The organism is Aureimonas sp. AU4 (assembly GCF_001463765.1).
In the GTDB taxonomy this organism is placed as follows: Bacteria; Pseudomonadota; Alphaproteobacteria; order Rhizobiales; family Rhizobiaceae; genus Aureimonas.
The window spans coordinates 1-112,444 of record NZ_BBWK01000006.1; the positions used below are offsets into that span (position 1 = coordinate 1).

A 112,444-nucleotide genomic window follows, 5' to 3' on the forward strand; every position below is an offset into this window, starting at 1 on the left:
GGATCGGGGCAAGGCCCGGTATCCCGTCGAGCGGGCCACCCGCCACGGGCGACAGCGCGACGTCGACGCGGTCCGGCGCATCCGAGCCCGGCGCGGACGGGGCCGCCTGCGGCTCCTCAGGAGGCAGCGGCGCGTCGAGCCAGGCGAACTCGTCGTGGTCGGCTCGCGCGGGGGCCGCTGCCGGTTCGGGCTCGGGTTCGATCGCGACGCCGCCGTCGTTCTCGGCCAGCGTGCGCTCGACCTCGGTCTGCGCGGGCAGCGCGGGCGCCGCCTCGTCGGCGGGGAAGCCGTCGAAGGCCGGGGCGTCGCCCACCGGCCGGTCGTCGGCCTCGCGCTCGGGCGAAAGGCCCGGCTCGTCGAGCCAGGAGAAGTCGCCGGCCGGCTCGGCATCGGGCGGAAGCGGCTCGTCGAGAAACGCGGTGGAATCGCCCCCGTCGGAGGGCTCGACAGAGGCGACTTCCCCTAGTTCAGAGTTTTTTTTTCCGTCGTGTCGCTCGGCGACCGGGGAGCGAGCGGCGTGATGCCGCCGGTGACGGGCGCGGAGGCGTCGGCGCCCGCCTCGGCGTCGGCATTGGTGGCGGCCGCCGCCGGCTGGTGGATCTCGGGGTCGAGGGCGCCGTCGCGCTTGGCGGTCGTGTCGTTGACGCGCGGCAGGTCGCTTCCGGGCGACACGCGCTCCTCCTCCTTCGCCCCGAAGGAGAAGATGCGGCGGAAGAAGCCCTTTTGTTCGCTCATGACGTCAAGGTCCGATCAGGGGGCCGGAAGCGGCCGAGAGGGGCGCGGCGCGAAGCTCGCCGCCGCTTTGAAGGCTCAAGGTAGCGTCCACGACCGTCCCGGGGAGCCCGGCGGCGATCTGGACGCTGGTGAAGTCGGGGCAGCGCCCGCGCCCGCCGCGCTCGACGAGCACCGGCCGACAGGCGCCGTCGAGGCTGGCCGCGTGGCGCCACTCGGCCGCCGCGCCGAGCGCGCGCAGCCGCGCAGCCCGCTCGCGAATCGCCGGCCCCGGCACCGGAGGCATCCGCGCGGCCGGCGTACCGGGCCGCGCCGAATAGGGAAAGACGTGAAGTCGCGTCAGGCCCGCTTCCGTGACGAAGCGCTCGGTCGCCTCGGCCATCGCCTCGGTCTCGGTCGGGAAGCCCGCGATGAGATCGGCGCCGATCACGATCTCGGGACGCTTGGCCAGAACGTCGCGGCAGAAGCGCAGCGCGTCGTCGCGCGTGTGCCGCCGCTTCATGCGCTTCAGCACCATGTCGTCGCCGGACTGCAGCGAGAGGTGGAGGTGGGGCATCACGCGCGGCTCGCCGCAGATCAGCTCCACGAGAAGCGGATCGGCCTCGATCTGGTCGATCGAGGAGAGGCGCAGACGGGGAAGCTCCGGCACGAGGCGCAGGATCTGCCCGACGAGGGCGCCGAGCTTCGGCGCGCCCGGCAGGTCGGCGCCCCAGCTCGTCAGGTCGACGCCGGTCAGGACGATCTCGGGCGTGCCGCCCTCAGCGATGCGGCGCGCCTGACGCACGATCTCGCCTGCCGGCACCGAGCGCGAGGGTCCCCGGCCGAAGGGAATGATGCAGAAGGTGCAGCGATGGTCGCAGCCGTTCTGGATCTGGAGAATGGCGCGCGCCCGGTTTTCGATTGCCTCGACCATGTGGCCGGCGGTCTCGCGGACGCTCGCCAGATCGTCGATGCGCAACTTCTCGCTCGCGCCGAAGTCCGAGAGCCTTGCCCAGGTCTCGGCCCGCAGCTTGGCCTCGTTGCCCACCACGGCGTCGACCTCGGGCATGGCGGCGAAGCTCGCCCCTTCCGTCTGTGCCGCGCAGCCCGTCACGACGAGCCGCGCCTCGGGGTGCAGGCGACGCAGTCGGCGCACGCTCTGGCGCGCCTGTCGTACGGCCTCGGCCGTGACCGCGCAGGTGTTCACGACCACCAGCGGCTCGGCGGATGCGCCTTGCGCGGCGCGGCGGATGACCTCGCCTTCCAGCGTGTTCAAGCGGCAGCCGAAGTCGTGGACCTCGACGGGGGCGCTCTCGCTCATGCCGGCGCGTCGCGCGTGAAGGCGCCGGTCAGGGGATCGAGCCGGCCGGACCATTCCCATTGGGCGGGGCCGGTCATCAGGACGTGGTCGTCCTCGGTGCGCCAGTCGATCCGGAGATCGCCGCCCGGCACCGTGACGGTCAGCGCCCGCTCGGTGCGCCGCGTGCGGGCGGCCGAGACGGCGGCCGCGCAGGCCGCCGTGCCGCAGGCGAGCGTGAGGCCAGCGCCGCGCTCCCAGGTGCGGATGCGAAGATGCGTGCGGCTCAGCACCTGCGCGAGCGTGATGTTGGCACGGTCGGGAAAGATCGGATGGTTCTCGAGGATCGGCCCGAAGCGCTCCAGCGCGTGGGCGTCGACGTCGTCGACCCAGAACACGGCGTGCGGGTTGCCCATCGAGACGGCGGAGGGCGAGTGAAGCACCGGCGCGTCGATCGGCCCGATCTGGAGCTCGATGGCGCGCGTGTCGTGGAACGGCTCGGCAAGCGGAATGTCGGCCCAGCCGAAGCGTGGGCCTCCCATGTCCACCGTGACGAGCCCGTCGGGGCGCTCGCGCGCCTCCACGATGCCGCCGCGCGTCTCGAACACGAAGTCGGACAGGCCCGTCTCGGAGCTGAGCGCCTGCACGACGCAGCGCGTGCCGTTGCCGCAGGCGCCCGCCTCCGACCCGTCGCTGTTGAGGATGCGCACATGGGCAAAGGTGCCCTCGATGCGCGGATCGTGGATCGCCATGATCTGGTCGAAGCGCGTGGCGGGGTCGGCGTCGAGCGCCCGCGCGGCGTCGGGCGTGATGCGGTCCGCGCGCCCGCGCAGGTCCGCCACCAGGATCTGGTTGCCGAGCCCGTTCATGCGGGCGAAGGGGACGTCTGTGCTCATGGGCCGGCCGTAGGAGAAGGGTCAGAGCGCATATGGCAAAGCGGGGCGCCGGATGCCAGCGATCTCAGGCGCCGCCGTTGCGCTAGAAATAGTAGACCGCGAGCGCGAGGCCCACCGCGATCACCACGAGGCGGACGGCGGTCTGCGGCACGCGACGGGCGATCCAGACGCCGGCATAGCCGCCGAGCGCCACGCCCGGCGCCATCGCCAGAACCTCCGCCCAGGCGACGACGCCGCCCGACACGAAGACGAAGATCGCGACCAGCGCGATCACGGTCGCCAGAAGGTTCTTGAGCGCGTTGAGGCGATGGTAGTCGCCACCCTGCGTCAGGCCCAGCGTCGCCAGCATCATGATGCCCATGCCCGCCCCGAAGAAGCCGCCGTAGACGGCGGTCGGGAACTGCAGGAGGCCGGGCGCCACCCCCTTGCTTTGCATCGCCTCCGCCGCGTGGCGGGGCTTGGGCTTCAGCCACGGGCCGGCGGCAAACAGCGCGGTGGCGGCCGCCAACAGCCAGGGCACGAGCGACTGGAAGCGCGGGTTGTCGAGCGACAGGAGAAGCAGCGCGCCCCCGAACGAGCCGAGGATCGAGGCGGCACAGAGCACGAGCGCCCCGCGTCCCATGCGCCGGATGTCGCTCCAGTAGGCGAGGGTCGAGGTGATGTAGCCCGGCAACTGCACGACCGAGGAGGTGGCGTTGGCCGAGATCGGCGGAACGCCCGCGAGCGTCATCGCGCCGAAGGTCAGGAAGGTGCCGCCGCCCGCCACCGCGTTGATCGCGCCGCCGAGGAAGCCGGCCAGGAACAGGAGGATCGCGATCGATGGGGTCATGGAAGCCGTGGCCGAGGACGGGGCGGGACCCGCCCTTACGCGATGGAGAGGGGCAGCGAAAGCGAGGCCCGCGCGCCGTCTCGACAAGCCATGGGGATGCGTGTAAGGGAGCCGCCTCGAACCTCAAAACAACTTGACCGTGACTCACGGCCATGACCGGCCCCGCCGGCATGCAACGAACCGAGGCTGACGCCATGGACATCATCGCCGAACTCAATGCGCAGGAAGAAGCGCGCATCGCGGCCATCCGCACGCTGCCGACCTTCTCGCCCGGCGACACGCTGCGCGTGAACGTGCGCGTCACGGAAGGCACGCGCACCCGCGTCCAGGCCTACGAGGGCGTCTGCATCGCGCGCTCGGGCGGCGGCATCCAGGAGAACTTCACGGTTCGCAAGATCAGCTACGGCGAGGGCGTCGAGCGCGTGTTCCCGGTCTACTCGCCGATGCTGGAGTCGGTCGAGGTCGTGCGCCGCGGCCGCGTGCGCCGCGCCAAGCTCTACTACCTGCGCGACCGTCGCGGTAAGTCGGCCCGTATCGTCGAGGCGACCAACGCCCGCTCGCGCAAGCTCAACGACGACGCCCGCCAGGTGGCCGCCGAGGAGCGCGCCAAGGCCGACGCCGCCAAGGACGCCGCGAAGGCTGCGGCCAAGGAAGCCGCCGAGTAAGGTCGGCGACGACATCGTCCTGCAACGCGGGACCGTGATGACGAGGCGTTCCGAGAGATCGGGACGCCTTTTTCGTTTCAGGGAGACCGCGAATGGACCGCTACAGCCAAGCCAACCTCCTGAACTGGAACGAGCGCGCCGCGCTGCATTCCACCGATACGACCGGGTCCTACCGGATCGCGCAGGTCCTGGCCGGCGGCTCGTCGCTGCACGAGATCGAGGAGCGCGAGATCGGCGACATAGCCGGCCTCGATGCCGTCCATCTCCAGTGCCACATCGGGCTCGATACATTATCGCTGAAGCACCTGGGCGCGCGCTCGGTCGCCGGGCTCGACTTCTCGCCGGTCGCGATCGCGGCGGCCGATGATTTCGCACGGCACGCCGGGACGAGCGCCCGCTTCGTGGTGGGCCGCGTTGAAGAGGCGCCGGACCTCCTGGGGCGCGGGAGCTTCGATCTCGCCTTCGTGACCTGGGGCGCGATCAACTGGCTTGCCGACATCCGTCTATGGGCGCGCACCGTCGCCGCGCTTCTGCGGCCGGGCGGTCGTCTCTACCTGCTCGAGGGTCACCCGCAGATGAACCAGTGCGAGCTGCAGGGGGGACGGCTGGCCTTCGAGTTCCCTCATGCGGGCGCAACGGACGAGCCGCTCGCCTTCGACGAGGCGCAGACCTACACGGGCGACGAGCGCTCGCTTTCGGCGACGCGCAACTACGAGTGGATCCATCCTCTCGGCTCGGTGGTCGGCGCGGTCCTGGAGGCGGGCCTGCGGCTCGACTTCCTCCGCGAGCACGACCGCATCGCCTGGCGGGCCTTCGAGGGCATGATCGAGGACGGTGTCGATCTCTTTCGCCTGCCGCCGGGCATCGCGGCCCCGCCGCTCGCCTTCTCGATCGGCGCGACCCGCCCGGGCTAGCGATCCGCTGCGCGCGGGTCTGCCCATCGCCCGATGACAAGGCTCGCGGGTGGTCAAGGGCGCCCGGGAGGTATATCCCCCCAACCGTACCCGTCAGTCTCGCGAACCATCCGGCCGCTTTCCCATGTCGATCCGCTCCGCCATCAACCGCCTTCCCGTCGACCGCTTTCTTCTGATGATGATCGCGACGATCGCGCTCGCCGCCTTTCTTCCCGCGCGCGGGCAGGTCGCGGAGGCCTTCGACTGGGTTGTGTTCGGGGCGATCGCGCTCCTCTTCTTCCTCTACGGCGCGCGCATCTCGCCGCAGGCGGTCTGGGCGGGCCTTCTCCATTGGCGGCTGCAGGGGCTCGTCTTCCTGTCGACCTTTCTCCTGTTTCCGCTGATCGGCCTCGTCGCCGCGCCGATCGCCGATGCCGTTCTGCCAGCCGAGCTCGCCTTCGGCATTCTGTTCGTCACGCTCCTGCCCTCGACCGTGCAGTCGTCCATCGCCTTCACCTCGATCGCGGGCGGCAACGTTCCGGCGGCGCTCACCAGCGCCTCGGTCTCGAACCTTCTCGGCGTCCTCGTGACCCCGGCGCTGGTGCTCCTCCTCGCCCATGCGCAGGGCGGCGGCTTCTCGTTCGACGCCATCACCAAGATCGCCGTCCAGATCCTCGTGCCCTTCGCGCTCGGCCAGCTCTTCCGCCCGCTGATCGGCGGCTGGCTCGGCCGCCACAAGAAGCTGACGCAGGTCGTGGACCGGGGCTCGATCCTGCTCGTGGTCTACGCCGCCTTCAGCGAGGGCATGGTGGCGGGCGTCTGGTCGCAGCTCGAGTTCGGCGACCTTGCGACCGTCGTCGCCTTCGACATCGTGATCCTCGCGATCGTGCTGGCCTTCACCACGGCCGCCGCGCGCATCTTCGGCTTCTCCAAGCCGGACGAGATCGCGATCGTCTTCTGCGGCTCCAAGAAGTCGATGGCGACCGGCATTCCCATGGCCGGCATCCTGTTTCCCGGCCACGCGCTGGCGCTGATCGTGCTGCCGCTCATGCTGTTCCACCAGATCCAGCTTTTCGCCTGCGCGACGCTCGCACAGCGCTATTCGCGCCAGACCGCCGCGGTGCCCGAGACCACGGCCGCCGAGGCGATGAACAAGGAGCAGGAGGCGGTGGGCCTGAAGGTCTGAGGCAGGGCCCCGCAAACGGCGATCCATGCCTTGGCAAGCCGCCGTCCGGCGTGAGACGCTCGCCCATCTCCCATCCTCGCAGGAACGCCCCCGTCCCATGAATCGCCGCCAGACGCTCCGCCTCGCGCTCGCGCTGCCCCTTGCCGCCATGGCCGGCGCGGCCTTCGCGCAGGCGCCGCTGCCCGATCTCGGCGGGCGCGAGGTGCGGATCGTCACCGAGAACGCCTATCCGCCGCTCCAGTTCGTGGACCCGTCGAGCGGGCAGGCGATCGGCTGGGAGTACGACGCGGTGGCCGAACTGGCCAGGCGCCTCAACTTCAGGCCGGCCTACGGCAACTCCTCCTGGGACGCGATGATCGGGGCCGTGTCGGCCGGTCAGTTCGACATGGGCATGACCGGCATCACGATCCGCGACGACCGGCGCGAGAAGGTGGACTTCTCCGATCCCTACATGCGCTCGCAGATGGTCATGCTGGTGCGGGGCGACGAGACGCGCTTTCAGGACGCCGCCTCGTTCAAGGCCTTCGAGGGCGGGCTGGTCGGCGCGCAGGCGGGCACCACGCCCTTCTACACGGCGGTCTACGAGGTGCTCGACGGCAACGAGCAGAACCCGCGCATCAAGCTCTTCGAGACCTTCGGCGCGCAGGTCCAGGCCCTGCGCTCGGGCGACGTCGATCTCGTGCTGACCGACGGGACGGCGGGCGAGGGCTATGTTCGCATGTCGGACGGGGCGCTGAAGGTCGTCGGCCAGCCGCTCGGCACCGAGGACTTCGGCTTCACCTTCCCCAAGGGCTCGGATCTCGTCGCGCCCCTCAACGCGGGCATCGCCGCCCTGAAGAGCGACGGGACGCTCGCCGCGCTGACGAAGAAGTGGTTCCTCGACTACAAGCTCGGCCAGTAGCGGCTTGACCCCGTCTCCCGCCGGGCGCGCCGCCCGGGGCTTCGGCGCGCCGGACTTTCCCTGGTGGCTGGTGGCGCTCGCCGCCCTCGCGCTCGGCGTGGCGCTCGCCATCGCGTTCGACCCGGCCTACCGCCAGATCCTTTCCATCCTCTCGGCCGGCGTCGTCACGACGGTCCTCGTGACCGCCATGGCCTTCGCGGGGGCGCTGGCGCTCGGCCTTCTGGTGGCTCTCGCCGGGCGCTCGCGCAGCCGCATCGCCCGCAATGCGGCGCGTTTCTATGTGGAGGTCATCCGGGGCGTTCCGGTGCTGGTGCTCCTGTTCTGGATCGCGTTTGCCGCCATGCCGCTTCTCGTCTCGGCCTGGAACGGGATCGCCGCCCCGTTGCGGGTGATCGGGCTCGCGGGCGAGCTCCAGGTGCGCGACGTGTCGCTTCTCGCGCGCGCGGTGATCGCGCTGGTGGTCGCCTATTCCGCCTTCGTGGCCGAGATCGTGCGTGCCGGCATCGAGGCGGTGCCGCAGGGTCAGGTCGAGGCGGCCGAGGCGCTCGGCCTCAGCCGCTGGCAGCGCATGCGCCATGTCGTCCTGCCCCAGGCGATCCGCACCGTCCTGCCGCCGCTCGGAAACGACCTCGTCGCGATGGTCAAGGACTCCTCGCTGGTCTCCGTGCTCGGCGTCGCCGACATCACGCAGATGGGCAAGGTCTTCGCGGCGGGCTCCTTCCGCTTCATGGAGACCTATTCGGTGGTCGCCTACCTCTACCTCCTGATGACGGTGACGCTGTCGCTGGGCGTGCGCGCCCTGGAGAGACGTCTGCGGGCGAGGCGCTGAGGCCCAGACCGTTGCCAAGCCCGGCGGGCGGGCGTATTTTGGAACCATGCCAAGCGCCAGACAGCCTTGCCTGCTGCCGACCACGCTGGGGTTCTCCCCGGTGGAGGACCGCGCGCGCATGCCAGGCCGCTTCTTCTACCGGCAGATCTCGCGCGTCCACCTTCCGCGCTGACGACACCGGCGCCCAGCGGCGTCCGCTTCTTGCCTCCCGTCTGTCCCGTCCCCGTGCTCCGAGCCGGCGACGCTTGTTTCCGCAGGATCGTCCATGACCGATAACGCCAAGCCGCGTACCCTCTACGACAAGATCTGGGACGACCACGTCGTCTCGGTGGGCGACGGGGGAGAGAGCCTCCTCTACATCGACCGCCACCTCGTCCACGAGGTGACGAGCCCGCAGGCCTTCGAGGGTCTGCGCGTCGCCGGCCGGCGCCTGCGCTCGCCGGAGCGCACGCTGGCGGTGGTGGACCACAACGTGCCGACCTACGACCGGCGCGGCGGCATCCACAACGAGGAGAGCCGCATCCAGGTCGAGGCGCTCGCGAGGAACGCGGCCGAGTTCGGCGTCGAGTACTTCAACGAGGTGGACCGCCGCCAGGGCATCGTCCACATCATCGGACCCGAGCAGGGCTTCACGCTGCCGGGCATGACGATCGTGTGCGGCGACAGCCACACCTCGACCCACGGCGCCTTCGGCGCGCTCGCCCACGGCATCGGCACCTCGGAGGTCGAGCACGTGCTCGCCACCCAGACGCTGATCCAGCAGAAGGCCAAGAACATGCTCGTCCAGGTCGACGGGCAGCTGCCGCCGGGCGTCACCGCCAAGGACATCATCCTGGCCATCATCGGCGAGATCGGCACGGCGGGCGGCACGGGCTACGTGATCGAATACGCCGGCGAGGCGATCCGCGCCCTCTCGATGGAGGGGCGCATGACGATCTGCAACATGTCGATCGAGGGCGGCGCGCGGGCCGGCATCATCGCGCCCGACGACACGACCTTCCGCTACATCGAGGACAAGCCGCGCGCGCCCAAGGGCGAGGCCTACGACATGGCGGTGCGCTACTGGCGCACGCTCCAGACCGACGAGGGCGCCCATTTCGACAAGGTCGTGCGGCTCGACGCGGCGAACCTGCCGCCCATCGTCTCCTGGGGCTCGAGCCCGGAGGACGTCGTCTCGGTGGACGGCGTCGTGCCCGACCCGGACGCCATTCCCGACGAGGCCAAGCGCCAGACCAAGCGCCGCGCGCTGGACTACATGGGCCTGGAGCCGGGAATCAGGATCACCGACCTTGCGGTCGACCGCGTCTTCATCGGCTCCTGCACCAACGGGCGCATCGAGGATCTGCGCGCGGTCGCCGAGGTGGTGGAAGGGCGCAAGGTCGCCGACGGCGTGTCGGCCATGATCGTGCCGGGCTCGGGCCTCGTGAAGGCGCAGGCCGAGGCCGAGGGGCTCGACAAGGTGTTCCTCGAGGCGGGCTTCGACTGGCGCGAGCCGGGCTGTTCCATGTGCCTCGGAATGAACGAGGACCGGCTGAAGCCCTTCGAGCGCTGCGCCTCGACCTCGAACCGCAACTTCGAGGGCCGGCAGGGCTTCAAGGGGCGCACCCACCTCGTCTCGCCCGCCATGGCGGCGGCGGCGGCCGTGGAGGGGCGCTTCGTCGACATCCGCACCTGGCGGCGCTGATCGTGCCGGCGCGGGCGCGGCCTCAGGCCACCCGCGCCGAACGCCGGTGTGCCGCGTCGGTGGACACGTCGCGAAGGGTCGAGACGACCCGGTTCCGGCCCGACGCCTTGGCGACATAGAGATGCCGGTCGGCGCGATGGATCGCGTCGGCCAGCCGCTCGCCTTCCAGGATCTCCACGACGCCGACGCTCGCGGTCAGGGTCTGGTCCGCGAGCGGCTCGGGCCAGCGCGTCATCTCGATCGAGCGGCGCAGCCGCTCGGCCAGCGCCGTCGCCTCGCCGAGCGGCGTGTTGAAGCACAGAACCGCGAACTCCTCGCCGCCGAGGCGCGCGGCCACCATGCGCTCGCCAATCGAGCAGCGCAGGATTTCCGCCAGTCCCGCCAGCACGCCGTCGCCCGCCGCGTGCCCGAAGCGGTCGTTGACGCCCTTGAAGTGGTCGAGGTCGATCACGACCACCGCGTCGCGCGTTTCGCCCAGGAGCCGGACCGTTCCCGCCACCGCCTCCTCCAGGCCGCGTCGGTTGAGGAGCCCCGTCAGCGGGTCGCTCGCCGCATCGCGCGACAGCTTCGACACGAGGTCGAGACCTTCCGCCAGAAGGAGCGTGACCGCGAACGCGCTGCCGAGCAGCGTCGAGGCGAGCTGCAGCGCGAAGGCGGCGTCCGAGGTGCGCCAGGAGGCGAAGGTCAGCGCGCCGCGCGGCGTCACCGCGATCGAGACGGCGAGCAGCCCCATGGTGAGGGCGCTGAGCGCCATCAGGAGGAACAGGGCGATGTCGACGCCGTGCCGTCCGACGCGCCCGTCCACCCGCGTCGCGGCGAAGAGGAGAAGCAGGCCGCAGGCCAGATGGCTGACGAGGAGCTCGCCCCACACGCCGAGCGGGCCGAGAAGCGCGAGCGCCACCACGCCGAGCGCGGCGACGCAGAAGACGGCAAGGCCGAGCCCGTGGGCGGGCCGGCCGTAGCGCCGCGCCACCGCCACCGTCAGGAGGGCCGTTCCCGAGATGTAGAGCCCGTCGCCGGTCAGGGCCTTGGCGACGGGATGCTCGGGCATCTGTGGGATGTCGAGCGCGAAGGCGAGCGCCAGGACGCCGTATCCGGCGGCCGCGTGGGCCGCCGTTCCGACCCGGCGGTAGATGAAGGCGAAGAGGAGCGAAAACCCGCCCAGAACAAGCGGAACCGTCCAGGCCAGGATGTCGGCTTGCATGAAGTCCTGTTGCTTGGGATTCGGCGACACCACCCTGGCGATAAAGCTTGCGCTACGTCAAGATGCGGGAGCGGTCGGCCGGATCTTGACGACCGGAGGCATGGGGGGCAGATGGCCCGCATGAGCCTCCCCCCAGCCGCGCCCGACATCCAGATCGAGAAGCTTCGCCTGCGCGATGCGCACGATCTCGCGCCGCTTCTGTCGGCCTACAACCAGGCGATGTTCCGGGGCGCGCCCGGCGCGCCCGACGCCTTCTACGCCGAGCAGCTCCTGCAGGACCGCACCGGCGAGGTGCTGGGCGCCCGCCTCGACGGCGCCCTAGTCGGCTTCCTCCTGTTCTACGACCTGCCCGATCCCTGGACCGGAATGCGGTCGGGGCTCGCCGACCACGTCTACGTGGAGCCGGCCCATCGGCGGAAGGGTATCGCCAAGGCGATGGTCGACCTTCTGGCCGACGAGGGCGACGCGCGGGGATGGTCGCGCCTCGTGCTCCACGCGCCGCGTCACGGCGGCTCCGGCCGCCACCTCTACGAGAAGGTGGCCGAGCCGGCGGATTGGTCGAGCTACGTGATCCGTTTCGGCGACCGCTAGCGGGCGCCGGTCGGCTGCGACCTTCTCGTCTTTCAATCGGTTTGGCCCGGGATGGCCGCCGTTTCGCAGCCGCGAACGCTTGATTTCGGGGCTGGGAGGGTCTTTTAGAAGCATTCCGGCCGCAGGCCGCATCGCCCGATCCGCCCAAGCCTTCGCAGGAGCGCCCAGCTTGTCCGACGCCAAGACCGTTCGCGGAGCCGCCGCCCGGCCCATGTCGCCGCATCTGACGGTGTACCGCTTCCGCCCCACGATGGCGATGTCGATCCTGCACCGCATCACGGGCAGCGCGCTCTATGTCGGCACGATCCTGGTGGTCTGGTGGCTGGTAGCGGCCGCGAGCGGACCGGAGGCCTTCAGCTGGGCATCTTGGTTCTTCAACTCGATCCTCGGCCGCCTCGTTCTCTTCGCCTATTCCTGGACGCTCCTTCACCACATGGCCGGCGGCATCCGGCACCTCGTCTGGGACACGGGCGCGGGCCTCTCCAAGGAGGCCTCCACCAAGTTCGCCGTGGGCACGCTCGTCGCCTCGCTGGTCGGCACGGTCCTTCTCTGGCTCCTCGTCATCGTACTGTAAGGAAGACACCCATGGACATGAGAACGCCGCTCGGCCGCGTCCGGGGTCTGGGATCGGCCCGCGAGGGCACGGGACACTTCTGGCTGCAGCGCCTCACCGCCGTCGCCAACCTCTTCCTGATCTCGTTCTTCCTGGTGCTCCTGATCGCGCTGCACGACGAGCCCTACGAGGTCGTCCGCAACTCGTTCCGCAACCCGTTCGTCGGACTTTTGACCGCACTTGTCGTGGTGTCGGCCGCCGTCCACATGCGCCTGGGAATGCAGACCATCATCGAGGACTACTTCCACGGCGCCGCCCGCGTGCCGCTCGTCATCCTCAACACCTTCTTCGCGATCCTCGTCGCCGCGCTCAGCGTCTTCGCGATCGTCCAGATGAGCCTCGGAGCCTGACCATGGCCACCGCCCAGCCCCACCGCACCGCCGCCCCCGCCGCCAACGGACGCGCCTACAGCTTCGTCGACCACACGTTCGACGTCGTGGTGGTGGGCGCCGGGGGCGCGGGCCTGCGCGCCACGCTCGGCGCGGCACAGGCCGGCCTCAAGACCGCCTGCATCACCAAGGTCTTCCCGACCCGCTCGCACACCGTGGCGGCGCAAGGCGGCGTCGCCGCTTCGCTCGGCAACATGGGCAAGGACGACTGGCGCTGGCACATGTACGACACCGTGAAGGGGTCGGACTGGCTGGGCGACCAGGACGCCATCGAGTATCTCGTGCGCAACGCGCCGGCCGCCGTCTACGAACTGGAGCACTTCGGCGTGCCCTTCTCGCGCACCGAGGACGGCAAGATCTACCAGCGCCCCTTCGGCGGCATGACCACCGACTTCGGCAACGGCCCGGCCGCCCAGCGCACCTGCGCGGCCGCCGACCGCACCGGCCACGCGATCCTCCACACGCTCTACGGCCAGTCGCTGCGCCACGCCTCGGAGTTCTTCATCGAATACTTCGCGATCGACCTCATCATGGACGAGGAGGGCGCCTGCCGCGGCGTCGTCGCCCTGTGCATGGACGACGGCTCGATCCACCGCTTCCGCGCCAAGAAGACGATCCTCGCCACCGGCGGCTACGGGCGCGCCTACTTCTCGGCGACCTCGGCCCATACCTGCACGGGCGACGGCAACGCCATGGTGCTGCGCGCAGGCCTGCCGCTGCAGGACATGGAGTTCGTCCAGTTCCACCCGACCGGCATCTACGGCGCGGGCTGCCTGATCACGGAAGGGGCGCGCGGCGAGGGCGGCTACCTCACGAATTCGGAAGGGGAGCGCTTCATGGAGCGCTACGCCCCGTCCGCCAAGGACCTGGCTTCCCGCGACGTCGTCTCGCGCTCCATGACCATGGAGATCAGCGAAGGCCGGGGCGTGGGCAAGAACAAGGACCACATCTTCCTGCACCTCGACCATCTCGACCCGAAGATCCTGCACGAGCGCCTGCCGGGCATCTCGGAGTCGGCGCGCATCTTCGCGGGCGTCGACGTGACCAAGGAGCCGATCCCGGTCCTGCCGACCGTCCACTACAACATGGGCGGCATCCCGACGAACTACCACGGCGAGGTGCTGACCAAGAAGAACGGCGACCCGGACTCCGTGGTGCCGGGCCTGATGGCGGTGGGCGAGGCGGCCTGCGTGTCGGTCCACGGCGCGAACCGTCTCGGCTCGAACTCGCTGATCGATCTCGTGGTCTTCGGGCGCGCGGCGGCGCTGCGCTGCGCCGAGACGGTCTCGGCCGGCGAGAGCCAGGCGCCGCTTCCCGCCAACGCCGGCGACAACTCTCTCGCGCGCCTCGACCGCTTCCGCCACGCCTCCGGCGGCACGCCCACGGCCGAGCTTCGCGACCGCATGCAGCGCACGATGCAGTCGAACTGCGCCGTGTTCCGCACCGGCGACATCCTGGAAGAGGGCCATCGCAAGATCCACGAGGTCTGGCAGGGTTCGGAGGACATCCGCGTCACCGACCGCTCGCTGATCTGGAACACGGACCTCATCGAGTCGCTGGAATACGACAACCTGATCGGTCAGGCCGTGGTGACCATGGACTCGGCGCGCGCTCGCACCGAGTCGCGCGGCGCCCATGCCCGCGAGGACTTCCCGGACCGCAACGACCGCGACTGGATGAAGCACACGCTCTCGTTCTGCGACACGGCCGCCAAGACCGTGACGCTGGAGGACCGCCCGGTCCACACCTACACGATGTCGAACGAGATCGAGTACATCGAGCCCAAGAAGCGCGTGTACTGACGGCCACCAGACCGCGCAGACGGCGGCGCACTGGCGCCTGGTGGATCAGGAGGGCTCCCGACGGTTCGGGAGCCCTTTTTCGTGTCCACACGGTCCTCGTCCGGACGGGTCGCCCGGTATGTCGCTTCGCAGGGAATGCCTTTCCGGACGCGTGGCTTGTGCTATCTCGCAAGCGTCATGATCCTGGATGCGTCGCGCGCGCTCGGCCGCTCACTTCTCCGGCGCTCCCGCGCTTTTCGCTTCGCCGTCAAGCAGCGGCTGGGTCTTGCCGACCAGCCGACGCTCAAGGTCTATCCCGGTTATGTCGCGGACGGCCGGCTGCACCTTCTCGGCCGCGTCCTGGAGGACGAGGGCGTCTTCGACGTGCCTCATTCCAACTCGGTCTGGCGCAACCTCTGGCGCACCTTCAAGCGCTACGAGACCGACGAGATCGGCGGCGCCGTCCTGTCGTTCCGAGGGGCGGGCGTCTCGGGCACGGTGCGCTCCAAGCTCGACGGCTACTTCCGCATCGAGGCGCCGTGGCCGGGCGAGGGGCCCTGGGCCGACGTCGACGTGACGCTGGAACACGCCAAGGGATACAGCTTCGAGCCGGTCACGACGCTGGGCCGCGCGCGCCTGGTCTCGCCCCGGGCCCGCTTCGGCGTCATCTCCGACATCGACGACACGATCATCCACACCGGCGCCTTCAAGATGCTGCGCCACTGGCGCATCGCCACCGCCAACTCGCCCGAGGCGCGCCTGCCCTTTCCGGGCGTGCCGCGCTTCTACCGGGCCTTGTGCGAGGGCGCGGACGGGCCGGAAACGAACCCGGTCTTCTACGTCTCCTCCAGTCCGTGGAATCTGGCCGACATCTACGAGCGCTTCCTGCTCCTGCGCGGCATTCCGGTCGGGCCGATGTTCCTGCGCTCGCTCTCGGACGACGCGGTGGGCTGGCTCCTGCGGCGCCATCGCGGCCACAAGGACGGGATGATCGACCGGGTGATGTCGGCGTACCCTGGCCTGCCCTTCGTCCTGATCGGCGATTCCGGGCAGAAGGACGCGAGCGTCTATGCCGCCGCCGTGGAGCGCCATCCCGGGCGCGTCCTCGCCGTCCACCTCCATGACGTGCGCCCGGCCGCGATGCGCGACGGGCGGGTGGAATTGGAGCTGCGGCGCATCGAGGCGAACGGGGTTCCGACGACCCTGAGCGACACGCTGGCGCGTGCCGCCGAACATGCCGAGGCGGCGGGGCTGATCTCGCCCGGCACACGCGCGGCGGTCGAGGCGGAGATCGCGGACGAGGTCGGCAAGCCCGAACGCTTCGGCCGCTTTCCAGTGATCGTCCAGCCCTGACCCGGGTTCCACCGGGTGGCGTTCGCCCGCCTCAATCGATTTGAGCCGGGGCTGCGACCTCGCGCGTGTTGCGCCGCGTCGTGAGGTATGTTTAGCCCCATTCCAAAGAACGGCTTACCCGAAAGCAGGCAACCATGGTCGAACTCACCCTTCCCAAGAACTCGGTGATCGGCAAGGGCAAGACCTGGCCCAAGCCCGAGGGCGCCAAGAACGTCCGCGAGTTCGGCATCTACCGCTGGTCGCCCGACGACGACGCCAACCCCGTGGTGGACACGTTCTACGTCGACACCGACGATTGCGGCCCGATGGTCCTCGACGGCCTGCTCTGGATCAAGAACAACGTCGACTCGACGCTGACGCTGCGCCGCTCCTGCCGCGAGGGCATCTGCGGCTCCTGCGCCATGAACATCGACGGCTCCAACACGCTCGCCTGCACCAAGGGCATGGACGAGGTGAAGGGCGCGGTGCGCGTCTACCCGCTGCCGCACATGCCGGTGGTCAAGGACCTCGTGCCCGACCTTTCCGTGCCCTATGCGCAGCTGCGCTCGATCGAGCCCTGGCTGAAGACCGAGACGCCCGAGCCCGAGAAGGAGTGGCGCCAGAGCCATGCCGACCGCGAGAAGCTCGACGGGCTCTACGAGTGCATCCTGTGCTTCTGCTGCCAGACCTCGTGCCCGAGCTACTGGTGGAACGGCGACCGTTATCTCGGCCCGGCCGTCCTGCTCCAGGCCTATCGCTGGCTGATCGACAGCCGAGACGAGGCGACCGGCGACCGCCTCGACCAGCTCGAGGACCCGTTCCGCCTCTACCGCTGCCACACGATCATGAACTGCACGCAGGCCTGCCCCAAGGGCCTCAACCCGGCCAAGGCCATCGCCGAGATCAAGAAGATGATGGTCGAGCGCCGCGTCTGACGGCTGTGGACGACGGAGCGTCGCGCGGAACCCATCGCGCGCGGCGCGGTTGATGCGGCGATGCGGGAGGCCTGGTGCCTCCCGAACGCTGTCTTCGACCAGGAGGCCCCGATGGCCAAGAATCCCAAGCCCTTCCTGCACCCCACCAAGAACACCATGAACGAGAACCTGCGGGCCTCCATGGTGGAGCTTCTGCAGAAGCATCTCGGCACCGCGATCGACCTCTCCTACGCGGCCAAGCAGGCCCACTGGAACGTCAAGGGCTTCAACTTCATCGCCGTGCACAAGCTCTTCGACGAGCTGCACGAGCAGGCCGAGGAATATGTCGACCTCATCGCCGAGCGCCTGACGGGCCTTGGCGGCCAGGCGCGCGGCACCGTTCAGGCGGCAACCGAGATCTCGGTCCTCGAGCCCTATCCCCTGGATCTCGTCGACAGCGACGGCCACCTGAAGCGCCTCGCCGACAACTACGCCAAGTGGTCGACGGCGGTGCGCGAGGGCATCTCCGAGGCCGACGAGGCGGGCGACGACCTGACCGCCGATCTCCTGACCGAGGTGGGCCGGGGTCTTTCGACCTCGCTCTACTTCCTGGAAAGCCACTTCCAACACGCCTGAGACGGTGCGCCGCGCATGAAAAAGGGGCGTCCCTCGTGGGACGCCCCTTTTTTGATTCCGTCTCGGACTTCGCCTTACGCGATGGTCTGGCCGGTCTTTTCCCAGTCGGCGACGAAGGCTTTGAGGCCGTTGTCGGTGAGGGGGTGCTTGACCAGGGCCTTGAGCGTCGCGGGCGGCACGGTCGCGACATCGGCGCCGAGCAGGGCTGCCTCGCGCACGTGGTTGGCCGTGCGGATCGAGGCCGCCAGGATCTGCGTCTCGAAGTCGTAGTTGTCGTAGATGCGACGGATGTCGGCGATCAACTCCATGCCGTCGATGTTGGTGTCGTCGAGGCGGCCGACGAAGGGCGAGATATAGGTCGCGCCGGCCTTGGCCGCGAGCAGCGCCTGGTTCGCCGAGAAGCAGAGCGTGACGTTGGTCTTGAGACCCTGCTCGGTGAACTTTTTGCAGGCCTTCAGGCCGTCCAGCGTCAGCGGCAGCTTGATGACGATGTTGGGCGCGATCTCGGACAGGATCTTGCCCTCGCGCATCATGCCGTCGAATTCGATCGAGGCGACCTCGCCCGACACCGGGCCGTCGGTGACGTCGCAGATCTCCTTCAGGAGTTCCTTGATCGGGCGGTTGGCCTTGAGCACCAGCGAGGGGTTGGTGGTGACGCCATCGATGAGCCCGGCCTCCTGCAGCTCGCGAATCTCGGCGACGTCGGCGGTATCGACAAAGAATTTCATGCGATGGCTCCTCGGATCGAAGGGTGGAACGGCGCCAGGCGGGCCGAGGGTCGGTCGTGACTCGGTCCGCCGCCTGCCAAGCGTCCATGGGCCTTCTGATAGGTCGCCGGCGGGCGCGAAACAAGACGCGGACGCCTCGTCCGCCTGATGCAAAGGGCACCGATGGCCCTTCCATCGGGCCCCCGGAGCGACGATATGAGGGCCAGGCCCACCAGCCCGACACCCTGTTTCCGCACGACGCCGACGCCTTGCCCGACACCCGCCCGACCGAAACGCTGTTCGGCACCCTGGAGGAACGGGTGGTGCCGGTGCTCGTGCCGCTGCCGGCCGAGCGGCCCTATTCCTACCGCGTGCCGGAGGGGATGGACGTCGAGCCCGGCACCATCGTGCAGGTGCCGCTGGGGCCGCGGCAGGTGGCGGGCGTCGTATGGGACGCGCCGACCGATCCGGTGGACCCGCGCAAGCTGCGGTCGATCACCCGTCGCTTCGATTGCCCGCCGCTCAGCCCAGCCACGCGCCGCTTCGTGGACTGGGTGGCGGACTACACGCTGTCGCCGCCGGGGCTCGTCGCGCGCATGGTGCTGCGCGCGCCCGCCGCCTTCGATCCCGAGCCCGCTGCCGAGGGGTTGCGGCTGACCGATGCTCGGCCCGACCGCCCGACGCCGGCGCGCGCGCGCCTGATCGAGACCGCCGCCCATCCCGGCGAGTGGACGCGCGGCGGGCTCGCGCGCGCGGCCGGCGTGTCGCTTTCGGTGGTGGACGGGCTGGTGCGGCAGGGCGTGCTGGAGCCGGTCTGGCTGCCGTCCCATCCGGTCGTCGCGCCGCCCGATACGGGCGCTGCGCGCGCGGCCCTCAACGCCGAACAGGGCGCGGTCGCGGAGCGGCTCGCGGAACGCATCGGCCAAGGCTTCTCGGTGAGCCTTCTCGAGGGCGTCACGGGCTCCGGCAAGACCGAGGTCTATTTCGAGGCCGTCGCGCGGGCGCTCGATGCGGGCGGGCAGGTCCTGATCCTCCTGCCCGAGATCGCTCTGACCCAGAGCTTCATCGACCGCTTCCACCAGCGCTTCGGCGCCGAGCCCGCGCAGTGGCACTCGGATGTCGCGCCCCGCACGCGCGAGCGCGTCTGGCGGCAGGTGGCGGAAGGGCGCGTGCGCGTGGTCGCGGGCGCCCGCTCGGCGCTGTTCCTTCCCTTCTCGAATCTCCAGCTCATCGTCGTCGACGAGGAGCACGACCCTGCCTACAAGCAGGAGGACCGCACCTTCTACCACGCGCGCGACATGGCGGTGGTGCGTGGGCAGATCGGCGCGGCGCCCGTGGTGCTGGCTTCCGCCACGCCCTCGCTGGAAAGCCGCGTCAACGCGGAAGCCGGACGCTACACGCGCCATCTCCTGGCCAGCCGCTTCGCGGACGCCGTCCTGCCCCGGCTCGAGCTTGTCGACATGCGGCGCCATCCGCCGGCCCGTGGGCGCTTCGTCTCGCCGGTGCTGCTGACGGCGATCGAGGAGACGGTGGCGCGAGGCGAGCAGGCGCTTCTCTTCCTCAACCGGCGCGGCTACGCGCCGCTCACGCTCTGCCGCGTCTGCGGCCACCGCTTCGGCTGCCCGCAATGCTCGAGCTGGCTGGTGGAACACCGCCTGCGCGGCACACTCCAGTGCCACCATTGCGGCCATGCCGAGCGGCGGCCCGAAGCCTGCCCGGAATGCGGGACGCTGGATCACCTCGTGCCCTGCGGCCCCGGCGTCGAGCGTCTGGCCGAGGAGATGGTCGAGGCCTTTCCCGACGCGCGCACGATTCTCCTCTCCTCCGACCTGCCGGGCGGCGCGCGGCGCCTGCGCCAGGAGCTCGATGCGGTCGCCGACGGCGAGGCCGACATCGTGATCGGCACGCAGCTCGTCGCCAAGGGGCACCACTTCCCGCTGATGACCCTGGTCGGCGCGGTGGACGCCGACCTCGGGCTCGCCAACGGCGATCCGCGCGCGGCCGAGCGGACCTTCCAGCTTCTTCATCAGGTGACAGGCCGCGCGGGCCGCACAGGTCTGAAGAGCCGGGGGCTCATTCAGACCTTCGCGCCCGAGCATCCGGTGATGCAGGCGATTCAGGCGGGCGAGCCGGAAGCCTTCTACCGGCGCGAGTCGCTGGAGCGCGAGCGCGCGGGACTGCCACCGTTCGGGCGGCTGGCGGCGATCATCGTCTCGGCCGACACGCGGCGCGAGGCAGAGGAACATGGGCGCGAGCTGCGCCGCGCCGCGCCCGAGGACGATGACCTCGAGGTGCTCGGCCCCGCCGAGGCGCCGCTGGCGCTCCTGCGCGGGCGCCACCGCTTCCGCCTTCTCGTTCAGGGACCCCGGCGGGCCCCGCTCCAGGCCTATCTGCGCGAGATGACCGCCCGCGCGCCCCGGCCGCGCGGCTCGGTGCATGTGCAGATCGACATCGACCCGCAGAGCTTCCTGTGATGCGACTGGCCGCTCGCACGATTTCGTGACACAGGCTTGGCGCTCCGGCAGGAGCCGATAAGCCATCCCCGCCGCGAATCGCCGTCCCCGGAGACCCGATGCAGATCACCTTCCCACAGACCACGACCGATCTTCTGCCGTTTCTGGTCGCGTGCTTCAGCATCGGCTACGGACTCTATGCGCTGTTCGCGCCGCGTCTCTTCCTGCGGATGGCGGGCCTCGACACGCTGAACACGCGCCGCGCCGGCCTTTCCGAGATTCGGGCCACGCTCGCCGGCTTCCCGCTCGGCATGGGTCTGGCGGCGTTCTTCTTCTACGACCAACCGTTCATGCAGATGGCGCTGGGCGCGGGCTGGCTGCTGACGGCCTTCGGACGGCTGGTGTCGATTCTCTCCGACGATGCCTCGACGCTCGGCAACTGGCTCTGGCTCCTCATCAATTTGGCGCTCGCGGCCGGCTGTCTGGCCCCGGTTCTCGGCCTGATCTGACGGGTTTGGGGGAGGGGGCGCAAACGGCGGCGCAATATGGCGCTCCGCCGGGTTTGCGCCGGTTGTCGTCCTGAAAACGCTATGCTAGACGACCCCTCGATCCGGCGCGGAATGTGGGCCTAACCCCTTCTCCGCAGCCTTTTTTTTGATCTGCTCCATGTCTCGCCGTCGCCGCTTGCTGCGCGCCGGACCTGGCGCCCGAAACGAGAAGAGAAGCGGTCGTCCGTGGCAAAATCATCCTCTCCGGTTTCCGGAGTCGCAGAACGCTACGCCCAGTCCCTCTTCGAGCTGGCACGAGACGAAGGCACGATCCAGACGATTGAGGGCGAACTCGTCGCCTTCCAGAAGCTGATCGACGAGAACGCCGATTTCCGCCGTCTTGTGGAAAGCCCGGCCTTCACGTCGGACGATCAGCTGCGCGCCATCTCGGCGGTGGTGGACGAGGTGAAGCCCTCCGCGCTCACCGGCAATTTCCTGCGCGTGATCGCGGCCAATCGCCGTCTCTTCGCGCTGCCGGCCATGGTCAAGGCCTTCCGTCAGATGGCGGCGACCCATCGCGGAGAGGTCGAGGCCGAGGTCGTCACGGCCCAGCCTCTCAACGATTCCCAGCGCGCGGCGCTCCGCGACTCGCTCGGCTCCTATTCCGGCAAGACCGTCTCGATGCGCGAAAGCGTCGATCCGGCCATTCTCGGCGGTCTCGTGGTGCGCATCGGTTCGCGTCAGATCGACACCTCGCTTCGCACCAAACTCTCATCCCTTAAGCTCGCGCTGAAAGAGGTCGGCTGATGGACATCCGCGCCGCGGAAATTTCCGCAATCCTCAAGAACCAGATCAAGAACTTCGGATCCGAGGCGGAAGTCTCCGAGGTCGGCACGGTTCTCTCGGTCGGCGACGGCATCGCCCGCGTCTACGGTCTCGACAACTGCCAGGCCGGCGAGATGGTCGAGTTCCCCGGCGGCGTGCGCGGCATGGCGCTGAACCTCGAGAACGACAATGTCGGCGTCGTGCTCTTCGGCTCCGACCGCGACATCAAGGAAGGCGACACGGTTCGCCGCACCGGCGCGATCGTGGACGTTCCGGTTGGCAAAAACCTGCTCGGCCGCGTGGTCGACGGCCTCGGCAATCCGATCGACGGCAAGGGCCCGATCGAGGGCGTCGAGCGCCGCCGCGTCGACGTCAAGGCGCCCGGCATCATTCCGCGCAAGTCGGTGCACGAGCCGATGTCGACCGGCATCAAGGCCATCGACGCGCTGATCCCGGTCGGTCGCGGCCAGCGCGAGCTGGTCATCGGCGATCGCCAGACCGGCAAGACCGCGATCCTGCTCGACACCTTCCTGAACCAGAAGCCGGCGCATGATGCGGGCGCGTCCGAGAAGGACAAGCTCTACTGCATCTACGTCGCGATCGGCCAGAAGCGCTCGACCGTCGCCCAGTTCGTGCGCACGCTCGAGGAGCGCGGCGCCATGGCCTATTCGGTCGTGATCGCGGCCACCGCCTCGGACCCCGCGCCGATGCAGTACATCGCGCCCTTCGCCGGCTGCGCGATCGGCGAGTACTTCCGCGACAACGGCATGCACGCCGTGATCGCCTATGACGACCTGTCCAAGCAGGCTGTGTCCTACCGCCAGATGTCGCTCCTGCTGCGCCGCCCGCCGGGCCGCGAGGCTTACCCGGGCGACGTGTTCTACCTGCACTCGCGCCTTCTGGAGCGTGCCGCCAAGCTCAACGACGATCTCGGCGCCGGCTCGCTGACCGCGCTGCCCGTCATCGAGACGCAGGCCAACGACGTGTCGGCCTACATCCCGACCAACGTGATCTCGATCACCGACGGCCAGATCTTTCTCGAGACCAACCTGTTCTACCAGGGCATCCGCCCGGCGGTGAACGTCGGCCTGTCGGTGTCGCGCGTGGGCTCCTCGGCCCAGATCAAGGCGATGAAGCAGGTCGCCGGCTCGATCAAGGGCGAGCTCGCGCAGTACCGCGAGATGGCGGCCTTCGCCCAGTTCGGCTCGGACCTCGACGCCTCGACGCAGCGCCTCCTCAACCGCGGCGCGCGCCTTACCGAGCTCCTGAAGCAGCCGCAGTTCTCGCCGCTCAAGACGGAAGAGCAGGTCGCGGTGATCTTCGCGGGCACGCAGGGCTACCTCGACACGCTCAAGGTCTCGGATGTCGGCCGCTTCGAGGAGGGTCTCCTCCAGTCGCTGCGCACCGAGCACAAGAGCGTTCTCGACACGATCGCCACCGAGAAGCAGCTGTCGGACGACACGCGCGCCAAGCTCAAGGGCGCGATCGACAGCTACGCCAAGTCCTTCAGCTGAGCCTTAGGCCCGGCCGAAACGGAGATCGACCCGACCCATGCCGTCGCTGAAAGACCTGCGCAATCGCATCGCCTCGGTGAAGGCGACCCAGAAGATCACCAAGGCCATGCAGATGGTCGCGGCGGCCAAGCTGCGTCGCGCGCAGGAGGCCGCCGAGGCCGCCCGTCCCTATTCGGAGCGGATGGCCTCGGTGCTCGGCAACATCGCCGGGGCCATGGAGCAGGGGCAGTCGCTGCCCCTGATGTCCGGCACGGGCCGGGACGACACGCACCTCTTGGTCGTCTTCACGTCCGATCGTGGCCTGTGCGGCGGCTTCAACGGCCAGATCGTGCGTCTGGTGCGCGAGCATGTCCGCAGGCTGGAGACGGCCGGCAAGACGGTCAAGATCATCTCGGTCGGCAAGAAGGGCACCGACCTGATGCGCCGCGACCTCGGCTCGCGCATCGTCGCCCGGATGGATCTGAACGCCGGGCGCGGCATCGCCTTCTCGAATGCGGAAGGTGTCGCCGACGAGGTGATGACGCGCTTCGAGGCGGGTGAGTTCGACGTCGCGACGATCTTCTACTCGGCCTTCGAGAACGTGATCACGCAGCGCCCGACCGCGCAGCGCATCATCCCCGCCGAGGTGCCGGTGGTCGAGGCTTCCACGACGGGCGCGGCGGCAATCTACGAGTACGAGCCGGAGCCCGAGTCGATCCTCGCGGACCTGATCCCGCGCAACATCAAGATCCAGATCTTCCGCGCGCTTCTTGAGAACGGCGCGTCGGAACAAGGCGCCCGCATGAGCGCCATGGACAACGCGACGCGCAACGCGGGCGACATGATCAACAAGCTGTCGATCAGCTACAACCGCCAGCGCCAGGCGCAGATCACGACCGAGCTCATCGAGATCATCGCGGGCGCCGAGGCGCTCTGAGATTCCTGACGGGCGAGCTTTTCGCCCGGACCGCATGACGAGGCGCGGGAGGCCGTTCGGCCCGGACGCGTTGAGACCGACCCTTAAAGGAGGCCAAGATGGCTGACACATTGGACATGAACGGCCGCATGGGCCGCGTCGCGCAGGTCATCGGCGCCGTCGTCGACGTCGAGTTCGACGGCCACCTGCCCGAGATCCTGAACGCGCTGGAGACCGACAACAACGGGAACCGGCTCGTTCTCGAGGTCGCCCAGCACCTCGGCGAGAACACCGTCCGCACCATCGCCATGGACCTCACCGAGGGTCTGGTGCGCGGCCAGCGCGTGACCGACACCGGCACGCCGATCCAGGTTCCGGTCGGCGACGGCACGCTCGGCCGCATCATGAACGTCATCGGCGAGCCGATCGACGAGGTCGGGCCGATCGAGTACACGGCCAAGCGCGGCATTCACCAGCCGGCGCCTCCCTATGTCGAGCAGAACCCCGAGTCGCAGATCCTCGTGACCGGCATCAAGGTCATCGACCTTCTCGCGCCCTACGCGCGCGGCGGCAAGATCGGCTTGTTCGGCGGCGCGGGCGTCGGCAAGACCGTGCTCATCCAGGAGCTCATCAACAACGTCGCGAAGGCGCACGGCGGCTACTCCGTCTTCGCCGGCGTCGGCGAGCGCACCCGCGAGGGCAACGATCTCTACCACGAGATGATCGAGTCCGGCGTGAACAAGGACCCGCACGAGAACGGCGGCTCGACCGCCGGTTCGAAGGCCGCGCTCGTCTACGGCCAGATGAACGAGCCGCCGGGCGCGCGCGCCCGCGTCGCGCTGACCGGCCTCACGATCGCGGAGAACTTCCGCGACCAGGGCCAGGACGTGCTGTTCTTCGTGGACAACATCTTCCGCTTTACGCAGGCGGGTTCCGAGGTGTCGGCGCTTCTCGGCCGCATTCCCTCGGCCGTAGGCTACCAGCCGACGCTGGCCACCGACATGGGCGCGATGCAGGAGCGCATCACGACCACGACCAAGGGCTCGATCACCTCGGTTCAGGCCATCTACGTGCCCGCCGACGATCTGACCGACCCGGCGCCGGCCACCTCCTTCGCCCACCTCGACGCCACGACCGTGCTCAACCGCGCGATCTCGGAGAAGGGCATCTACCCGGCGGTGGATCCGCTGGACTCGACCTCGCGCATGCTCTCGCCGATGATCCTCGGCGAGGAGCATTACGACACGGCTCGCCGCGTCCAGTCGATCCTGCAGAAGTACAAGTCGCTGCAGGACATCATCGCGATCCTGGGCATGGACGAGCTCTCGGAAGAGGACAAGCTCACCGTCGCGCGCGCCCGCAAAATCGAGCGCTTCCTCAGCCAGCCCTTCTTTGTCGCCGAGGTGTTCACCGGTTCGCCGGGCCAGCTCGTGCCGCTCGAGGACACGATCAAGTCCTTCAAGGGTCTGGTCGACGGCGAGTACGACCACCTGCCGGAAGCCGCCTTCTACATGGTCGGCTCGATCGAGATGGCGATCGAGAAGGCCCAGAAGATGGCCGCGCAGGCTTAAAGATGGCGGGGGCGTCCTCAGCTCTTCGGATCGAGGACGCCGTCAACGAGACCTGTCCCTGGTCGGGCAAACCGATCTCGGCGGACTCGCTGACGACCTACCGAGACGAGGTGGTCGGGTTCTGCAATCCCGGCTGCCGCGACAAGTTCGAGTTGGCGGTCCACCATTTCGAGGCTGCCCTTCAGGCGAAGCGCCGAATCCAGGCGCAGCTAGGTGAGACGGATCGTGGCTGACGGCTTCAAGTTCGAACTGGTGTCCCCCGAGCGGCTGCTTCTCTCGGAGCGGGCGACGGCCGTGATCGTGCCGGGCACCGAGGGCTACTTCACCGTCATGGCGAACCATGTGCCGCTGATGGCCACGCTGAAGCCCGGCGTCGTGCGCGCGACGCTCGTCTCGGGCGGCGAGAAGCGGATCTTCGTCCAGGGCGGCTTCGCCGACATCAACGCCGACGGTTTCACGCTGCTCGCCGAACACGCGTCGCCGGTCGAGGAGATGAACACCGAGGCGCTCGAAGCCGAGATCCAGCGCGCGGAGGCTGCCGCCGCACAAACCGCCGAGGGACCGGCCCGCACGCGCGCCGACCAGCGGGTCGTCGATCTGCGCAGCGCCCGCGCCGAACTCGGCGCCTGAGCCGGTCGCCATTCGCATTTTCATTCAGAAGGGCCCGGCGCCGGGATGGCGCCGGGCCCTTTTTCATTCCGGAAGGGCCGAGAAGGGTTCGGGATAGACCAACGGCCCGTGCCAGCCCGTGAGCGCGCCCGGTATCAGTTCGAGCGCCTGAAAGGCCGGACCCGCCCAGGGCACGTCCGCTCCCTGCGCAAGATCGGGCCTGAAGCCGAAGCGGCCGTAATAGTGCGGGTCGCCCAGCACGAAGACGGAGCGCCAGCCCCGCTCACGCGCCAGTTCCAGCCCGAAGCCGATCAGGCGCGCGCCGATGCCGGCGCCCTGTCGGTCCGGCGCGACCGCGACGGGGCCGAGCGCCAGCGCTCGCTCCGGCCCGTCGAGCGAGCTGAAGAGCGCATGACCGATCAGGAAGCCGTCATGCGCCGCGACCACGGAGATGGTCTCGTGCCCCGACTCGATCACCGCCTTGGTCAGTTGCGCTTCGTCGATCCCGTCGAAGGCGGACGCGTGGATCGTCTCGACGAACAGAAGCTCGTCCGGCCGCATCTCGCGCACGGTCACGCCCGGTCCGTCGCTCACGACGCGGTCTCCAGGTGGCGGAACGTGTCGATCACCTGCTGGTAGACCCCGCGCTTGAACGGCACCACAAGGTGGAGAACCTCGTCCATGGGTTTCCAGGCATATTCGGTGAATTCCGCCGTGTGTCCGCCGGGCGGCGGGTCGATCGCGATCTCCTCGTCGCGGCCCGTGAAGCGGAAGGCGAACCATCGCTGCTTCTGGCCGCGGAACCGACCCTTGAGGGCGATGCCGACGAGTTCGGGCGGCAGTTCGTAGGTGAGCCAGTCCGGCGTCTCGTCGAGGAGCTCGACCGAGCGGATGCCGGTCTCTTCGAAGAGCTCGCGCCGCGCGGCCTCCAGCGCGTCCTCGCCCTCGTCGATCCCGCCTTGCGGCATCTGCCAGAGCTGGGTCGCACCGTCCATCTCGCCGCGCGGCTCGACGACCCGGCGACCGACGAAGACGCGGTTCTCGCGGTTCAGCACCATGATGCCGACGCAGGGACGATAGGGGAGGGATGCGGGGGCGGTCATGCGGCTCCAGGGACTCGGGTCTTATGCTGCGGAGCCATATGGAGGAATGACGCGGCGCGAAAAGAAAAACGTGGTGAAGAAAATGTTAGCGTCTCGCTTCGGGGTCGAGCGCCAGGGCCGAGACCGGCACGATCTCGATGCCCCGGCCCGTCGCTTTGCGGGTCCAGGCGGCGATCGTCTCGACCGAGGTCTCGAAGGCGCTGGCAACGCCCACCGCCGTTCCCCGCGCGCGCGCGACGCGCTCCAGCGCGTCGAGCTGCCGGCGGATCGCCTCAGGCGAGCGATCCTGGTCGAGAACGAGATCGGATGCCGCGAACGGCACGCGTCCCGCCACGGCCACGTCGCGGGCCAGCGAGCGCGAGGACGAGCCGTCGTCCATGTAGAGCAGGCCGCGTCGCGAGACTTCGGCGAGAAAGGGCTCCAGCGCCGTCGGCTCGGCGTTGAAGCGGGCGCCCATGTAGTTCATCACCCCGACATAGTTCGTCATGCGCCCGAGCGCGTGATGCAGCGCGTCGAAGCGGCCCGCCACGGCGTCGGCGACGGTCTGCGTATCCTCGCCCGGTGAGATCTCCGGGTAGCCGAAGGGCTCCAGCGGGGCCTGGAGCAGAAGCTCGTGGCCGTTCTGGCGTGCGTTGCGCATCCAGCGGTCGAGCGAGTTGCCGTCGGCGGCGAAGGCCAGGGTTACGCCGGCCGGAAGGCGCTCCACGGCCTGCTGCGTGCCGGTCTGGGAAATGCCAAGGCCCGCGACCACGATGGCGATGCGCGTGCCGAGCGCCCCGGAGGTCGCGCCGGCATAGACGTCGAGCGGACGTCGCCCGTCGCCGCTGCGCACCGGCAGCATTCCCATGTCGCTCGGCTCGAGCAGCGCCTCGTCGGGCGAGGCGGCGAAGGCGGCGGGCTGGCGCAGCGAGCCCGGATCGAAGACGCGGATCGAGCCGGTCGTGGTCGGGTCGGGCGCGCCGGAGACCGGCAGGATCTCGTTGCCGCGCGTCACCGTCACGCCGCCGGTCTCGGCCATGCGCACGACGTTGGGCTCCGCGGCGTCTTCCGTCGAAGGCGGGGCGGTGACGGATGCGCCGGCGACCACCGTCGGCGCCACCGGCGCGAAGTCCGGCTGCTCGAGGACGGCCAGCGTCGAGCCGCCCGCGACCGTCGCAAAGGCCGCCAAGGCGGCGAGCTTCGGCAGTCGTCGCCTGGCGCGCGGGGTGCTCCGCGTCGGTTGAAGGTCCTGGCCGAGGGGGCGGTAGAGTTCGTCGCGCATGGGACGCGACCCTAGGGAGGCAGTCTGGACCGGAGCTTTTGCTGGACGCACGAAAAAGGCCCCGGCGCAGCGCGCCGGGGCCTTTCCAACTGTCGGAGCCGATCGCTCAGTTGGCGATCGAGGCCGAATCCTGCTTGGGCGGGAAGGCGGCGTTGGTCTTGGTGCCGCGCAGAAGCTCGAAGGCGTACTGCATCTGCAGGTCGTCCTTGGCCTCGGGCGGCACGTAGTCGAGCGAGCCGGAGCCCTCGTCGCCTTCCTGGACGCCCTTGATGTGGCCGCGCAGCGAAGCTTCGCCGAACTTCGGATCCTCGCCGGGCTTGATTCCCATCTGCGCCTTGATGTCGTCGGGCAGGGGCTGATCGACCTCGATGTCGGGGATGATACCCTTGCCCTGGATCGAGGCGCCCGACGGCGTGTAGTAGAGCGCGGTCGTCAGGCGCAGTGCGCCGTTGGCACCGAGCGGGATGATGGTCTGCACCGATCCCTTGCCGAACGAACGCGAGCCGACGATCGTCGCCCGCTTCTGGTCCTGAAGCGCGCCGGCCACGATCTCGGAGGCCGAAGCCGATCCACCGTTGACGAGCACCACGACCGGCTTGCCGTCCACGTCGTCGCCCGAGCGGGCGTTGTAGCGGCGGGTCTCCTCGGCGTTGCGGCCGCGCGTCGACACGATCTCTCCGCTCTGGAGGAAGGCGTCGGACACGCTGACGGCTTCGTCGAGCAGGCCGCCCGGGTTGCGGCGCAGATCGAGGACGAAGCCCTTGAGCTTGTCGGCCGGAATCTTCGCCTTGATGTCGGCGATCGCCTCCTCCATGCCGGAGGTGGTCTGCTCGTTGAAGCGCAGGAGCTTGATGTAGCCGACGTCGTTCTCGACCGTGTGGCGGACCGACGGCACCTTGATCTCGGCGCGCTGGATCGACAGGCGCACGGGCTGGGTCGCGCCGTCGCGGATGATGGTGAGATCGACCGAGGAGCCGATCTCGCCCTTCATCTTCTCGACCGCCTCGGCCAGCGTCAGGCCGCGCACCTGCTCGCCGTTGATCTCGGCGATGAGGTCGCCGGCGAGCACGCCCGCCTTGTCGGCCGGGGTGCCGTCGAAGGGCGAGACGACCTTGACGAGCTCGTTCTCCATGGTGACCTCGATGCCGAGGCCGCCGAACTCGCCGCGCGTCTCGGTGCGCATGTCCGCCGTTTCCTTGGCGTTCATGTAGCTCGAATGCGGATCGAGCGAGGTCAGCATGCCGTTGATCGCGGTCTCGATCAGCTTCTGGTCGTCGGGAACGTCGACATACTGGGCGCGCACGCGCTCGAACACGTCGCCGAAGATGGCAAGCTGGCGGTAGGTGTCGGAACCGGCGGCGTTGGCCACGCCCGCATGCGGACCCACGAAGGCCGTCATCGCGGTGGCACCCAGAAGCGCTCCCGCGAAGAGAATGGAGAGCTTACGTATCATTCCTCGTCCTTCCAGATGATCCATCCGCCCACCAGGGGGCCGGGTCGACCGGTTTCCCGTCCTTGCGAAATTCCACGTAAAGCGATGCGCCGCCATCGCCCATCTCAGCACTCGACGCGCTGGCCACGCGGGTCGATCCCATCATCGCCAACGGCTCACCCGACAGCACGAACTGGCCAACCTCGGCGTCGATCCGGCCCATGCCGGCCAACACGATATGATAGCCATCGCCGGCATTCAGGATCAAGAGTTGGCCGTAGGAGCGAAAGGGTCCGGCGTAGAGGACCTGCGCGTCCGCCGGCGCCGTCACCACATCGCCGGGACGCGCCCGGAAGGTGGCGCCCGCCACGATGCGTCCCATCTCGTCCTTGTCGCCGAACCGCCGCTCGATACCGCCTGCAACCGGGGGCACGAGGCTCCCTTTCATTGTCGAAAATGGGGCGGAAGGGCTGAGCTCGCTCATCTCGCGCTTGAGCGCCGCGACATCGTAGGACGGCTCGGGCGTGGCCGCGTTCGGCGCATCGGGAGCGGGCGCCAGCCGAGCGGACGCCTCGGCCGCGGCCCGGCTCGCCTCCAGGCGCTCGGCCTCCTCGCGTTCGCGGGCTCGGCGGCTCGCGGCGTCGAGCTCGGCGATCAGCGTCTCGAGACTGGTCGCCTGCGAGGCGAGCTCGGCCGCGCGCCGCTTCTCCTCGCCGATACGGCTGCGGCTCTCGGCCGCGATCTTGTCCTTTTCCTCCATGAGGCGGACGATCCGCTCCTCCTCCTCGCGGGCGCGGGACAGCGCCTCGGCGAAGCGGCTCTTCTCCTGCTCGATCGAGGTCCGCACGTCGGCCAGCCGCTGGAGGTCCCGAAGAAGGGCGACCGTCTCGCCGCGGATCTCGGGCACCACGGCACCGAGCAGGATGGCGCTGCGTACCGAGCCGAGCGCGTCGCCCGGCTTCACGAGCAGCGCGGGCGGCGGCTTGCGGCCCATGCGCTCCAGGGCCGCCAGAACCTCGGCCAGCACGCCTCGGCGCTCGCGCAGCGACCCCTTGAGGCCGCCCTCCTCGTCGGCGAGGGCGCGGATGCGCGTTTCCGTCGCCGTCACGTCCGTGGAAGCCTGCTTCTGGTCGGCGGCTGCGCGGATCATCTCGCCCTGCAGGCGGCCGCGATCCGCCGCGACGCCCGCCACCAGCGCGTCGAGCCGCGTCACCGCCTCCTGCGACAGGGCGATGTCGCCCGAGATGCGGGCAAGCTCGGCTTCCGTGCGCCGGCGCTGCTCGGCGATGGCGTCGCTGGTGGAGGAGCCGGGCGCGGCCTGCGCGACGGGCGCTGCCGCCGCCTCGTCGTCTCCCGGCCGGGCGGCTGCGGGCGCTGCCGCAAGCAGCGCCGCGACGACAGCGGTCGCGGCGTGCCGCAGCGCCGTTCGCCTTTTCCGTCCCTTCGATCCGGTGGTCATGACATTCGTCGTCCGACTTCGCTCCCCGTCCGGCGAGCCTGCGGCCGCATCGCTTCAGGAAGCGTTAACCAGCCGGGCGGCCGGAAAGCTCCGGTCCAGCCTGTGCCATCGCGAGGCGACGAAAAAGGGGCGTCCCGGCGCCAGCCTTCCGATTGGCTCCAGGCTGTGACCGACCGGCATCGCGGAGGCCGTCAGGTGCGATGGTAGGGATGGCCGCTGAGAATGGTGGTCGCGCGGTAGAGCTGCTCGGCGAGGAGGATGCGCACGATCTGATGGGGAAAGGTGAGGCGGCCGAAGGCGATCAGGCCGCTCGCGCGTGCCCGCAACTCGTCGCCATGCCCGTCCGGGCCGCCGATCGCGAGCGCAAGGTCTCGCGCGCCCTCGTTGCGGTGCCGCGTGAGAAGGGTCGCGAACTCCTCGGAGGAGGGCGTACGCCCCGTCTCGTCGAGCACGAGGAGCCGAGCGCCCTCGGGCAGGAGGGCGAGAAGGCGGGCGCCCTCGTCGCGCTTTCGCTCCACGACGCCGGCCGCGCGCGATTCCGCGATCTCCGACACGCCGGAAAAGTCAAGGCCGAGCGGGGCCCCGCTCTTGCGCAGCCGGTCGAGATAGCGGGCGGCCAGCTCCTGCTCGGGGCCGGCCTTCATGCGCCCGACCGCCGCGATCGTCAGTCTCATGCCGCCAAGCTTAGTGGACCGAAGCCTCGCCGGCCTCGCCCACGCTCCACATCTTCTCGATGTTGTAGAAGGCACGGACCTCGGGGCGGAAGATATGGACGATGATGTCGCCCGTATCGATCAGCACCCAGTCACCGTTCTGCAGGCCCTCGACCTTGGCGTTGCCGTGCCCGGCTTCCTTCAGGTCGCGCAGGAGGTGGTCGGCGACCGCGGTGACGTGGCGGTGCGAACGCCCGGACACGATCACCATGTGATCGGCCAGCGCGGTCTTGCCCTTCAGGTCGATGGAAACGATGTCCTCGGCCTTGGAGTCGTCGAGACTCCCGATCACGAGGTCGATAACGGGCCGTCCGACGGAAACGTCGTTGGCGGTCGCGTCAGAAGGCACGAGGGCCTTCAGTTCGGCGATGGCGTTCAGGTTAACCGTTCCTTCCGGTTGAGACGGGCAAGAGGTTACGTGCCCTTGCAAGAGTAAAAGGTGGCAAAGGAGCATGTCGGTTTCAAGACGCGGCCTCCGCCAGCTCGCGCAGCCTTGTGGACGACTGGTGAGATCTCGGGCCGTGCAGGAAGACCCAGGCCGGCGGATCGGCCTGTGCGAGGCGGGCCGCGTCGCGCTCCAGGAGGCGGTGCGGCTTGAGGGCGCGGGCGGCCGGCGAGGAGAGCAGCGAGAGCGTCGAGCCCGGCCGGTCCACCACCGCGATCGGCATGGCGCTCGCGATGCGGCGCCAGTCCTGCCATCGGTGGAAGGTCGCGAGGCTGTCGGCGCCCATCACCCAGACGAACCGCGTGGTGGGCCGGCGCCGGCGCAGCATCATCACCGTGTCGGCGCTGTAGCGCACGCGCCAGGCGGCCTCGAACCCGGTCACCACGATGCGCGGATCGTCGCACAGGGCCTTCGAGAGCGCGAGGCGCTCGGCGAGCGGGCGCAGGCGGCCGTGGTCCTTCAGCGGGTTGCCGGGCGTCACCATCCACCAGAGCCGGTCGAGCCGCAGGCGCTGCAAAACGGTTTCGGCGACGAGGAGATGGCCCTCGTGCGGCGGATCGAACGAGCCGCCGAAGAGGCCGACGCGCCAGCCGGGGCCCGACGGCGGCAGCCGAAGCTCCTCGGCCGCGAGGGGCGCGGCCGGGGCGAGCGGGGCGAGCGGGCGTCTCACGGTCGCGTCTGGCCGTTGCCGGAAACGCGGTAGTTGAACGTCGTCAGCTGCTCCACGCCGACCGGCCCGCGCGCGTGCATCTTGCCGGTCGCGATTCCGATCTCTCCGCCGAAGCCGAACTCGCCGCCGTCGGCGAACTGCGTCGAGGCGTTGTGGAGGAGGATCGCGGAATCGACATGGCGCATGAAGCGGTCGGCCACCTGCTGATCCTGTGCGATCACCGCCTCGGTATGGTGCGACGAGTAGCGCTCGATGTGGCGGATCGCCCCGTCCACGCCGTCCACCAGCGCCACCGAGATCACCGCGTCGAGATACTCGGTGCGAAAATCCTCCTCGGTCGCGGGCAGGGCGCCGGGAAAGAGCGCCCGCGCCTCGTCGCTCGCGCGCAACTCGCAGCCGGCGGCCTGAAGGTCGGCGAGGAGGGGCGCGACGAGTTCGGGCGCCGAGCGGTCGATCAGGAGCGTCTCGGCCGCGCCGCAGATGCCCGTGCGCCGCATCTTGGCGTTGACGACGATGCGGCGCGCCATGGCGAGGTCGGCCGAGCGGTCGACATAGACGTGGCAGAGCCCCTCGAGATGGGCGAAGACCGGCACGCGCGCCTCGCGCTGCACGCGCTCCACCAGCGAGCGGCCGCCGCGCGGCACGATGACGTCGATCGAGCCGCCGAGCCCCGCGAGCATCGCGCCCACCGCCGCGCGGTCGCGGGTGGGCACGAGCTGGATCGCGTCGCGCGGCAGGCCGGCGGCTTCCAGCCCGCGCACCAGCGCGGCGTGGATCGCGGCGGACGAGCGCGAGGAGTCCGAGCCGCCGCGCAGGATCACCGCGTTGCCGGCCTTGAGGCACAGCGCGCCGGCATCGGCCGTGACGTTCGGGCGGCTCTCGTAGATCACGCCGACGACGCCGAGCGGCGTGCGCACGCGGCGGATCACGAGCCCGTTCGGCCGCGTCCATTCCGCTGCGACCGAGCCGACCGGATCGGGAAGCGACGCCACCTCGCGCAGGGCGTCCGCGATGGCCGCGACACGACCCGCGTCGAGCGTCAAACGGTCGATCATCGCCCTGGAGGCGCCCGACGCCTGCGCCGCCTCGACATCCAGGCGGTTGGCGTCGAGGATCGTCGCCGCGTCGGCGTTCACCGCGTCCGCCATCGCGCGCAGCGCCGCGCTCTTGGCTCCCGGCTCGGCGACCGCGAGGCTGCGCGCGGCAGCGCGTGCGCGCTCGCCCATGTCGCGCATCGTCGCGTCGAGGTCGACAGCGTCATCCCGCATCGCGCAACTCCTCCACGGGCATGTCGCCGAGGCTCTCGCCGCCGCGCGTGAGAACGAGGTCGTCGCGGTGGATCATGGCGCCGCGCGCGCCCTGGCCGAGCCGCGCTTGGATCTCGGCCGAGCGCAGGCCCGCCACGACAGCCGCCTCGGCCGCGTCGTAGGCGACGAGGCCGCGCGCGAGTTCCTGGCCGGCCGCATCCACCACGCGGATCGTGTCGCCGCGCCGGAAGTCGCCTTCCGAGCGCGTGACGCCGGCCGCCAGCAGGCTCTTGCCGGACAGAAGGGCCCGCACCGCGCCGTCGTCGACATGCAGCGTTCCGCTGGCGTTCAGAGAGCCCGCGATCCAGCGCTTGCGCGCGCGCACCGGGTCCTGCGCGGCCTGGAAGAGGGTGGAGCGCTCGCCCTCGCGCACGGCGCGGATCGGGTGGAGGCGCTGGCCGCTCGCGATGATCATCGCCGCGCCCGCCGCCGTCGCGATCTTGGCCGCGTCGACCTTGGTGCGCATGCCGCCGCGCGACAGGGCGCTCGCCGCGCCCCCTGCCATGGCCTCGATCTGCGGCGTGATGGCGGCGACCAGCGGGATGTGCTCGGCCGCCGGGTCGAGGGCAGGTGGCGCGGTATAGAGCCCGTCGATGTCGGAGAGAAGGATCAGGAGATCGGCCGACATCATGGTGGCGACGCGCGCGGCGAGGCGGTCGTTGTCGCCGTAGCGGATCTCGGTGGTCGCCACCGTGTCGTTCTCGTTGATGACGGGTACCGCCCCGAGCGCCAGAAGCGTGCCGACCGTCGCGCGCGCGTTGAGGTAGCGGCGACGCTCCTCGGTGTCGCCGAGCGTGAGAAGCACCTGGCCGGCCGTCAGCGCGTGCTCGCCCAGCGCCTCGCTCCACGCCTTGGCGAGCGCGATCTGCCCGACGGCGGCGGCTGCCTGGCTTTCCTCGAGCCGTAGCACGACCGGCGGGAGCTTCAGGAGGGTGCGGCCGAGCGCGATGGCGCCCGACGACACGACGATGATCTCGCGCCCCTCGGCTGAGAGGCCGACCAGATCCGCGGCGAGCGTGCGGAGCCAGTCCGCGCGAAGGCCCGATGCCGGATCGACCAGAAGCGCCGAGCCGACCTTGACGACGACCCGGCGGAAGGGGGCGAGACGATCGCTCAAGCGCGCCAGTCCTCGTCGTTGAGCTGCGCGCCGAAGCGGCGGCGGTCCTCGGCGGCCTGATCCTCGGCCGCCTCGTCGGCAAGATCGGAGATCTCGCGCTTCAGCGCGCGCAGGACGTCGTTGAGGCCGTTGCGGCTGACCGCCGAGAGGGCGAAGGGCTTGCGGCCCGCCACGCGCGCCAGCTCGTCCAGCTTGTCGCGCCGCGTCTCGTCGTCCACCGTGTCGATCTGGCTGAGCGCCACGACCTCGGGCTTGGCGGCGAGTTCCTCGTCGTAGAGCTCGAGCTCGCGACGCACCGTCTCGTACGCGCCCGCCACGTCCTCCTCCACGGCGGAGACGAGATGGAGCAGCACGCGCGTGCGCTCGACATGGCCTAGGAAGCGGTCGCCGATGCCCACGCCCTCGTGCGCGCCCTCGATCAGGCCGGGAATGTCGGCGATCACGAATTCCTGGCCGTCCACGGTCGCGACGCCGAGATTGGGGTGAAGCGTCGTGAAGGGGTAGTCCGCGATCTTCGGCCGGGCGGCGGTGCAACTGGCGAGGAAGGTGGACTTGCCAGCGTTCGGCAGGCCGACGACGCCGGCATCGGCGATCAGCTTCAGCTGGAGCCAGATCGTCAGCTCCTCGCCCTCGAGGCCCGGGTTGGCGCGATAGGGCGCACGGTTGATCGAGGACTTGAACTGCCAGTTGCCGAAGCCGCCGTTGCCGCCCTCCGCCACGCGGAAGACCTGGCCGACCTCGGTGAGGTCGCAAAGCAGCGTCTCCTCGTCCTCGGCGAAGACCTGCGTGCCGACCGGCACCTTCAGCGTCACGTCCGCGCCCTTGCCGCCAGTGCGATTGCGGCCCATGCCGTGCATCCCGGTCTTGGCCCGGAAATGCTGCTGGTAGCGGTAATCGATCAGCGTGTTGAGACCCTGCACGGCCTCGATGAACACGTCTCCGCCGCGCCCGCCGTCGCCGCCGTCCGGGCCGCCGAACTCGATGAACTTCTCGCGCCGGAACGACACGGCGCCCGCGCCGCCGTCGCCGGAGCGGACATAGACCTTGACCTTATCGAGGAACTTCATGGCGTTCCCTTCTTTGATGGCGCGCCGGGAGGGGCTGCGGCCGGTTTAACGCCCAAGCTCCCGAAGGGGAACCCAGCTATGGCGGATGGAGCGACCGCCGGCCGCTCAAGGATCGTCGTGCGCGGCGAGCGCGCCAGCGCTCTTGGCGAAGGTGACGCGCGAGCGCGCGACCGGTATGCCCCAGAGCCGCACGGTGACGCGGTTCGCAAGCGTCCCGTCGCCGTTCGGCGTGATCTCGTGCCGGAAGCCGAGCCGTCGCCCGCTGCCCGGCGCGATACCGCTATAGTCGAGCCGCACGCCGTCGCCCTCATGCGTGCCCGTGACGGGCACCGGGGCGGCCAGCCGGCCGCTCTCGTCCTCGGTCTCGACCGTGCCCCGGATCGCGCCGCCCTCGTCGCGCAGCCGCCAGCGCTGAAGGCGCGGGCCTTCGGGAAAGCGGAAGCGCTCGTCGAGGACCAGCGTGCCGTTCTCTCGCCGTCCGGTGAAGCTCGCCGAGAAGCGCTCCCGGAAGACCAGGAACGTGCGCGTCTCGCCGACACTGACGCTCGACCCCTCGAAGAAGCCGAGAAGATCGAGCGGCGCTGCCCGGGCGACGGCCGGCAGGAGGGCGAGGCACAGGGCGAGAACGGCCAGCCGTCTCATGCACAGGCTCCCCAGCTCTTCAGCGCCGACCATGTGCGCCGGTCCATCCGGTAGCGTTCGCACGACACACGGCCCGCCACCAGCGACTCCGACAGGCCGGTCCCGCTGTAGCCGAAACCGCACTTGGCGATGACGCGACGCGAGGCCGCGTTCACGGCCCGGCAGCGCGCCTCCACCACCTCGGCCTCGAGCCCAGCGAAGGCGTGGTCGATGACGGTCTGCGCGGCCTGCGTCGCATAGCCCCGGTTCCAGAAGGGCCGGCCGATCCAGTAGCCGATCTCGAGTTGGCCGCGCCGCTCCAGTGAACGCAAGCTCACGATGCCGACCAGCGCCCCGTCCTCCAGCCGGTCCACCGCCCGAACCCAGTCGTCGGGCGGCGAGGAGATGTAGGTCTCGGCGTCGCGCAGCGTGTAGGGATGCGGGATTCGGGCCGTCATCTCGGCGATGCGACGGTCCTGCAGGAGCGCGGCGATCGCGGGCGCATCGTCGAGGGAGAGGCCGCGCAGCGCGAGCGAGCGCGTGATCAGCCGGGGTGAGGAGGGTTCTTCACTGTCGGAAGGGGAGCGCATCGCCGAGAGCTTTCGCGGAGAAAAACGGAAGACGGGAGGATGGCGTCCCATCCTCCCGTCTCGATCCCGTTTTCGCGTCTCGCGAGGGTCGAAGGCCGGGTCTGGTGGGACGCCGGCACTTCGAAGGCACCGGCTGTTACTCGGCGGCCTCGGCCTGCGGCACGACGGAAATGGTGGTGCGATTCGGCGTCTTCTTGAAGACGACGGTCCCTTCCGAGGTCGCGAACAGGGTATGGTCGCGGCCGATGCCGACGTTCACGCCCGGGTGCCAGCGCGTGCCGCGCTGGCGCACGAGGATGTTGCCCGGAATGACGCGCTCGCCGCCGAACTTCTTGACGCCGAGGCGCTTGGACTCGGAGTCGCGACCGTTGCGGGAAGAACCGCCTGCCTTTTTGTGTGCCATGGGAGTGCTCCTTGCATTCTGTCTTGGGCGACCCCGGGGCCCGGGGAACGGGCCGCGCGCGGGGCGCTCGGTGATCTCGATGGGAACGAGGCGGAGCCGCTAACCGGTTCCGCCCCGCAGAAACTTACGCCTCGTCGGCGACGGTCTCGGTCTTCTTGCGCGACGCGCGGGGCTTCTTCGCGGCCTCGCCCGCCTCGTCGGCGGTGGCGACGGCCTCGGCGGCCGGGGCGGCGGCCTTCGCCTTCGCGGGCTTTTCGCTGGCCTTCGCCGAGGGCTGCTGGCCTTCGGTCAGGATCTCGGAGATGCGGATCATCGTCAGGTCCTGACGGTGGCCGCGCGTGCGCTTGGAGTTCTGGCGACGGCGCTTCTTGAAGGAGATGACCTTCGTGCCGCGCGTCTGCTCGACGATCTCGGCCACCACCGTGGCGCCGGCCACGAAGGGCGCGCCGATCGTGGTGCCGACCATCAGCACCTCGGTGAAGGAAACGGTGTCGCCCGCCTCGCCGGCGAGGCGCTCGATCTCGAAACGGTCGTTGGCGGCGACGCGGTACTGCTTGCCGCCGGTCTTGATCACTGCAAACATCAGGGTCTTCCTTGGGATCGGCGCTCGGATCGGATCGCTCCGCTCAGGGCCGTCTTCTTGTGGTTCTTTCAGGATCCGGGCGTTCGGGCACGGCAAGGCGCGCGCCGGACAGGGTCCCGGACAGCGGCTGCATAAAGGCCGCCGGCCGCCGGGTCAAGCCTCGGGCGACCCTGCCGCGCCGGGAACTCCCGCGATCCGGCGCATGGCGTCGCGCGCGGCGACCTCCGCGGCCTGCAGCGCGCGATAGGCCTCGTGCTTGGCGTCGTGGAAGCGGCCCATCTCGCCGCCGGCCGGAACGATCGTCTCTTCGACGCGGCACATGCGGGCGGCGGCCTCGCCGAGGTCGCCCCTCGCCCCGGAGGCGACCGCACCCAGCATCGCGCTGCCGAGAAGCACGGGCTCTGCGGTCTCGGGAAGGGCGACCGCGAGCTTCGTCGCGTCCGCCAGGATGCGCCGCAGCAGCGCCGAGCGCGCGGCCCCGCCCGACACGACGATGCGCTCCAGCGCCACGCCCTTGCGCCCCATCGCCTCGACGATGTCGCGCGTTCCGTAGCAGAGGCCGCAGAGCGTCGCGACGAAGAGGCGGACGAGATCGTCCTCGCCCGACGCGAGCGTCAGGCCGCTGACCACGGCTGTGGCGTGCGGGTCGGCGCGCGGGGCGCGGTTGCCGAGATGGTCGGGCACGACATGCAGCGCGCCCGCAAGCCGCGCCGCTTCCTCGACCGAGCCGGCCATCTCGACGGCCCGCATCTCCAGGTGGTCGAGGACGCCGCGCCCCGCCTGCTCGGCCGCCTCGCGCATGGCGGGAAAGGCCGGGTGCGAGGCGACGACATGGTCGAGCGCCGCGCCATAGGCGGACTGGCCGCCTTCCAGCAACCATGTGCCCGGCAGCATCGCCCCGTAGTAGGGGCCCCAGACGCCTCCGACGAAGCGGGCGTCGGCGGTGGTCGCCATGGCGCAGGCCGAGGTTCCCATGATGAGCGCGAGGTCCGCGCCGCTGCCCGCCACCGTGCCGACGCCGCCGGCATGGGCGTCGATCAGCGGAGCGCCGACCGGCGTGCCGGCCCGAAGGCCGAGTTCGGCGGCGGCCGCTTCGCTCAATCCGGCGCCGACCGGCCGGGCGACGTCGAGCACCCGCTGTCCGATCCGCCGGAAGTCCTCGTCGGCCAGTTCCTCAAGACCGATCCGGCGGAAGTAGCTCTCGTCCCAGCGCCCCTCGTGCGCGAGGTAGGTCCACTTGCAGGTCAGCGTGCAGACCGAACGCTCGGGGGAGCCGGTGGCGCGCCAGGAGAGGAAATCGGCAAGGTCGAAGAAGTGGGCGGCCTTGTGGAACGTGTCCGGCCGGTTCTCCTTCAGCCAAAGGAGCTTGGGCGTCTCCATCTCCGGCGAGATGCGCCCGCCGACGTAACGCAGCACCGGGTGGCCGGTCGCGTTGATGCGCTCGGCCTGCTCGATCGCGCGGTGATCCATCCAGACGATGATGTCGCGCGCGGGGTCCCCGGAAGGCCCGACCGCGAGCGAGCGACCGGCCTCGTCCAGAACCACCAGCGAGCAGGTCGCGTCGAAGCCGATGCCCCGGACATCGGCCGGACCGGCGCCGGACAGCGCCAACGCCTCGCGCACGCTCTCGCAGACCGCCTGCCAGATGTCGGCCGACGACTGCTCCACAATCTCGCCCGGCTCGCGCCAGATGCGGATCGGGCGCTTGGCGGTGGCTTTGAGCCGGCCGTTCTCGTCGAACAGGCCGGCGCGCGCGCTGCCCGTGCCGACGTCGACGCCGAGAAACAGGTCGCTGGAGGACATGGGGTGCGGCTCCTCGGCTGGGGTCTTACAGATCGACGCCGTGCGGCAGGATCACGAGGTCCCGGATGACGACGCCGGGCGGGCGCGTCAACATGAAGATCACCGCGTCGGCGACCTCGCGGGCCTCCATCAGGCTCTTGTTGCGCTGGGCCTCCTCCAGCTTGGCCTTCGGCCAGTCGTCGATCAGCGGCGTGATCACCGGGCCCGGCGCCACCGCGCCGACGCGCACGCCGTGCGGGATCAGCTGGCGGCGCACGGTGTGGACGAAGGCCTGCACCGCGAATTTCGAGGCGGTGTAGACCGGCTCCCAGACGACGGGGATGAAGCCCGCGACCGAGCTCGTCACGATCACGTCGCCCCGCTTCTGCGCGCTCATGTGCGGCAGCACCGCCCGGATCGAGCGGAAGGCGGCGTTGACGTTGAGGTTCAGCATCCGGTCCCAGCTGTCGGGATCGCCCTCGATCACGGGCCCTCCGACATAGGCGCCGGCGTTGGCATGGAAGATGTCGAGGCCGCCGGCAAGCTCGACGACGCGGTCCGCCAAGGCGTCGACCGCCGGGCCGTCGAACAGGTCGAGGCGCAGCGGATAGGCGCCTTCGCCGATCTCGGCGACCGCGCGCGCGAGGCGGTCCTCGGCATGGTCGATCAGGACGACGCGGGCGCCGGCGCGATGCATGGCGCGCGCGCATTCGAGGCCGATGCCGGAGGCCGCGCCCGTGATGGCGGCGACCTTGCCGGAGAGATCCTGGCTCATGGGTCGGGTTCCTGGCTGGGATAAGGATCGGAAGGACGGGCGCCCGCAGCCGTCGGCCGCGGGCGGTGGGGAAGCGTCAGCCGCGGCCGTGCGAGGCGCGCGAGCGACGGGCGAGCGAGTCGACGATCACGGCCAGCGCGAGAACGCCGCCGAGGATCATGTAGCGAAGGCTCGACGAGAGGTTCAGGAGCGTCAGGCCGTTCGATATGGCCTGGATCACGACGATGCCGAGCAGCGCCGAGTAGGCCGAGCCGCGCCCGCCGAAGAGCGAGGTACCGCCGATCACGGCGGCCGCGATGGCGTTGAGGTTCACGTCGCCCGTGCCGGCCTGCTGCGAGGCGGAGCCGAGGCGCGCGGCCGACAGGATGCCGCCGAGCGCGGCGAAGGTCGAGCAGAGCACGAAGGCGCTGAGGTAGATGCGGCGCACGTTGATGCCCGCACGTCGGGCCGCCTCGCGATTGCCGCCCACCGCCATCATCGAGCGGCCCCACTGCGTGCGCGTGAAGAGGTAGTCCATGAAGGCGACGAGAAGCACGAACAGCGCGAACATCCACGGCACGCCGCGCCCTTGGGCGAGGTAGAGGACGACGGCCTCCAGCGCGAGGCCGAGCGCGACCGCCTTGGCGACCACCACGCTGAGCGAGCCGCCGGTCAGCCCGGCCGCCTCGCGGCGACGCCGCGTCGACAGGCCCGACCAGAGAACGATCGCGGCGGGAACGAGGGCCAGCGCCACCGAGAGCCAGTTCGGCATGTAGCTGTTCTGCCCGAAGCGCACGAGCGGCAGGCTGAAGGGCAGGTTGATCGATCCCGAGCTGCCGAGGAGGTAGAGCTGGAGGCCGAGCAGCGCGAGGAGGCCGGCGAGCGTCGCCACGAACGAGGGCATGCCGACGCGGTTGTAGAGCGCGGCGTAGAGCGCGCCGACCGCCGCTCCGAGCAGCAGCGCGACGAGGATCGCGCCGATCATCGGCCAGCCCTGGTTGATCCACAGGACGCCGAGGATGGCGGAGGCGAGGCCCGACATGGAGCCGACCGAGAGGTCGATCTCGCCGAGCATCAGGACGCACACGATGCCGAGCGAGATGATGCCGGTGGTGGCGCAGTCGTAGAGAAGGTTGGAAACGTTGCCGGGCCGCAGGAAGACCGGGTTCAGCCAGGCGAAGATCAGCGAGATCAGTACGAGGCCGACGGCCACCGGGATCATGCCGAGGTCGCCCGAGCGCACGCGGTCGAGGAAGCCGCGCAGCGCGCCGGACAGGCCCTCGTCGTCGCGAACGCGCGCATCGGCGCGGTCGAGCGCGCGGCCGCGGGCGGAGTTGGGGTTCGCGCTCATGGGCGGGCCTCCTCTTGCGCCGCCAGACGACCCGCGCGGCGTGACACGGCGTTCTCGGTGGCGCCGGTGATCGCGGCGATCAGGTCGTTGTGCGAATCATCGGGCGTGAAGACGCCGTTGTTGCGCCCGAGCCGCAGCACCACGATCCGGTCGGCGACGGCGCGCACGTCCTCCATGTTGTGGGAGATGACGATGACGCCGAGCCCGCGGTCGCGCACGCGCTCGATGAGGTTCAGGACCTCGGCCGTCTGCGCGACGCCGAGGGCCGCGGTCGGCTCGTCGAGCATGATGAGCTTGGGCTCGAGCAGCAGCGAGCGGGCGATGGCGACCGTCTGCCGCTGCCCGCCCGAGAGCGAGGCGACGGGCTCGCGCACGGACGGGATGCGCGCGGCCAGCTCGTTCAGGAGCGTCCAGGCGCGCACCTCCATGGCGACCTCGTCGAGGTGCCAGGGATTGGCCTCGCGGCCGAGATAGATGTTGGCGACGACGTCGAGGTTCTCGCAGAGCGCCAGATCCTGGAACACGGTCGCGATGCCGAGGTCGAGCGCGGCCGACGGGCTCGTCAGCGCGACCTCGCGGCCCGCGAAGCGGATCGTGCCCGACGTCGGCTGGTGGACGCCGGCCAGGACCTTGACCAGCGTCGACTTGCCGGCCCCGTTGTCGCCCACCAGCGCCACGACCTCGCCGGGATAGACGTCGAGTTCGATGTCGGTGAGCGCCGACACGGCGCCGAAGTTCTTGGACACGTTGCGCAGCGAGATCACCGGCTCGCCGCGCGGCGGCACCGGCGCGCTGGCGCCTCTTGCGGTCTGGGTCACGGGAGCGGCCTCGCTGGGAAAGAGGGGACGGGAGGCCGGCCGTCGGCGCCGGACGGGCGCGGCGGCCGGCCGGGCGTTCAGCCGATCACTGGATGCCCATCGACTTGCAGGCGGCCGCGTAGTCGCCGGTGCAGACCTCGGCCACGGGCGTGATGTTCTTGTCGAAGATCTCCGCCTTGATGTTCTCCTTGGTGATGACCTTGGGCACGAAGAGCTGCGAGGGCGTGTTGTAGAGCGTCGTCTCGGCCTTCGGCGTCTGGCCCGAGATCATCTGGAAGGCGATGTTGGCGGCGGCCGCCGCCACGATCTCGCTGGGCTTCGAGATCGTGTTGTACTGGTCGCCCGCGATGATGAGCTGGAGCGCGGCGATCGTGGCGTCGTTGCCCGTGACCGGGGGAACGGGGTTCACGCCCGCCGCCTTGAAGGCCGCGATCGCGCCGCCGCCGGTGCCGTCGTTGGCCGCGACCACGCCCTTGATGTCGGCGCCGAAGCGCGTGATCTGGCCGCTCGTCCACTGCTGCGCCTGGGGCGGCGCCCATTCCGGCGTGTCGAACTCGGCGAGCGTCTTGTAGGACGAGGCCTTGAGGGCGGCGTGGACGCCATCGCGGATCAGGCCGGCGGCGGCGTCGGTCGGCGAGCCGTTGATCTCGAGAACGCCCGCGCCGTCCGGCACGCCGCTCGCCTTCAGGTGGTCCACCAGCGACTGCGCAATGGCCTGCCCGATGCCCTTGTTGTCGAAGGACACGTAGTAGTTGGCCGGGGTGTCGGGGATCGGGCGGTCATAGGCGATGACCTTGACGTCCTGCGACTGGGCCTGCTGGACGAGCGAGGCGGCGGCGCTGGAATCCACTGGGTCGAGCACGATCACGCTCGCCCCTTGCGCCATCACCGAGTTGAACTGCTGCTGCTGGAGCGCGGCGTCGCCGTTGGCGTTCTGGTAGACCACCGTGCAGGCGGAGCAGAGCTTCTCCATCTCCTTCTTGAAGCCGGGGAAGTCTCGCTGCTCGTAGCGCGTGGACGCCTGGTCGGGCATCAGGAAGGCGACGGTCGCCTCCTGCGCGCGGGCGGGGCCGGCGAGCGCCGCCGCGCCGGCCAGGATGCCGAGGGCGAGAAGCGGCGGGCGGCGGAGCGTTTCGGTCTTCGAGATCATGACGTCGGTCTCTCCCTGGGGTTGGTTGGTGGCTGCGCGGTTTCGGGAAGGCCCGCGCCGGGCCTTTTCGGGATCGGCCGTCCGCGCCTCCCGCGCCGGCCGATCCGAATGCGATCCTTGGGGCCGCCGGCGGCGGCGATGCGTCACGCGGCGTAGGCGACGGGCCGGTTGCGCGCCGACAGGCTGCGGAAGCGCGAGGGCGACATGCCCTTCTGCACGAGGAACTGGCGGTTGAAGTTCGACACGTTGTTGTAGCCGACCGCGAAGCAGATATCGGTGATGGTGCGCTCGGGCTCGCTGGTCAGGAGCTGGCAGGCGAGGTTGACCCGCAGGCGGTTGACGTACTGGACGAGCGTCATGCCCGTGTGGCGGCGGAAGCAGCGCGAGAAGGCGCTGGGGCTGCGGCCCGAGAGGGCCGCGAGGTCGCCCTCCGAGAAGTCCCGCGTCAGGTTCTGGTTGATGAAGGCGAGCGCCTCGTTGACGCCGCCGCTCATGAAGCCCGACGGATCGGGCAGGTAGCCGGCGCTCGTCAGCGGCACGGCGTCGTCGGTCGAGGCGAGGACATCCATCACGGCCATGAAGAGGGTGACGCGCCGAAGGCCGCGAGCCTCCACGAGTTCGGCCATCAGGGGGGCCACGCGCTCCACGGTCCGCGCGCCGAAAACGAGGCCGCGACGGCTGAGGTTCAGGAGGTCTTCCAGGGCGGAGAATTCGGGAAGCGCCCGCGTCGCGGCCTCGACGAAGCCTTCCGAGAACTGGACGATGCGGCAACGCAGCGGGATCTCGTCGCCCGCCGGCACGTCGCTCACCCAGTTGTGCGGCAGGTTGGGTCCGGTCAGGACGAGGTTGCCGGGCTCGAACTCGCCGATGAAGTCGCCGACGAAGTAGTGGCCCCGCGTCGCCACGACGTGGTGGAGCTCGTATTCGGGGTGGAAGTGCCAGCGGACCGTGTGGAACGGATAGCCGTGCACCCACGCCTTGAACGACTCGCCTTGCCTGATCTGGACGAGTTCCAGGTCCGGGTTCATGTCGCCTGCCTCCCGACGCCCGATCCTTATCGAGGATCCTGTCGGCGCCCGCTCCCGCGAGGGGGAGGTTGGTCCTCCGCCTGCTGAAACGAACTTAGGAGCGTTCGAAACCGCGCACTACCTCACGCTTTTCCGGCGGCCGATACTTTTTTGACAGCTAACGATTGGGATCGGCGCATTTCGTCCCTAACACGCTGCGTTACCGTTGTTTTTCCTTGCAGCGCAGCATTGGCCGGCGGGCCAATCCCTCAGCCCCCGTCGCGCAGCCGCACGAAGTAGTCGTCGTGTCCGATCTGCCCCCCCTTGAAGGCGATCTCAAGCCCGTCGAAGCCCGGCGCGTCGCTGTGGGCGCGGCAGACCGGCGAGCCCGGCGTGTCGGGAAGCGGCAGGCGAGGGGTCAGCGCCCAGACGCCGAGTTCGCGGAGCGCGTGGCTGGACGTGTCGCCTCCCGCCACCACCGCCCGCTCGAGCCCGGCCTCGCGCACGAGCCGCGCCTGAAGACGACCGAGACCCCGGCCGATCGCATGGCGCGCCTCCGGTCCGCCGAGCTCGGTGCCGATGTCGTCGCCCGGCCCCATCGCGGTATGGACCACGACGCTGCGGCCCGACCCGAGTAACCGCAGCGCGTCCGAGGCGACGCGTTCCACCGCCGCCCCGTCGCCGCCGGCCAGCGCGCGCGGGTCGAGCGCGATCGCTGCAAAACCCTCAGCTTCGGCATGGCGGATCTGGCGCTCGGTGGTCGGCGAACAGCTGCCGGAGACGACCGCGATGCGCTCGCGCGGCGCCAGCGGCTCGAAGCGGGGCGCGCCCGCGATCGTGCCGTCCCTCGCCCAATCGGCGGCCAGCGCGTATTCGACGCCCGACGAGCCGACCACGAAGCGCGAGCCGAGACGGCCCAGGCGCCGCAGCAGCCGTCCGGCCTCGGCTTGCGTGGCGCCGTCGAGGACGTCGATCAGGACCGCGCCCGGCTTCCCCGTCAACGCCGCGTCGACGGCGGCCTCGCCAGCACCCGAGAGGAGCGGGGGCGCGTCCACCAGCGCGACGGCAAGCTCGGTCTGCGCCGCGAGGTGCCGGCGCAGGTCGGCCTCGCGCATCGGCGTGACGGGGTGACGGCTCATCACGGGATGCCGGTCGATGCGGTAGACCTCGCCCCGGAAGGCGGCATGCAGCTCGCCGAAGGCGGTGTAGCGCCTCAGCTGCGGCGCCCCCACCACGATCGGCACCGGCGCGTCGGCAAAGACCGCGCGCCCGAGTTCCAGCGCCCGGCCGATGCTGCCGACGGTGGGCGAGGAATCGAAGGTCGAGCAGACCTTGTAGTGCGCGATCTCGGCGCCCTGCGCCGCCATCCAGCGGAAGACGGGCGGGAGGTTCGCGTCCATCCAGTCCGGCGTCTCGCTGCGGCTGGTGCCCGCGATGCCGACCGCCCGCAGCCCCGCGAAGCGCGCGAGGCGCTCCGGCGTCGGCACGTCGAGGAAGAGCGCGGTCTCGACGCCGCGCAGCGCCAGCGCCTCCATGACGTCGGTGGAGCCCGTCAGGTCGTCGCCGTAGAAGGTGAGGAGAAGGGGGCTCATGCGCCGTCTCCCGAGCCGAAGGCCCGGATCGAGGCGGCAAGTTCGGGATGGGTCCGGGCGTGATGCTGGAGGGGCACGCCCGCGACCGCGGCCTCCCAGGCGTCGCGCACGGCGCGCACGCCGGCGGCCGGGCCCATCGGGTGGCCGACGACCCCGCCGCCGCACAGGTACAGGAGATCCGCGGTCCGCACCGCCTCGAACGTGGCCGGCGCCTGCCCGCCCCATTGGCCCGAGCATACGACAGGCAACGGCCGGTCCGCAGGCGAGAAGAGCGGCTTGTCGAGGGCCCGAAAGGAGCGCACGAACGAGGCGTCCGGCTCCCAGTACTTCGCGCCGATGCCGTTGATCTGGAACTGGTCGACGCCGAGCAGGCGCCAGAAGGTCTCGTAGACCGAAAAGTCGAGCCCGAGCGAGGGGTGGCGGGTGAGGATGTCCCAGCCGTTGCGATGGGCGTGGAGCGCGAGGCTCGAGCGCTTCCTGAGGAAGCTCATGGCGCCCATGCCGACGGAGTTGATGTTGACCACGGCGGCGTTGCCGCCGGCCGCCGCGACCAGATCGTGGTTGCGCATCATCTCGTCGGGATCCGTGGCCGAGATTCCGAAGGCGATCATGACCTTCTTGCCGGTTCGCTGCTCGTGGTCGAGAACGACGGGCATGACGGCCCGGACCCGCTCGGCGAGCGGCGAGTAGGCCGGGCTCATCAGCTTCTCGTCGTCCTTGATGAAGTCGACGCCCGCCTCGGCGAGCTCGCGCGTCATGGCCGCGCTCTCCTCCGGGCGCAGGCCCAGCGCGGGCTTCACGATCGTGCCGATCATCGGACGGCCTTCCACGCCCATCAGGCGCTTCGAGCCCTCGATGCCGAACTGCGGGCCGGGCCAGGCCTTGGCGAAGGCCGGCGGGAGTTGCAAGTCCGTGACGCGGATGCCGCTGAAGCCCTTGATCGACCAGACGCCGCCGATCGCGATCGTCATCAGGGCCGCGAGGTCCGTGCCGACCGCCTCCAGCGGGAAGGCGATGTCGGCCTCGCCGCGATTGAAGCTTGGGGCCTGCGCCAGATCTTCGTGCGAGCGCCCGAACGCCGGCTCGTCCACGGGTTCCAAGCTGCGGACGGCGACGACGCGAGCGGCGACGCGCGCCTTCAGCTCCGGCGTCTCACCGGGCAGGGCCGTGAAGGTGCCGGTGGACTGGTCGCTCGCGATCTTGGCGGCCAGCTTCTCGACGCTGCCCGGCGTCTCGATCCGGTAGGTCAGGACGATCTCGTCACTTGCGCCCGTCATGGCGTCCCTCATCTTTCCCAGCGCAGGACAGGCCATAAGCTGGTATCGTCATCATACCAAATCGTCTCCTCCCGCGATCGGCATTGCCATGGACCGCGTTCACGAGCCCATCGTCCGGCGAAAGCTTTCCACCGAGGTGTTCGAGCGCCTGAAGGCGATGCTCACCTCCGGCGCGCTCAAGCCCGGCGACCAGATGCCCTCCGAGCGCGAGCTGATGGAGCGCTTCGGCGTCGGGCGCCCGGCGATCCGCGAGGGCATGCAGGCGCTCGCCAACATGGGCCTCCTGTCGATTCAGCATGGCGAGCGCGCCCGCGTCACCGAGCCGACGCCCGCCTCGCTCTTCGGACAGGTCGACGACGCCGCGCAGATCCTCCTGTCGACCTCGCCGAAGGCGCTCGACCACCTGAAGGAGGCCCGCATCTTCCTGGAGCGCGGCATCGTCCGACAGGCGGCCGAACGGGCGGGCGCCAGCGACATCGCGGCCCTGCGGGCGATCCTCGCCGAGCAGCGCGGGGTTCTCGGCGATGCGGAGGCCTTCATCGCCGCCGACATGCGGCTGCACGCGCGCATCGCGGCGATCCCCGGCAATCCGATCTTCGAGGCGGCGGCGCGCTCCATGCTGGGCTGGCTGCGCCAGTACCATACCGAGATGCTGATCTGGACCGGCAAGGAGAACCTGACGCTGGTGGAGCACGAGGAGATCGTCGAGGCGATCGCGCGCGCCGACACGGAGGCCGCCGAGACCGCCATGGTGCGGCACCTGGAGCGCTCGCGCGCGCTCTACGTCCATCAGGGCGCCTGACGGGCGCCCGGCGCCACGAGCCGCGCGACGGCGTGGGGGCCGAGGTCGAGCGACCCCGCGGCGAACCCCACCGTGCCCGGCAGGCTCCAGTGATCGGCGAGATCGAAGGTCCCCTCGAGGCGAGCCGTCTGCGGCTCGGCCGTGAGGTTCGCGAGCCAGACCTCCGCGCCGCCGTCCGGGCGCCGAAGCGCGAGGCCGTCGATCCGCGAGCGGTCGCCTGATCGCAGCGCCAGACGGTCGCAAGCCGACGCCCGGGCCAATCCGCGCGCGACGCCAAAGAGCGGCGTCGCACGGCCCGAGCGGTCGAACAGGCCGCGCGGGCCCGCGAAGCTCGAGCCGCACCAAGCCTCGACGCCCGAGCCCGCCAGCCGCGCGGCATAGCCGACCAGGAACGCCGCGCCGAAGAGCCCGCGCGCCCGCGGATCGTCGGCCGCCATGGCGACCCGCCGGTCCGAAGGGTTCGCCATGGTGCGCGAGCCGTAGGGGTTCTGGCGCATGCCGATCGTGGTGGGCCCGAGGCGATAGGGCTTGTCGCCGATGATCGCGCGGGCCGAGCGCGTGATGAAGGGAAGGGCCTCCAGCGTCTGCATCACCGACAGGTCGTCGGCGGCGTGGACGATGGGGCAGGTCGCGTGGGTGACGAAGTCGAGATCTTCGGTCGGCACGCGCTTGCGGTTGAGCTCGGTGAAGTAGCTCAGCATCCCGCCGCCGAGCCGCGTTGCCGGAAAGGCGCGGCGCGCGGCGGCATAGACTTCGGCCAGCGGCGGGCAGTCCGGCCAGCGGCTGCCGGGCGGCGTCGATTGGCGATCGACGTCCGGCCCGGCGATGAGCGCGTGGGCGTCGAGCCCCGCATCGCGTGCCATCGCCGCGAGATTCGCAAAGGCGGCGTCCAGCGGCCGGTCGGTCGGAACCGCGAATTCAAGCACTCGCTCGGCCATGGGGCACGCGGCGGCGATGCGGGCGAAGTCGGCCAGCGCCCGGCCGTCGTGTCCGGCGCCGGGATCGAAGGAGAAGAGAAGGAAGCGGGGGCCGAGCTCCCGCAGCTCCGCAAGATGCTCCGACGCCTCGGCGCACTCCTCCGGCGCGAACGCCACGCCGAAGCGCGGCATCGGCTCGCCGGTTTTCGGACCCGGCACCACGCCGACCGGACCGGCCGCCGTACCCGCCGCCGCGGATGCCGTGCCCTCGATCGTGAGGGTCACGCTCTGCCGGTTGGGCTCGCCCGCCGGCATGCGGTAGGGCCAGGGCAGGGCGAGCGCGCGGACATAGGTCTTGTAGGAGGCGTCCGACCAGGCGCGCTGGTCCTCCATCTCGAACGTGTCGCCCTCCAGCCGACAGGTCGCGCGAAGGCCGGGCGCCGGCTCGTGCGTGAGGGCGCGAATGTCCTGGAAGGGCTGCCAGGGCTCGATGAGGTTGGGAAACCGGCTTGCCTCCCGCGTCCCGTCGCCGTGCAGCACCTCGACGGGGGCGCCCGCGACACCCTCGACGGGATGAAGCACGCAGAAGCCGCAGCGGTTGGTCTCGAAGTCGCCCTCCGGCACGGCCTCGACGGAAAAGCTCAGCGATCCCGACGCCGTCCCCCGGATCGCGGCCCGCATCGCCAGACGCGCGCCGTCGGGCGCCCGGCAGGACGCCTCGAAGCGCACCTCGAACCGGTTGTCGCCCTCCTCGACCACGAGGTTCGTGATGGCGGGGTCGAGCGTGCCCCAGTCGCGGTCGCGCACGACATAGCTGACCGCGCGCAACACCTCGTGCCCGCCGAAGCGGATCGTGCGCAGGTTGCCCGACACGAGGTCTGCGGCGAGCGGGCCGGCGCGCAGCGTGCGGACGGGTGCGGGCGGCTCGGCGGTGCCGAAAAGGGCGAGGAGGTCGTCCATGGCGCGTCAGACGTCCGCGATCGCGACCGGCAGGCCGGTGCGCGCGCCCCGGTAGGCGGCCTCGACGAGGGCGAGCGTCTGGAGGTTGTCGCGCCCCGACGTGTCGGGCTCGCGGCCGTCCCGCAACGTTTCCAGCCAGTGCCGCTGAATCAGGAGAACGCTCTCCTGGATGTTGTGCCAGGGGCGGCTCGCCCAGGCGAGAAGCGGGGGCGAGAGGTCCTCGTGGCGCGTGCCCGAGGCGTCGGTCACCGTCAGCCTGTAGCCGGGCCCGAGCCGGATGGTGCCGAGCGCGCCGTCGATCTCGACCAGCGTCTGGGGAAACAGCTCCTCCTCGAGCCGCGTCGCATAGGAGCAGTCGACGACCGAATGCAGCCCGGCCGCGTGGTCGAGGAGCATGGTCGCCACGTCCTCGCCGCGGATCAGCGGGTTGACGCGCGCCATGCGCGTGGTGATCGCCTTCGCGTCGCCCAGGAGGAAGCGCGCGATGTCGAGCGCGTGGATGCCGAGATCCTCGACGATGAAGCGCTCGCCTTCCGCCAGATACGGTTGGCCGGAATAGACGTCGAAGGCCGAGCGGAACGAGACGCGCCCGAAGAAGGGCGCCCCGATCGTGCCCTCGTCCAGAATCTCGCGCAGGCGCCGGATGGGCGACTGCCAGCGGAAGTTCTCATGCACCATGAGCGGCACGCCCGCGCGCTCGCAGGCCGCAACCATGACGCGCGCGTCCTCCATCGTGGGGGCGAAGGGCTTCTGGCAGATGGCGGGGATGCCGAGCGAGGCGGCGAGCTCCACCAGCGCGCGGTGGCTCGGCGCGGTGGTGGCGATGTCCACGAAGTCCGGCCGCACCTCGCGCAGCATGGCCTCGGCGTCGCCGTAGCGCGTGGAAACCTCGAAGGCCTCGCCCATCGCCTGGAGGCGCGACGCGTCGCGATCGCAGACGGCCACGATGCGCACGCCGGGGAGGTCTTCCCAGGCGTGCATCTGGTTGCGCGCAAAGAAGCCGCAGCCGATCAGGGCACCGCGCAGCTCGCTCATGGCCCGGTTCCTCACGTGATGCGCTGGATCGAGGCGGCGAGTTCGTCCGGCTCGAAGACGCGGCGCCAGTCGTCGCGCATCAGCATCGGCTTGCCAAACTCGATCGCCTTGTTGCAGGCGTCCGAGAAGACGCCCGGCGTTTCCTCGAAGATCACCGAACCGAGGACGTTCATGTGCCCGAGCAGGAAGTCGCGCGCGGCCTCCTTCGGGACGCCGCGCCGCACCACCTCGTCCATCGCCTCGCGCATGACGACGAGGAGGCTAGCGCAGACAGTCTCCGACAGGCCCGGCTCCAGAAGCGCCATCTGTTCCACCGTGACTCGGTGGGAGCGCATGACCGGCGCCCAGATGACCTTGGCGACCTCCTCTCCCAGCGCGTAGTGCGCCTCCGGGCCCTGCATCAGCGAGGAGACGATGTGCTGCTTGGCGGCGACCCCGCCGAAGAAGTCGCGCTTGGCGGCCGGGTCCGTCTCGTCGTTGAAGATCGGCGGGTGGCAGGGGTGCGTCACGAAATAGGTGAGGTCCGGCCGGTCGGGCAGGTGGCCCGCGAACGGCGCGGCCGCGTCCAGGACGACGACGATCGTGCCGGGCTTCAGGTCCTTCTCGATGCCGGCCGCGACCTTGCCGATCGCCGTGTCGGGCACAGCGAGGATCACGACCTCGGCGTCCCGGAGCGCCTCGTCCTGCGGCACGCAATCGAAGCCCAGACCGCTCCGCAGGCGCTCGCGGCCCGCTTCGGAGAGCTCGACATGGCGCACGTCGAAGCGCGAGCCCTTGAAGTTGGAGGCCAGGCGGTAGCCCATCTTTCCGCCGGCGCCGAACAGCGCGATCGATGTCATGGGAGAAGTCCTTTTTCGGGTGTTTCGCGCCGTCAGCGGCCGAGGGCCGCCTGGCGCTGAAGGGCGATGCGCTGCTGGAGGCGCTGCTGGAACTGGTCGACCACCACGGCGGCGATGATCACGAGGCCCTTGATGACGGTCTGCCAGAAGGACGAGACGCCCATCATCACGAGCCCGTCGGAGAGGATGCCGATGACGAAGGCGCCGACGATCGTGCCCCCGATCCGCCCGCGCCCGCCCGACATGGAGGTGCCGCCGAGGACCGCCGCCGCGATGGCGTTGAGCTCGAAGGTCTCGCCGGTGGCGGGGTGCGAGGCGACGAGCTGCGAGGAGACGATGAGGCCGACGATCGCCGCGCAGAAGCCCGAGAACATGTAGACGAACATCTTCGTCCTGTTGACGCGCAGGCCCGACAGCGCCGCCGCGCGTTCGTTGCCGCCCACCGCGTAGATGGCGCGCCCGAGCGGCGTGCGCGCGGCGAGATACGCCGCCCCGCAGCCGACGATCACGAGAAGCCAGATCGAGACCGGCACGCCGAGAACCGAGCCCGCGCCGATGAAGGGGAAGCTCGTCGTGCCCCATTCGGCCGAGCCGCGAAGGTTCGGAAAGGTCGCCCCGTCCGAGGACAGGAGCGCCAAGCCGCGCGCGACGTAGAGCGTGCCGAGCGTCGCGATGAAGGGCGCGACGTTGAGGCGGGTGACGAGGAGCCCGTTCACGACGCCGACGAGGACGCCGACGCCGAGCGTGATCACGACGATCTCGGCGGTGTTGAAGAAGACCGTGTAGCCGGTGAAGTCGATCGCCACGCCGTTCAGGACGAGATAGCCCGCCACCATGCCGCAAAGGCCGACGATCGAGCCGACCGACAGGTCGATGCCGCCCGTCACGATCACGAAGGTCATGCCGATCGCCAGAAACGCGTTCAGCGCGACGTGCTCCGACATGATCACGAGGTTGGCCGCCGACAGGAAGTTCGGCGCGGCCACGCTGAAGAAGGCCACCACCGCGATCAGCGCGATGAAGGTGCGCGCCTTCAGGAGAAGAAGGGCGAACGAGACGTCGGCCGGGCGCTCGGGCGCGGCGGTCTGGGCGGCGGTCATCGGGGCGTCTCCAGAAGCGTGTGGCCGGGCGGCGGGCGATGGCCGGCGGCGGACAGGGCGACGATCTCGCTCTCGTCGGTCGCGGCGCGCTCGCGCTCGCCGGTGACGCGCCCGTTGGACATGACGAGAATGCGGTCCGACAGCTCCATGACCTCCTCGAGGTCGGAGGTGACGAAGAGGATGCCGAGCCCTCCCGCCGCCAGCTCGCGCATCACGCGGAAGACCTCGGCCTTGGCGCCGATGTCGATGCCCCGGCTCGGCTCGTCCATGAGAAGGACCTTCGGGCCCGTCATCAGCGCCTTGCCGATCACGATCTTCTGCTGGTTGCCGCCGGACAGCGAGGAGACCGGGCTGTCGAGACCGGACACCTTCACCGCGAGGCGTTTGACGTAGTCGCGAACGCTCGAGCGCTCGCGCCGGACGTCGAGATGGAAGAGCCTCGTGAAGGAGGAAAGGCTCGACATCGACATGTTCTCGGAGACCGAGAGGATTTGCACGAGACCCTCCGCCTTGCGGTCCTCGGGGATCAGCGCGATGCCGCGTTGGATGCGCCCGTGAACGGAGCGGCCCGACAGGTCCTGGCCGGCCAGCGTGACGCGGCCCGTCGCGGCCGGCTGGCGGCCCATGATGCAGTCGAAGAGCTCGGTGCGACCGGCGCCCATCAGCCCGTAGATGCCGACGATCTCGCCCGCCCGCAGGCTGAGCGAGACGTGGTCCACCGCAAAGCCCCCGCCCTTGCGCGGCAGGGTCATGTCCTCGACGCGAAGGACCTCGGGGCCGTAGTCGTGATGGAGCGTCTTGGCGAAGTCCTTGGAGGAGGCGCCGATCATGGCGCGCACGATCCAGGGCACGTCCACCTCGGCCATGGACCGGGCGCCGGTGATCGAGCCGTCGCGCAGCACCGTGATGTAGTCGCCGATGCGCACCAGCTCTTCCAGTCGGTGCGAGATGTAGACGATCGCGACGCCTTGGGCCTTCAGCTCGCGGATGACACCGAACAGGATCTCGACCTCGGCGGCCGAGAGGGCCGAGGTCGGCTCGTCGAGGATCAGGATGCGCGCGTCCCCGGCCAGGGCCTTGGCGATCTCGACGATCTGCTGCTCGCCGATGCGAAGGTCCCCGACCGGTGTCTCGGGCGGGTTGGCGTGTTCGAGGCGCGCCAGAAGCTTGCGCGCCGCCTCGGCCTGCGCCCGGCCGTCGATGTCGACGCCGAGCCGCGTCTTCTCGCGGCCGATGAAGATGTTCTCGGCGATCGTCATGTTCGGGAAGAGGTTGAGCTCCTGGAACACGATGCCGATGCCGTGGCGGGCGGCGGCGGCCGTGCCGGGCAGGGTGACCGGCTTGCCGTCGATGAGGATCTCGCCGGTCGTCGGCTGCTCCACGCCCGCGATGATCTTCATGAGCGTCGACTTGCCGGCGCCGTTCTCGCCGACCAGCACGTTGACGGCGCCCGCGCGCACGTCGAAGTCGACGCCCTTCAGCGCCTTCGTGCCGGGATAGACCTTGGTGGCGCCCCGGACGCTGAGCACGACCTCGTGGCTCATGCGCCGGGCTCCAGCGCGAGCGCGACCGGCGTGACGAGAACCTTGTCGCCCGCCGAGCGCAGCGTGAAGACGCCGGTGGCCTCCACCTTCGCGCCCACCAGCTTGTCGCGGGGGAGGTCCTTCAGGACGCGCTCATAGGCCTGCGTGTTGATCGCCTTGGCGACGTCGGCGAACTCGATCTGGTTCGCGTAGCTCGTGAAGGTCAGGAAAGGCAGGGCGTCGCGGATCGAGGTGCCCTTCAGGACGGGGCCGAGCTGGAGCGTCGCGTCGGCCCGGCCGTCGCCGTCCGTGTCCACGTCCGCCGTGGCTGCGCGCGACTGCGTGTTGGCGGCCACGATCGTCCCCGACACGGTGACCGGGAAGTTCCAGGGCGCGCCTTCCTGCACCTCGCGGCAGCCGTAGGTCTTGCCGGCGGCATCGAGCCCGCCCGCCAAGGCGGCGCGGATCTCGGGCAGGGGCTTGGCCCTGCCGGCGAGGTAGGGAACGATCTCGCCCTCCCAGCGCGCGGCCATGTCGGAGCCCGCCGCCGGCTTGGCGGCGGCTTCAGCGCGCGCGGCGAGTTCATCGGTCTTCACGAACTTGCATCCCGGCAGGGCCAGGATCATGGCGAGCGGAAGAAGGGCGGTCAGGCGCGGCATGGCGGGACTCGGGCGGGGAAGGCGAAAGGGACGGGGCGGCCCGGGCCGGGCGCGCCCCGCGCGGCGACTGTCGCCGTCAGTCCTTGAGCGCGAAGGTCTCGAGCTTGGCCGCGTTGTCGGCGTTGATGAGGATGCAGTCCATGAGCTGCTTCTCCTCGGCGCCGGTCTTGCCGGTCGCGAGGTACTGCTTGGCCTGCTCCACCGCGAGCTGGGCCTGCCGGTAGGCCGGCTGGAGCACGGTCGCCTTGATGCCGCCGGCCTTGATCGAGTCGCGCACGTCGTTGGAGCCGTCGAAGCCCACCACGATCACGTCCTTGCGGCCGGCCGCCTCCAGCGCCGCCCAGGCGCCCATGGCCATCGTGTCGTTGCCCGAGATGACGCCCTTGATCTCGGGGTTGGCCTGCAGGATCGTCTGCATCTTCTCGAAGGCTTCGGTCTGGCTCCAGTTGGCGGACTGCTGGGCCACCATCTTCATCTCGGGATACTCGCCGATCACGTCGTGGTAGCCGCCCGAGCGGATGCCCGCGTTCGTGTCCGCCTCGCGGCCGAGAAGCTCGGCGAAGGGGCCGGCCTCGCCCATGAGCTTCACGAACTCCTCGGCGCCGAGCTGGGCGCCCTGGTAGTTGTTGGAGACGATCTGCGAGACGGCGACGCCGCTCTCGTTGATCTCGCGGTCGATCAGGAAGGAGGGGATGCCCGCGTCCTTGGCCTTCTGCACCGCCGCCGTGGTGGCCGCCGCGCCCGCGTTGTCGAGGATGATGGCCTTCGCGCCGCGTGCGATCGCGGTGTCGAAGAGCTGGTTCTGCTTGTTGGCGTCGTCGTCGTGGACCAGCACGAGCGGCTCGAAGCCGAGCTCCTTGGCCTTGGCCGCAGCGCCTTCCGCCTCCGCTTTGAAGAAGGGGTTGTCGTGGCTGGGCGTGATGATGGCGATGAGGTCGGCGGCCGAGGCCGGCACGGACGACAGAACCGCGACGGACACCGCCGCGAGCAAGAGCTTCCTGAGCATGACAATCCTCCCGAGCCGCACGGTCCTTGCGGGCCTTTTCGACCTCGCGCCGCAGGGCAAACTCCCCAAAACGCGGCGACCTTCCCATCCCGCGCCCGCGTCGTCAACTGGTATGATGACATCATGATTGTTGTAAGGGCTGCGGAACGAAACCGCCGCCCGAGCGGGCGGCGGGGCGGCGGATCAGGGGGGCGATGGACGGGCGCGGACCGTCAGGTGCGGATGCGCCAGCCGGTCCGGAAGATCCACCAGATGCCGGCCATGCACAGGAGCATGAAGGCCAGCGTCGCGGCGAGGCTGAAGCCGACGTCGACGTCGGACGTGCCGTAGAAGCTCCAGCGAAAGCCGCTCACGAGGTAGACCACGGGATTGAACAGCGTCACCTTCTGCCAGAAGGGCGGCAGCATGCTGATCGAATAGAAGCTGCCGCCGAGGAATGTCAGCGGCGTGACGATCAGGAGCGGCACGATCTGAAGCTTCTCGAACCCTTCCGCCCAGATGCCGATGATGAAGCCGAACAGGCTGAAGGTCACCGCCGTCAGGACCAGGAAGAGCATCATGAAGACGGGATGCTCGACATGGAGCGGCACGAAGAGCGAGGCCGTCGCCAGGATGATGAGGCCGAGGAGGATCGACTTGGTGGCGGCCGCGCCCACGAAGGCGAGCGTGATCTCGAAGAAGGAGATGGGCGCGGACAGAAGCTCGTAGATCGTGCCCGTGAATTTCGGGAAGTAGATGCCGAAGGCCGCGTTCGAGACGCTCTGCGTCAGCAGCGACAGCATGATGAGTCCCGGAACGATGAAGGCGCCGTAGGGCACCCCGTCGACCTCGGTCATGCGCGAGCCGATCGCCGAGCCGAACACCACGAAGTAGAGCGAGGTGGAGATGACGGGCGCGACGATGCTCTGGAGCAGCGTGCGGAAGGCGCGCGCCATCTCGAACCGGTAGATCGCCCAGATCGCGTGGCGGTTCATGCGCGTTCTCCCACGAGGTCCACGAAGATGTCCTCCAGCGAGCTCTGGCGCGTCGTCAGGTCGCGAAGGCGAAGGCCCGCCTCCCTCACGCCCTCCAGGAGCTGTGCGACGTCGGTCTCCTCGGCGCGCGTGTTGTAGGTGTAGCGGAGCTCGAAACCGTCGTCCGACAGGGCGAGGTCGTAGGGGGCGAGGGCGCCGGGCACCTCCCGAGCGGGCTCCTGCAGCGTCAGGACCAGTTCCTTCCGCCCGAGCTTCTGCATCAGAACGGCCTTCTCCTCGACGAGCAGCAGCTTGCCGCCGTTGATCACTCCGACCCGGTCGGCCATCTCCTCGGCTTCCTCGATGTAGTGGGTGGTCAGGATCACGGTCACGCCGCTCTCGCGAAGCTCGCGCACGACCTGCCACATCTCCTGGCGCAGCTTGACGTCGACGCCCGCCGTCGGCTCATCGAGGAACAGGAGACGCGGCTCGTGGCTGAGGGCCTTGGCGATCAGGACGCGTCGCTTCATGCCGCCCGACAGCGTCATGATCTTGGCATCGCGCTTGTCCCAGAGCGTGAGCTGGCGAAGGATGCGCTCGATATGGGCGGGGTCGGGCGCGCGGCCGAACAGGCCGCGGCTGTAGCTCACCGTCGCCCACACGGTCTCGAAGGCGTCGGTCGTCAGCTCCTGCGGCACGAGGCCGATCAGCGAGCGGGCCGCGCGGTAGTCCCGCACGATGTCGTGCCCGTCGACGAGGACGCGGCCCTCGCCCGGATTGACGATGCCGCACACGATGCTGATTAAGGTCGTCTTGCCGGCGCCGTTGGGCCCCAGCAGCGCGAAGATCTCGCCGCGCCGGATGTCGAGATCGACGTCGTCGAGCACGCGCCTGCCCTTGGCGTAGCTCTTGGAGAGTTGCTGGATCGAGAGGATCGGCGCCTCGTCGGCGGAGCGATCCGCCGGGGGATCGGCGGGACGAAAGGTGGCGGTCTGAAGCATGGGGTTTCCGCGTCCGTCGGGAGGGGACAGGGGCAGGAGGTTGGGCGCGCCAAAGCGTTCGGCAAGTCGCGCCCTGCTCGCGGGCACCATGCGGGCCCCTCCGAACGCCGAGCGCGGCCTCATCCGTTCGAGGTAGTGCCGTCGCCCCCGGACATTGGGAAAGCGCAATCTTCCGGCGAGGCTGCCGTCATTCGACGCTGGCATGACTCGAACCCTTTTGCGGAGTTCGGTCATGTCCCTGGTCGCATCGTCCTCGTCCCAGCCTTCTTCGCGCGGCGAGGCGGCGGCGGGGCGGGCAAGGGGCGGCGGGCCGGCGCTTGCCTATCCGGTCGCCGATCCGCGCGACTGGGAGCGTTACGGGCGGCTCGGGCCGCTGGCACGGCTGCAGCTTGCCCTGCGCAACCGGCGCTTCGGCCGCCGCGCCCGGCGCGATGCGAGCGTCGCGCCCGCGTCGCGGTCCGGCATCCGGCCGCTCGGCGCGGGCGAGATCGCGCTGGTCTGCGTCGTGCGCAACGGCCTGCGCTACCTTCCCGACTTCGCCTGCCATTACCGACGCCTCGGCGTCGACCGCTTTCTGGTGCTCGACGACCGCTCCGACGACGGCACCGCCGAATGGCTTCTCGGACAGCCCGACGTCGACCTGTTTCGCTCCGGCCTGCGGTACGCGCAGTCCGAATGGGGGCGGCTGTGGCGCGACCGGCTGGTCGAGCTGCACGGAGGGGACCGCTGGTACGTCGGCGTCGACGTGGACGAGACGCTGGTCTTTCCGGGCAGCGAGACGCGCTCGCTGCGCGACTTCATCCGGGATCTCGAGCGATGCGGGCAGCGGCGGTCCATGGCGCCGATGATCGACATCTATCCCGAGGGCTCGCTGTGCGGGGTGGCCGAGGACTGGCCGCAGGGCGGCGCGGCGCAGGCGCGCGACGTCTTCTTCGACGGCGACGGCTACGAGGCGCGGGCCGACAAATTCTGCCTGTCCTTGCGCGGCGGTCCGCGACGCCGGCTCCTCGGCTTCGACAACCGGCTGACGAAGTTCCCGCTCGTCTTCGCCGACGCCTGGACGGGCGAGGCGGGCGCGAGCGTTCACGGGCCCCGGCCGCTCGCGCGCAACTTCGAGGCGCCGACCGCCGTGCTGCTCCACGACAAGTTCCACAAGGGCGCGGTCGAGGAATGGCGGCAGCTGGTCGAGGAGAACCAGCATTTCGGCGACGGAATGTACTACCGTCCGCTCCTGGAGCGGGCGGCGACGGGCGATCTCGACCTGCGCTACGAGGGCTCGGTGCGCTACGTCTCGTCGGACGACCTCGTGCGGCGCGGCTTCATGCGCGATATCCGCCCGCGCTAGGGCGGGCGCCGCTCAGGGCGCAGAGCCCCCCGGCTTGCGCATGACCGAGACCATGTCGTCGCGATAGGGCTGGCGCAGCACCACCTCGCCGGGCGGCTGCAGGCTTTCGGGATGAACGTCCACCAGGAACCCGTCCGGGTGCTGGTTCAGCCATTGCATCTCGGTGCCGAGCGGCACGAGCTGGACCGGCACGGTACGTCGCGTTAGGAAGTTCAGCTCGCCCTGGTAGGGCCCGGAAAAGCCCACCGCCACTGCGGGATCGCTCGAGAGGCGCGCGGCCACCGCCGACAGGTCGAAGCGCGGAAACAGGAAGCGCGAGGCGCCGACCTGGAACAGGACGAAGAGCGCGAGCACGACGAGCGAGCCGCGCCGGATGTCGCGCAGCGGCACGGCCTCCAAGAGATAGCTGACGAGGATCGCGGCGAGCGGAATGGTCGGCACGACATAGTGCGGCTGCTTGCCCGAGATGAGGCTGAACACCGCGACGATGCCGAGCGCCCAGGCGAGAAGCATCCGGAGGCGCGAGCGGTCGAGGCCGCGCCCGGCCTCGGCGATCCGTGCCCGGAAGCCTGGAACCGCCCGCCAGACGGGGGGCGACAGGAGCCAGGGCAGGACAAGGACGGGAAGAAGCGCGAGATAGAACCAGAACGGGCGGGGGTGCGAGGCTTCCATGTTGCCGGAGATGCGGCCCGCCGACTGGTCCCAGAGAAGGGCGCGCGCGAACGCGCCGTCGGTGCCGAGGAGAGCCGGCACCAGCCAGACGGCGACCGGCACGAGGGCGGCCGGCAGCGCCAGCGCTATGCCGGCCAGGAAGCGCCGGGCGGGCACCATCGCCGCGTCGCGCCAGAGCGGGTAGAGCGCGATCGGCCAGGCGACGTGGATCACCACCACCGGCCCCTTGGCGAGGACGCCGAGGCCGATCGCCAGACCCGCCAGGACCCCGTAGCGCCACCGTCCCGTCCGGCCGAGCCGCACCATGGCGAGGAAGGAGGCGAGGACGCAGCAGGTGAGGAGAAGGTCGAACAGGATCAGCGTCGCGTAGATCACGAAGGGCACCGTGCCCGCCATCACCCAGGCGACGCGCTCCCAGACCTTGCGCCGGTCCGGAAACAGGCTCCGAGCGACCCGCGTGGCGAGGAACAGAGAGAGGCAGGACGTCGCGAGCACGACCAGACCCGCCGCCCAGCGCGAGGGGCCGAGAAGCGTCCAGACGCTGTCGATCAGCCAGAACAGGAGCGGCGGCTTGTGATGGTAGGGCTGGCCGTTCAGCGTCGGCACCGCCCAGTCGCCCCGCAGGTACATCTCCCAGGCGACCGTGAGATAGCGCGTCTCGTCGGGCGGGATCGGCGGGCGCAGCGCGAGCGATAGAGCCCAGAAGAGGGCGAGCGCGAGATAGGGACCGGGCGCCCGGAGCGCCTGCCTCATGGCGCGGAAGGGGCTACAGCGGCGGCGGGCGCGGGGCGGCGGCTGAGCGCGATGTTGCGCAGGTACACGACGAGGCCCACCGCCTGGCCCGACATGAAGACGATGTCGCCGCGATGCAGCGCGTAGGCCAGCAGCAGGACGCCGCCGCCCAGGCTGAAGAACCAGAAGGCGCGCGGCAGCACGCTCTCGCGCCGCCGCTCCGAGACGATCCACTGCACCAGGAAGCGGGTGAAGAAGAGGCTTTGTCCCGCGAAGCCGAGAACCAGCCAGGCCGTTTCGCCGCTCATGCGTTGTGCCCCCTCGTGATCTCGCTCGCGTTGTAGTCCGCCGGCAGGCGCCGCCCCATCAACCAGCGCACGCCCATGAGGTCGACCATGCCCACGAAGGCGCGGTTGCGGAAGCCGTACTTGGAGACGCCCCGCTCCCGCGGGCGGTGCGAGACGTCGATATGGAGAAGCTCGACCCCGCTGCGGATCAGCAGCGCGGGGAGGAAGCGGTGCATGTGGTCGAAATAGGGAAGGTTCAGGTAGTCCGCGCGGCGGATCAGCTTGAGGCTGCAACCCGTGTCGCGCGTGCCGTCCCGCAGCACCCGTCCGCGCACCGCGTTGGCCAGGCGCGACGACAGGCGCCGCACCGCGGTGTCGCGCCGCGCCGCGCGCTGGCCGAGAACCGCGACGCGGGTGGCGCGGCCGCTCTCGTCGCGGGTGCGGGCGAGAGCGGCGATGTCGGCGGGATCGTTCTGCCCGTCGCCGTCCATGAAGACGAGGGTCTCGAACCGGGCCGCTTCCGCGCCGGTGCGGAAGGCGGCCGACTGGCCCATGCGGCGCTCATGGCGCACGACGCGCAGGAGGGGAAACTCGTTCAGGGCGTGGCGCAGGATCTCGGGCGTCGCGTCCGTGCTGCCGTCGTCGACATAGAGGATCTCGCCGATCGGCGCCGTGCGGGCCGCCAGCGTCAGCTCCTCGACGAGCGGCACGATGTTGGCTTCCTCGTTGAGGACGGGAACGATCACGGACAGCATCGACAACGTTCCGGTCAGGGTGCGCTGCCGCCCGGGACGGCTCGCGCACACGAAGGGAGGATGCCGCCCTAACCGGGGATCATTTCACCCATATTTCCGAAACTATACGAAGTTGTAAGGTCGTCTGGCTGCGGCTGCGCTGCCCGGCTCAGACCGGAATGTAGGTCGTCGCCTTCACCCGCTTCAGGGTGAAGCTCGTGCTGATGGACCGCACGTTCGGCAGTTCCGTCAGCGCGTTCTTCACCGTCGCCTCGTAGTCGCGCACGCTGCGCGAGACGACCTGCAGAAGGTAGTCGTGATCGCCGCTGAGCGAATAGCACTGGAGGATTTCGGGCACGAAGGCCACGGCGCGCTCGAACTCCTGCAGCCGCTCGCGCCGGTGCTCCACGATCTTCACGAAGCAGAACGCGACGATCTCGAAGCCGACGGCCTCCGGGTCGACGATATACCGCTTCTCGCTGACGATCCCCGCCTCCTGCAGGCGTTGGAGGCGCCGCCAGCAGGGCGTATGGCTGAGGCCCGTCTCGTCGCCGAGTTCGCGCATCGTCAGGCCCGGCCGCTCCTGGATGACGCGCAGGATGCGCCGGTCCGCCTCGTCGATCTGCATCGCCCCGTCCTCCCAGCGCCCGACGCAAGGTATGGTCATCGCTTCCCGGGCGCACGAGGGATGCTGTCCCCGAAGCGCCGCCCTTGCAAGGATGGCGTTGCTCCAACAGGCGGGAGTACCTCGCAAATAGCGATCCTGGCCTAGCCGACCCGTGCCATCCTGCCCGGGCTGGGAGGCACATCATGGACAGGTCGCTGACGCTCGACGACAAGTACGAGGCGGAACGGGGATCCGTCTTCCTGACCGGGACGCAGGCGCTGGTACGCCTGCCCATGACGCAGATGCGGCGCGACCGGGCCGCCGGCCTCCGCACCGCCGCCTTCATCTCGGGCTACCGGGGCTCGCCGCTCGGCGCCTACGACCAGCAGCTCATGGCCGCGCGGCGCTTCCTCGACCGCTACGACGTCGTGTTCCAGCCCGGCCTCAACGAGGACCTGGCCGCGACCGCCGTCTGGGGCAGCCAGCAGCTTCATCTCTCGCCCGGCGCGCGCAAGGACGGCGTCCTCGGCCTCTGGTACGGCAAGGGGCCCGGCGTCGACCGCTCCGGCGACGTCCTGAAGCACGCCAACGCGGCCGGCTCGGCCCCGCTCGGCGGCGTGCTCGCGATCGCGGGCGACGACCATACCTGCAAGTCCTCGTCCATCCCGCACCAGTCCGACCACGCCTTCATCTCGGCTCTGATGCCGATGCTCTACCCCTCCTCGGTACACGAGTTCCTGGAACTCGGCCTGCTCGGCATCGCCATGTCGCGCTTTTCGGGCTGCTGGATCGGCTTCAAGGTGATCTCCGAGACCGTGGAGACCTCGACCGTCGTCGACCTTTCGCAGGAGGGGCGGACCTTTGTGCCGCCACCGGACTTCGAGATGCCGGCGGGCGGCCTCAATCTGCGCTGGCCCGATCCGCCGCTCGCGCAGGACGCACGGCTGCAGGAGACGAAGGCGTTTGCCGCGATCGCCTTCGCCCGCGCCAATCGCGTCGACCAGATCGTGGTCGACAGCGCTCGGGCGCGCTTCGGCATCGTCGCCTCGGGCAAGGCCTACGAGGACGTGCGCCAGGCGCTGGCCGAACTCGGGCTCGGCCCCGCCGAATGGGAAGTGATCGGCCTGCGCTTCTACAAGGTTCGCATGCCCTGGCCGCTCGAGCCGCAGGGCATCCGCCACTTCTCGGAAGGGCTGGAGGAGGTCCTGATCGTCGAGGAGCGGCGCGAGATCATCGAGAACCAGATCAAGCAGCAGCTCTTCAACTGGCGCGCCGACGTTCGCCCGCGCATCGTCGGCAAGTTCGATCACGAGGACCGCCCCGTCCTGCCGCTCTCGGCCGGTCTGACCGTCTCCACCGTCGCGCGGGCCATCGCCGCACGCGTTCTGGCGCTCGACCTGCCGGAAGGTCTCGCCGAGCGGATTCGCGAGCGCCTGCGCTTCGTCGAGGCGGCCGAGGCGCGCGGCGCGGGGCAGGTCGCGCCCGTGATCCGCCTGCCGCATTTTTGCGCCGGCTGCCCGCACAACACGTCCACCCGCGTGCCCGAGGGCTCGAGGGCCATGGCCGGGATCGGCTGCCACTTCATGGCGCAGTGGATGGACCGGCGCACCGAGACCTTCACCCACATGGGAGCGGAGGGCGTGCCCTGGACCGCGATCGGCCGCTTCACCGACGAGCGCCACCGCTTCGTGAATCTGGGCGACGGCACCTACTTCCACTCCGGTCACCTCGCGATCCGCCAGTCGGTCGCGGCCGGCGCCAACGTCACCTACAAGATCCTCTACAACGATGCGGTCGCCATGACCGGCGGCCAGGCGGTGGACGGCGTCCTCTCGCCCGAACAGATCACGCATCAGATGCACCACGAGGGCGTCGCGCGCATCGCGCTCGTGTCGGACCGGCCGGACGTCTACGAGCCGGCCGACCTCGCGCCCGGCACCGCGATCCGCCACCGCGACGAGATCGACGCGGTGATGCGCGAGCTGCGCGAGGTCGAGGGCGTCACCGTGATCGTCTACGAGCAGACTTGCGCGGCCGAGAAGCGGCGCCGCCGCAAGCGCGGCAAGGCCGCCGACCCGCCCAGGCGGCTCTGGATCAACCCGGCCGTCTGCGAGGGCTGCGGCGACTGCTCGGTGCAGTCGAACTGCATCGCCGTCGAGCCGGAGGAGACCGAGATGGGGCGCAAGCGCCGCATCAACCAGTCGGTCTGCAACAAGGACTATTCCTGCGCGAAGGGCTTCTGCCCGTCCTTCGTCACGGTTCTGGGCGCCGAGCCGAGGCGCCGCGCCGCTCTTGGGCGCCCGGACGTCTCCGCTCTTCCCGAGCCCGCGCTGCCGCCGATCGACCGGGCCTGGAACATCGCCGTCACCGGCGTCGGCGGCACGGGCGTTCTCACGGTCGGGGCGCTGCTCGGCATGGCGGCCCATATCGAGGGCAAGATCCCGATGATCCTCGACATGGCGGGTCTCGCGCAGAAGGGCGGGGCGGTGCTCAGCCACGTGCGCATCGCGCGTGCCGACCGCCCGGTCGCCGCGCCCCGCATCGCGGCAGGCGGCGCAGACCTTCTGCTCGCCGCCGATTCCGTCGTCGCCGCCTCCAAGGACAGCATCGTCCTGTGCGATCCGCGCCGCACCCACGCCGTCCTCAACACCCACACCACACCGGTCTCCGACTTCGTGCGCGAGCGCGACTTCGACTTCCGGCAGGCGGGCGTCGAGCGTTCCGTGGAGCGCGCGGTGCGCAACCGCGACGACTTCCGCGACTTCTCGCGAGCCGCAACCGCGCTGTGCGGCGACGAGATCGCGGCCAACGTCCTGATGCTGGGCTATGCCTGGCAGCGCGGGCGCATCCCGCTCGGGCGCCAGTCCATCGCGCAGGCCATCGAGCTCAACGCCGTGGCGGTGCCCTTCAATCTCGCGGCCTTCGACTGGGGCCGGATGCTCGCGCACGATCCCGCCGTGGCGGAGCGGGCGGCCGGTGCCGAGGGAGAGCGGCCGCGCGCCTTGGATGCGATGACGCTCGACGAGATCCTGGAGCACCGACGAGCGCATCTGACGGCCTATCAGGACGCAGCGCTTGCCGAACGCTACGCCCGGCGGCTCGCGCGCTTCGCGCAGGCGACGCGCCCGCTCGACGGCGACGGCACGCTCCTGCGCGGGGCGGCGATCGGCTATGCGCGCGTCCTCAGCTACAAGGACGAATACGAGGTCGCCCGGCTCTACGCCGCGCCGGCCTTTCGCGAGGGCTTGACCCGCACCTTTGGGGATGGGGGGCGGCTGCGCCTCAACCTCGCGCCGCCGTTCCTGCCGGGCCGCGACGCGCAGGGGCGGCCGAAGAAGCGCGAGTTCGGGGCATGGGTCCTGCCGGTCTTCGGCCTCCTCGCGCGCTTCAAGCGGCTGCGCGGCACGCCGTTCGACCCGTTCGGCCGCACGCACGACCGGCGGCTCGAGCGGCAGCTGATCGCGCTCTACGAGGCCGATCTCGACTTTGCGCAGGCGCATCTGCGGCCCGAGACGCGGGGGGCGGTTGCGAGCCTCCTCGAGCTCGCGAACGAGATCCGGGGCTTCGGGCCGGTCAAGGCGGCGAGCTTCGAGACGGCGATGGCGCGGCGGGAGGCCTTGCGCGCCGAGATCCGGACGGCGGCGCCCGCCGCGCTGGCGGCCGAGTAGGCGGAAGGGGAGAAGCATGTTCCGCAATTCCATGGTGTTCGACCTCGGCGAGGAGGTGAACGCGCTGCGCGATATGGTGCATGGCTGGGCGCAGGAGCGGGTGAAGCCGATCGCCGGCGAGATCGACCGCACCAACAACTTCCCGAACGCGCTCTGGCGCGAGATGGGCGAGCTCGGTCTCCACGGCATCACGGTCGAGGAAAGCCATGGCGGCGTCGCGCTCGGCTATCTCGCCCATGTCGTGGCGGTCGAGGAGGTGGCGCGCGCCAGCGCCTCGGTGGCGCTCTCCTACGGCGCCCATTCCAACCTCTGCGTCAACCAGATCCGGTTGAACGGCACCGAGGCGCAGAAGGCGAGGTATCTGCCGAGGCTCGTGTCGGGCGACGATGTCGGCGCGCTTGCCATGTCGGAGGCGGGGGCGGGCTCCGACGTCGTCTCGATGACGCTGCGGGCCGAGCGGCGGGGCGGCCGCTTCGTCCTGAACGGCACCAAGTACTGGATCACCAACGGGCCCGACGCCGCGACGCTCGTCGTCTACGCCAAGACCGACCCACAGGTCGGCTCGCGGGGCATCACCGCCTTCCTGGTCGAGCGCGACATGCCGGGCTTCTCGGCCTCTCCCCATTTCGACAAGCTCGGCATGCGCGGCTCCAACACGGCCGAGCTCGTCTTCGACGGGGTGGAGGTGCCGGAAGAGAACGTCCTGGGCGAGGAGGGGCGGGGCGTGCGGGTCCTCATGTCCGGGCTCGACTACGAGCGTGTCGTCCTGTCGGGCATCGGGCTCGGCATCATGGCGGCCTGCATGGACGAGATCATGCCCTACATGGTGGAGCGCAGGCAGTTCGGGCAGCCGATAGGATCGTTCCAGATCATGCAGGCCAAGATCGCCGACATCTACACCAAGCTGAACTCCGCGCGGGCCTATGTCTACGAGGTGGCGCGCGCCTGCGACCGGGGGCGCGTCACGCGCCAGGACGCGGCGGCCTGCGTTCTCTACGCCTCGGAGGAGGCGATGACCGTCGCGCACCAGGCCGTTCAGGCCATGGGCGGGGCGGGGTTCATGAACGAGACGCCGGTCTCGCGCCTCTTTCGCGACGCCAAGCTGATGGAGATCGGTGCCGGCACGAGCGAGATCCGCCGCATGCTGATCGGGCGCGAACTGGTCGGGGCGCAGCGCTGATGGCCGTTCTTCGCTCGAAGGCCGTTGCCAGGTCCGCCGCGTTCGCCGCCAACCGCGCGGCGCATCTGGCCGCGATCGCGGACGTGGAGCGGGCGTTCGAGGCAGCGCTCGCGGGCGGCGGCCAAGCCGCCCGTGCCCGCCACGAGGCGCGCGGCAAGCTCCTCGCCCGCGACCGGGTGGAGCGCCTCCTCGACCCCGGCTCGCCCTTTCTCGAGATCGGCGCCTTCGCCGCCCATGGCCTCTACGAGGGCGGCGTGCCGGCGGCCGGGGTCGTCGCCGGCATCGGCCGCGTCGCGGGGCGGGAGGTCATGGTGCTCGCCAACGACGCGACCGTGAAGGGCGGCACCTACTATCCGCTCACCGTCAAGAAGCACCTGCGGGCGCAGGAGATCGCGGCCGAGAACCGGCTGCCCTGCCTCTACCTCGTGGATTCGGGCGGCGCGAACCTGCCGAACCAGGACGAGGTCTTCCCCGACCGCGACCATTTCGGCCGCATCTTCTTCAACCAGGCGCGGATGTCGGCGGACGGCATCGCGCAGATCGCGGTCGTCATGGGCTCCTGCACGGCGGGCGGCGCCTATGTGCCGGCCATGTCGGACGTCACCATCATCGTGCGCGACCAGGGCACGATCTTCCTGGCCGGTCCCCCTCTCGTGAAGGCGGCGACGGGCGAGGTGGTCTCGGCTGAGGATCTCGGGGGCGGCGACGTCCACACCCGCCTGTCGGGCGTCGCCGATTATCTCGCCGAGGACGACGCCCACGCGCTCGCGCTGGCGCGCCGGGCGGTGGCCGGTCTCAACCGCGTGAAACATCCGTCGGTCGCCCTCGCGCCGCCGGAAGATCCGCTTCACGACCCCGAGGAGATCCTCGGCGTCGTGCCCGCCGACCTGCGCACCCCTTACGACATCCGCGAGGTGATCGCGCGTCTCGCCGACGGCTCGCGCTTCGACGAGTTCAAGGCGCGCTACGGCGAGACGCTGGTCTGCGGCTTCGCCCACGTCATGGGCATCCCGGTCGGCATCCTCGCCAACAACGGCGTTCTCTTCTCCGAGAGCGCGCTGAAGGGTGCCCATTTCGTCGAGCTCTGCTCCCAGCGCGGCATTCCGCTTGTCTTCCTCCAGAACATCACCGGCTTCATGGTGGGACGCCGCTACGAGGCCGGCGGCATTGCCAAGGACGGCGCCAAGCTTGTCACGGCGGTCGCGACGAGCGCGGTCCCGAAGGTGACGATGATCGTCGGCGGCTCGTTCGGGGCGGGCAACTACGGCATGTGCGGCCGGGCCTACGGGCCGCGCTTCCTGTGGACCTGGCCCGGCAGCCGCATCTCGGTCATGGGCGGCGAGCAGGCCGCCGGCGTTCTCGCCAGCGTGCGCCGCGCGGCGCTGGAAAAGGCGGGACGGATCTGGTCCGACGAGGAGGAGGCGGCGTTCCGGCGGCCGACGGTCGAGATGTTCGAGGCGCAGTCGCACCCGCTCTACGCCTCCGCCCGCCTTTGGGACGACGGCATCATCGACCCGCGCCGCAGCCGGGAGGTGCTCGCCCTCTCGCTCTCGGCCGCGCTCAACGCCCCGATCGAGCCGACTCGCTTCGGCCTCTTCCGCATGTGAGGCCAGAGTGTTCCAGAAGCTTCTGATCGCCAATCGCGGCGAGATCGCCGTCCGCGTCATGACCACCGCCCGACGCCTCGGCATCCCGACGGTCGCGGTTCATTCCGAGGCCGACAAGGCCGCGTTGCACGTGCGACGCGCCGACGAGGCCGTCCTGGTCGGCCCGGCCCCGGTTTCCGAAAGCTACCTGAACATCGACGCCATCCTGGAGGCCGCCCGCCGCACCGGAGCCGACGCGGTGCATCCGGGCTACGGCTTCCTGTCGGAGAACCCGGTGTTCGTGGAGGCCGTCGAGGCCGCCGGTCTCGTCTTCGTCGGCCCGCCCGCCTCGGCGATCCGCGCCATGGGTCTGAAGGATGCTGCCAAGCGCCTGATGGAGGCGGCCGGCGTTCCGGTGGTTCCGGGGTACCACGGCACGGACCAGGACCCCGAGCGGTTGGCCCTGGAAGCCGAGCGCATCGGCTTTCCCGTCCTGATCAAGGCGCGGGCCGGGGGCGGAGGCAAGGGCATGCGTCTCGTGGAACGGCCGGAGGACTTTCGCGCCGCGCTGGAGGGTGCCCGCCGCGAGGCGCAGGCGAGCTTCGGCGACCCGGCCGTGCTCGTCGAGCGCTTCGTCACCGCGCCGCGGCATGTCGAGATGCAGGTGTTCGCCGACGCGCACGGCAACGTGTTGCATTTCTTCGAGCGCGACTGCTCGCTCCAGCGCCGCCACCAAAAGGTGATCGAGGAGGCGCCCGCGCCCGGCATGGGCGAGGCGGTGCGCGAGGCCATGGGCCGGGCCGCCGTCGAGGCGGCGCGCGCGGTCGGGTATCGCGGCGCCGGCACGGTGGAATTCATCGCCGACGGCGCGAGGGGCCTGCGGCCGGACGGCTTCTGGTTCATGGAGATGAACACGCGCCTGCAGGTCGAGCATCCCGTGACCGAGGCGATCACCGGGCTCGACCTCGTGGAATGGCAGCTGCGGGTCGCGCGCGGCGAGCCGCTGCCGATGCGCCAGGAGGATCTGCGCATCCAAGGTCATGCAGTGGAGGCGCGGCTCTATGCCGAGGACGCGGCGCGCGGCTTCCTGCCCGCGATCGGGCGTCTCGAGCGCCTACGCTTTCCCGAGGCGACGTCGTTTTCGCCTGGTCCCCTGCGCATCGACAGCGGGGTGGAGGAGGGCGACGAGATCACGCCCTGGTACGACCCGATGATCGCGAAGGTCATCGCCCACGGACCGGACCGCGCGAGCGCGCTGGCGCGGCTGGCCGACGCGCTGGATGCGGTGCGGGTCGTCGGGGCGACCACCAACGCCGCCTTTCTCGCGCGGCTCGCGCGCCAGCCGGACTTCGCCGCCGGCCGCCTCGACACGGGCCTGATCGCCCGCCACCTCGACGCGCTGAACCAGTCCCCCGCGCCCTCGACGGAGGCGCCGGTCGTTGCCGCGCTGGCGCTGGCCGGTCTCCTCGACGCCCCCGCGGGTGACGACCCCTGGACACGGCTGCGGGCCTTCCGAAGCTGGGGCCGGGCGCGCCTCGCCATGCCGCTTGCGTTTGGCGAGGAGGCGATCGACCTGCGCCTCGAATTCGACGGGCAGGGCGTCCGGCTCGCGGACGGAACCCTTCTTGCGGTCCGCCGCGAGGGCGAAAGCGTCGTCGTGGAGCGCGAGGGGCATCGTCGCCGGTTCGAGGTGGTGCTGGGGAACGGCGCGGTCACGGTGTTCGAGGCCGGCCGCACCGACACCTTCCGCCGCGTCGATCCGCTGGACCGCGACGGCGGCGCGGACGCGGGCGGCGATGCGATCCACTCGCCCATGCCGGGCCTCGTCACGCGGCTTCTGGCCTCGGCCGGCGACACGGTCGCGGCCGGCGACCCGGTGCTGGTGGTCGAGGCGATGAAGATGGAGCACACGCTGCGGGCCCCGCGCGACGGGCGGATCGCAGAGGTCCGCGTAGGCGAGGGTGCGCGGGTCGACGACGGCGACGTCCTGGTTCTTCTGGAGCCCGCCCCCGATGCCTGAGCGCGTCACGCTCTTCGAGGTCGGCCCGCGCGACGGGCTGCAGAACGAGGCGCGCGCCATCGCGACGCGCGACAAGATCCGCTTCGTCGACCTTCTTTCCGCGACGGGCCTTCGCAAGATCGAGGCGGCGAGCTTCGTCAGCCCCCGCTGGGTACCGCAGATGGCGGACGGCGCGCAGGTTCTGGCCGGCATCCGGCGCGCGCCGTCCGTTAGCTACGCCGCGCTGACGCCCAACCTGCGCGGCCTCGAGGGCGCGGTCGCGGCCGGGGCGGACGAGGTCGCCGTCTTCGCCTCGGCCTCGGAGGGCTTCAGCCGGGCCAACATCAACTGCACGATCGACGAGAGCCTCGCGCGCTACCGCGAGGTCGCCGAGGCCGCCAGCGCCGCCGGCCTGCCGGTGCGCGGCTACGTCTCGTGCATCACGCAATGCCCCTATGACGGGACGGTGGAGCCGCAAGCGGTGCGCCGCGTGGCCGCCGAGCTGCTGCGGCTCGGCTGCTACGAGGTCAGCCTCGGCGACACGCTGGGGCGCGCGGCGCCCGGCGAGATCGACCGTCTCCTGCGCTGCCTTCTCGCCGAACTGCCTGCCGCGCGGCTGGCGGGGCATTTCCACGATACGTCCGGTCAGGCGCTGCGCAATGTCGAGGTCGCGCTGGAGGCCGGGTTGCGGACGTTCGACGCATCGGTCGGCGGCCTCGGCGGCTGTCCCTACGCGCCCGGCGCGAGCGGCAACGTCGCGAGCGAGAGCTTGGCGGCGCGCCTTGCCGAACTTGGGCTCGAGACCGGCATCGACCCCGCGCGTCTTGCCGAGGCCGGCGCCTTCGCCCGAACCCTGAGGAGCGGCGCATGAGCTACGAGACCTTGCGCACCGCGCGCGATGAGCGCGGCGTCGTCACCCTGACGCTGAACCGGCCGGACAAGCGCAACGCGCTCTCGGCCACCATGATCGCCGAGCTCACGGCCTTCGCGGCGCAGGCGAACCGCGACGCCTCGCTGCGCGCCGTGGTCCTGCGGGGCGGAGGCGAGGTCTTCTGCGCGGGCGGGGATCTTGCGTGGATGAGGGCGCAGGTCGAGGCCGACCGACAAACGCGCATGGGGGAGGCACGAAAGCTCGCCGCCATGCTGCGGGCGCTGAACGAACTGCGGGCGCCGCTGATCGGAGCGATCCACGGCGCGGCGCTGGGGGGCGGGGCGGGGCTCGCCGCCGTCTGCGACGTCGCGGTCGCCGTGGCCGGCACGCGATTCGGCTTCACCGAGACGCGGCTCGGGCTGATCCCGGCGACGATCGGCCCCTATGTGCTGGCCCGGCTCGGCGAGGGGCGGGCGCGGCAGGTCTTCATGTCGTCCCGCCTCTTCGATGCCGACGAGGCGGTGCGGCTCGGGCTCGTCGCGCGCTGCGTCGACGAGGCGGCCCTGCCGGAGGCGGTGGAGCGCGAGGTCGCACCCTATCTCAAGGCCGCCTCCGGCGCGGTGGCCCGCGCCAAGGCTCTCGCGCTCCGGCTCGGCGCGTGCATCGACGATGCGGCGATCGAGCTTTCGATCGAGGCGCTGGCCGATGCCTGGGAAAGCGAGGAGGCCCGCGCCGGCATCGCCGCCTTTCTGGACAAGCGGGCGCCGCCCTGGGCGGCGACGGGCTGACGGCCGCCCAAGCGCTTCGGTTAGGTCAATCGCTGCGCGCGGCTTCCGTCGCGCGCCGATGGCGCAGGACGTCCGCCACGTAGTTGCGCGACAGGTTGTGGTAGAGCGGGGCGCCCGAGACCAGACGGGCGGTGCCGAAGCCGATCAGCGACGCCAGCATGACCGGCACGACGTTGGCCGGATTTCCGGTCATCTCCAGGATGATCACGAAGGCCGTCATGGGCGCCTGGACGACGCCTGCGAAATAGCCCGCCATGCCAAGCGTGGCCGCCAGCGCCGGCGCGGTGCCGAGAACGAGCCCGAGCGTCGAGCCGAGACCTGCGCCCACCGCCAGCGAGGGCGCGAAGATGCCGCCGGGAATGCCCGACACCATGGAGGCGAGGCCGGCGACGAACTTCTCCACAAAGAACAGCGGCGGCAGCGTGCCGCCCTCGATCGCCCCACGCGCGGCCTCGTAGCCCGTGCCGTAGGTGGTGCCGCCCGACAGGATGCCGACGAGCGCCACCACGAGGCCGCACGCGGCGGCGGCCGCGACGATCCGGTGTGCGCTTCCCCTGGTCCAGCGCCGCAGTCGCCGCATGAGCGACATCGCCCCAGCGCTGAACAGGGCGCCGAACGCTCCGCCGACAGCACCGCAGAGGATCACCAGAGCCCAGCCGCCGATCGAGGTGACGCTCGCCTCGCTTTCACCGAAGTAGGTGTAGTTGCCGGTGAGGGCGAGCGACGCGAGGCCCGCAAGCACCACGGCCGACAGCACAAGGCCGTTGGTGCGCGCTTCGTAGGCCCGGCCCATCTCCTCGATCGCGAAGACGATGCCCGCGAGCGGTGTGTTGAAGGCCGCCGCGATGCCGGCTGCCGAGCCGGCCAGGATCAGACCGCGCGCCCGCTCCATTCCCCCGATGCGTCCGGCCGCCAGCATGATCGCGGCGCCGACCTGGACGGTCGGTCCCTCGCGTCCGATCGAGGCACCCGACAGGAGGCCGAGAAGGGTGAGCAGGATCTTGCCGGCCGCGATGCGCAGGGACAGGAGGACGCCCCGGTCCTCGTCGCTCTCGAAATGGCGTGCCGCGATGGCCTGCGGTATGCCGCTGCCGCCCGAGTTCGGGAAATAGCGCAGCGCAAGGTAACTCGAGAGCGCGAAGCCGAGAGGCGGCACGAGAAGAGCCGCCGCGGGTCCCGCCGTCGACATGGCGTGGAGCGCCGTGAAGCCGGCCTGGGCCGCGTCCGCGAGCTTGGCGAAGGCGACGCTGACGAGCCCGACCGCCAGGGCGCCCGACCAGAAGACGAGGCGCGGGCGCCAGAGGCGCTTCGACATCCACACCGCGCGCGAGCGCCGCAGCATCGGCGTGCGTCCGAGGCGCCGGCGCGGGGCGCGCGAGGTGGTCTTCTGCATCGTCGGGGACCGTCACTTCTGATGAGGGTCCGTGATGCGGGAGCCGCTTCACGATGTCGAGCGATAACGTGCGGCGGCGAGAAGGACGGTCGGCCTGCGAAGAGGACGCCGTTCGTGATCGCGCTGATGGAAATCACCGCGTGGGTGGGAGCGAAGGAGGAGAAACCGTTCGAACCCGGACCGGGAAGCCGGCAGCCGCGCGGAAGGCGGTGTCGATCCTCTGTGCCGGCCCAAGGAGCGGAGCCGGTCCGGGTTCGCGAGGCTGCCGCTACTTGGCGGCTTCCAGCCGCGAGGCGTGATGGACGCCGTTCTTGGTTTCGTAGGTGACCTTCACCTTTTCGCCCGGCTTGACCATCGAGAGGTCCATGCCGGCCGGGACCTGATAGGTCTGCCCGTTGTCCATGGTGACGGTGCGCTTGGACGCATCCATCGATTTTATGGTGCTCGTGGCGGTCGCAGCGAGGGCGGACCCTGCCACAAGGGCGGCCAGAAGGGCGGCCGAGAGCAAAGTGAGTCGATTCATGGTCGTCTCCTCAGGTTCTGTCGGACCGGTCGCGATCTCGCGCGATGCGATCCGCGCCGACCATGGACCGGTGGCCCGCAGCTGCCTTGACGCGCGTCAACCCGGCAGGGGCGATTTCCTTTCGTCAAGTCGTCCCAGCCCCTTCCTTGCGACGCTGTGCCAAAGGGTTGATTCCGGTCAAAGGCCTGCGTCGTGGCGCGTTTTAGGGGTCTTCATCCGGCGTGATGACGGTCACGTCCGCACGATGGAGAACAAAGATGAACGACCAGCATTGGCAGGATTGGCTCGTCGCGGTCATCGGGGCGTGGCTCATCCTTTCGAACTGGGTCTTCGGGTTTACCGCTCCCGCGACGGCGGTCGCGGGCGGCAGCTCGTTGATCTTCTGGAATGCCCTTCTGGTGGGCGCGATCGCGGTCGTGCTCAGCGTGGCGGCCCTCGCCTCGTTCCGCATCTGGGAGGAGTGGGCCGATATCGCGCTCGGCGTCTGGCTTGTGGTCTCGCCCTGGGTCCTGGGCTTCACGACGGTTCGCTGGGCCCTCCTGAACGTCGTGATCTGCGGTCTCGCGATCATCCTCTCGGCCGCCTGGGTCATCTGGGAGGTGCGGGAAACGGGGCACCCGGCATGACCGCATCCCGCCTTCGCCCATCGGGCGCGGGGTCCGTGGCGGCCGGCTTCACGCGACCGCCACGGCCACCCCCTCGGGGCGCGGTCCGCCGTTCCATCCCAGAGCTCTTCCAGGATTTCCCATGCATAACTTCGAGACCGGCACGCTGCCCGATCTTCGGGTGGCCTTCTTGAACAGGAGCAAGTGGCAGGTCGCGCTTGTCTCGCAACGGGCGCGCGGCTGGTTCGCGGCCCATGACCGCGACACGAACGAGCGCGACCGGGCGACGATCGAGACGGACGTGGCGCAGGTCAACCGCCTGGCGGCCTCCGCGCGCCAGAGCGGCCTGCGGATCGAATTCAAAGGCCCGCTGTCGGTGATGCGGCTCTGAGCATCCGTGAAGGGGCGGGCCGGATCGTCGCGGCCCGCCCGCTTTCCTCAACCATTACCCATGGGGCGCGGCCACGGCGTGGACGAGCTGGCCCGACATCTCGCGGCTCGCATGGTGGGAGATGTCGCCCATGCTCAGCATGCCGACCAGGCGCTTGTCCTTGTCGATCACCGGCAGGCGGCGGATCTTCTTGTCCTCCATCAGGTGGATCGCGTCCTCGATCGACTGGTCCGTGCGGCAGTAGACGATGCCCTTCGTCATCACGTCGCGGACCTTGAGCTTCCGGGCGTCGGCGCCGTCGGTCATCCCGCGCGTGACGAGGTCCCGGTCGGTGATCATGCCGACGAGCCGGTCGTTCTCGCCGATCGGCACCGCCCCGATGTCCTCCTTCTTCATCAGCGCCGCGACGTCGGCGACCAGCGTATCGGGCGAAACCCATTTCACGCCCTCGTGCATGACGTTCTCGATCCTCATCGCGGGCTTCCTTTTCGGTTGTTGGAGAAGAGGGGAAGCTTACGACGGCGGATGCCGGCGCCGTTGACGGCGATCAAGCGGCGCGCGAGCCGCCTGATCGCCCGGTCGCGATCCTTGATCGCCGTCAATGGCTCGGACCCCCGGCGCTGGTAGCTGCCAAGGCTCGGATACGGTTCGCCCTCCCCAAGGGGGCGCTCGGGCATCCTCGCAGGGATGCGGGCGGCGCGAAGGCTCGAAGGGCCGGACATGCAGCTTCAGGGCAAGTCGATCATCGTCACGGGAGCGGCGCAGGGGCTCGGCCGGAAGATGGCGGAGATGCTGGTGGAAAGGGGCGCGCGGGTCGCGCTCGCCGATAGCGACGAGCGCCCGCTCCGCGAGGCGGAACGCGGTTGCCGGGACGCCCTGTCCATCCCGGCCGGCGGCGCCTGCAGGGGCTATGTGGCCGACATGCGCGAGGAAGCCGAGGTGACGGAGCTGTTTCAGCGCGTGCGCGAGGACTTCGGTCCGCTGGACGCGCTCGTCAACAATGCCGGGATCACTCGCGACGCGCTTCTGGTGGAGGGCGGCGAGGGGCTGGTCGCGGCCCGGATGTCGCTGGACGATTTCCGGCAGGTCGTCGCCGTGGATCTCGAGGGCGTCTTCCTGTGCGGGCGCGAGGCGGCGACGCACATGGTCCGGGACCGCCGGGGCGGCGTCATCCTCAACGTCTCCAGCATCTCGCGCTGCGGCAATGTCGGCCAGACCGCCTACTCGGCCGCCAAGGCGGGCGTCGCCGCGATGACCGTGGTCTGGGCAAAGGAACTCGCGCGCCACGGCATCCGGGTCGCCGCGATCGCGCCGGGCTTCAGCGACACGCGCATGGTCGCCGCCATTCCCGAGACGATCCGCGCGCGCCTCGTCGCCGCGATCCCCGCCGGGCGGCTGGCGCGCCCGGACGAGATCGCCGAGGCGGCGGTCTTCGTGCTCGGCAACGACTATTTCAACGGCCGCGTCCTCGAGATCGACGGGGGGATGCGGCTATGAACGACATGACGCTCCGGGAGATGGACTGGACGCCGCCCTGGCTGGACGCCGCGTCCCGCAACTGGCGCGCCTGGTCCGCCACGTGGCAGGCCCTCGGGCGACCCTCCTTTCCGCTGCAAGGGGGACCCGGCTCGCCCGAGGCGGCCGGTGACGCCGAGGCGGAGGACGGGCCGACCAGCATCGACCGCCTGTTCCACGCGGGCCTGGCGCGCCTCACCGCCGGCCTGTCTCCGGCAGCCCTGTGGCTGGCCTATGCCGACTGGGCCCTTCACCTAGGCTCCTCGCCGGGCAAGTGCGCGCAGCTCGGCGAGAAGGCCGCGCGCAAGGCGGTTCGCCTCGCGACCTACGCCGCGCGCCTTGCCGCCGATCCGGCCTGCCCGTCCTGCATCGAGCCCCTGCGCCAGGACGACCGGTTCCGGGACGAGGCGTGGCTGGAGCCGCCGTTCAATCTGATCCACCAGGCCTTTCTCCTGAACCAGCAGTGGTGGCACGGGGCGACCACGGGCATCGGCGGCGTGTCGCGCCACCACGAGCAGCTCGTCGCCTTCATGGCACGCCAGCTTCTCGACACGGTCTCGCCGGTCAACTTCGTGGCGACCAACCCCGAGGTCCTGGCGGCGACGCTGCGCGAGGGCGGGCAGAACCTCCTGCGCGGCGCCGCGAACTTCTGGATGGACTGAGAGCGGGCGGCGGGCGGCAAGCCGCCGGTCGGCACGGAAGCCTTCCGGCCGGGCCAGCACGTCGCGACGACGAAGGGAGAGGTGGTCTTCCGCAACCGGCTGATCGAGCTGATCCAGTACGCCCCGGCGACGCCGGACGTTTATGCCGAGCCGGTCCTGATCGTGCCGGCCTGGATCATGAAATACTACATCCTCGACCTGTCGCCCGGGAACTCGCTCGTCCGCCACCTCGTCGCGGCGGGCTACACCGTCTTCATGATCTCCTGGCACAACCCGACCGCGGCGGACCGCGATCTCGGGCTGGACGACTACCTGAGGCTCGGCGTCCTCGATGCCCTGAAGGCCGTGGAGGCGATCGTGCCGGTCGCGCCGGTTCACGCGGTCGGCTACTGCCTCGGCGGCACGCTCCTCACTATCGCGGCGGCCTATCTGGCGCGCGAGGGGCGCGGGGCGCTCCACTCGATCACGCTTCTGGCGGTGCAGACCGACTTCAGCGAGGCGGGCGAACTGATGCTGTTCATCGACGACAGCCAGCTCGACTATCTCGAGGACGTCATGTGGGACCAGGGCTATCTCGACACGCGCCAGATGTCCGGCGCGTTCCAGCTCCTGCGCTCCAACGACCTCGTCTGGTCGCGCGTGGTGCGCGAGTACCTGTTGGGCCGGCGCCGGCCGATGACCGACCTCATGAACTGGAACGCGGACACGACGCGCATGCCCTACCGCATGCACAGCGAATACCTGCGCGGGCTGTTTCTGTCCAACGACCTGTTCGAGGGGCGCTACGAGGTCGACGGCCACCCGGTGGCGCTCGGCGACATCCGCGCGCCGCTCTTCGTGGTCTCGACCGAGTGGGACCACGTCGCGCCGTGGCGCTCGGTCTACAAGATCAACCTCCTGAACGATGCCGACGTGACGTTCGTGCTGACGAACGGCGGACACAATGCCGGCATCGTCAGCGAGCCGGGCCACGCGGGGCGGCACTACCGCATGGCGCGCCGCGCCCCGGGCGCCCGGTATCTCGACCCCGACAGCTGGTACGCGCTCGCCGAGGTGAGCGAGGGGTCCTGGTGGAACGGCTGGCTGGCCTGGCTCGGCGAGCGGTCCGGGGCGAGGCAACCGCCGCCGCCGCCCGGTGCGCCCGGCCGCGGCTATCCGGTGCTGGCCCACGCGCCGGGGCGGTACGTCCTGGAGCGATAGGGCGCGATGCATCCGAAGGGAGACGATGACATGAGCGAACAACCCAATTCCCACAACGGCGCCCAGCCGCAATCGCCGTTCGGCATGCCGAACTTCGGCGCGGCCTGGCAGACGCCGCTGAAGACCTTCGTGCCCGAACAGGCCGAATGGTTCGAGGAAAGCCGAAAGATGATGGGGGCCTGGATGAAGCGTCGCCAGGACGCGATGGAAAGCGGCCTGAAGACGCTCGGGGCGATCGCGGAGTGCCGCGATCCCGGCCAGGTCGCGGCCCTCTACAACGACTGGTACAAGGGCAGCCTCGAACGCCTGATGGCCGACATGAACGACGCGCGCGACGAGGGCGCCAAGCTCGCCGAGATTGGCCAGCGTTCGATGATGGCCCTGTTTCGTCGCGGACTGGATGGTGCCGCCGAGGTCCGGCCCGGCAACGGTCCGCAGACCTGACGCCCCCCCCGCCCGCGCCGGGCCCAAGGGAGACCATCTCGTGGACCGGATCGAGAACCGGACCTTCGACGAGGTGCGGATCGGCGACGCGGCGAGCCTCACGCGCACGCTGACCGGCCGGGACGTGGCGCTCTTCGCGCTGGCCTCGGGTGACATCGAGCCGGCGCCGCTGCGCGAAGGCGGCGCCGGAGCCTGCCAGCCCTTGCAGGGCGTCGGCCAGAACCTCTGGAGCGGCGCGCTCGTGGCCGCCGTGCTGGAAACCGAGCTGCCGGGGCCTGGCACGCTCTATCTCGGCCAGACACTGCGCTTCGGGCGGCCTGTCGAGGTCGGCGACAGCGTGACGGCCACGGTCCGGGTCGTCGAGAAGCACGCCGACCGCCGCCGCGTCGTTCGCGCCTGCACCGCCCTCAACCAGCGGGGCGAGACGGTGGTGGAGGGCGAAGCCGAGGTGATCGCGCCGCTCGAGCGGATATCCTGCGAGCGCGCCATGCCGCCGGAGATCGAGTTCCGCCGTCCCGGCCGTCAGTACGAGCGGCTGATCGATCTGGCGAAGGGCCTGTCGGCGATCCGGACCGCAGTGGTCCATCCCGTCGACGCGACCGTGCTCGCGGGCGCCGCGGCGGCGGCCGCGGCGGGCATCGTCGTGCCGGTTTTCGTCGGGCCGGAGAAGAGGATCCGTGCCGCGGCCAAGACCGCCGGGATCGACGTCTCGCGCTTCGAGCTCGTCGCCACCGAACACAGCCATGCCGCCGCCGCGGCGGCGGCCTCGCTCGCGCGGGACCGCAAGGTCGAGGCGCTGATGAAGGGCAGCCTCCACACCGACGAGTTCATGGCCGCCATTCTCGACGAGCCGCTTCTGCGCACCGGCCGGCGCATGAGCCATGTCTTCGTGGTGGATGCGCCCCGCTATCCCCGCCCGCTGCTTCTCACCGACGCCGCCGTCAACATCGCGCCGACGCTCGGCGAGAAGCGCGACATCGTCCTCAACGCGATCGATCTCGCCCATGTCCTGGCCGTGCCCGAGCCGCGCGTCGCGATCCTTTCGGCGGTGGAGACGGTGAACGAGAAGCTGCGCTCGACGCTGGATGCCGCCGCGCTCTGCAAGATGGCCGATCGCGGCCAGATCTGCGGTGCGATCCTCGACGGGCCGCTCGCCTTCGACAACGCCGTCTCGGCGGAGGCGGCCAGCGCCAAGGGCATCGTGTCGCCGGTCGCGGGCCGGGCCGACATCCTCGTCGTGCCCGACATCGAGGCGGGAAACATGCTCGCCAAGCAGCTGGAATATCTGGCCGAAGCGCAGGTCGCGGGCGTCGTCCTGGGCGCGCGCGTGCCGGTGATCCTGACGAGCCGCGCCGACAAGACGCTCGCGCGCCTCGCCTCCTGCGCGGTGGCGCGGCTGCTCGCCCACGCCCGCCGCACACCAGCACCCGCCGATGCGATGGTCGCGAGCCATGGCTGAGACGCCCGCGATCCTCGCCCTCAACGCGGGCTCCTCCAGCGTCAAGTTCGCCCTGTTCGAGGCAGGGGCGAAGCGCACCGTCTCGGGCGCCCTTGCGGATACGGGCTCCGGCCTGCGGCTCGAGGCCACCGCGGGCGGGACGCGGACCTGCGAGGACTGGACCGCGCCCGGCGGGGAGGAGGGCGAGGCGCCGGTCCGCCGCCTCGTCGCCTGGCTGGAGGCGCACCTTCCCGCCGGGCGCCTCGACGCCGTCGGGCACCGGGTCGCGATCGGGGGGCTTGCCCATTCCGCGCCGGTGCGCGTCACGCCGGATGTGCTGGCGGCCTTGCGCGCGCTCACCCCGCTCGCCCCGTTGCACCAGCCCCGCAGCCTCGCACCGATCGAGGCGCTCGCCGCCTCCCATCCCGCGCTCCCGCAGGTCGCCTGCTTCGACACGAGCTTCCACCGCACCATGCCGCGCGAGGCCGAGACCTACGCGCTGCCGCGCGCGCTGACGCAGGCCGGGGCGCGCCGCTACGGCTTCCATGGCCTCAGCTACGAATACATCGCCGGCCAGCTTACCGCGATCGACGCGCGCGCGGCGGGCGGGCGCACGATCATCTGTCACCTCGGCAGCGGCGCCAGCCTGTGCGCGATGCGGGCCGGCCGAAGCATAGCCACGACCATGGGCTTCAGCCCGCTGTCGGGGCTCGTCATGGCGACGCGGCCCGGCGACCTCGACCCCGGGCTCGTGATCTGGCTCCTGCGCGAGCGGGGCCTGAGCCTCGCCGAGGTCGAGCATCTTCTCTACCACGACTGCGGCCTCAAGGGCGTCTCGGGCTCGAGCGGCGACATGCGGGTGCTTCTCGCCAGCGACGACGCGCGAGCGCGCGAGGCGGTCGCGCTCTTCGTCCAGACGGTCGCGGGGGAGATCGGGCGGCTTGGCGCCGCGCTCGGCGGCCTCGACGCCCTGGTCTTCACCGCCGGCATCGGCGAGCACGCGCCCGCGATCCGCGAGGCGGTCTGCCGACGGTCCGAGTGGCTTGGCGTCCGGCTGGACGAGGAGCGCAACCGCGCGGGACAGGGGCGGATCAGCCGATCCGCGAGTCCGGTCTCGGTCTTCGTCGTGCCGACCGACGAGGAGCGCGTCGTCGCCCACCACACGGCGCGACTGCTCATGGCGGATGCAGCCGCTTGAGGAGCGTCAAGCCGTGCGTGGGCGGGGCGCGCTAGCGATCGTCGCGTCACTCGTCCGAACGAGAGGGTCCGCGATCATGAAGGCCGCCACGACACGCTTCGCCGATCGCGCCGATGCCGGGCGCCGGCTCGCCCAGCGGCTGGCCGGAATGGGACTGGAAAGCCCCGCCGTCTACGACCTGCCGCGCGGCGGCGTTCCGGTCGCCGCCGAGATCGCCCGCGCGCTGCGCGCGCCGCTCGACCTCGTCCTCGTGCGCAAGATCGGGGCGCCGGATGCGCCCGAGGTGGCGCTCGGCGCGATCGTCGACGGCGACGATCCGCAGCGGACGATCAACGAGGACGTACGCGACCTTTCGGGCGCGGACGAGGGCTTCGTGGAACGCGCCGCGCAGATCGCGCTTCGCGAACTCGAGCGGCGCCGCGCGCTCTATCTACGGGGCGGCCGCCCTGTCGACCCGGCCGGGCACACCGCGATCGTCGTGGACGACGGCATCGCCACGGGCGCGACCGCAACGGCTGCGATCGGCGCGCTCCGGCGCAAGGGCGCGGCCCGGATCTGCGTCGCGGTCCCCGTCGCGCCGGCCGAGGTCGTCCGGACGCTCGAACGAACGGCAGACGACGTCGTCTGCCTGCGGATCGTCGAGGATTTCCGCGGCGTCGGCTCCTACTACGACGATTTCCACCAGCTGACGGACCGGGAAGTCCTGGAGCGGCTCCGCGAGGCACGCGCGCCGCTGCGCGAGGCGTAGAAGCGCCGCTTCACGATCTCCGCCGCTCAAAGGTAGAGCGCCGTCATGAGCCCGAGCGCCGGCAGCACGGCGAGCGGTGGCGCGTGAAAGCCGAACGGGGGCCCGAGCGGGGTGAAGGGCAGGAACAGTGCGGTCGCGACCACAACCAGCGCCGTCACGGCGAGCGCCGGGCTCGGCCTGCTCGCGAGCGGCGAGCCGCGCGTGCGGATCACGAACACCACCAGGACCTGCGTCGCCATGGATTCCATGAACCACGCGGTCTGGAACGTCGCCTCGCCCGCGTGGAAGACGAGGAGGAGGAGCGCGAAGGTGAGGGCGTCGAAGACGGAGCTGACGGAACCCAGCGTCAGCATGAAGTCCCGCACGAAGCCCATGTCCCAGCCATGGGGCCGGGCGACGTCCTCCCGGTCCACGCGGTCGAGCGGGATCGGGATCTCGGAGACGTCGTAGAGGAGGTTGTTCAGGAGGATCTGAACCGGCAGCATCGGCAGGAAGGGCAGGAACAGGACGCCGCCGGCCATGGAGAACATGTTGCCGAAGTTCGAGCTCGTTCCCATCATGACGTACTTCATGATGTTGCTGAAGGCCCATCGTCCCTCCCGCACCGCTTCCGCGAGGACGCCGAGATCGTTGCGCAGCAGGATCAGGGACGCCGCCTCCTTCGCGACGTCGACCGCGCCGTCGACCGAGAGTCCGGCATCGGCGGCCTGGAGCGAGGGGGCGTCGTTGATGCCGTCGCCGAGATAGCCGACCACATGGCCCCTGCGGCGCAGCGCGCGCACGATGCGGGCCTTCTGGGTCGGGTTGATGCGGCAGAAGACGTTCACGGCGTCGACGCGCATCATCAGCGCCTCATCGGTGAGGGCGTCGAGCTCCGGTCCCGTCGCGACGCCCGCGACCGGAAGACCCAGCGTCTCGCAGACGTGGCGCGTCACGCGCTCGTCGTCGCCGGTCACGATCTTCAGCGCAACGCCGAGTGCCGCCAGGCTGGCGACCGCCTCGCGCGCGCTCGCCTTGGGCGGGTCGAGAAACACCGCGAAGCCGGCGAAGACGAGGTCGCGCTCGTCGGCGAGATCCGCGTGGGATCGGTCGGGCTCGACCTCGCGCCAGGCGACGCCCAGCGCCCTGCACCCCTTCGAGCCGATCGCCTCGAACGTCGCCTTCGCCAGCGCCCGTGCCGCCGCATCGAGCGGCTCGGGCTGGCTCGCCCCTGCCCGTAGGTGGCGCGAGGACAGGGCGAGGACGTCGTCCGGCGCGCCCTTGACGACGAGGCACCGCCGCCCCTCGCGTTCCGCGAGAACGGAGATGCGCCGCCGCTCGAAGTCGAAGGGAACCTCGTCGATCTTGCGCCATCCCTCGGGACCGGAAGGGGAGGCGGCGAGGATGGCTTCGTCGAGCGGGCTCTTCAGGCCGGTCTCGAAGGCGGCGTTGACGCGGGCCCAGTCCAGCACCGCGCCGCTCGACGCCCCGGCGATGTCGACCTCGTCGACGAGCGCGATCCGCGCCTCTGTGAGCGTGCCCGTCTTGTCGCTGCACAGGACGTCCATGCTGCCGAGATCGTGGATCGCGGACAGGCGCTTGACGATCACCTCGCGCGCCGAGAGGCGCATCGCCCCGTGCGCGAGCGTCACGGTCACCACCATGGGCAGGAGCTCGGGCGTCAGCCCGACGGTGAGCGCGAGCGCGAAGAGAAAGGATTCGACGAGTGGGCGGCCGAACAGAAGGTTCGCGAAGAGGACCGAGAGCACGAGCAGGATCGTCAGGCGCACGATCAGCATTCCGAAGCGGCGCAGGCCCAGCGTGAAGGCGGTGGGCGGCGGCTCGCGTGCGAGCGCGCCGGCAATGGCGCCGAGCCGCGTCCGAGGACCGGTGGCAACGACGAGGCAGCGGGCCGTGCCGCTCACCACCGAGCTGCCCATGAAGACGAGCGCCGCGTCGCCCGCATCTTTCGCGCCGGCGGACTTCTCGACCGGAAAGGCCTCGCCGGTCAGGAGCGCCTCGTTGACGAAGAGATGGGTCGCTTCCAGAAGCCGCGCGTCCGCCGGAACGAGGCTGCCCGCCGAAAGGCGCAGGACGTCGCCCGGCACGAGTGCGGCGGGGGGAAGCTCGGTCTCACGGCCATCGCGCAGGACCTGAACCTTCAGGGCGACCCGTGCCTCGAGGTCGTCGGCCGCGCGATTGGCGCGCGATTCCTGGATGGTGTCGATGGCGAGCGACATGGCGACCACCGCGCCGATGAGGAGGAAGCTGCCCCGCTCGCCGGTCGCCGCCGATACGCCCGCGGCGGCCAGAAGCACGAGAACGAGCGGGTTGCGCAGCCGCTCTCCGAGCGAATGCCACCATCGCGTCCGGGACGACGGCGCAAGGGCGTTGGGTCCGTAACGCGCGAGCCGCCGCGCCGCCTCGTCGGGGGCGAGGCCGCCTTCCTGGGGCTCCGTATCCGGCGGTCGGACTGCCCCGCTCGCCAAGCCGTCCTGCAACGCCGTGCTCCCTTCCGCCCCTCAAGGCGACGCGCCACCGCGCGGCCGCAGAGCCCGCCGATCTATCGGCAAGGTGCGCGGTCGCGTCTTGAGTGGGGTCAAGGGCGGTGCGGGAGACACTCTCGGACCCGACCCCTATCGGGGATGGTCCCGCCGGAAGCGTCGGAGAAACGCCGCTTGGTTCGAACGAAAATCCAGCGGCCGCGTACCGATACGCGTCCGCAAAGCGTGGGGATTAGCTCAGGTTGGGAACCCGAAGCCCTCCTGTCTCAACTAGCTCTGAGTGGATCTGCAGCCTGAGACGATGGCAAATGGCGGAGAGGGAGGGATTTGAACCCCCGATACGGTTGCCCGTATGCCGCATTTCGAGTGCGGTGCATTCAACCACTCTGCCACCTCTCCGTCCGAGGTCGGCGACATCGTCGCCGCTGCGTGGTCTGGCGCCCTTGGGCGCGGGTCGTGTCCTACAAAGGTTCGCCCCGCCGCACAAGAGGAAATCGCTCCGCCCCCCGAAGGCGTGCGGGCGCGGCGTCAGGCGTGCAGGAGAAGGGCGCCCGCCGCGAAGCCGAGATTGACCACGAGAAGGCAGAAGACCGCGAAGGAGCCGAGGTCCTTGGCCTGCTTGGCGAAGACCGAGACTTCCGGCGAGACGCGGTCGACGATGAGCTCGATCGCCGTGTTCAGGGCCTCGGCCGCCGCCAGGATCAGGAGGAGCACCACCTGGATGAGGAGCATGGCGGGCGAGACGCTGGCGAGCGCCAGGATCAGGAGGATCGCGGCGCCCAGCATGATCTCCTGCCGGAACGCGGTTTCGCCGAGAAGGCGCGCGAGGCCTCCCGCCGAATAGCGCGCCGAGGCGAAGAGATGGCTGAGGCCGCGCAGCTTGGCCGGAGCCCGTCGCTCGGGAGGGGCGTCGATGCTCATGGGGCGGTCTCCGAAAGGGCGGTCAGCTTGGAGGCGGCCGACGAGGCCGCCCGGCAGGCGGCGAAGGCGTCGAGCCCGGCGTCGTAGACCGAGGTGCGCACGTCGTTCATGCCGATCAGCGTGTGGAAGAGGTTGTCGTGCGACAGGGGCTCGTCGCGCCGGGCCTTCAGACAGGCCGTGTCGATGCCCATGCGCTGCGAGAAGGCGGGCGAGAACCAGGCGATCATCGGAACGGTGGTCTGTGTGACGGGTGCGAGGAGATAGGGCATGGCATGGAGGTAGATGCCGTTCTCGCCGAGCGATTCCCCGTGATCGGAGACGAAGAGCATCGAGGTTTCCAGATCGTCCCGCGAGGCGAGGAGGTCGATCGTCTCGGCCAGGACGTGATCCGTATAGACGATCGTGTTGTCGTAGGCACGGACGATCTCGTCGCGCTGGCAGTCGGCGAACTCGGCGGTCTGGCAGGCTGGCGTGAAGCGCTCGAAGGCCTTCGGGTAGCGCTCGTAATAGGTCGGGCCGTGGCTGCCGATCTGGTGCAGCACGATCACGGTGTCGCGCGTGATGGTCTTCATCTCCTCGCGCAGCCGCTCGGTCAGGATCTCGTCGTGGCACTCGCCGGCGCTGCAGAAGCGCGGATCGTTGGTCTCGGGCAGGTAGGTGTAGGGAATGCGGTCCGCCACGTGGTAGGCGCCGCTGTCGTTGTCGATCCAGCGCACGTCGAGCCCCGCCCGCACGAGAACGTCGAGGACGTTCTCGACCGAGCGTGAGGCGGCCCTCGAATAGTTCGCCCGCGTCAGGTTCGAGAACATGCAAGGGACCGACACGGCCGTCGAGGTGCCGCAGCTCGACACTTTCGTGAAGGACACGACGTCGCGTTTGGCGAGTTCCGGCGTCGTGTCGCGCTCGTAGCCGTTGAGCGCGAACTGCTGGCTTCTGGCGGTCTCGCCGACCACGAGGATCGTCACCACCGGCTTGGTGGCCGAGGCGAGCCGAGGACCGGGCACGGCGTCGGTGCCGAGCGGGGCCGCGACATAGGTCTCGGTCCCGATCTCCTGGTCGGCGTATTTGTAGCCCGCGACGAGCGGAGCGACCGGGTTGAGGCTGGCGATCAGGTCGCGATGCATGCGGAAGGTCGAGGCGAAGCTGGAATAGCAGGCGAGGACGACCGCGGCGGCCACCGCAAGGCTCGGAAAGATCGCGGCCGAGTTCCACTTGGCCTTCTGCCAGAACGTGCGGTGCCGCACGCGCACGAAGGCGACGAGCAGGGCCGGCACAAGGCCGAAGAGCGCGAGGTGCAAGACGAGGCTCGGCGTCAGCAGGCGGCCCGCCTCGGCCGGGTTGGTCAGTGCGACATTGGCGATCATGTCGCGGTCGATGAGGATGCCGTAGCTGTCGACGAAGTAGGAGGCGCTGGCCGACACGAGGATCAGGGCGATCAGAAGCGGCTTGACGACGTACTTGATCGAGACCGACGTCAGGATCGCAAAGAGAAGCAGGAAGAGCCCGAGGGCCAGCCCCGCCAGATCCAGCGGATGCGCGCCGAAATAGGTGAAGGCCTTGCGCCAGAACGTGCCGTTGGTCGCGAAAAGGAGGTAGCCGGTGACGAGCGCGACGAGGGGCACGCTGCCGATGGCCGGTCTGGAAGGGCGCATGGTTCGGATTCCGGGGACCGGGGAGGTCCGGTCGGATCTGTCCCACTAGCGGCTGGGCTTGAGCTGGACCTGTCCGGAAGTATACGAATTCGTATAGTCGCTTGCGGCCAGATGGGAAGAGGATCCATTCCGCCTAAAGTTGGCTGGTTGTCGGGAGTGAGCCGCGTGAAGGTCCTGCTGGTCGAGGATGATGCGTCCAATGCCGCCTATGTCTGCGCCGGCTTGCGCGAGGAGGGACACGAGGTCGACCATGCGCCGAGCGGCGCGCTCGGCCTGGAGCTGGCTCTGACCCGTAGCTACGACACGGTGGTGATCGACCGGATGCTGCCCGACCTCGACGGGCTGTCGCTCCTCAAGGCGATGCGGGCGGCGGGGCGGCGGGTGCCCGCCATGTTCCTCACCGCGCTCGGCGGTGTCGACGACCGCGTCGAGGGACTGGAGGCGGGCGGCGACGACTATCTCCTGAAGCCCTTCGCTTTCTCGGAACTGATGGCGCGGCTGAACGCGCTGGCGCGCCGGGGGGTGCCGGAGAGGCGCGAGGAGTTCGTGCTGACCGTCGGCGATCTCGAGATGAACCTCATCGCCCGCACGGTGTCGCGCGCGGGCCGGCCGATCGACCTCCAGCCGAGGGAGTTCCGGCTCCTCGAGGTGCTGATGCGCAACCGGGGGCGGGTCCTCACGCGCACCATGCTCCTCGAGCGGGTCTGGCAGTTCCACTTCGACCCCAAGACCAACGTCGTGGAAACCCATGTCAGTCGCCTGCGCGGCAAGGTGGACCGGCCGTTCGGCCGCGACATGATCCGCACGGTGCGCGGCTCGGGATACATCCTCGATGCGGCTGCCTGACCGTTTCCGCACGATCTCGTTCCGCCTGTCGCTCGGCTACGGGCTGATGTTCGGGCTTTCGGCGCTCGTCATCATGGGCGTCACCTACGTCGCGGCCAGCACGCAGATGCAGAGCATCGTGCGCGCCTCGATCGGTGAGGATCTCGAGCTCTTCGTGCAGGCCTACGAGGAGGGCGGCCCACCCGCGCTTCGCGAGGAGGTGGAGGAGCGCGTCGACAGCGCCGCGGCGGACCGTTTCTTCCTGCTGCTCGGGCCGGACGGCGAGCGCCTGGGCGGCAACCTGCCGGCGAGCGCGTGGAAGCTCGGGTCGAGCGCCGCGCCCATGACGCCGTCGCCGATCGACGTCTCGGCTGGCGGGACCGGGCAGTCGCTCTACGCGGAAGGCGTGCAGCTCGGCGGCTACCGCGTCATGGCGGGGCGCCGGTCGGATATCCTGGAGGAGATCCGCAACATCCTCCTGTCGGCGATCCTTTCGGGCTGCGTGGTAACGGTCGTTCTGGCGCTCGTCGGGGGCATCGTCGTGGGGATGGGGCCGAGCCGCCGCGTCGATGCGATCGCGGCCACGACGCGCTCGATCGTCGAGGGGCGGCTCGACCTGCGCCTGCCCGTGTCCGGCCGGGGGGACGAACTCGACCGCCTGGCCAACGACATCAACGTCATGCTCGCCCGCATCGAGACGCTGGTGGAGAGCCTTCGCCAGGTCTCGGCCGACATCGCGCACGATCTGCGCACGCCGCTGTCGCGGTTGCGCCAAGGGCTGGAGGGCATCGGACGCGCAGGCGACAAGGCCGATCTCGAGCGTGCCATCGCCGGGGCGGTCTCGGAATCGGACGCGATCATCGAGACCTTCAACGCGCTCCTGCGCATCGCGCAGATCGATGCCGGCGCGCGCAAGGCGCGCTTCCGGACGGTCGACCTGTCCGAGCTCACCGAGCGGGTGGCCGACGCCTACGGCGAGGTCGCGGTCGACGCGGGGCATCGCCTGACGTCAAAGATCGAGCCGGGGCTCACGGCGGTCGGCGACGCCGACCTCCTGACGCAGGCCCTCGTCAACCTTGTCGAGAACGCCATCACCCACGTGCCCGCGCCCGGCCGCATCGGGCTCGCCGCGCGGCGCGACACGGGCGGGACCGTGATCGAGGTCGCCGACGACGGACCCGGCGTGCCGGCGGAGGAGCGCGAGAAGATCTTCCGGCGGCTCTACCGACTCGACCGAAGCCGCTCGACGCCGGGCAACGGTCTCGGCCTTGCGCTCGTCTCCTCGATCGCCGACCTGCACGAGGCGCGGATCGTCGTCGACGACGGGCGTCCGGGCCTTATCATGCGCCTCGTCCTGCCGGCCGCCGCCTGAGGCGGGCGCCCCTCGTTCAGGAGAGGACCTTCTGCTTGCGCTTCGCATGATCGGCTTGCGGCGCCCACCGCAGGACGATCGCACCCGCCGCCATGCTGAGAAGCGAGCCCAGGAGGACGCCGACCTTCGTCTCGGCCTCGAGCTCGGGGCGGCTCGCGAAGGCGAGCAGCCCGATGAAGAGGCTCATGGTGAAGCCGACGCCGCAGAGCAGGGCGACGCCGTAGACCTGGCGCCAGCTCGCACCGGCCGGGCGCTGGGCAAGACGCAGGCGCACCGCCAGCCACACGGTCCCGAAGACGCCGAGCTGCTTGCCGAGGAAGAGGCCGAGCGCGACGCCGAGCGTGACGGGGGCAAGCAGCATGGAGCCCGTGAAGCCGGCGAGCGAGACGCCGGCATTGGCGAAGCCGAACAGCGGCAGGACGAGATAGGCCGACCACGGCAGAAGCGCGTGCTCCAGCCGATGAAGCGGGGAGGTGGCGGCATCGGGCTTCCCGGGGCTCGTGCGCAGCGGGATCGTCAGCGCCAGCACGACGCCCGCGATCGTCGCATGGACGCCCGACTGGAGGACCAGGAACCAGAGGACGGCACCGAGGCCGTGATAGGGCGCGAGCCTTTGCACGCCGGCCCGGTTCAGGGCGACGAGGATCGCCACCACCACCGCCGCGCCGCCGAGCATCGGCCAGGACAGGTCGGCCGTGTAGAACAGGGCGATCACGACCACCGCGCCGAGGTCGTCCAGGATCGCGAGCGCGGTGAGGAAGACCTTGAGCGAGACCGGGACGCGGCTGCCCAGAAGCGCCAGGACGCCGAGCGCGAAGGCGATGTCGGTCGCCGTCGGAATGGCCCAGCCCGGAAGCGTGCCCGGCGACTGCCGGTTCACCGCGACATAGAGGAGGGCCGGCACGGCCATGCCGCCGATGGCGGCAAGGCCCGGCAGGACGCGGTCGGACCAGGAGCGAAGCTGCCCGTCGAGAAGCTCGCGCTTGATCTCCAGACCGACCAGCAGAAAGAACAGGGCCATCAGCCCGTCGTTGATCCAGTGCAGGAGGCTGAGCGGGCCGACATAGGCGTGGAGGGCCGCGAAATAGGCCGGTCCCGCCGGCGAGTTGGCGACGACGAGCGCGAGCGCGGCGCTCGCCATCAGAACGAGACCGCCCCCCGTCTCGCCCCCGAGAAGGGCGCGGAAGGCGGACAAAGGGCGTCGAAGGGGAAAGGGTGGCATGGGCATGGGGCTCCGCCGCTGGCGGCCCGACCAGCGCAAGGAAAACCTGCGCGCCCGCCATGGACCCGCACCCGCCGCCGATATCGCATCGCCCTCCCGCGGGCGCAAGGTTTCGGGAAAAGGCGTCTAGCGATCCCGCTCCATGATCCACTCGACGGCCGGGTCGGGCACGAAACGCCACTTGCGCAAGGGACCGGCCATGACATTGAGATAATACATCTCGAAGCCGTAGGGCGCACCGCACGGGTGGTGGCCTCGCGGCACCAGCACCACGTCGCCGTCATGGACCGCCATGGTCTCGTCGAGTTGGCCGTCGTCGGTATAGACGCGCTGGATGCCGAAGCCGGAGGCCGGGTTCAGGCGGTGGTAGTAGGTTTCCTCAAGGTAGGTGATGCGCGGGAAGTCGTCCTCGTCGTGCCGGTGCGATGGGTAGCTCGACCAGTGGCCGGCGGGCGTGAAGACCTCGGTCACGAGGAGACTGTCGCAGAAGTCCTCGTTCTCCATCGCGACGTTGTTGATGTAGCGCGTGTTGGTGCCCTTGCCGCGCTCGGTGAGCTTGATGCCGTCCGGCCCGATGCGGCGGGCCTCATGGCCGCGCCGTCCGGGTGCAAGGCAGACGGCGATCGTGCAGTCCGTCTCGGCTACCGCCTCCCAGTTCTCCTCGTTCGGCACGTAGAGACAATGCGGAGGGGTGCGCTCGAAGACGCTCATGCGCTCGCCGAGAGTTCCCCAATCGCGCCCCGCCGCGCGGAAGCTTGCCTTGCCTTCGACCATGACGAGGATCGCCTCGTTCGCGCCCGTGGCTTCCGCCGCGCGCTCCCCGGCGCGGAGCCGGTACAGCGAGAAGCCGACATAGCGCCAGCCGGCGCTCTGCGCGGTGATCTCGTGCACCTTGCCGTGCGTGCCTAAGGGGCGGCGCAGGAGCGGCTTGGAGAGAAGCGGCGAGGTCATGGGTCTCAGGCTCCCGGTTCAGCTGTCGGCACGGTCGAGGCCGGTCTCGCGCGCCATGCGCTTCAGGGCCTGGAAGCCCATGTTCTGGTAGCGGAAGGGCTCGGCGACCAGACTGTCCTGCTCGGCCTCGATCACCAGCCAGCCTTCGTATCCGTGCTTGGCGGCGATCGCGAGAACCGGCGCGAAGTCGACGCAGCCCTCCTCGTCGCCCGGCACCGTGAAGGCGCCGCGCCGGACGCCCTCGAGGAACGAGAGGTTCTCCTCGCGGATCTGGCGCGCAATGTCCGGCCGCACGTTCTTGGCGTGGATGTGGGTAACGCGGTCCATGTAGCGCTCGGCGATGTCGGCCGGATCGGCGCCGCCGAAGGTGCAGTGCCCGGTGTCGAGGAGGAGGCGGGTGTGGGGACCCGCCATCTCCATGAAGCGGTGGATGTCGGCGGCCGACTCGATGATCGTGCCCATATGGTGGTGGTAGCCCATCTTCACGCCCTGGCTGGCGGCATGGGCCGACAGCGCCTCGTAGCCACGCGAGAAGTGCTCCCACTCGGCGTCGGTCATGATGGGCCGCTGGTTCACGGGCACGGCGTCGTTGCCGTGCACCGTGTTGGAGCACTCGCAGGCGTTGATGTGGTCGCCGCCCGCATCGCGCACCATGTCGATGAAGCGCTGGAGCGCGGCGATCTCGGTCTCGACGTCGTTGACGAGGAGGTTGGTCGAGTGCCAGCCGGCGGCAAAGCGCAGCCCGTAGGCGCCCAGCGCCGCCTTCAGCGCCGCGCCGTCGTCGGGCATGAGGTGGCCCTTCTCGATGCCGTCGAAGCCGATGCGCCGGCAGTCGGTCAGGCAGTCGTCCAGCGATAGGTGCGCGCCGATCGAATGGTCGTCGTCGTTGGTCCAGGCGATCGGGTTGGTGCCGTAGAGGATCATCGGTATCGGGTCCGGGGAGGAGTTCGGGAAGAGGTCAGTTGACGAGGTTCTGGCGCGACAGGCTCTGGAGGTAGCCCTCGCGGGCCGCCTCGATCGTCGGGGTGCGCCCGACTTCGGGCACGGCGACGTCCCACCAGTGGCCGCCGCCCGCCTCGCCGGGGCCGGGCGCCGGATCGGTGTCGATCACGATCACCGTGGGACGGTCGCGGTCGCGCGCCTCCGCGATCAGGCGTTCGAGGTCGGCGATGCCCTCGGCCTTCACGGCATGGGCCCCCATCGACCCGGCATGCTGGACGAAGTCGATCTCCGGCTGCGCCTCGATGCGCGAGTCGACATAGAGGTTGTTGAAGGGGGCGCCGCCCGTGTGCTTCTGCAGGCGGTTGATGCAGCCGTAGCCCCGGTTGTCGGTGAGAACCACCGTGAAGGGGACGCGCCGCATCACGGCGGTGGCGAGCTCCGAGTTCGCCATCATGTAGGAGCCGTCGCCGACGAAGCAGACGATCTCGCGCTCGGGGAGGGCAAGCTTGGCGCCAAGCGCCCCGGCCAGCTCGTAGCCCATGCAGGAGAAGCCGTATTCCATGTGGTAGCCGCCCTGGCTTGGCTGCCACAGGAGCTTCAGCGCGCCCGGCATGGTGCCGGCGGCGCAGAGCGCGACGGTGCGCTCGGTGGAGGCGCGCTGGACGGCGCCGATCACCTGCGCGTCGGTCGGCAGCTGGTTGGTGCGCTCGGGCGAGGGCGCCGCGCAGTGCCGGTCGACCCTGGCCAGCCAATCGGTGCGCGAGGCCGCGTCGGGCTCGGCCGCGCGGTGGTCCCCGAGCGCCTGCGACAGCTTCTCGAGCCCGACCCGCGCGTCGGCCACCAGCGACACGGCGCCGTGCTTGGCCGCGTCGAAGGGCTGGACGTTCAGCGAAACGAGACGGCGGCCGGGCGCCGAGAACAGCGACCAGGAGCCGGTCGTGAAGTCCTGGAAGCGCGTGCCGACCCCGATCACGAGATCCGCTTGTTCGCACAGCGCGTTGGCGGCGGCCGAGCCGTCGACGCCGGCCGCGCCGAAGTTCATGGGGTGGCTCTGGGGCAGGGCGGACTTGCCAGCCTGCGTCTCCACGACGGGAATGGCGTGGCGCGTGGCGAAATCGGCGAGCGCCGCTTCCGCCTCGCTGAAGATCGTGCCGCCGCCGCACACGATCACCGGGCGCTCGGCGCCGCGCACGAGATCGGCCACCTCGGCCAGCTCCCGCGCGTCGGGTTCGGGACGGCGGATGTGCCAGACGCGCGGCTCGAAGAAGGCTTCCGGCCAGTCGTAGGCTTCGGCCTGCGTATCCTGGCAGAAGGCGAGCGTGACCGGGCCGCAGTTCGCGGGATCGGTCATGACGCGCAGCGCACGGGGGAGAGCGGTCAGAAGCTGCTCGGCGCGCCCGATGCGGTCGAAGTAGCGCGATACCGGCCGGAAGCAGTCGTTGGCCGAGACCGTGCCGTCGTCGAAGTCCTCGACCTGCTGCAGGACCGGGTCGGGGCGGCGGTTGGCGAAGACGTCGCCGGGGATGAGAAGCACCGGCAGGCGGTTCACGTGCGCGAGCGCCGCGGCCGTCACCATGTTGGTGGCGCCGGGGCCGATCGACGAGGTGACCGCCATCGCGCGGCGGCGCTTCCTCGCCTTGGCGTAGGCGATGGCGGTGTGCGCCATGGTCTGCTCGTTCTGGCCCCGCCAGGTGGGCAGCGCGTCGCCGATGCCCTCCAGCGCCTCGCCGAGCCCGGCGACGTTGCCGTGGCCGAAGATCGCCCACACGCCCTCGATGAAGCGCTCGCCCTCCGCCGTCATCTGGACCGAGAGCCAACGCACGGTGGCCTGCGCGGCCGTCAGGCGGATCGTCGTCATCGTGTGCCTCCCGCAGCGCTCGCGCGCGCCTCGTCCCATACCTTGCACAGCCGGGCGAAGCGACGCGACATCTCTTCGATCGCGGTGTCGTCGGCCGTCTCGCCCGTCATCCAGCTTCGCGCGACGTCCCCGAAGATCGTGCGTCCGACCGCAAAGCCCCGCACGAGCGCGAAGCCCGCCGCGACGCGGAAAGAGGCGGCCAGCTCTTCCTCCGGCGCGTCGAGGCCGAGAACCACGATGCCGCGCGTGTGCCGGTCGTTGTCCTCGATCGCCGCGATCGCGTCGGTCCAGGCGGCGGCCGTCTTCAGGGGCTCCAGCTTCCACCAGTCCGGGAAGACGCCGATCTCGTACCAGCGCCGGATCAATTGTCCGCTGGTCCGCTCGTTCACCGGCCCGACCTTCGAGGGGATGATCTCGAGCAGGAATTCGAGCCCGTTGCGCCTCGACGCCTCGAACAGGCGCTTCACCGTCGCCTCCTGGGCCTCGCGCATCTCGGCCGGGTCGTCGGGATGGCAGAAGCAGAGAACCTTCACGACGTTCTCGCGCGCCCATTCCTCCAGCCCGCCGCAGTCGGGGCCGAGTTCGGGCTCGAGCGTCAGGGGGCGCGATCCCGGCCACTCGGCCGGGCGGCCGATCCAAAGCCCGGTACCGGAGGCCGCATGCAGCGCCTTCCGACCGATGCGGTTGTCGCAGAGGATGCCGTAGCCGGGTTGGCCGCCCTGCACACGCAGCGCGGCCTGAAGGCACAGCTCCTTGAAGGCGCCGCCCTTGGCCGGCGTGTAGCCCTCCATCGCCTCCAGCTGCATGCGGTGGTCGAAGGCGAAGACGCGCATCGTCCGCCAGTCGCCATGGCGGTTGGTCGACCAGTGGATCTGCTCCAACTCGGCGTCGTTGCGAAGGTCCGCCCGCTTGACCCCGCGCTTCAGGAAGAAGTCGAGTTCAGTGAGGCTGGGGTAGGCGGGCGTGCAGCCGTGGCGCGAGACGGCGAAGGCGCCGCAGGCGTTGGCGTATTCGAGGGCCTTCGGCCACGTCTCGTCGCCGAGCCAGCCCTTGAGGAGGCCGGCGAAGAAGCCGTCGCCGGCGCCCAGAACGTTGAACACCTCGATCGGAAAACCGGGACCGGACTGCGCGTCGTCGAGGCTGGCCGGAATCTCACCCTCGATCGCGACCGCGCCCTTGGCGCCGCGCTTGCAGACGAGAGCGGCGCCGGAGACCTTCCGCACGGCGCGCAGCGCCTCCAGCGTGTCGGTCGAGCCGCCCGCGATGTGGAACTCCTCCTCCGTTCCGACGATGAGATCGAAGAGGTGCAGGGTCGACTGGAGCTTCTCGGTGACCTTCGCGCTCTCCACGAAGCGGCTCTCGCCCTCGCCGTGGCCCGCCACGCCCCAGAGATTGGGCCGGTAGTCGATGTCGAGCGCGGTGCGAAGCCCGTGCGCCTTGGCAAGGCTCAGCGCCTTCATGACGGCGGCCTCGGTTCGGGGGTTCGACAGATGCGTTCCGGTGACGACGAGGGCTCGCGCGTCCGCCACGAACGCCTCGTCGATGTCGTCCTCGGCCAGGCCCATGTCCGCGCAGTTCTCGCGGTAGAAGATCAAGGGAAAGGAGTCCTCGTCGCGGATGCCGAGGATGACGAGCGCGGTGAGGCGGTCGGGATCGGTCTTGACGCCGCGCACGTCGACGCCCTCGCGCACGAGCTGCTCGCGGATGAAACGACCCATGTGCTCGTCGCCGACCTTGGTGATGACGGCGCTCTTGAGGCCGAGCCGCGCCGCCCCGCAGGCGATGTTGGTGGGGCTGCCGCCGATATACTTGCGGAAGGAGCCCATGTCCTCCAGCCGCCCGCCGACCTGCGCGCCGTAGAGATCGACCGAGGAGCGGCCGATCGTGATGACGTCGAGCGTCGGAGCCATGGCACTCTTCTCCGGAGGGGCTGAAGCGATGGGGAAGGCGGGCGGCGCTCGGTGCGCCGCTCGGGATCTCGTCAGGCGCCGAGCATGTCGGGGGTGACGGCGACGGTCTCGCCGCTCTTGGCCGAGCGGGTCGCGGCCTCGGCGCAGGCGAGCGCGGCGACGCCGTCGCGCAAGGTGACGGGGAAGGCGGACTTGTTCGCCACCGCATGGACGAACGCGGTCCACTCGGTCTCGTAGGCGCGCATGTAGCGCTCCAGGAAGAAGTAGACGGGCTTGGCCGAGGAGGCGCCGTCGGCGGTGATCTTCTCGACCGTGTTTTCGAGGACGTTGCGCGCCGAGAGCAGCCCTTCCGAGCCGAGGAGCTCGACGCGCTGGTCGTAGCCGTAGCCGGCGCGGCGCGAGTTCTTGATCACGGCGATGCGCCCGTCGGCCCAGGTCAGGGTGACGGCCGCCGTGTCGACGTCGCCCGCCTCGCCGATCGCGGGATCGACGAGCGATGAGCCGACCGCGGTCACCTTCTCCGGCGCGCCGCCCATGAGCCAGCAGGCCATGTCGAAGTCGTGGATCATCATGTCACGGAACAGGCCGCCCGAGACCTTGACGTAGGAGACCGGCGGCGGGGCCGGGTCGAAGGAGGTGATCGACAGAAGCTCGGCGCGCCCGATCTCGCCGGCATCGAAGGCGGCCTTGAGGGCCGCGAAGTTCGGGTCGAAGCGGCGGTTGAAGCCGATCATCACGCTGTCGCCGCCGACCGCCTTCTGGCAGGCGAGCGCCCGCTCCAGCGACAGGTCGACGGGCTTCTCGCAAAGGACCGCCTTGCCGGCCCGGCTCGCGCGCTCGATCAGGTCGGAATGAGTGTCGGTCGAGGTCGCGATCAGAACGGCGTCGATCGAGGGGGCGGCCAGGATCTCGTCGATGGTCATGGCCTTCGCGCCGGTCCGCTCGGCCAGCGACGTCGCCGCGTCCGCCACCATGTCGGCGACGGCGACGAGCCGCGAGTTCTTGTCGGCGGCGATGGAGCGGGCATGGACCTGGCCGATGCGGCCCGCACCCAGAAGCGCGACGTTGAGCATGTGATGCGATCCTCGAAGATCAGTGGGAAAGGGTGAAGGCGTCGCGGAAGCGCCGGAGCGCCAGCTCCGAGTCGCTTTCCGGCCAGGCTTCCAGCCCGACGACGCCGCGGTATCCCATGGCATGGAGCGCGCGGGCGATCGCGGGATAATGGATCTCGCCGGTGCCCGGCTCGTGGCGCCCGGGCACGTCGGCGACCTGGATCTCGCCGATCAGCGGCAGGGCGCGTCCGCAGAGTTCGACGAGGTGACCCTCGCCGATCTGCGCATGGTAGAGGTCGAGATTGAGGCGCAGCGACGGGCGGTTCACGGCCTCAACCAGCGCGATCGTATCGGCCGCCCGGGCAAACGGCACGCCCGGGTGGTCCACGGCCTCGTTGAGGTTTTCGAGAACGAAGGTGACACCCTGCTCCTCGCCGAGGTCGGCGATGCGGCGCAGGGTGTCCACCGCCTTCAGCCACATGGCGGGCGTCGCGCCCGAGGACGCGACGACGGGCAGCCCCTTGTCGTCGAGACCCGTGCCGTGAAGGTTGAGGCGCGGGCAGCCGATCTCCTTCGCCACCGGGATGGACTGCCGGGCGGTGCGCAGCAGCTCGTCCGCCCCGGCGTCGTCCGCGAGCGTTCCGCTGACGTAGCCGGTCATCGACGAGAAGCGCGCGCCCGACGCCGCGAGCGCCTTGATGTCATGCTTTCGCCAGTCCCAGATCTCGACCAGGAAGCCGCGCTCGATCAAATGCGCGACGCGCTCCGCGACGGGAAGCTCGCGAAACAGCATCTCCGCGCAGGCGGCGAGTTGGAACGGCTGGGTCATGGCCTGGCGGTTCGGACCGGGACGGCTCGTCATCGCGGCAAGGCGGAGCGGGCGGAAGGGCGCTCGCCCTTCATGACCGCCGGTCGGCGGCGCGCTGAGATCGGGGTGGGTGACATCGGCTTCCTCCCTCGGCCGTCGGCCCGCTTCAAGCGCATCCGGCAGGTCCCGCGAGCGGCGATTCGGGGCCGGCCTGCGGCCGTCCTCCGAAGCCTTCGGGGGCGTCGGGAGCAACGGATATCAGCTTCGGATGAGGATGCAAGGCTTCGTTGCATTTCGGAAGTGAATGAAATTTTCATTCCATAACGGGTGACGTCCTCGGTCGGTCGAGGAGCGCCTCTGCGGGAGGCCGGGCTTTACCTCAGGCGCATGCCGCGCAACATGCCGGCAAGCTTCGGGGTGCTCCACCATCCCGGATTTCCGGGGCTCGCCCCGAGCCGCGCAGCCGTCGAGGACGTTCGATCGATGTCATCAGCAGAGGGTTCCGCCCGTCCCGCACCGCCAGAGGCGATCCCCCGTGACGATGCGCGCGGGCGGCGGCTTCTGGAAGAACTCTTTGCGGCGGCGGTCGCCAGCGCCGATCCGATGCGCGTCCTGGCGCCCGCCCTGCTGGAGCGTCCGCGCGGGCGCTGCGTCGTGGTGGGCGCGGGCAAGTCCGCGGCCGTCATGGCGCGGGCCGTCGAGGAGGCTTGGCCCGACGTCGACCTGTCCGGCGTGGTCGTCACGCGCTATGGCCACGGCGCACCGACGCGCCGCATCGAGGTGCTGGAAGCCGCCCATCCCGTGCCGGACGAGGCGAGCGAGCGCGCCGCGCGCCGCATCATGGCGGCCGTCGCGGGGCTTGGGCCGGACGACCTCGTGCTCGCGCTGATCTCGGGCGGGGGCTCGTCGCTCATGGCGCTGCCCGCCGAGGGGCTGACGCTGGACGACAAGCGGGCCGTGAACCGCCTTCTCCTCGCGTCCGGCCTCGGCATCAACGAGATGAACCAGGTCCGCCGTCGCCTGTCCGGTATCAAGGGCGGGCGCCTCGCCGAGGCCGCGCACCCCGCGCGCGTCGTGACGCTCGTGATCTCCGACGTGCCGGGCGACGATCCGCGCGCCATCGCCTCGGGACCGACCGTCTTCGACCCGGACGCCGGGGCCGACCTTTCGCACCTCGCGGGCCGGCTCGGCCCGGCGCTGCCCGAGGCGGCGCGCCGGCTCCTGACGCGCACGCCGCCGCCCCGCGCACCGTTCTGCTCCGACATCCGCATGATCGCGACGCCGCAGATGGCGCTGGAGGCGGCGGCCGAGGCTGCCCGTCGCCATGGCGTCACGCCGGTGCTCCTCGGCGACGCGCTGGAGGGCGAGGCGCGGGAAGCCGGTGTCCTCTTCGCCGGCATGGCGCGCTCGGTGCGCCGGCATGCGCAGCCGGCGGCCCCGCCGGCCGTTCTCCTGTCGGGCGGCGAGACGACGGTGACGATCGGCGCGGCCGAGCCCGGCCGGGGCGGGCGCAACACCGAGTTCCTTCTCTCGCTCGCCCTGGCGCTCGGCGGCGAGTCCGGCATCAGCGCGATCTCGGCCGACACGGACGGCATCGACGGGACCGAGGACGCGGCCGGGGCCCTGATCGGCCCGGACACGCTGGCCCGCGCCCGACTGGCGGGCCTCGATCCCGCCGCCTTCCTCGCCGGCCACGACAGCTACACGCTGTTCCGGCGGCTCGGCGACCTCGTCGTCACCGGCCCGACGCTCACCAACGTCAACGACTTTCGCGCCGTGCTCGTGCTCGGCTGAACGAGCGTCCTTGTTGGACGATTCCTGGTCTTTGCGTTACGCCGCTCGACGACAGAGCGCTCGCGAACGGGACCTGAACGGGCCGCTGCGGGCGACAAGGGGACCCTGCCGCCGATGACGAAGACGCTTCCGTTCCTGGTCGCCCTTCTCGTCGCGCTCGCCGGCTGCACCTCGCGTCCCTATGCGACGCTGATGCCGGTGTCGGGAACGGTGCCGGGCGCGCATCTCGTCGACATGCTGGTGGCGACGACGCGCGCGCCCTCCGGCGTTCCCGGCGTGGTGTTCGCGGGTGAGCGCGGCCCCGGACTCTCGATCGAGAACATCCTCGTCTCGATCCCGCCGGACGGCGTGCGCAAGCCCGGTGCCGTGATCTACCCCAGACGCAACCCAGGCGATCCCTCGCGCGAGTTCGTCGCCCTCAGGGTCGCCCCGCTCGACGAGGCGGGCGCGCGGGCCTGGTACGACCGGGTCTCCGGCCCGCGCCGTCGGGTCCTGATCTTCGTCCACGGCTTCAACTCGACCTACGAGGAGGCGGTGTTCCGCTTTGCGCAGATCAGCCACGACACGGGCGTCGACGCCGCGCCCATTCTCTTCACCTGGCCCTCGCAGGGGTCGATCTTCGGCTACCTCTACGACAAGGAGAGCGCCAACTACTCGCGCGACGCGCTGGAAGCGGTGATCCGGCAGGCCGCCGAGGACCCGGACGTCGGCGAGGTCACGCTGATGGCCCATTCCATGGGAAGCTGGCTCGCCATGGAGGCGCTGCGCCAATATGCGATCCGCAACGGCGACCTGCCCGGGAAGCTGCGCAACGTGGTGCTCGCCGCCCCCGATCTCGACATCGACGTGTTTCGCGAGCAGCTCAACGAGATCGGTCCCGCCGAGGACCGCATCACCATCTTCACCTCGCAGGACGACCGCGCGCTTCTCGTCTCGCGCCGTCTGTCGGGCGGCGTCCAGCGGCTCGGCGCGGTGGACCTGACGCGGCCCGAGGTGGAGGCCGAGTTCGAGCGGCGCGGCATCACGGTGGTGGACCTCTCCGACATCCGCGCGGGCGACAGCCTCAACCACACGAAGTTCGCCGAGAGCCAGGCCGTGGTGCAGGCGATTGGGCGGCGCCTGATCGCGGGCGACCGGGTGTCGGACTCGCGCCTCAGCCTTGCCGAGACCATCGGCGCGACCGCGATCGGCACGGCGCAAGGGGTCGGCTCGGCGGTCGGGGCGACGCTGACCCTGCCGGTCGCCGTGGTGGACCCGGTCGCGCGCGAGCGGCTCGGCGAGCAGGTCCGCGATACCGGCCGCAGCCTCGGCGGCTCCCTGCTCACCGCGACCGGGCAGTAGGCCGGAACCCGCTAGCCGCCGGACGCGTCGCGCCTGAGGTCCGCGATCCCGAGCGCCAGCGTCATGGCGAGCGCCAGGCTGGCGGACAGCGAGCGGAAGCCCTGGAAGTCGGCCTCCACGACCTCGAACCAGAGGCGGGCGGCCGAGGTGAGCGGGCTGAAGGGACTGTCGGTGATGACGACGAGCGGCACGCCGACGCCCGCCAGCAGGCGCGCATGGTCGACCGTCGCCGAAGCGTAGGGGGTGAAGGAGATGGCGAGCGCGGCGTCGCGCGCGGTGGCGAAGGATAGCGTCTCGGGGTCGGTGCCCATGGGCGAGCCGACCAGGACGTTCTTGATGGCGAGCTTGCCGAGGGCGTAGCTGAGATAGGACGTGACGGGAAAGGAGCGGCGCTGGGCGACGAGATAGACCGTTTCGGCGCCGGCCAGAAGGCGTGTCGCCTCCTCCACGGCCTCGATGTCGATGCGCTCGTGCAACGCGGTGATGGAGCGCGTGGCGCTCTCGCACAGCCCGTCCAGGAAGGCGGCGGACTTGGAGGCGCCCTCGGCCTTGGCGCGCAGCGAGAGCATGCGCTCGTCGTAGTTCGAGACCTGGTTGCGCAGGCGCTCGCGGAACACGGCCTGGAGATCGGTGAAACCCGAGAAGCCGAGCGCCTGTCCGAATCGCACGAGGGCGGACGGCTGCACGCCCGCATCCTCGGCGATCTTGGCGACCGTGCCGAGGGCGATCTCGTCGGGCTGGGCGAGGGCGAAGGTCGCGACCTGCTTCAGGCGCTTGGGCAGGCGCACCGAGCCGCTGGCCAGCCGGTCGCGCAATTCCGCGAAGCTCGTGGGCGGCTCGATCGGGGCGAGGTCCTCGGCCATGGGCATCGGGGGGGTCGATTCCTTGTGCGTGCGCGGCGCATCGAGGACGCGACGCCGCCCTGTTATCGACTATCCCGCTGGAACGCGAAATCCATCCCTTGCGGAAACGGGCGGGATATTCCTCTCTGGTTGTGCTGGGAGGAGGGCGGGATGGCGGACGGGCGGGTGCTGGGTGTCGGGCTGATCGGCACGGGTTTCATGGGCAAGTGCCATGCGCTCGCCTGGAACGCCGTCGGGCCGACGTTCGGGACGATGATGCGGCCGCGCCTCGTTCATCTGGCCGAGGTGGATGCGACACTTGCTCGCCAGAGGGCCGACGAGTTCGGCTTCCTGCGCTCGACCGGCGACTGGCGGGACGTTGTGGGCGACCCGGAGGTCGATGTCGTCTCGATCACCGCTCCCAACCCGTTCCACGCCGAGATGGCGCTCGCCGCCCTTGCGGCCGGCAAGCACGTCTGGTGCGAGAAGCCGATGGCGACCTCGCGCGAGGACGCCCGTGCCATGCTGGAGGCGGCCAAGGGTTCGGGCCGCGTCGCGGCGCTCGGCTACAACTACATCCAGAACCCCGCGATCCGCGAGATGGAGCGCGCCATCGGCGAGGGGACGATCGGCCGGGTGAACCACGTGCGCCTCGAGATGGACGAGGATTTCATGGCCGACGAGGACGCGCCCTTCGCCTTCAAGAACGGCGCGGCCTCGGGCTACGGCGCGCTCGACGACTTCGCGGTCCATCCCTTGTCGCTGCTGTGGCGCCTGGCGGGTCCGGTGGAGGAGGTGATCGCCGACCAGTCCAGGCCCTATGAGAGCCGCGGGGGCCGGGCGGTCGAGACGCACGAGATCGCCTCGGCGCTGCTGCGCCTGTCCGGGGGCGTGTCGGGCACGCTCAGCGTCAATCGTGCCGCCTGGGGGCGCAAGGGCCGGATCGCAGTCCAGGTCTTCGGCTCGCGCGGCACGATCGTCTTCGACCAGGAACGGATGAACGAGTTCCAGATCGCCACGCGCGAGGGCGACGGGCGCCTGGCGGGCTTCCGCACCGTGCTCGTGGGCCCCGCGCACGAGCCCTACGGCCGCTTCGTGCCCGCGCCCGGCCACTCGCTCGGCTTCAACGACCTGAAGGTGATCGAGGCGAATGAGATTCTTGCGGCGATCGATGGCGGGACGGCGCGCCTCGTCGATTTCGAGACCGGCTTCGCGATCGAGGAGGTCGTCCATGCCATGGCGCGGTCCCACCGGGAGCGGCGCTGGGTGACGCTCGGGGACGCCGGCTGAAGCGCCGCCCGCTTGCCCGCCCGGCGAACGGATGCTTAATCTGCGGCCTTCCATTCGAGGTTGCGGACGGAGCCGGGGAGGGCGCATGGTTCGGCTTGGAACGGGGCTCCTGGCGGGCTGGCTGATAGCGGTCTGCGTGGCCGGCGCGGCGTTCGCGCAAGGGGCCGAGCGGCGCATCGTGCCCGCGCCCGGCAGCGACTATTACGGACACGACTACGACATCCTGAAGGATGCCACGCAGGATCTCTGCGAGACGGCCTGCCTGTCCGACAACCAGTGCCGCGCCTTCACCTTCAACACGGCCAAGGGCTGGTGCTTCCTCAAAAGCGAGGCGGGCGAGCTGCGCGCGGCGGCCGGCACGGTGTCCGGTCGCATCGCGGAAGGGGCCGCGCCCGCCGCCGACGAGGCGACCCTGCGCGAGCGCGAGAGCGCACTCTCCTTCCTCGACCGCGAGACGCTGGAGGCCGCGCGCAGCCTGCGCCTCGGACTCGCCGAAGAGGAAGCCGACGCCGCCGCGCCGCGCGGCGAGGCGCTCTGGCCGGCGGCCGACGCGGCGCTCGCCGCGCGCGATTATGCGGGCGCCGCCCGGCTCTATCGCGAGGCGTTGCGGCGCGATCCCTCGTCCGGCCGCGCCTGGCTCGGGCTCGCGCTGGCAAGCCTCGAAGACGCCGATTCGGCGACGGTCTCGGCCTCCACCGAGACGCGCCTCCCGGCCGCCATCAACGCCTTTATCGCCGGCGCGGACGAGCGCGAGCGGTCCGCCGCGCTGGACTTCCTCGGCCGCAGCCTGGCCGCACAGGACAGCTGGCGCGAGGCGATCCGCGCCTATCGCCTGTCGGTCGCGACGCTGGCGCGACCCGAGACGCAGGGGCGGCTCGACGCGGCGGTGGCCGAGCACGGGTTCCGCATTCTCGGCAACTCGGTCGACAACAATGCCAGCTCGCCCCGCATCTGCCTGAACTTCTCGGAGCCGCTGGCGCCCGGCGTGACGGCCGGTGAGGCGGCGGGCGACTACCTTCAGGTCGAGGGCGGCGACACGCTGCCGGTTTCGGCCAGCGGCTCGCAGATCTGCGTCGACGGCGTGCGCCACGGCCAGCGCTACCGGATCGTGGCCCGGCGCGGCATTCCGGCGGCGAGCGGCGAGACGCTGGCGAAGTCCGCCGAGAGCTCGATCTACGTGCGCGACCGCGACCCCTCGGTCCGCCTGTCGGGCAATGCCTACGTGCTTCCGGCCGGCGGCGAGGCGACGATTCCGGTCACAACCGTCAACACCGATACGGTCGAGGCGCGCCTGCTTCGCATCGGCGACCGCGCTCTAGCCGGTGCGGTCGGCGGCAGCCGCTTCCTCCAGCAGCTCGAAAGCTACGACGTCGACCAGATCGTCGCCAACGACGGCGAGGAGGTCTGGAAGGGCGCGGTGGACGTATCCCGCGAGGCCAACGAGGAGGTCGTGACCGCAATTCCCGTGGCCGCGATCCTCAAGGAACAGAAGGCTGGCGTCTATATCCTGTCGGCGAGGGCGAAGAACGCGCGCGCCGAGGACACGACGCCCGCCACGCAATGGTTCGTCCTCACCGACATCGGGCTCGCGAGCTTCTCGGGCGCGGACGGCTTCCACGTCTTCGCCCGCTCGCTCGGCACGGCCGAGCCGCTTGGGGGCGTCCGGCTTCAGCTGGTGGCGGCCAACAACGAGATCCTTGGAAGCGTTGAGACCGACGCGACCGGCCACGCGCGCCTCGCGCCCGGCCTCCTGCGCGGCACCGGCGGCCAGCGCCCCGCGCTCGTGACGGCGACGAGCGGAGACGGGGGCGACTTCGCCTTCCTCGACATGACCGGCGCGCCCTTCGACCTCGCCGACCGGGGCGTCGGCGGGCGGGCGGCGCCCGGCGCGCTCGACGTCTTCCTGACGCCCGAGCGCGGCATCTACCGCGCCGGGGACACGGTCCATCTCACCGCGCTCCTGCGCGAGGCGGGCGGGCGCGCGGCCCTTGGCGTCGGTCCCGTGACCGCGATCCTCAAGCGCCCGGACGGCGTCGAGGACCGCCGCACCGTGCTCCAGGCGCGCGAGGCGGGCGGTCTCGTCTGGGACGTGGGCCTGAGCGGCAGCGCGATGCGCGGCATCTGGACCGCGCAGCTCCTTCTCGACCCGAAACAGCCGGCGATCGGCTCGGCGACCTTCCGCGTCGAGGACTTCGAGCCCGAGCGCATCCGCGTGTCGCTGAGCGTGCCCGAGGGCGCGATCGATCCGGCATCGCCCCCGGCGCTGGGGGTCGAGGTGCGTACGCTGTTCGGCTCGGCCGGCGCGGGGCTCGCCGTTTCCGGCGAGACGATCCTCTCCGCGACCGACCGCATCGAGCGCTACCCCGGCGTGCGCTTCGGCCTCGCCTCGGACCAGCCGACCGCGACGCGCCTGCCCTTTGAGGGCGAGCCAACCGACGAGGAGGGCCGGGGTACGGTGCGGCTTGCGCCCTTCGACCTGCCGGGTACCACCAAGCCGCTCGTCGCCAGCATCCAGCTGCGCGTCGCCGACGTGGGCGGCCGCCCGGTGGAGGAGATCGCCGCGCGGCCCCTGCGGGCGACGTCGGGCCGGCTCGGCATCCGCCCGGGTTTCGAGGGGACGCTCGGTGAGAACGCCGAGGCCGGGTTCGACCTCGTCGCGCTCGATGCCGCGGGCGAGCGCACGGCCCTTGCCGGCGCTCGCTGGGTGCTCGACCGCATCCAGACCGACTACCAGTGGTATTCCGCGAACGGGCGCTGGAACTATGAGGCGGTGCAGCGTCGCGAGCGCGTCGCCGACGGGCGTGTGGACATCGCGGCCGGCGAGCCCGGCCGCGTTTCGCGCCCCGTGCGCTGGGGCAGCTACGAGCTGACGCTCACCGATCCGGCGGGTGCGGCGCTTCCCGCAAGCCTCGCCTTCGAGGCCGGCTGGAGCACCGCGCCGCGCACCGCCGAAACGCCCGACGTGCTCGCGCTGACCCTCGACAAGCCGCGCTACGGCGTCGGAGAGACGGCGCGCGTCCATGTCGAGCCGCGCTTTGCCGGCCGCGCGCAGGTGCTCGTCCTGTCGGACCGCCTCGTGTCGGTCCAGGAGGTTCCGGTGGCGCTCGGCGGCACGGATGTCGAGCTTCCCGTCACGGCCGACTGGGGGCCGAGCGCCTATGTCACCGCCGTGGTCTACCGGCCGATGGATATCGAGGCGCGGCAGATGCCGAGCCGGGCCATCGGCCTCGCCCATGCGGCCGGCGATCCGGGCGATGCGAAGCTCGCGCTGAGCGTGGACACGCCGGAACAGGCGCGCCCGCGCGAGCCGCTGGAGGTCGCGGTGCGGCTTGCCAACGCGCGGCCCGGCGTGCCCGCCTTCGTCACGCTGGCGGCGGTCGATGTCGGCATCCTCAACGTGACCGACTTCCAGCCGCCCGCGCCGTCCGAGTTCCTGTTCGGCCAGCGGCGGCTCGGCGTCGAGATCCGCGATCTCTACTCGCGCCTCATCGACCGCATGCAGGGGGCGCCGGGCGCGGTGCGCTCGGGCGGCGATGCCGGCGCCTTCGGCGAGCGTCCGCCGCCCATGGACCAGCTCGTCGCGCTCTTCTCGGGCATCGTGGCGGTGGATGCGGACGGCGTGGCGCGCGTGCGCTTCGACGTGCCCGACTTCAACGGCACTCTGCGCCTGATGGCGATCGGCTGGAGCGAGGGAGGCGTCGGCGAGGCGAGCCGCGACGTCGTGGTGCGCGATCCGGTGGTCGCGCAGGTCAGCCGCCCGTCCTTCCTCAGCCCCGGCGACCGCTCGCGCATCGCGGTCGACCTCGACCACGTGGACGGACCCGCCGGCGAGATCGCGCTGACGCTGGCCGGCACGGACGGATCGCTGCGCCTCGGCGAAGGGGCGTCCGCGACGCTGGATCTCGCCGACCACGGCCATGCGCGCCTCAGCGTTCCGGTCGAGGCCGTCTCGGCCGGGGCGGGCGAGCTTGAGCTGGCGATGACGACGCCGGGCGGCGAGCAGCTGGTGAAGCGCTTCGCCCTCCCGGTGCGCTCGATCCAGCCGCGCGACCTGCGCAAGAGCCGGTTCGAGATCGCGGGCGGGGGCGGACAGCTCGCGCTCGATCCCGCGCTTCTCGCCGACTTCCAGCCCGGCACCGGACGACTGACGCTCTCGGTGACGAGCCTCGGCGGCTTCGACGTGGCGGGCGTCGTCGCGAGCCTCGACCGCTATCCCTATGGCTGCACCGAGCAGCTGACGAGTAGAGCCCTGCCGCTCCTCTACCTCGACGAGACGGTGCTCGCCGCCGGCCTGCCAGGCGCGGGCGCCGAGGACCTTCGGGCGCGTGTGACGGGGGCGATCGGGGCCGTTCTCGCCAACCAGGATTCGTCGGGCGCCTTCGGCCTCTGGGCGCCGGGCGGCGGCGACCTGTGGCTCGACGCCTATGTCACCGACTTCCTGTCGCGCGCCAGGGAGCGGGGCTACGACGTGCCGGCGGAGGGGCTGACGCTCGCGCTCGACAACCTCGCCAATCAGGTCGCCTATCTCGGCGACACGCCGGATTGGGACCGGGCCTCCTATGCCTACTACGTGCTCGCGCGAAACGGCCGTGCCGCGATCGGCGACCTGCGCTACACCGCCGACAACGAGGCCGCCCGCTTCCGTTCGCCCCTCGCGCAGGCCCAGCTCGCCGCAGCCCTCGGCTTCTATGGCGACCGGCTACGCGCCGAGGCGCTGATGCGCCAGGCCGCCGAGGCCGCCGGGCGGGGCGCGTCCGATGCGCCCTCGCGCTCCGACTACGGAAGCCCCTTGCGCGACGGGGCGGGCGTCCTGACCCTGGCCCTGGAGACGGGGCAGGAGGGCGTGGACCTTCGCGCCCTCGTGCGCCGCGTCGGCGAGGAGCGCGCCGCGCGCCGCCATACCTCGACGCAGGAGGACGTCTGGTCGCTGCTCGCCGCCCATGCCGCCCTGGAGCGCAGGCCCCCGAGCCTTGCGATCGACGGCGTGGAGCGCAGCGGAGATTGGAGCGCCTCGCTCGATCCGGCGGCGCTGGCGACGGGCGCGCCGCGCATCGAGAACCGCGGAGCCGAGCCCGTCTCGGCGTCCGTCACCGTGTCCGGCGTGCCGCGGCTCGCGCCGCCGGCCGAGGCCTCGGGCTACGAGATCACGCGGCAATACTACACGATGGAGGGCGAGGAGGCCGACCCGAGCGCGATCGCGCAAGGCGATCGGCTCGTGGCCGTGGTCGAGGTGCTGCCCGTGGATCGCGCGGCCGCAAGGCTGATGATCGACGATCCGCTGCCGGCGGGCTTCTCGATCGACAACCCGGCCATCCTCAAGGGCGGCGACCTCGCCGCGCTCGACTTCCTCGACCTCAGCGAGGATGCGGCCCATACCGAGTTCCGCTCCGACCGCTTTCTCGCGGCGGTCGACAAGACGGAAGGAGAGACCGGCGCCTTCCGCTTCGCCTATGTCGTACGCGCGCTCTCGCCGGGCGAGTTCGTCCATCCGGCGGCCGTCGTCGAGGACATGTACCGGCCCGAGCGGCGCGGGCGCACCGACGAGGGGCGCGTGTCGGTCGTCGGGCCGGTGCGCTAGGGCGGCGCGATGCGTCGCTGGCAGGGGCTCGCGCTGGCGGGCGCGACGCTCGCGCTGGCGCTGGGCGCCGGCCTCTGGACGCTCGACCGCGAGGTCGCGCACCGGGCCGGGCGCATCCGCGAGCCCGAGACCGGCATGGTGGTGGAGGCGCGCGACGGCGCGATGCTGCGTGCCTTCGCCGCCTCGGACGGGCGCTGGCGCCTGCCCGCCACCGAGCGCGACGTCGATCCGCGCTTCCTGCGCATGCTGGAGGGTTGGGAGGACAAGCGCTTCCGCTCCCACTCCGGCATCGATCCGGTGGCGCTTGCCCGCTCGGCCTGGAGTTCCCTCCGGCAGGGGCGGCTCGTGTCGGGCGGCTCGACGCTCACCATGCAGACCGCGCGGCTCCTCGATCGCCTGCCGACCGGCAGCTGGCGGGCGAAGGGCGACCAGTTCCTGGGCGCCCTCGCGCTGGAGCGCGCGCTCGGCAAGGACGGGATAATCGATCTCTACCTGCGCCTTGCGCCCTATGGCGGCAACATCGAGGGCGTGCGCGCGGCGAGCCTCGTCTGGTTCGGCCACGAGCCGCGCCGGCTGACGGCCGGCGAGGCGGCGCTTCTGGTCGCCCTGCCGCAGAGCCCCGAGCGGCTGCGCCCCGACCTTCACGCCGACCGGGCCCGGGCCGCGCGCGACCGCGTGCTCGCCCGCATGGCTGAGATCGGCGTCCTGTCGCCGGAAGAAGCGGACGCTGGCCGCCGCGAGGCGGTTCCCGCGCGCCGGCGCGAGATGCCGATGCTCGCCGCGCACGCCGCGCAGGCCGCGCACGACCGGGCGCTGGCGGCGCACGACACCCGGCCGTCGCGCCTGACGATCGACGCCGCGCTGCAGGCGCGCCTCGAAGCCTATGCGCGCGAGAAGGCCGCGAGCCTGCCCGCGCCCGAGAGCCTCGCCCTTCTCGTCAGCGACCACCGCACCGGCGAGATCCTGGCGAGCGTCGGCTCGCCCGACCTTCTGGATGCCGCGCGCGACGGACATGTCGACCTGACGCTCGCGCCCCGCTCGCCGGGTTCGACGCTGAAACCCCTGATCTACGGCATCGCCTTCGAGCGCGGCGTCGCTCATCCCGAATCCCTGATGGACGACAGGCCGCGCTCGTTCGCCGGCTACACGCCGGACAATTTCGACCACCTGTTCGAGGGGACGCTGACCGCCCGCCGCGCGCTCCAGCTGTCGCGCAACCTGCCGGCCGTGGAGCTCCTGTCGGCGGTCGGCCCTTCGCGGCTCGTCGACCGGATGCGCCGCGCGGGCGCCGCGCCCGAACTCGGCAG

99 protein-coding genes, 1 tRNA gene and 2 pseudogenes (1 of these 102 cut by a window edge) are annotated in these 112,444 nt (G+C 70.5%); 44 read left to right on the forward strand and 58 right to left on the reverse strand.

What is annotated here, in order from left to right; genetic code table 11:
- The 5 genes and pseudogenes from AUL35_RS02580 to AUL35_RS02600 form a co-directional block, all read right to left on the reverse strand.
- A pseudogene (locus tag AUL35_RS02580) lies at window positions 1–313 on the reverse strand (signal recognition particle-docking protein FtsY); the annotation flags it as partial.
- Between the two features lie 149 nt (window positions 314–462).
- Window positions 463–735: a hypothetical protein gene (locus AUL35_RS02585; protein ID WP_062011719.1), complete on the reverse strand. Its 273-nt coding sequence runs from the start codon at window positions 733–735 to the stop codon at window positions 463–465.
- Window positions 736–739: 4 nt separating this feature from the next.
- On the reverse strand, window positions 740–2,032 hold the full coding sequence (mtaB, locus tag AUL35_RS02590) for a tRNA (N(6)-L-threonylcarbamoyladenosine(37)-C(2))-methylthiotransferase MtaB (protein ID WP_244493648.1): 1,293 nt from the start codon (window positions 2,030–2,032) through the stop codon (window positions 740–742).
- Window positions 2,029–2,904, reverse strand: coding sequence for a diaminopimelate epimerase (gene dapF / locus AUL35_RS02595; RefSeq protein WP_062011723.1), 876 nt, complete (start codon window positions 2,902–2,904; stop codon window positions 2,029–2,031). Before dapF ends, mtaB begins: the two co-directional genes overlap by 4 nt.
- A gap of 82 nt (window positions 2,905–2,986) precedes the next feature.
- The gene (locus AUL35_RS02600; RefSeq protein WP_062011725.1) at window positions 2,987–3,733 is read right to left on the reverse strand and encodes a sulfite exporter TauE/SafE family protein; all 747 of its coding nucleotides are present in this window, start codon (window positions 3,731–3,733) and stop codon (window positions 2,987–2,989) included.
- A gap of 194 nt (window positions 3,734–3,927) precedes the next feature.
- On the opposite strand from AUL35_RS02600, the gene rplS reads away from it, so the two are divergent.
- From rplS to leuC, 6 genes are all read left to right on the forward strand, one after another.
- Window positions 3,928–4,398 carry a 50S ribosomal protein L19 gene (gene rplS / locus AUL35_RS02605; RefSeq protein WP_062011727.1) on the forward strand — a complete coding sequence of 157 codons (471 nt, stop codon included), beginning with the start codon at window positions 3,928–3,930 and terminating at the stop codon, window positions 4,396–4,398.
- Window positions 4,399–4,490: 92 nt separating this feature from the next.
- Window positions 4,491–5,312, forward strand: a complete 822-nt coding sequence (locus tag AUL35_RS02610) for a bifunctional 2-polyprenyl-6-hydroxyphenol methylase/3-demethylubiquinol 3-O-methyltransferase UbiG (RefSeq protein ID WP_062011729.1) — start codon at window positions 4,491–4,493, stop codon at window positions 5,310–5,312.
- A 124-nt stretch (window positions 5,313–5,436) separates the two neighbouring features.
- Window positions 5,437–6,477 carry a bile acid:sodium symporter family protein gene (locus tag AUL35_RS02615; protein ID WP_062011731.1) on the forward strand — a complete coding sequence of 347 codons (1,041 nt, stop codon included), beginning with the start codon at window positions 5,437–5,439 and terminating at the stop codon, window positions 6,475–6,477.
- Between the two features lie 97 nt (window positions 6,478–6,574).
- On the forward strand, window positions 6,575–7,378 hold the full coding sequence (locus AUL35_RS02620) for a transporter substrate-binding domain-containing protein (RefSeq protein WP_062011733.1): 804 nt from the start codon (window positions 6,575–6,577) through the stop codon (window positions 7,376–7,378).
- A gap of 4 nt (window positions 7,379–7,382) precedes the next feature.
- Complete coding sequence (locus AUL35_RS02625) at window positions 7,383–8,207, forward strand: amino acid ABC transporter permease (RefSeq protein ID WP_062011734.1); 825 nt, start codon at window positions 7,383–7,385, stop codon at window positions 8,205–8,207.
- Between the two features lie 265 nt (window positions 8,208–8,472).
- Complete coding sequence (leuC, locus tag AUL35_RS02630) at window positions 8,473–9,891, forward strand: 3-isopropylmalate dehydratase large subunit (RefSeq protein ID WP_062011736.1); 1,419 nt, start codon at window positions 8,473–8,475, stop codon at window positions 9,889–9,891.
- A gap of 22 nt (window positions 9,892–9,913) precedes the next feature.
- Here the strand turns inward: leuC and AUL35_RS02635 are convergent, their stop codons facing one another.
- On the reverse strand, window positions 9,914–11,095 hold the full coding sequence (locus AUL35_RS02635) for a diguanylate cyclase (RefSeq protein WP_062011738.1): 1,182 nt from the start codon (window positions 11,093–11,095) through the stop codon (window positions 9,914–9,916).
- Window positions 11,096–11,215: 120 nt separating this feature from the next.
- Here AUL35_RS02635 and AUL35_RS02640 point away from each other — a divergent pair, with 120 nt between their 5' ends.
- From AUL35_RS02640 to dps, 7 genes are all read left to right on the forward strand, one after another.
- The gene (locus tag AUL35_RS02640; RefSeq protein WP_062012046.1) at window positions 11,216–11,686 is read left to right on the forward strand and encodes a GNAT family N-acetyltransferase; all 471 of its coding nucleotides are present in this window, start codon (window positions 11,216–11,218) and stop codon (window positions 11,684–11,686) included.
- A 211-nt stretch (window positions 11,687–11,897) separates the two neighbouring features.
- Complete coding sequence (sdhC, locus tag AUL35_RS02645; RefSeq protein WP_062012048.1) at window positions 11,898–12,260, forward strand: succinate dehydrogenase, cytochrome b556 subunit; 363 nt, start codon at window positions 11,898–11,900, stop codon at window positions 12,258–12,260.
- An 11-nt stretch (window positions 12,261–12,271) separates the two neighbouring features.
- Complete coding sequence (gene sdhD, locus AUL35_RS02650) at window positions 12,272–12,649, forward strand: succinate dehydrogenase, hydrophobic membrane anchor protein (RefSeq protein ID WP_062011740.1); 378 nt, start codon at window positions 12,272–12,274, stop codon at window positions 12,647–12,649.
- A 2-nt stretch (window positions 12,650–12,651) separates the two neighbouring features.
- Window positions 12,652–14,490 carry a succinate dehydrogenase flavoprotein subunit gene (gene sdhA, locus AUL35_RS02655; RefSeq protein WP_062011742.1) on the forward strand — a complete coding sequence of 613 codons (1,839 nt, stop codon included), beginning with the start codon at window positions 12,652–12,654 and terminating at the stop codon, window positions 14,488–14,490.
- Window positions 14,491–14,646: 156 nt separating this feature from the next.
- Window positions 14,647–15,822, forward strand: coding sequence for an App1 family protein (locus AUL35_RS02660; protein WP_062011744.1), 1,176 nt, complete (start codon window positions 14,647–14,649; stop codon window positions 15,820–15,822).
- Window positions 15,823–15,956: 134 nt separating this feature from the next.
- A complete protein-coding gene (locus AUL35_RS02665) occupies window positions 15,957–16,736 on the forward strand; it encodes a succinate dehydrogenase iron-sulfur subunit (RefSeq protein ID WP_062011746.1) in 780 nt (259 codons plus the stop codon).
- A 111-nt stretch (window positions 16,737–16,847) separates the two neighbouring features.
- Window positions 16,848–17,351: a DNA starvation/stationary phase protection protein Dps gene (gene dps / locus AUL35_RS02670; protein WP_062012050.1), complete on the forward strand. Its 504-nt coding sequence runs from the start codon at window positions 16,848–16,850 to the stop codon at window positions 17,349–17,351.
- A gap of 74 nt (window positions 17,352–17,425) precedes the next feature.
- Here dps and fsa read toward each other — a convergent pair whose 3' ends face one another.
- A complete protein-coding gene (gene fsa / locus AUL35_RS02675; protein ID WP_062011748.1) occupies window positions 17,426–18,079 on the reverse strand; it encodes a fructose-6-phosphate aldolase in 654 nt (217 codons plus the stop codon).
- 248 nt (window positions 18,080–18,327) lie between these two features.
- Between fsa and AUL35_RS02680 the strand changes: the two genes are divergently transcribed.
- The 8 genes from AUL35_RS02680 (at window position 18,328) to AUL35_RS02715 (ending at window position 26,434) form a co-directional block, all read left to right on the forward strand.
- Window positions 18,328–20,532: a primosomal protein N' gene (locus AUL35_RS02680; protein WP_244493649.1), complete on the forward strand. Its 2,205-nt coding sequence runs from the start codon at window positions 18,328–18,330 to the stop codon at window positions 20,530–20,532.
- A 98-nt stretch (window positions 20,533–20,630) separates the two neighbouring features.
- Window positions 20,631–21,020: a DUF4345 family protein gene (locus AUL35_RS02685; protein ID WP_062011751.1), complete on the forward strand. Its 390-nt coding sequence runs from the start codon at window positions 20,631–20,633 to the stop codon at window positions 21,018–21,020.
- Between the two features lie 225 nt (window positions 21,021–21,245).
- Entirely contained in the window at window positions 21,246–21,806 is a 561-nt protein-coding gene (locus tag AUL35_RS02690) for a F0F1 ATP synthase subunit delta (protein WP_062011753.1), read from the forward strand.
- Window positions 21,806–23,338, forward strand: a complete 1,533-nt coding sequence (atpA, locus tag AUL35_RS02695) for a F0F1 ATP synthase subunit alpha (RefSeq protein WP_062011754.1) — start codon at window positions 21,806–21,808, stop codon at window positions 23,336–23,338. The genes AUL35_RS02690 and atpA overlap by 1 nt, the downstream gene beginning before the upstream one ends.
- A gap of 37 nt (window positions 23,339–23,375) precedes the next feature.
- Window positions 23,376–24,254, forward strand: a complete 879-nt coding sequence (locus tag AUL35_RS02700; RefSeq protein WP_062011755.1) for a F0F1 ATP synthase subunit gamma — start codon at window positions 23,376–23,378, stop codon at window positions 24,252–24,254.
- 98 nt (window positions 24,255–24,352) lie between these two features.
- Window positions 24,353–25,804, forward strand: coding sequence for a F0F1 ATP synthase subunit beta (gene atpD, locus AUL35_RS02705; protein WP_062011756.1), 1,452 nt, complete (start codon window positions 24,353–24,355; stop codon window positions 25,802–25,804).
- Between the two features lie 2 nt (window positions 25,805–25,806).
- On the forward strand, window positions 25,807–26,037 hold the full coding sequence (locus AUL35_RS02710) for a hypothetical protein (RefSeq protein ID WP_062011757.1): 231 nt from the start codon (window positions 25,807–25,809) through the stop codon (window positions 26,035–26,037).
- Window positions 26,030–26,434 carry a F0F1 ATP synthase subunit epsilon gene (locus AUL35_RS02715; protein WP_062011758.1) on the forward strand — a complete coding sequence of 135 codons (405 nt, stop codon included), beginning with the start codon at window positions 26,030–26,032 and terminating at the stop codon, window positions 26,432–26,434. The genes AUL35_RS02710 and AUL35_RS02715 overlap by 8 nt, the downstream gene beginning before the upstream one ends.
- A gap of 63 nt (window positions 26,435–26,497) precedes the next feature.
- Here AUL35_RS02715 and AUL35_RS02720 read toward each other — a convergent pair whose 3' ends face one another.
- The 23 genes from AUL35_RS02720 to oiaX form a co-directional block, all read right to left on the reverse strand.
- Window positions 26,498–27,007 (reverse strand): GNAT family N-acetyltransferase, encoded by a 510-nt coding sequence (locus tag AUL35_RS02720; protein ID WP_082666056.1) that lies wholly within the window; start codon window positions 27,005–27,007, stop codon window positions 26,498–26,500.
- On the reverse strand, window positions 27,004–27,516 hold the full coding sequence (locus AUL35_RS02725) for an RNA pyrophosphohydrolase (RefSeq protein ID WP_062011759.1): 513 nt from the start codon (window positions 27,514–27,516) through the stop codon (window positions 27,004–27,006). Before AUL35_RS02725 ends, AUL35_RS02720 begins: the two co-directional genes overlap by 4 nt.
- A gap of 85 nt (window positions 27,517–27,601) precedes the next feature.
- The gene (locus tag AUL35_RS02730; RefSeq protein WP_062011761.1) at window positions 27,602–28,777 is read right to left on the reverse strand and encodes a divergent polysaccharide deacetylase family protein; all 1,176 of its coding nucleotides are present in this window, start codon (window positions 28,775–28,777) and stop codon (window positions 27,602–27,604) included.
- A gap of 106 nt (window positions 28,778–28,883) precedes the next feature.
- Entirely contained in the window at window positions 28,884–30,230 is a 1,347-nt protein-coding gene (locus AUL35_RS02735; RefSeq protein WP_062011763.1) for a S41 family peptidase, read from the reverse strand.
- The gene (locus AUL35_RS02740) at window positions 30,220–31,668 is read right to left on the reverse strand and encodes a murein hydrolase activator EnvC (protein WP_062011765.1); all 1,449 of its coding nucleotides are present in this window, start codon (window positions 31,666–31,668) and stop codon (window positions 30,220–30,222) included. Before AUL35_RS02740 ends, AUL35_RS02735 begins: the two co-directional genes overlap by 11 nt.
- 191 nt (window positions 31,669–31,859) lie before the next feature.
- Entirely contained in the window at window positions 31,860–32,342 is a 483-nt protein-coding gene (rlmH, locus tag AUL35_RS02745) for a 23S rRNA (pseudouridine(1915)-N(3))-methyltransferase RlmH (protein WP_062011766.1), read from the reverse strand.
- 10 nt (window positions 32,343–32,352) lie between these two features.
- The gene (rsfS, locus tag AUL35_RS02750) at window positions 32,353–32,730 is read right to left on the reverse strand and encodes a ribosome silencing factor (RefSeq protein WP_244493650.1); all 378 of its coding nucleotides are present in this window, start codon (window positions 32,728–32,730) and stop codon (window positions 32,353–32,355) included.
- Window positions 32,731–32,842: 112 nt separating this feature from the next.
- Window positions 32,843–33,496 carry a nicotinate-nucleotide adenylyltransferase gene (locus tag AUL35_RS22830; RefSeq protein ID WP_062011768.1) on the reverse strand — a complete coding sequence of 218 codons (654 nt, stop codon included), beginning with the start codon at window positions 33,494–33,496 and terminating at the stop codon, window positions 32,843–32,845.
- On the reverse strand, window positions 33,493–34,764 hold the full coding sequence (locus AUL35_RS22835; RefSeq protein ID WP_062011771.1) for a glutamate-5-semialdehyde dehydrogenase: 1,272 nt from the start codon (window positions 34,762–34,764) through the stop codon (window positions 33,493–33,495). The genes AUL35_RS22830 and AUL35_RS22835 overlap by 4 nt, the downstream gene beginning before the upstream one ends.
- Window positions 34,754–35,929, reverse strand: coding sequence for a glutamate 5-kinase (proB, locus tag AUL35_RS02765; protein ID WP_374754476.1), 1,176 nt, complete (start codon window positions 35,927–35,929; stop codon window positions 34,754–34,756). The genes AUL35_RS22835 and proB overlap by 11 nt, the downstream gene beginning before the upstream one ends.
- Entirely contained in the window at window positions 35,917–36,987 is a 1,071-nt protein-coding gene (obgE, locus tag AUL35_RS02770; RefSeq protein WP_062011775.1) for a GTPase ObgE, read from the reverse strand. The genes proB and obgE overlap by 13 nt, the downstream gene beginning before the upstream one ends.
- A 105-nt stretch (window positions 36,988–37,092) precedes the next feature.
- Window positions 37,093–37,629: a DUF3833 family protein gene (locus AUL35_RS02775; protein WP_062011777.1), complete on the reverse strand. Its 537-nt coding sequence runs from the start codon at window positions 37,627–37,629 to the stop codon at window positions 37,093–37,095.
- A complete protein-coding gene (locus AUL35_RS02780) occupies window positions 37,626–38,198 on the reverse strand; it encodes a GNAT family N-acetyltransferase (RefSeq protein ID WP_244493651.1) in 573 nt (190 codons plus the stop codon). The genes AUL35_RS02775 and AUL35_RS02780 overlap by 4 nt, the downstream gene beginning before the upstream one ends.
- Window positions 38,199–38,334: 136 nt before the next feature.
- Window positions 38,335–38,601 carry a 50S ribosomal protein L27 gene (gene rpmA / locus AUL35_RS02785; protein WP_062011781.1) on the reverse strand — a complete coding sequence of 89 codons (267 nt, stop codon included), beginning with the start codon at window positions 38,599–38,601 and terminating at the stop codon, window positions 38,335–38,337.
- 124 nt (window positions 38,602–38,725) lie between these two features.
- Window positions 38,726–39,184 (reverse strand): 50S ribosomal protein L21, encoded by a 459-nt coding sequence (gene rplU / locus AUL35_RS02790; RefSeq protein WP_062011784.1) that lies wholly within the window; start codon window positions 39,182–39,184, stop codon window positions 38,726–38,728.
- A 153-nt stretch (window positions 39,185–39,337) separates the two neighbouring features.
- A complete protein-coding gene (locus AUL35_RS02795; RefSeq protein WP_156417809.1) occupies window positions 39,338–40,987 on the reverse strand; it encodes an FGGY-family carbohydrate kinase in 1,650 nt (549 codons plus the stop codon).
- 25 nt (window positions 40,988–41,012) lie between these two features.
- Entirely contained in the window at window positions 41,013–41,741 is a 729-nt protein-coding gene (locus tag AUL35_RS02800; protein WP_062011788.1) for an SDR family oxidoreductase, read from the reverse strand.
- A 76-nt stretch (window positions 41,742–41,817) separates the two neighbouring features.
- Window positions 41,818–43,071, reverse strand: coding sequence for a sugar ABC transporter permease (locus AUL35_RS02805; protein ID WP_062011791.1), 1,254 nt, complete (start codon window positions 43,069–43,071; stop codon window positions 41,818–41,820).
- Window positions 43,068–43,856, reverse strand: a complete 789-nt coding sequence (locus AUL35_RS02810; protein WP_156417815.1) for a sugar ABC transporter ATP-binding protein — start codon at window positions 43,854–43,856, stop codon at window positions 43,068–43,070. Before AUL35_RS02810 ends, AUL35_RS02805 begins: the two co-directional genes overlap by 4 nt.
- 118 nt (window positions 43,857–43,974) lie before the next feature.
- Window positions 43,975–45,039, reverse strand: a complete 1,065-nt coding sequence (locus AUL35_RS02815) for a sugar ABC transporter substrate-binding protein (RefSeq protein WP_062011795.1) — start codon at window positions 45,037–45,039, stop codon at window positions 43,975–43,977.
- A gap of 143 nt (window positions 45,040–45,182) precedes the next feature.
- A complete protein-coding gene (locus AUL35_RS02820) occupies window positions 45,183–46,067 on the reverse strand; it encodes an AraC family transcriptional regulator (RefSeq protein ID WP_062011797.1) in 885 nt (294 codons plus the stop codon).
- Between the two features lie 248 nt (window positions 46,068–46,315).
- Window positions 46,316–47,638: a four-carbon acid sugar kinase family protein gene (locus AUL35_RS02825; protein ID WP_062011799.1), complete on the reverse strand. Its 1,323-nt coding sequence runs from the start codon at window positions 47,636–47,638 to the stop codon at window positions 46,316–46,318.
- Entirely contained in the window at window positions 47,635–48,915 is a 1,281-nt protein-coding gene (gene oiaX, locus AUL35_RS02830; protein ID WP_062011801.1) for a 3-oxo-isoapionate-4-phosphate decarboxylase OiaX, read from the reverse strand. Before oiaX ends, AUL35_RS02825 begins: the two co-directional genes overlap by 4 nt.
- A gap of 88 nt (window positions 48,916–49,003) precedes the next feature.
- On the opposite strand from oiaX, the gene AUL35_RS02835 reads away from it, so the two are divergent.
- On the forward strand, window positions 49,004–49,717 hold the full coding sequence (locus AUL35_RS02835; RefSeq protein WP_062011803.1) for a transcriptional regulator NanR: 714 nt from the start codon (window positions 49,004–49,006) through the stop codon (window positions 49,715–49,717).
- On the opposite strand, the gene AUL35_RS02840 is transcribed toward AUL35_RS02835, so the two are convergent.
- The 9 genes from AUL35_RS02840 to AUL35_RS02880 all read right to left on the reverse strand — a co-directional run bounded on the left by AUL35_RS02840 (window position 49,705) and on the right by AUL35_RS02880 (window position 59,710).
- Entirely contained in the window at window positions 49,705–51,594 is a 1,890-nt protein-coding gene (locus AUL35_RS02840; protein WP_062011805.1) for a hypothetical protein, read from the reverse strand. The genes AUL35_RS02835 and AUL35_RS02840 overlap by 13 nt on opposite strands.
- Before the next feature lie 6 nt (window positions 51,595–51,600).
- Window positions 51,601–52,629, reverse strand: a complete 1,029-nt coding sequence (locus AUL35_RS02845; protein WP_062011807.1) for a Gfo/Idh/MocA family protein — start codon at window positions 52,627–52,629, stop codon at window positions 51,601–51,603.
- 11 nt (window positions 52,630–52,640) lie between these two features.
- Entirely contained in the window at window positions 52,641–53,468 is an 828-nt protein-coding gene (locus tag AUL35_RS02850) for a phosphogluconate dehydrogenase C-terminal domain-containing protein (protein WP_062011809.1), read from the reverse strand.
- Between the two features lie 32 nt (window positions 53,469–53,500).
- The gene (locus AUL35_RS02855; protein ID WP_062011810.1) at window positions 53,501–54,568 is read right to left on the reverse strand and encodes an ABC transporter permease; all 1,068 of its coding nucleotides are present in this window, start codon (window positions 54,566–54,568) and stop codon (window positions 53,501–53,503) included.
- Window positions 54,565–56,112 (reverse strand): sugar ABC transporter ATP-binding protein, encoded by a 1,548-nt coding sequence (locus AUL35_RS02860; RefSeq protein WP_062011812.1) that lies wholly within the window; start codon window positions 56,110–56,112, stop codon window positions 54,565–54,567. Before AUL35_RS02860 ends, AUL35_RS02855 begins: the two co-directional genes overlap by 4 nt.
- Complete coding sequence (locus tag AUL35_RS02865; protein ID WP_062011814.1) at window positions 56,109–56,750, reverse strand: DUF2291 family protein; 642 nt, start codon at window positions 56,748–56,750, stop codon at window positions 56,109–56,111. The genes AUL35_RS02860 and AUL35_RS02865 overlap by 4 nt, the downstream gene beginning before the upstream one ends.
- A gap of 76 nt (window positions 56,751–56,826) precedes the next feature.
- A complete protein-coding gene (locus AUL35_RS02870; RefSeq protein ID WP_374754475.1) occupies window positions 56,827–57,756 on the reverse strand; it encodes a D-ribose ABC transporter substrate-binding protein in 930 nt (309 codons plus the stop codon).
- 212 nt (window positions 57,757–57,968) lie between these two features.
- Window positions 57,969–58,730 carry an ABC transporter permease gene (locus tag AUL35_RS02875; RefSeq protein WP_062011816.1) on the reverse strand — a complete coding sequence of 254 codons (762 nt, stop codon included), beginning with the start codon at window positions 58,728–58,730 and terminating at the stop codon, window positions 57,969–57,971.
- Complete coding sequence (locus AUL35_RS02880; RefSeq protein WP_082666058.1) at window positions 58,727–59,710, reverse strand: ABC transporter ATP-binding protein; 984 nt, start codon at window positions 59,708–59,710, stop codon at window positions 58,727–58,729. Before AUL35_RS02880 ends, AUL35_RS02875 begins: the two co-directional genes overlap by 4 nt.
- 232 nt (window positions 59,711–59,942) lie before the next feature.
- Between AUL35_RS02880 and AUL35_RS02885 the strand changes: the two genes are divergently transcribed.
- Window positions 59,943–61,055 (forward strand): glycosyltransferase family 2 protein, encoded by a 1,113-nt coding sequence (locus AUL35_RS02885; RefSeq protein WP_192847027.1) that lies wholly within the window; start codon window positions 59,943–59,945, stop codon window positions 61,053–61,055.
- A 12-nt stretch (window positions 61,056–61,067) separates the two neighbouring features.
- Here the strand turns inward: AUL35_RS02885 and AUL35_RS02890 are convergent, their stop codons facing one another.
- The 4 genes from AUL35_RS02890 to AUL35_RS02905 all read right to left on the reverse strand — a co-directional run bounded on the left by AUL35_RS02890 (window position 61,068) and on the right by AUL35_RS02905 (window position 64,147).
- A complete protein-coding gene (locus AUL35_RS02890) occupies window positions 61,068–62,480 on the reverse strand; it encodes a glycosyltransferase family 39 protein (RefSeq protein WP_062011818.1) in 1,413 nt (470 codons plus the stop codon).
- Window positions 62,477–62,767, reverse strand: a complete 291-nt coding sequence (locus tag AUL35_RS02895; RefSeq protein ID WP_062011820.1) for a lipid-A-disaccharide synthase N-terminal domain-containing protein — start codon at window positions 62,765–62,767, stop codon at window positions 62,477–62,479. The genes AUL35_RS02890 and AUL35_RS02895 overlap by 4 nt, the downstream gene beginning before the upstream one ends.
- Window positions 62,764–63,501: a glycosyltransferase family 2 protein gene (locus AUL35_RS02900; protein WP_062011821.1), complete on the reverse strand. Its 738-nt coding sequence runs from the start codon at window positions 63,499–63,501 to the stop codon at window positions 62,764–62,766. The genes AUL35_RS02895 and AUL35_RS02900 overlap by 4 nt, the downstream gene beginning before the upstream one ends.
- Before the next feature lie 148 nt (window positions 63,502–63,649).
- Window positions 63,650–64,147, reverse strand: a complete 498-nt coding sequence (locus tag AUL35_RS02905) for an Lrp/AsnC family transcriptional regulator (RefSeq protein WP_244493652.1) — start codon at window positions 64,145–64,147, stop codon at window positions 63,650–63,652.
- A gap of 143 nt (window positions 64,148–64,290) precedes the next feature.
- Here AUL35_RS02905 and AUL35_RS02910 point away from each other — a divergent pair, with 143 nt between their 5' ends.
- The 6 genes from AUL35_RS02910 to AUL35_RS02935 are packed head-to-tail and all read left to right on the forward strand — an operon-like array spanning window position 64,291 to window position 74,179.
- A complete protein-coding gene (locus AUL35_RS02910; RefSeq protein WP_062011824.1) occupies window positions 64,291–67,755 on the forward strand; it encodes an indolepyruvate ferredoxin oxidoreductase family protein in 3,465 nt (1,154 codons plus the stop codon).
- Window positions 67,756–67,771: 16 nt separating this feature from the next.
- A complete protein-coding gene (locus tag AUL35_RS02915) occupies window positions 67,772–68,935 on the forward strand; it encodes an acyl-CoA dehydrogenase family protein (RefSeq protein WP_062011826.1) in 1,164 nt (387 codons plus the stop codon).
- Window positions 68,935–70,542 (forward strand): carboxyl transferase domain-containing protein, encoded by a 1,608-nt coding sequence (locus tag AUL35_RS02920; RefSeq protein WP_062011828.1) that lies wholly within the window; start codon window positions 68,935–68,937, stop codon window positions 70,540–70,542. Before AUL35_RS02915 ends, AUL35_RS02920 begins: the two co-directional genes overlap by 1 nt.
- Window positions 70,543–70,549: 7 nt before the next feature.
- Window positions 70,550–72,541 (forward strand): acetyl/propionyl/methylcrotonyl-CoA carboxylase subunit alpha, encoded by a 1,992-nt coding sequence (locus AUL35_RS02925; protein ID WP_062011830.1) that lies wholly within the window; start codon window positions 70,550–70,552, stop codon window positions 72,539–72,541.
- Window positions 72,534–73,391 (forward strand): hydroxymethylglutaryl-CoA lyase, encoded by an 858-nt coding sequence (locus tag AUL35_RS02930; RefSeq protein ID WP_062011832.1) that lies wholly within the window; start codon window positions 72,534–72,536, stop codon window positions 73,389–73,391. Before AUL35_RS02925 ends, AUL35_RS02930 begins: the two co-directional genes overlap by 8 nt.
- Window positions 73,388–74,179, forward strand: coding sequence for a crotonase/enoyl-CoA hydratase family protein (locus AUL35_RS02935; protein WP_062011834.1), 792 nt, complete (start codon window positions 73,388–73,390; stop codon window positions 74,177–74,179). Before AUL35_RS02930 ends, AUL35_RS02935 begins: the two co-directional genes overlap by 4 nt.
- 25 nt (window positions 74,180–74,204) lie before the next feature.
- On the opposite strand, the gene AUL35_RS02940 is transcribed toward AUL35_RS02935, so the two are convergent.
- Both AUL35_RS02940 and AUL35_RS21460 read right to left on the reverse strand, forming a co-directional pair.
- Window positions 74,205–75,572, reverse strand: coding sequence for a chloride channel protein (locus AUL35_RS02940; RefSeq protein ID WP_062011836.1), 1,368 nt, complete (start codon window positions 75,570–75,572; stop codon window positions 74,205–74,207).
- Window positions 75,573–75,840: 268 nt separating this feature from the next.
- Complete coding sequence (locus tag AUL35_RS21460) at window positions 75,841–76,095, reverse strand: DUF1344 domain-containing protein (protein ID WP_082666060.1); 255 nt, start codon at window positions 76,093–76,095, stop codon at window positions 75,841–75,843.
- A 257-nt stretch (window positions 76,096–76,352) separates the two neighbouring features.
- Here AUL35_RS21460 and AUL35_RS02945 point away from each other — a divergent pair, with 257 nt between their 5' ends.
- Together AUL35_RS02945 and AUL35_RS02950 are read left to right on the forward strand one after the other, a co-directional pair.
- Entirely contained in the window at window positions 76,353–76,721 is a 369-nt protein-coding gene (locus tag AUL35_RS02945; protein ID WP_062011838.1) for an SPW repeat protein, read from the forward strand.
- Between the two features lie 121 nt (window positions 76,722–76,842).
- Window positions 76,843–77,091: a hypothetical protein gene (locus tag AUL35_RS02950; RefSeq protein WP_062011840.1), complete on the forward strand. Its 249-nt coding sequence runs from the start codon at window positions 76,843–76,845 to the stop codon at window positions 77,089–77,091.
- Window positions 77,092–77,145: 54 nt separating this feature from the next.
- On the opposite strand, the gene AUL35_RS02955 is transcribed toward AUL35_RS02950, so the two are convergent.
- On the reverse strand, window positions 77,146–77,565 hold the full coding sequence (locus AUL35_RS02955) for a CBS domain-containing protein (protein ID WP_062011846.1): 420 nt from the start codon (window positions 77,563–77,565) through the stop codon (window positions 77,146–77,148).
- Window positions 77,566–77,811: 246 nt separating this feature from the next.
- Here AUL35_RS02955 and AUL35_RS02960 point away from each other — a divergent pair, with 246 nt between their 5' ends.
- The 6 genes and pseudogenes from AUL35_RS02960 to AUL35_RS02985 all read left to right on the forward strand — a co-directional run bounded on the left by AUL35_RS02960 (window position 77,812) and on the right by AUL35_RS02985 (window position 84,296).
- The gene (locus tag AUL35_RS02960) at window positions 77,812–78,588 is read left to right on the forward strand and encodes an SDR family oxidoreductase (protein WP_062011848.1); all 777 of its coding nucleotides are present in this window, start codon (window positions 77,812–77,814) and stop codon (window positions 78,586–78,588) included.
- 20 nt (window positions 78,589–78,608) lie between these two features.
- A pseudogene (locus AUL35_RS02965) lies at window positions 78,609–80,468 on the forward strand (PHA/PHB synthase family protein).
- 30 nt (window positions 80,469–80,498) lie between these two features.
- Complete coding sequence (locus AUL35_RS02970) at window positions 80,499–80,912, forward strand: phasin family protein (protein ID WP_192847028.1); 414 nt, start codon at window positions 80,499–80,501, stop codon at window positions 80,910–80,912.
- A 40-nt stretch (window positions 80,913–80,952) separates the two neighbouring features.
- Window positions 80,953–82,371: a bifunctional enoyl-CoA hydratase/phosphate acetyltransferase gene (locus AUL35_RS02975; RefSeq protein WP_062011853.1), complete on the forward strand. Its 1,419-nt coding sequence runs from the start codon at window positions 80,953–80,955 to the stop codon at window positions 82,369–82,371.
- Complete coding sequence (locus AUL35_RS02980; protein ID WP_062011855.1) at window positions 82,364–83,548, forward strand: acetate/propionate family kinase; 1,185 nt, start codon at window positions 82,364–82,366, stop codon at window positions 83,546–83,548. Before AUL35_RS02975 ends, AUL35_RS02980 begins: the two co-directional genes overlap by 8 nt.
- 76 nt (window positions 83,549–83,624) lie before the next feature.
- Window positions 83,625–84,296 carry a phosphoribosyltransferase gene (locus AUL35_RS02985; protein ID WP_062011857.1) on the forward strand — a complete coding sequence of 224 codons (672 nt, stop codon included), beginning with the start codon at window positions 83,625–83,627 and terminating at the stop codon, window positions 84,294–84,296.
- Between the two features lie 26 nt (window positions 84,297–84,322).
- Here the strand turns inward: AUL35_RS02985 and mgtA are convergent, their stop codons facing one another.
- The 4 genes from mgtA to AUL35_RS03005 form a co-directional block, all read right to left on the reverse strand.
- On the reverse strand, window positions 84,323–86,776 hold the full coding sequence (gene mgtA, locus AUL35_RS02990; protein WP_156417811.1) for a magnesium-translocating P-type ATPase: 2,454 nt from the start codon (window positions 86,774–86,776) through the stop codon (window positions 84,323–84,325).
- Window positions 86,777–87,088: 312 nt separating this feature from the next.
- Window positions 87,089–87,178: transfer RNA gene (locus AUL35_RS02995), tRNA-Ser, on the reverse strand.
- A gap of 129 nt (window positions 87,179–87,307) precedes the next feature.
- Window positions 87,308–87,700: a diacylglycerol kinase gene (locus AUL35_RS03000; protein ID WP_062011859.1), complete on the reverse strand. Its 393-nt coding sequence runs from the start codon at window positions 87,698–87,700 to the stop codon at window positions 87,308–87,310.
- Window positions 87,697–89,352 (reverse strand): phosphoethanolamine transferase, encoded by a 1,656-nt coding sequence (locus AUL35_RS03005; protein ID WP_062011861.1) that lies wholly within the window; start codon window positions 89,350–89,352, stop codon window positions 87,697–87,699. The genes AUL35_RS03000 and AUL35_RS03005 overlap by 4 nt, the downstream gene beginning before the upstream one ends.
- Window positions 89,353–89,517: 165 nt before the next feature.
- Between AUL35_RS03005 and AUL35_RS03010 the strand changes: the two genes are divergently transcribed.
- The gene (locus tag AUL35_RS03010; protein ID WP_062012062.1) at window positions 89,518–90,198 is read left to right on the forward strand and encodes a response regulator transcription factor; all 681 of its coding nucleotides are present in this window, start codon (window positions 89,518–89,520) and stop codon (window positions 90,196–90,198) included.
- Complete coding sequence (locus tag AUL35_RS03015) at window positions 90,185–91,549, forward strand: cell wall metabolism sensor histidine kinase WalK (protein ID WP_062011863.1); 1,365 nt, start codon at window positions 90,185–90,187, stop codon at window positions 91,547–91,549. The genes AUL35_RS03010 and AUL35_RS03015 overlap by 14 nt, the downstream gene beginning before the upstream one ends.
- A 16-nt stretch (window positions 91,550–91,565) precedes the next feature.
- Here AUL35_RS03015 and nhaA read toward each other — a convergent pair whose 3' ends face one another.
- From nhaA to AUL35_RS03050, 7 genes are all read right to left on the reverse strand, one after another.
- Entirely contained in the window at window positions 91,566–92,777 is a 1,212-nt protein-coding gene (gene nhaA, locus AUL35_RS03020) for a Na+/H+ antiporter NhaA (protein WP_062011865.1), read from the reverse strand.
- Window positions 92,778–92,897: 120 nt separating this feature from the next.
- Window positions 92,898–93,722, reverse strand: a complete 825-nt coding sequence (gene iolB / locus AUL35_RS03025) for a 5-deoxy-glucuronate isomerase (RefSeq protein WP_062011867.1) — start codon at window positions 93,720–93,722, stop codon at window positions 92,898–92,900.
- Window positions 93,723–93,740: 18 nt separating this feature from the next.
- Window positions 93,741–94,646, reverse strand: coding sequence for a myo-inosose-2 dehydratase (gene iolE, locus AUL35_RS03030; RefSeq protein ID WP_062011869.1), 906 nt, complete (start codon window positions 94,644–94,646; stop codon window positions 93,741–93,743).
- A 34-nt stretch (window positions 94,647–94,680) separates the two neighbouring features.
- On the reverse strand, window positions 94,681–96,522 hold the full coding sequence (iolD, locus tag AUL35_RS03035; RefSeq protein WP_062011871.1) for a 3D-(3,5/4)-trihydroxycyclohexane-1,2-dione acylhydrolase (decyclizing): 1,842 nt from the start codon (window positions 96,520–96,522) through the stop codon (window positions 94,681–94,683).
- On the reverse strand, window positions 96,519–98,432 hold the full coding sequence (gene iolC / locus AUL35_RS03040; protein ID WP_062011873.1) for a 5-dehydro-2-deoxygluconokinase: 1,914 nt from the start codon (window positions 98,430–98,432) through the stop codon (window positions 96,519–96,521). The genes iolD and iolC overlap by 4 nt, the downstream gene beginning before the upstream one ends.
- A gap of 71 nt (window positions 98,433–98,503) precedes the next feature.
- Window positions 98,504–99,505 carry an inositol 2-dehydrogenase gene (iolG, locus tag AUL35_RS03045; RefSeq protein WP_062011875.1) on the reverse strand — a complete coding sequence of 334 codons (1,002 nt, stop codon included), beginning with the start codon at window positions 99,503–99,505 and terminating at the stop codon, window positions 98,504–98,506.
- A gap of 19 nt (window positions 99,506–99,524) precedes the next feature.
- The gene (locus AUL35_RS03050; RefSeq protein ID WP_062011877.1) at window positions 99,525–100,313 is read right to left on the reverse strand and encodes a TIM barrel protein; all 789 of its coding nucleotides are present in this window, start codon (window positions 100,311–100,313) and stop codon (window positions 99,525–99,527) included.
- 462 nt (window positions 100,314–100,775) lie between these two features.
- On the opposite strand from AUL35_RS03050, the gene AUL35_RS03055 reads away from it, so the two are divergent.
- On the forward strand, window positions 100,776–102,086 hold the full coding sequence (locus tag AUL35_RS03055; protein WP_062012064.1) for a glycerate kinase: 1,311 nt from the start codon (window positions 100,776–100,778) through the stop codon (window positions 102,084–102,086).
- Window positions 102,087–102,200: 114 nt separating this feature from the next.
- The gene (locus AUL35_RS03060) at window positions 102,201–103,427 is read left to right on the forward strand and encodes an alpha/beta hydrolase (protein ID WP_062011879.1); all 1,227 of its coding nucleotides are present in this window, start codon (window positions 102,201–102,203) and stop codon (window positions 103,425–103,427) included.
- A gap of 11 nt (window positions 103,428–103,438) precedes the next feature.
- Here the strand turns inward: AUL35_RS03060 and AUL35_RS03065 are convergent, their stop codons facing one another.
- Window positions 103,439–104,296, reverse strand: a complete 858-nt coding sequence (locus AUL35_RS03065; RefSeq protein ID WP_062011881.1) for a MurR/RpiR family transcriptional regulator — start codon at window positions 104,294–104,296, stop codon at window positions 103,439–103,441.
- 144 nt (window positions 104,297–104,440) lie between these two features.
- On the opposite strand from AUL35_RS03065, the gene AUL35_RS03070 reads away from it, so the two are divergent.
- The 3 genes from AUL35_RS03070 to pbpC form a co-directional block, all read left to right on the forward strand.
- Window positions 104,441–105,559 (forward strand): Gfo/Idh/MocA family protein, encoded by a 1,119-nt coding sequence (locus AUL35_RS03070; RefSeq protein WP_062011883.1) that lies wholly within the window; start codon window positions 104,441–104,443, stop codon window positions 105,557–105,559.
- A gap of 85 nt (window positions 105,560–105,644) precedes the next feature.
- Complete coding sequence (locus tag AUL35_RS03075; RefSeq protein ID WP_062011885.1) at window positions 105,645–111,137, forward strand: alpha-2-macroglobulin family protein; 5,493 nt, start codon at window positions 105,645–105,647, stop codon at window positions 111,135–111,137.
- A 9-nt stretch (window positions 111,138–111,146) separates the two neighbouring features.
- Window positions 111,147–112,444: the 5' portion of a penicillin-binding protein 1C gene (gene pbpC / locus AUL35_RS03080; protein WP_062011887.1), read on the forward strand. 763 nt of this gene lie beyond the right edge of the window; 1,298 of the gene's 2,061 nt are visible here — the first part of the coding sequence; its start codon is at window positions 111,147–111,149; its stop codon lies beyond the right edge, outside the window.

What these genes read in the sequence shown, in the direction of transcription:
- AUL35_RS02585 (WP_062011719.1), bottom strand. Translation starts at nt 735, where the DNA reads ATGAGCGAACAAAAGGGCTTCTTCCGCCGCATCTTCTCCTTCGGGGCG.
- mtaB (WP_244493648.1), bottom strand. Translation starts at nt 2,032, where the DNA reads ATGAGCGAGAGCGCCCCCGTCGAGGTCCACGACTTCGGCTGCCGCTTG.
- dapF (WP_062011723.1), bottom strand. Translation starts at nt 2,904, where the DNA reads ATGAGCACAGACGTCCCCTTCGCCCGCATGAACGGGCTCGGCAACCAG.
- AUL35_RS02600 (WP_062011725.1), bottom strand. Translation starts at nt 3,733, where the DNA reads ATGACCCCATCGATCGCGATCCTCCTGTTCCTGGCCGGCTTCCTCGGC.
- rplS (WP_062011727.1), top strand. Translation starts at nt 3,928, where the DNA reads ATGGACATCATCGCCGAACTCAATGCGCAGGAAGAAGCGCGCATCGCG.
- AUL35_RS02610 (WP_062011729.1), top strand. Translation starts at nt 4,491, where the DNA reads ATGGACCGCTACAGCCAAGCCAACCTCCTGAACTGGAACGAGCGCGCC.
- AUL35_RS02615 (WP_062011731.1), top strand. Translation starts at nt 5,437, where the DNA reads ATGTCGATCCGCTCCGCCATCAACCGCCTTCCCGTCGACCGCTTTCTT.
- AUL35_RS02620 (WP_062011733.1), top strand. Translation starts at nt 6,575, where the DNA reads ATGAATCGCCGCCAGACGCTCCGCCTCGCGCTCGCGCTGCCCCTTGCC.
- leuC (WP_062011736.1), top strand. Translation starts at nt 8,473, where the DNA reads ATGACCGATAACGCCAAGCCGCGTACCCTCTACGACAAGATCTGGGAC.
- AUL35_RS02635 (WP_062011738.1), bottom strand. Translation starts at nt 11,095, where the DNA reads ATGCAAGCCGACATCCTGGCCTGGACGGTTCCGCTTGTTCTGGGCGGG.
- AUL35_RS02640 (WP_062012046.1), top strand. Translation starts at nt 11,216, where the DNA reads ATGAGCCTCCCCCCAGCCGCGCCCGACATCCAGATCGAGAAGCTTCGC.
- sdhC (WP_062012048.1), top strand. Translation starts at nt 11,898, where the DNA reads ATGTCGCCGCATCTGACGGTGTACCGCTTCCGCCCCACGATGGCGATG.
- sdhD (WP_062011740.1), top strand. Translation starts at nt 12,272, where the DNA reads ATGGACATGAGAACGCCGCTCGGCCGCGTCCGGGGTCTGGGATCGGCC.
- sdhA (WP_062011742.1), top strand. Translation starts at nt 12,652, where the DNA reads ATGGCCACCGCCCAGCCCCACCGCACCGCCGCCCCCGCCGCCAACGGA.
- AUL35_RS02665 (WP_062011746.1), top strand. Translation starts at nt 15,957, where the DNA reads ATGGTCGAACTCACCCTTCCCAAGAACTCGGTGATCGGCAAGGGCAAG.
- dps (WP_062012050.1), top strand. Translation starts at nt 16,848, where the DNA reads ATGGCCAAGAATCCCAAGCCCTTCCTGCACCCCACCAAGAACACCATG.
- fsa (WP_062011748.1), bottom strand. Translation starts at nt 18,079, where the DNA reads ATGAAATTCTTTGTCGATACCGCCGACGTCGCCGAGATTCGCGAGCTG.
- AUL35_RS02685 (WP_062011751.1), top strand. Translation starts at nt 20,631, where the DNA reads ATGCAGATCACCTTCCCACAGACCACGACCGATCTTCTGCCGTTTCTG.
- atpA (WP_062011754.1), top strand. Translation starts at nt 21,806, where the DNA reads ATGGACATCCGCGCCGCGGAAATTTCCGCAATCCTCAAGAACCAGATC.
- AUL35_RS02700 (WP_062011755.1), top strand. Translation starts at nt 23,376, where the DNA reads ATGCCGTCGCTGAAAGACCTGCGCAATCGCATCGCCTCGGTGAAGGCG.
- atpD (WP_062011756.1), top strand. Translation starts at nt 24,353, where the DNA reads ATGGCTGACACATTGGACATGAACGGCCGCATGGGCCGCGTCGCGCAG.
- AUL35_RS02710 (WP_062011757.1), top strand. Translation starts at nt 25,807, where the DNA reads ATGGCGGGGGCGTCCTCAGCTCTTCGGATCGAGGACGCCGTCAACGAG.
- AUL35_RS02725 (WP_062011759.1), bottom strand. Translation starts at nt 27,516, where the DNA reads ATGACCGCCCCCGCATCCCTCCCCTATCGTCCCTGCGTCGGCATCATG.
- AUL35_RS02730 (WP_062011761.1), bottom strand. Translation starts at nt 28,777, where the DNA reads ATGCGCGACGAACTCTACCGCCCCCTCGGCCAGGACCTTCAACCGACG.
- AUL35_RS02735 (WP_062011763.1), bottom strand. Translation starts at nt 30,230, where the DNA reads ATGATACGTAAGCTCTCCATTCTCTTCGCGGGAGCGCTTCTGGGTGCC.
- AUL35_RS02740 (WP_062011765.1), bottom strand. Translation starts at nt 31,668, where the DNA reads ATGACCACCGGATCGAAGGGACGGAAAAGGCGAACGGCGCTGCGGCAC.
- rlmH (WP_062011766.1), bottom strand. Translation starts at nt 32,342, where the DNA reads ATGAGACTGACGATCGCGGCGGTCGGGCGCATGAAGGCCGGCCCCGAG.
- AUL35_RS22835 (WP_062011771.1), bottom strand. Translation starts at nt 34,764, where the DNA reads ATGCGGGATGACGCTGTCGACCTCGACGCGACGATGCGCGACATGGGC.
- obgE (WP_062011775.1), bottom strand. Translation starts at nt 36,987, where the DNA reads ATGAAGTTCCTCGATAAGGTCAAGGTCTATGTCCGCTCCGGCGACGGC.
- AUL35_RS02775 (WP_062011777.1), bottom strand. Translation starts at nt 37,629, where the DNA reads ATGAGACGGCTGGCCGTTCTCGCCCTGTGCCTCGCCCTCCTGCCGGCC.
- AUL35_RS02780 (WP_244493651.1), bottom strand. Translation starts at nt 38,198, where the DNA reads ATGCGCTCCCCTTCCGACAGTGAAGAACCCTCCTCACCCCGGCTGATC.
- rpmA (WP_062011781.1), bottom strand. Translation starts at nt 38,601, where the DNA reads ATGGCACACAAAAAGGCAGGCGGTTCTTCCCGCAACGGTCGCGACTCC.
- rplU (WP_062011784.1), bottom strand. Translation starts at nt 39,184, where the DNA reads ATGTTTGCAGTGATCAAGACCGGCGGCAAGCAGTACCGCGTCGCCGCC.
- AUL35_RS02795 (WP_156417809.1), bottom strand. Translation starts at nt 40,987, where the DNA reads ATGTCCTCCAGCGACCTGTTTCTCGGCGTCGACGTCGGCACGGGCAGC.
- AUL35_RS02800 (WP_062011788.1), bottom strand. Translation starts at nt 41,741, where the DNA reads ATGAGCCAGGATCTCTCCGGCAAGGTCGCCGCCATCACGGGCGCGGCC.
- AUL35_RS02805 (WP_062011791.1), bottom strand. Translation starts at nt 43,071, where the DNA reads ATGAGCGCGAACCCCAACTCCGCCCGCGGCCGCGCGCTCGACCGCGCC.
- AUL35_RS02815 (WP_062011795.1), bottom strand. Translation starts at nt 45,039, where the DNA reads ATGATCTCGAAGACCGAAACGCTCCGCCGCCCGCCGCTTCTCGCCCTC.
- AUL35_RS02820 (WP_062011797.1), bottom strand. Translation starts at nt 46,067, where the DNA reads ATGAACCCGGACCTGGAACTCGTCCAGATCAGGCAAGGCGAGTCGTTC.
- AUL35_RS02825 (WP_062011799.1), bottom strand. Translation starts at nt 47,638, where the DNA reads ATGAGCCCCCTTCTCCTCACCTTCTACGGCGACGACCTGACGGGCTCC.
- oiaX (WP_062011801.1), bottom strand. Translation starts at nt 48,915, where the DNA reads ATGACGGGCGCAAGTGACGAGATCGTCCTGACCTACCGGATCGAGACG.
- AUL35_RS02835 (WP_062011803.1), top strand. Translation starts at nt 49,004, where the DNA reads ATGGACCGCGTTCACGAGCCCATCGTCCGGCGAAAGCTTTCCACCGAG.
- AUL35_RS02840 (WP_062011805.1), bottom strand. Translation starts at nt 51,594, where the DNA reads ATGGACGACCTCCTCGCCCTTTTCGGCACCGCCGAGCCGCCCGCACCC.
- AUL35_RS02845 (WP_062011807.1), bottom strand. Translation starts at nt 52,629, where the DNA reads ATGAGCGAGCTGCGCGGTGCCCTGATCGGCTGCGGCTTCTTTGCGCGC.
- AUL35_RS02850 (WP_062011809.1), bottom strand. Translation starts at nt 53,468, where the DNA reads ATGACATCGATCGCGCTGTTCGGCGCCGGCGGAAAGATGGGCTACCGC.
- AUL35_RS02855 (WP_062011810.1), bottom strand. Translation starts at nt 54,568, where the DNA reads ATGACCGCCGCCCAGACCGCCGCGCCCGAGCGCCCGGCCGACGTCTCG.
- AUL35_RS02860 (WP_062011812.1), bottom strand. Translation starts at nt 56,112, where the DNA reads ATGAGCCACGAGGTCGTGCTCAGCGTCCGGGGCGCCACCAAGGTCTAT.
- AUL35_RS02865 (WP_062011814.1), bottom strand. Translation starts at nt 56,750, where the DNA reads ATGCCGCGCCTGACCGCCCTTCTTCCGCTCGCCATGATCCTGGCCCTG.
- AUL35_RS02870 (WP_374754475.1), bottom strand. Translation starts at nt 57,756, where the DNA reads ATGCTCAGGAAGCTCTTGCTCGCGGCGGTGTCCGTCGCGGTTCTGTCG.
- AUL35_RS02875 (WP_062011816.1), bottom strand. Translation starts at nt 58,730, where the DNA reads ATGAACCGCCACGCGATCTGGGCGATCTACCGGTTCGAGATGGCGCGC.
- AUL35_RS02880 (WP_082666058.1), bottom strand. Translation starts at nt 59,710, where the DNA reads ATGCTTCAGACCGCCACCTTTCGTCCCGCCGATCCCCCGGCGGATCGC.
- AUL35_RS02885 (WP_192847027.1), top strand. Translation starts at nt 59,943, where the DNA reads ATGTCCCTGGTCGCATCGTCCTCGTCCCAGCCTTCTTCGCGCGGCGAG.
- AUL35_RS02890 (WP_062011818.1), bottom strand. Translation starts at nt 62,480, where the DNA reads ATGAGGCAGGCGCTCCGGGCGCCCGGTCCCTATCTCGCGCTCGCCCTC.
- AUL35_RS02895 (WP_062011820.1), bottom strand. Translation starts at nt 62,767, where the DNA reads ATGAGCGGCGAAACGGCCTGGCTGGTTCTCGGCTTCGCGGGACAAAGC.
- AUL35_RS02900 (WP_062011821.1), bottom strand. Translation starts at nt 63,501, where the DNA reads ATGCTGTCCGTGATCGTTCCCGTCCTCAACGAGGAAGCCAACATCGTG.
- AUL35_RS02905 (WP_244493652.1), bottom strand. Translation starts at nt 64,147, where the DNA reads ATGACCATACCTTGCGTCGGGCGCTGGGAGGACGGGGCGATGCAGATC.
- AUL35_RS02910 (WP_062011824.1), top strand. Translation starts at nt 64,291, where the DNA reads ATGGACAGGTCGCTGACGCTCGACGACAAGTACGAGGCGGAACGGGGA.
- AUL35_RS02915 (WP_062011826.1), top strand. Translation starts at nt 67,772, where the DNA reads ATGTTCCGCAATTCCATGGTGTTCGACCTCGGCGAGGAGGTGAACGCG.
- AUL35_RS02920 (WP_062011828.1), top strand. Translation starts at nt 68,935, where the DNA reads ATGGCCGTTCTTCGCTCGAAGGCCGTTGCCAGGTCCGCCGCGTTCGCC.
- AUL35_RS02930 (WP_062011832.1), top strand. Translation starts at nt 72,534, where the DNA reads ATGCCTGAGCGCGTCACGCTCTTCGAGGTCGGCCCGCGCGACGGGCTG.
- AUL35_RS02935 (WP_062011834.1), top strand. Translation starts at nt 73,388, where the DNA reads ATGAGCTACGAGACCTTGCGCACCGCGCGCGATGAGCGCGGCGTCGTC.
- AUL35_RS02940 (WP_062011836.1), bottom strand. Translation starts at nt 75,572, where the DNA reads ATGCAGAAGACCACCTCGCGCGCCCCGCGCCGGCGCCTCGGACGCACG.
- AUL35_RS21460 (WP_082666060.1), bottom strand. Translation starts at nt 76,095, where the DNA reads ATGAATCGACTCACTTTGCTCTCGGCCGCCCTTCTGGCCGCCCTTGTG.
- AUL35_RS02945 (WP_062011838.1), top strand. Translation starts at nt 76,353, where the DNA reads ATGAACGACCAGCATTGGCAGGATTGGCTCGTCGCGGTCATCGGGGCG.
- AUL35_RS02950 (WP_062011840.1), top strand. Translation starts at nt 76,843, where the DNA reads ATGCATAACTTCGAGACCGGCACGCTGCCCGATCTTCGGGTGGCCTTC.
- AUL35_RS02955 (WP_062011846.1), bottom strand. Translation starts at nt 77,565, where the DNA reads ATGAGGATCGAGAACGTCATGCACGAGGGCGTGAAATGGGTTTCGCCC.
- AUL35_RS02960 (WP_062011848.1), top strand. Translation starts at nt 77,812, where the DNA reads ATGCAGCTTCAGGGCAAGTCGATCATCGTCACGGGAGCGGCGCAGGGG.
- AUL35_RS02970 (WP_192847028.1), top strand. Translation starts at nt 80,499, where the DNA reads ATGAGCGAACAACCCAATTCCCACAACGGCGCCCAGCCGCAATCGCCG.
- AUL35_RS02980 (WP_062011855.1), top strand. Translation starts at nt 82,364, where the DNA reads ATGGCTGAGACGCCCGCGATCCTCGCCCTCAACGCGGGCTCCTCCAGC.
- AUL35_RS02985 (WP_062011857.1), top strand. Translation starts at nt 83,625, where the DNA reads ATGAAGGCCGCCACGACACGCTTCGCCGATCGCGCCGATGCCGGGCGC.
- AUL35_RS03000 (WP_062011859.1), bottom strand. Translation starts at nt 87,700, where the DNA reads ATGAGCATCGACGCCCCTCCCGAGCGACGGGCTCCGGCCAAGCTGCGC.
- AUL35_RS03005 (WP_062011861.1), bottom strand. Translation starts at nt 89,352, where the DNA reads ATGCGCCCTTCCAGACCGGCCATCGGCAGCGTGCCCCTCGTCGCGCTC.
- AUL35_RS03015 (WP_062011863.1), top strand. Translation starts at nt 90,185, where the DNA reads ATGCGGCTGCCTGACCGTTTCCGCACGATCTCGTTCCGCCTGTCGCTC.
- nhaA (WP_062011865.1), bottom strand. Translation starts at nt 92,777, where the DNA reads ATGCCCATGCCACCCTTTCCCCTTCGACGCCCTTTGTCCGCCTTCCGC.
- iolB (WP_062011867.1), bottom strand. Translation starts at nt 93,722, where the DNA reads ATGACCTCGCCGCTTCTCTCCAAGCCGCTCCTGCGCCGCCCCTTAGGC.
- iolE (WP_062011869.1), bottom strand. Translation starts at nt 94,646, where the DNA reads ATGATCCTCTACGGCACCAACCCGATCGCCTGGACCAACGACGACGAC.
- iolD (WP_062011871.1), bottom strand. Translation starts at nt 96,522, where the DNA reads ATGACGACGATCCGCCTGACGGCCGCGCAGGCCACCGTGCGTTGGCTC.
- iolC (WP_062011873.1), bottom strand. Translation starts at nt 98,432, where the DNA reads ATGGCTCCGACGCTCGACGTCATCACGATCGGCCGCTCCTCGGTCGAT.
- iolG (WP_062011875.1), bottom strand. Translation starts at nt 99,505, where the DNA reads ATGCTCAACGTCGCGCTTCTGGGTGCGGGCCGCATCGGCCAGGTCCAT.
- AUL35_RS03050 (WP_062011877.1), bottom strand. Translation starts at nt 100,313, where the DNA reads ATGACCCAGCCGTTCCAACTCGCCGCCTGCGCGGAGATGCTGTTTCGC.
- AUL35_RS03055 (WP_062012064.1), top strand. Translation starts at nt 100,776, where the DNA reads ATGTCATCAGCAGAGGGTTCCGCCCGTCCCGCACCGCCAGAGGCGATC.
- AUL35_RS03060 (WP_062011879.1), top strand. Translation starts at nt 102,201, where the DNA reads ATGACGAAGACGCTTCCGTTCCTGGTCGCCCTTCTCGTCGCGCTCGCC.
- AUL35_RS03065 (WP_062011881.1), bottom strand. Translation starts at nt 104,296, where the DNA reads ATGCCCATGGCCGAGGACCTCGCCCCGATCGAGCCGCCCACGAGCTTC.
- AUL35_RS03070 (WP_062011883.1), top strand. Translation starts at nt 104,441, where the DNA reads ATGGCGGACGGGCGGGTGCTGGGTGTCGGGCTGATCGGCACGGGTTTC.
- AUL35_RS03075 (WP_062011885.1), top strand. Translation starts at nt 105,645, where the DNA reads ATGGTTCGGCTTGGAACGGGGCTCCTGGCGGGCTGGCTGATAGCGGTC.